Below are 112,674 nucleotides of genomic sequence, written 5' to 3'. Positions count from 1 at the left end.
TGGCGTTGGCCATCTGCATGAAGCCGTCCATGAGACCGGGCAGCGCCTCGGGCGGTGGCGGAACGTATTGCGTGCGCCAAGCTTGTTCTCAGGATGAATGAGTGCCTGGAACGTCATCAGTCGTGAATTTTTCGAGCTTCGGATGGGGCCGTGTGACGGGCAGGAGCACGCGCGTTCGCACATCAACACCACTGGGACAAGTTTTTCCCAGCCCGCACCGTGTCATGACGCCGTCACAACCTTCTCCCCACAAACCTTGAGCAACCCTGTGAACAACTCTAGGACTACTGTGTAAGGCCACCGCAAGTCATTGATTCATAAGGTATTTCAACAGTCTGCTTAATCTCTGGGCAGCATCGTTCACGAACCTTCCCGCCCCTTTAACGGCTGTTTCTCCCCCTGTCAAAGCACAACTCTGGGGACAGTTTTTGCACAAGCACCCTGTTGTCCACAGGGCCGAGCGCGAGCTCGATGTTGTTCGCTTTGGCGTGACACCACCGAAGCGGGGGCACCCACAGTGGTCAAGGTGCCGCAAGTGCTTGATCTCAAACAAGAAAACGCCGCTATCCACAGAAAAGCGCGGCCCTTACTACTACTACTAATTTAAATAAGAAGAATAAGAAGAGATAGCAAGAACACACGCGCCCGCCGCAGAGATTTGTGTTCCTGGAAAAGCCACAACACCTGGGTCGCAGCGCGACCCGCGGTGAGCACTACTGGATGCGTTCCAGTTTTCGGGATTACTTCGGCGCCAGGCGGCGCGCGATCATTTGCACGCGTGGCGATGCGTTGAGCACACGCATCAGTCGCGTCAAACCACCCGTTCCCGTTGCCGCGCGGCCGATCAGTGCGCCGCCGGCCGCGCCGGCCAAGGTGCGCTTGAGAAAAGAACGGCTGCGGCCAGAGGCCAGGAGCAGCGCCAACCCCGCGCCCAGCACCGCCAGGTGCTCCCCCGGAAAGTCAGGGCGGCGCGCATCGGCGTCCTTGAGTTTTTGAATCGTTGTTGCCAGTGCGTCCATGTCGAGTTGCTCCATTCAAAGTCGAAACCTCTTTCATAGACACAGCCCCTCGCCAGCGATGTAGGTGGAGTGCCACGCATGGCGGTCCGGTCGGGACGACATGAGCTGCGCAAGCAGGCGCTGACATTCAGAGAGTGCGCCTTCGCGTCACGGGTTTCTCCTCTCAAGCAAATCGCGACCGCCAGGCTACAAATCGTGTCCTGCCCGAATCAACTGTCATCAAAGACACAAGGGTTTGCGCGGACTGAGGCGAACCGAGCCCGAGTCTTGCTTGGCAGTTGAACCCCCAATTCCTGCCGCCAGAGGTTTCCAAGTGATGAATACGTACGCCCCGCTGTTGCGGCCCCTGTTGTTGGCCGTGGCGCTCAGTGGCGCAATGGCTTGCGCGCATGCCGTGGTCAACCCGCCGATCCGCATGGCGCCCCAAGGCATCGAATACATGTGCGGCGGCACCGGCAAGGACGAAGCGGCCTTCATGGAGATGGTGTCGCCACGCTGGGCCGCCACGCTGGAGTTCGCCGTCAACCAGGACAAGGGCAGCGCAGCCGCCGCCGGTGTGAAGGTACGGGTGCGCAACAGCTACAACGGCGATGCCGTGATGGAAGTGATGGCCGATGCGCCCTACATGCTGGCGCGGCTGGACCCCGGCAGCTATGTGGTCGAAGCCACGCTCGATGGGCTGACGCTGATCCAGCCGCTGCACGTGTTCGCCGGCCAGGCTTCCAGGGCAGTGTTTGTCTGGCCCTCGAACCTCAGCGCGCCTACCCAGACCCAGGCGGCGCTATAGAACGGCCTCAGGGGCGCTCAGGCGCCCTGTAGCGCCTCCATTAAGGCCCGCCTAAGTTGGGCCACTCAAAGTGGTTCCGTGGCCGTGTGGGCCACACCGACCACTTTGTGAAAGGAACCAGACCATGAACAGGCTTTTTCAGATGCGGCCCAAGACGGCCGTGGTGCTGTGCAGCGCCGTGCTTTGGGGATCGCTTTGCGGTGGCGCGTTGGCAGCGGTGTTCAACCCGCCGATTCGCATGGCGCACGGCGTCGAGTACATGAGCGGTGGCATCGGGGCCGACGAAGCGCAGTTGATGCAGACGGTGGCGCCTCGCTGGCCAGCCGCTTTCGAATTCGCCATCAAGGATGGGAAGGGTGCGGACTTTGCGGCGGACGTGAAGGTCACGGTGCGTGACGACAAGGGCAACGTGCTCCTGGACCACGTGAACTCGGGCGGTCCTTATTTCGTTGCCCGACTGGAGCCAGGGCGCTACGCCGTCGAAGCGACGCTGGCTGGCCAGGTGATGAAGCAGGAGATCACCGTGCAAGCAGGCACGTCGACCAGGACCGTTTTCGAGTGGCCTGCCGGCACCGACATGCAAAGCGCGCGTTCATGAACTTCACGGCCCTTGCATTCAACCAATAGCGACTCACCTTCCTGATTCGCAATACCCACGCGCCTGTATCCGCAGCGCACGTCCTGTTGCGCTGCAGCATACTGATCTTCAATGGCGCTTTTCCCTGTCTCGTTTTTCATCATCTTGCTGCATGTCCTGATCGGCGTGCGCGTGCTGCCTGCGCTCGCCGATGTCACGCCGCTGTGGCCGTTCCTTGCGCTGGCGCTGCTGGTGTCGGCGGTCACCATGCCCTTGCCTTTCCTGGGACGTTCCGGTTCGCGCTGGAAAGTGCCGGGGTGGATCAAGTGGACCGGGCTCATCAGCATGGGCTGGTTCTCGTCGCTCTTCATCCTCACGGTGGTGCGCGACCTGACGCTGCTTGGTGCGTGGACTCTTTCATCGCTGGGCTGGGTCGCACTCGATTGGGAGATGTGGCGCGACCAGAGCGCCGTGGCAGTGCCATTGGCGGCCGCCGTCGTGTCGCTGGTGGGTTTCTGGAATGCGCGTCGAACCGCGAGCGTGAAGCGGGTGGACGTTCCGATCCCGAAACTGCCGACCTCGCTGGCCGGCTTCACCATTGCCCAGCTCAGCGACATCCACGTGGGGCCGACGATTCGGGTGGGCTACATCGAACGCATCGTCAAGTCGGTCAACAAGCTCGGCGCCGACATGGTGGCAATCACCGGTGACCTGGTCGATGGCACGGTGCCCGAACTTCAGGCGCACATCGCGCCGTTGTCGCAACTGAAGGCACGGCACGGTACTTTCGTGGTCACGGGCAACCACGAGTACTACGCAGGTGCCACGGCGTGGATCGATGAGCTGCGGCGTCTCGGATTGCACGTGCTGCTCAACGAGCACGTCGTCTTGCAGACGCGCAATGTGCGTGGCGCGCAAACGGAAGAAGAAGTGCACGAAAGTGCTTTGGTGGTCGCAGGCGTGACGGACTTCACCGCCGGGCACTTCGACAAGACGCAAGCCAGCGATCCGGAAGGCGCCGTTCGCGACGCGCCGCCGCAAGTGCACACGCGCCTGCTGCTCGCACACCAACCGCGCAGCGCGATCGCGGCCGCGCAGGCTGGTTACCAGCTCCAGCTTTCAGGCCACACGCATGGCGGGCAATTCTTTCCCTGGAATCTCTTCGTGCCGCTGCAGCAGCCGTTCACGGCAGGCCTGCATCGCCTGCACGACATGTGGATCTACGTGAGCCGGGGCACCGGTTACTGGGGCCCGCCCAAGCACTTTGGCGCGCCCTCGGAAATCACCTTGCTGCGCCTTGTGCGGGCGCCTTGAAATCCGTTCAGGCAGCCGGGCCGGTCAGGCGCAAGGCGTTCGATGCCGCCCGGGTGTGAAATGGCTTGAGCCCGCGCTGCACGACCCGCGCTGCGGCGCTGGCAAGTTGCGTCAAGGCCGCTGTGGATTGCGTGTTGGCGCGCAAGAACCGGTGAGCATGCTTTGCCGCTTGCAGCGGCGTTGTGCTGATCATCATTGACGACATCGCTTCCCCCGCCTGAAGGCAGTGACGCACCGTGCGATGCGTCAACGCGAACTGCGTCGCATGCAGCTGGCTCACCATCGCCGTGCCCGATTCACTGACTGCAGCCAGCTTTTCATGCCCCATCAGGCTGAACTCTTCGACATCGGATGGGCTGGGCTGCTGCAGCGCCGTGCGCAGCAAGCGGTCGGTGCGGATTCGAATGACTGTGCCCGAGGCCACCAGCATGTCACCGGTCTTTGAAGCGACATCCGCCCAAAGGACGACCGGGTTGAAAAAGCGCGAAGCAACAGTGGACGACATGGGCAGGCTCGAAGGTGGGCAGAAGAGGGTTTTGCCACTATAGGCCGACAGGCTCCAAAAATGCTGCACTGCAACAAGAAAACGGCGCGTTTAGGGGGACCGACCTATTCGCACACGCGCGTTTCGCGTTGCAATTGCGGGTGCAGCACTTCTCCAACACGCCATCAAGGACCCCATTCCTGGCTGGCCGGACCTTCGTGCGGATGCGCTACGCGCACCGCTTCTGTGCGCTCTTGCCGGGCGCGCGAAGCTTGCGCGCCCTCATTTCCGTGATGCCATAGGCGACCGTGGCCAGCAGCAGCGGCGCCAGGTAGTAGATCCCGCGGTAGGCCAGCAGCGCCGCCAGCAACTGCCCCTGAGGCACCTGGTACGCGAGCAAGGCCACGAAGACCGCCTCCAGCACGCCCAAGCCTGCCGGCACCCGCACGATGAGGCCGGCCATTGCCGAGGTCAGCAGCACGGCCAGGACGTGCGGATAGTCCACCTTTCCCTGGAGCAAGGTCCACACGACGGCTCCGATCAAGGACCAGTTGAGGCACGACATGCCCAGTTGCAGCAATGCCATGCGCACCGAAGGCGGCTCGATGAGGTGTCCGCGGATGCGCCACGTGCGCTCGTGCGCCCAAGCGCAGAAGAGCACGTAGGCCAATGCCACCAGCAGCGCTGCGCCACCGGCGATGCGCAGTCCGTCCGTGCCGATCTTCCAGTCCGGCGGCAAGGCCGGCGGCCAGAAGGCGAAGGCGATGCCTGCGGCCACCAGGTAGCCCGCCCAGTTGGTGAGCATGCTGAAGCCAAGGATGCGCGTGATGGTTTCGTTCTTGAGCCCCAGCCGCGAGTAGAGGCGGAAGCGAAATCCGATGCCGCCCACGGTAGAGCCCAGGTTCAGGTTGAAGGCATAGCTGATGAAGGTCACACCCATCACCGTGCCGGTGCCGAGCTTGTGGCCCGTCAGGTGCCGGCCCAGCAGGTCGTAGCTGCTGTAGATCGCGAAGCTGCAGGCCGCCAGCGCTGCGGCGGCCAGAAGCGTTCCTGGGGGCAGTTGGCCCATCGCCTGCAGCACCTCGCTCCAGTCGATGGTGCGCGCCTGGCGCACCAGCAGGGCTGCCACACCCACCAGAAAGCCCAGCACGACTGCGCGCCGTGCCCATGGCCACCATGGCCGGTGCGTGAGCGGCAGGGCGTGCGCAGCGGCATTCATGGCTTTTCGTGCCGCCTCAGGCGGCGTCAGTTTGCGTCGTGGCGCCGGCGGAGCGCGTTTGCGCCTTGTCCAGCAACAGTTCGGCGGCCGTCAGCCGCGGCGCGTGCCTGGGCAGCCAACCGGCCCACGACGGGTACCAACGCAAGAGGTGAAAGATGAAGAAGCTGCGCACCAACCGCCACCCACTCCATTCGGTGAGTTCCTCCACCTTGATCTGCGAGCAGCTGTGGCACATCAGGCGATCCAGCCGTTCGGAAAGCAATGTGTTGAAGGCCTCGTCGCGCACGATGACGTTGGCCTCCAGGTTGAGCGACAGGCTCAGCGGGTCGAGGTTGCTCGAACCCACCGTGCTCCAGTTGTCGTCCACGAGCGCGACCTTGCCGTGCAGCGGGCGGTCGCAATACTCGTAGATCTTCACGCCGGCATGCACCAGGTGGTGGTACAGCATGCTGGCAGCGGTCTTGACGATGGGCATGTCCGGCTCGCCCTGCAGGATGAGCCGCACATCCACGCCGCGCCGTGCCGCGCGCCGCAGTTCCTTGATGAGCCGGTAGCCCGGAAAGAAATACGCGTTGGCGATGACGATGCGGTGGCGCGCCGTGCGAATGGCTGCGCGGTAGTGCCGCTCGATGTCGTTGGTGTGGCGCCGGTTGTCGCGCGAGACCAGCAGCACCTGCGCATTGCCGGCCGCATCGTTGGGCACGACATCTTCGATGGCGCGCACGCGCTTGCGAAACCACTGCGCGCCCTTGCCGCCCACCGCCACCGCATGCAGCACGAAGCGATGGATCTGCGCCACGATGGGGCCGGTGAGCTGCACCGCGTAGTCCTGCTTGGCCTTGGGACCGAAGTCGCGCAGGTGGTCTTCCGAATAGTTGATGCCGCCGACAAAGGCCGTCACGCCATCGACGACCACGATCTTCCGGTGCATGCGTCGAAACACATTGAGGCGCTGGCCAAAGAGGTTGGTGCCCGGATCGAACACACGCACCTTCACGCCCACCGAGGTCAGCGAAGAGATGTACGCTGGAGAAAGATCGGGCGAGCCGAAGCCGTCGACCATCAGGTCGATGCGAACACCCCGCTGCGCCGCGGCGACCAGCGCGTCGCGCAGGCCGGTGCCCACCTTGTCTTCAAACAGGATGAAGGTTTCGATGATGACTTCGCGCTCGGCGTTGGCGATGCACTCGAAAACGCGCGGATAGAACTCCTCGCCGTTCTCCAGCAACTCAACGCGGTTGCCTTGCGTCCAGCCGTGACTCGATGCGCGGTTCATAGCTCGATCTCCGCGACCAGCGGTGCATGGTCCGACAGGTGGGACCAAGGCTTGCGCGGCAACACCACCGGCGCATGCACGCCGGCATTGCGCACATAGATGCGGTCCAGCGGCAGCAACGGAAAGCGCGAAGGAAAGGTGCGCGCCGCGCTGCCGTTGGCCTGCACGAACACTTCGAGCAGTGCAGCGCCGTCTTTCAAAATGTCGTGCGCGCGGCCGCGCCAGTCGTTGAAGTCGCCGGCCACGATGAGTGGCGCATCGTGCGGAACTTCGTCGCGCACGATGTGGCAGAGCAACTCGAGTTGCTGTGACCGATGCGACTCGGCCAGTCCCAGATGGGCGCAGACCACATGCACGTCCACCGGCCGCGACGGCAAGCGCAACACGCAGTGCAACAGGCCTCGCTTCTCGGGGCCCTGCACCGAGATGTCGTGATTGCGGAAATGCACGATCGGAAACTTCGACAACACGGCATTGCCGTGATGCCCCTTGGGGTACACGGCGTTGCGTCCATAGGCGAACTGCGGCCACATCGTGTCGGCCAGGAATTCGTAGTGCGGCGCCTCGGGCCAGTTGTCGACCTTGCGTGAATGGCGCGAATGCGTTCCAAGCACTTCCTGCAGGAAGACGACATCGGCGCCAACGGTGCGAACCGCATCGCGCAGCTCGGGCAGGATGAACTTCCGGTTCAGCGCGGTGAAGCCCTTGTGGGTGTTCACCGTCATGACCTTGAGGGAGGTGGGTGAGGTTTTCACAAGCGTCGTTGTATGACGCGACGAACGCGTTTCCTGTAGGACGCTCCCACCTTCTTGCATGGCCTTCGGGCGACGGTGGTGTGCTCCTACAGAGGAGCCTGCCCGATCCCGACAATTAGCTGCAAATGAGGGTCCTACCGTGAATCCAGAGTCTTCGAAACACGAAGCTCATTGGATCTGAAATTCAACGAAGGAACCATCATGAGACAGCCTTTCATCAAGACACTTCTTCTTTCTGGCGCATTGGCCCTGGGTGGCGCTGCGATGGCGCAAAAGCCTGCGGCTCCGGTGGATACGGGCCAGACACCGAACGTGCGAGCCAACGTTCGAGCCGAAGGGGCTGCGGAACACAAGAAGAGCGCGAACACCCTGGCGCCTGCTGGCGAGCCCAGCACGATGACGAATCACCAGCCGAACCTGCAACCGATTCCGACGGGCGAGCGCTCACGCGCAGAGGTTCGTGAAGACGCCAAGCACGTGAAGCCGCAGTTCGGACAGAAGGGCGAGCGACCTGACGTGCCAACCAATCCGACCGACAAGACCGGCACGCCCAAGTAAGGTCCTTCGCTCTCTCATCTTCACTCCCTCTCCCTCCGGGAGAGGGTTGGGGTGAGGGCACCGGGCGGTCGATCGTGGCGTATCCCTTGGCATACGCCCGGAGCCCCTCACCCAGCCTCTCCCCGGAGGGGGGAGGAGCAACTCAACCCTTTGCCGGCGGCTGCGGATGTTGGCCGTCGCGATGCCAATGCTCATGCGGCCCGCCGCGACCAAAGCGCGCAGTCTCCGCGTCGAAGGTCTGCTGCTGCTCCGGCGCCAGCGCCGCGTAGAAGCTGCGCGTCGCATCCGCTCGCTTCGCAAACCTCGCCGCACGCTCGGCCTGACGCTGCTGCATGAAGTCCAGGCGCTGCGGCGTGGTCATCTTGGCGAAGTCGCCGCGCTGCATGCGTTGTGCCGGAGGCGCCGGTGGTTGCTGTGCAGCCGCGAAACTGCTCCACGCGTTTTCCTGCGAGGCATTGAGCTTGAGCTTTTCCTTCAGCGCGGCAAGTCGCTTGGCGCGCCGTTCCTGCATTTGCTCGAAGCGCTTGGCGGGGTCACCGCGTTCGGCGCGTGGACCCGGCTGATGTTGCGCGGTCGGTGCACCAGCGGCCGGTGCGGGAGGAGGGGTGGTCTGGGCCGTGGCGGCGAACGCCGCAGACGCCAGCAGGCCGGCCCACAGGAGACGTTGACGTGACGAAATCATGAGATGCTTCCTTTCGAAGAAGCCTGGTTGCCGAAGGGCAGCAGGTGAAGGCAAGTGTCGCGACGCGTCGTGAACTGTCTGTGAGCCGTGGGTCAGGCTTCGGTAAAGAAAAATGAAGGCCGTGGCGTTCACTTGGGTCGCGGTTTTTCCAATGCTTCGGAAGGCTGTTGGAGCTTGCCGGAGCGCAGGAGCTCTACCGAGCGGGCCACGGCACGTGCCACGTTGCGCACCTCTTCCTGCACCGCTTCGTCGCGGTCCAGGTCTTCGTGACTGGTGGCATAGGGCTGGTAGTAGCCGACATAGCGATCCAGCCGAGCCATGGCGCCCGCGTCGATGAGGCCCATCCAGTCGTGCCAGTCGCACAGGTTGCGGCGCAGGCTTTCGATGCCGGCCACGTCGCCATGCACCACGACGCCATAGGTGCGGCCTTGCAGATGCTTGGGATAGTCCCAGCCCTTGAGTTCCAGCGCCTTGGCTTCATCGGGCTTCTTGCCGTGCGTCGTGGTGGGGTCGGGATTGCCGCCGTCAGCGCACACCAGACGGTCGATCATGAGCTTGAGCACGCTCGGCGCCTGGTACCAGTGTGTTGGCGTGAAGAGGATGACGCCGTGGGCAGAGACCCAGCGTTCGTAGATCTCGTTCATCCAGTCGCCGGTCTGGCGCAGCGAATGGTTGGGATAGCAGCTGCAAGGCCAGTGGCACAGCGGCATGGCCGTGGAAACGCAGCCCTTGCAAGGATGGATCTGGCGTCCGTATTCGGACGTGAGCAGGCTCAGGTCGAGCACGTCGGCATGAATGCCTTGCGGCTCCAGAACCTGTCGTGCGAGTTGCACCAGGCGATGCGATTTGGAGATCTCGCCGGGACAGGTGCCGTCGTTGCGTGGCGAACCGTTGACGAGCAGCACGCGTGATGGTGTGTCCTTGCGCCCCCATGCCGCCTGCGCCTTGTCGATGAGCTCCCTGGCATCGAGCCAGTCGATGGACAGGTCGTAGTCGGGGTCGGCAAACCCGAGCCCGGCCTTGCGCGTGACGGGCGCCTTTCGGCCTTCCTGATACGCTTCCCACGCGATGACTTCGATGCGTCCGAGCGCGTCCTTTTCCAGGACGAAGGTCGGGTCGCGATAGGACTCCATGAAGCGTTCATGGAATCCGGCGCGATCGAGCTGGGGCGGCGCCTGGCCTTTGCGGACATCGGTCATGCGGGCCAATCTAGGGCTGCATACCTAGAAGCGCCACGCCGCGGCAAGCCGAAACGAAGTAGGTCAGTGCCGCATTTGCAGCGGCAAGGCGCTCAACCCATCTTGCCGTGCTGGAAGTCGTGCACCGCCTGAACCACCTGCTCGCGGGTGTTCATCACAAACGGCCCGTATTGCGCGATGGGTTCGTGCAATGGATGGCCCGCAATCAGCAGCGCACGCGCCGGACTGTGGTTGGACTTGGGTGCGCGAAACGCCACGCCATCGCTGCCCGCATCGTTGGCAAGGATGGCCATGCGCTTGGTCGGGATCTCGCTGTTGCCGATGTAGACGGACTCGCGAAAAACATAGACCAGCGCGTTGTGCTGAACCGGCAGGCTTTGCCGGAACTCGGCGCCGGGTGGCAGCGTAATGTCTACATACACCGGTTCCGTTCGCTCGCGGTGCATGGCGCCCTTGATGCCATTGCTCGATCCCGCAATCACGCGCACGTGCACGCCGCTGTCGGTCGTGTATTCCGGGATTTCCTCGCTCTGGATGTCGCGGTACCAAGGATCGCGCATCTTGTCCCTCGCGGGCAGGTTCAGCCAGAGCTGAAAGCCTTCCATGAGGCCTTCTTCCTGTTCGGGCAATTCGCTGTGGATGAGGCCGCGGCCGGCCGTCATCCACTGCACGCCGCCGTTTTGCAGCAGGCCTTCATGGCCTGCGCTGTCGCGGTGGCGCATGCGGCCGGCGATCATGTAGGTCACCGTTTCGAAGCCCCGGTGCGGATGATTGGGAAAGCCGCCGATGTAATCGCCCGGGTTGTCGCTGCCGAAGGCGTCGAGCATCAGGAAGGGGTCGAGCCGCTGCTGCAGGGTTTGCTGCAACACCCGCGTGAGCTTCACGCCGTCCCCATCGGAGGTGGACACACCCGCCACGATGCGGTCGAGGCCGCGCGGGCGTGTGACTTGAGAGAGCTGGACGTGTTGGGTGTGGTGTGCGCTCGTCATTCCACGATGTTGGCACGGACCGCGCGACCGCACCAGCCTTGGGGGCAAGCGTCGTTCAGGCGCCTTGCGCCGCGGCAGCGCCGGCCTTCTGCGAATACCACTGCGTGAAACGGATGGCGCCGGCGAGGGCTGCCACCGTCGCTGTCACGCCAATCCACAACGGTACGGAAGGCAAATAGAGCATCAGCACGTCTGCCGCGACCATCACGGCAAAGGCCAGCGCCCAAGCCGAGGTGATGATGTCGTTGGTGCGCACGAAGCGGGGGCTGCTCCAGTATTCCTGTGGAACCTGCTCGCGTGCGTAGCCGAGCGTGAAGGGTCGGCGCACCACCAGGCTGATGAGCACGATGAAGAGCAGCCCGGCATCGACCCACAGCCTCACCTGCAGGATCGGCCACTCGGCATGCGTGGCCCATGCGCCGACGGCCAGGCCGCCGAAGAGGATCGTCGATCCGATCTCCAGGATCTTGGCGTGGCGGCCGGGCGTGAAAGCGTCGCGGGCGGTGAAGACCAATGAGATCAGCGCGGCGACTGCGAGCGCTGGCAAGACGCCCAGCGTGCGTTGCAGCAGCGCGAAGGCGATGAAGGGAGCGAAGGCAAGCAGGATGCCCATGATGCGTTCCTTGTCGGCAGTTCAACGGCTGGCACTCAGCCTGCGGCGCCCGGGAAGGTGGAAGGAAACCAGCTGCCATGGAAGCCCACCGGAACGCGATGCGACAGTTCTGCCGTGCAGATGGGCCCTGCGTGCAAATGCTGCGCGTCGAAGATGACGAGGTCGCTGCGGTCTTCGGCACCGCGCCAAGCCACGGCCAGCACCCATCCGTCGCCTTCGGGTGCGTCGTCGGAGCGGGGAACGAACACCGGCTCTGACACGCGGTCGAGTGTCGGGAATTCGTAGACATCGCGTTCGGCGCTCTGGTGGTCGATGTGCATGAGCGCCGCGTACATGCGCAGGTCCGCGCCTTCGCCGACATGCGACGCGAACCATCCGTGGCGATAGGGAAGGCCGGTGTAGCGATCGTCGATGCGGGGGAACTCGCCGGGCGTTTTCTCCAGCAAGGTCTGCGTGAAGGTGGGCGAAGGATTGCCGGTCGCTTGCGCGAGGTCGAAGGTCCAGCGCACCAGGCGCGCCGGCTCTTTCTCGCTCGCCGCGGGCTTGCCGTCGGGCGTGGGAAAGAGCGGCGGCGCGTCGAATTGCATCACGTCGGCATGCACGACGCCGTCTTGTTCCCACGCGTTCATGACGTGGAACACATAGCAACTCGGCCCGTGCCACCACACGATGTCCGCGGTGCTGCCGCCGCGCGGCATGAGTCCGACGCGCGTGCCCAGTTGAGGCTCCCACGCGTAGGGTGGTCGGCCCTGCATGGCGCGGTCCATGCTGCCGGTGAGGGGCATGATGGGAAAGAGCACGTGCCGGTCGGTGATGGCGAAGTCGTGGACCATGCTGGCGTAGGGCGTCTCGAAGCGCTCGAAGCGTTTGACCTCCCCCTCGGCGGAGATCACGCCGAAGCTCATGCCGTTGGACAACGGAGCGGGATTGCCGTAGCCGAAGAAGAGCATCTCGCCCGTGCGCGGGTCGGTCTTGGGGTGCGCCGTGAAAGAACCTTGCAGTCGCCCGCCGAGATCCGTTGCGCCGCGCGTGCCCAGTGTTGCAAGGTCGATCTCCATGGGCAGGTGGGCTTCTTCCAGCGCGAACATGCGGCCCGCGTGCGGCATCACGTGGGTGTTGGCGGCGCCGTCGGACGCCTTGTTCTGGCCAAAGCCGGCCGCGGGCGGGGCGCCGGTGCTGCGCTGCTCCGCGTAGCGCATGGTGCGAACCCAGCGGTTGCGGTAGTGGACTTGGCCATTGGCCAGGTAGAAGGCGTGGAGCATGCCGTCGCCCAGGAACCAATGGGCCTTGGGATCAGGAAACACCGGATTGGGGCCATTGCGCACCAGCGCGCCTTCCAGGCCGGCCGGCAGGCTGCCGTGCAGGGGCAGGGGGCCGAGTTCGGTTTCGAAATCGATCGGGTCGCGCGGCGAGTTGCGTTGGGCGCTCGCGAGGCTGTCCAGGACGGCGGTCATGCGGTGTTTCCTTTGCGGAGGGTGAATCTTTCCAGTGGAAATATCCATTTTTCAAGACGTGGTGTCAAGCGATTTTTCCAGTGGTAAGATTTTTGGCATGTCCGATGTATTGAAGACGCCCAGACGTCCCGCTGCGAAGAAGAAGCCCATCAAGCCGGCTGGTGCCGCGCGCATCCGCAAGCTGGCCGGGCCGCCGCAGCCCGCGGTGGCTGACGCCGAAGTGGCGCCGCGCCCCTACCACCATGGCGCGCTGCCCGAGGCGCTGCTGCAGGCGGCCGAGCGGGTGCTGGTGCGTGACGGCCTCGCCGGGCTGGGCCTTCGGGCGATTGCGCGCGAGGCGGGCGTTTCACACACGGCGCCGAAGCACCATTTCGGCGACAAGGTCGGGCTCATGAGCCAGCTGGCCGCCGTCGGCATGCGGCGGCTGGGCGGTGCGATGGCTGCAGCCCTGGAAGGCGTGGGCGACCGGCGCCAGCGCAGCCAGGCGATCGCGCATGCCTACGTGCATTTCGCGTACGAGCATCCGGCCTTGTTCCGGCTGATGTTCAGCAACGACCGCATCGACATGCGCAATCCCGTGCTGGCCGAGGCCAACATGGGCGCGATGCGGGTGCTGTCGGACATGCAGGTCGGCCAGGCGACCGGCGAAGTGGGTCCGCCGCGGCTCACCGGCGCGACCGCGCTGGTCGCTGCCGCCGACTGGGCCTATGTGCACGGCTTGGCCACCTTGCTGATCGATCGCCGCGTCAACGGATTGCTGCGCGTGATGCCCGAGTACGACAGCGCCATCGACCTGGTGGATGCGGTGCTGCGCAAGGTGCGCATCGACGCGGAATAGGCACCGCCCACGCCGCGAAGTTCGACGTGCTCAGCGAAGTGCGCTGAGCTCCCAGGACACGTTCTGCCAATCGACGCCGAAGCGTCCCGGCGTGACGGCGGCGGCTGTGTGCCGAGTCGGCGCCGCAATGGCTTCGCGCGCCCAGCGCGCACCGGCTTCCACGCTGTCGATGAGCGCAAACGGCAGTTGCGGCGCAATGTCCACTGCCATGCCCGCGAGCCCCGCGCCCCCCAGGATGACGGCCTGCACCCCGAAGCGCTCCGCCGCCTTGGTGCAGGCATCGGCCAGCAGCACATGCGCGCGCGCCGGATCGGCTGCCAGTTCCGCGCCGGTCTGCCTCACGGTGTGGATGCCGGCCAGCTGGTCCGCGTAGCCCAGCGACGACGCAAGCCTTTCGAGCATCGGTTTCCAGCGCTCGCCGCCGGTGACGATGGCAAAGCGGCCGTGCGTGGCGGCTTCCAGGAAGGCGGCTTGCGCGAGCCCGCCAACGGGCACGCCGGCGCCCTCTTGCAGCGCGAACAGGCCCGGGTCGCCAAAGCAGCCCAGCAGCACGGCATCCGGCGCGAGTTCCTTGGCGCAAGCCACCGCCCAGGCGTCGAGCACCGCATGGCCGGCCACTGCATAACTTGATTCGTTGGAGATGTAGGGCGCGCCAAAGCGCGCGGTGATCGTCGTCACGTCGAGCCCGTGGCCGACGGCGGCCTTCACGTGGTGCTGCAGCATCGCGCTCACCAACGCCGAGGTGTTCGGGTTGATGACGAGAAGCCGTGGCATGGAATGGCCCGTCGTTGTTGGTCAGCGCGGTCGAGCCGCGCGGCGCCGCAACCATGCGGCCGATCCGAGCGCCAGGCCCATGACAAGCAGCGACACGATGGTCGTGACGGTGCCCAGCGCGTAGATGGCCGGCGTCGTCACCGTGGACGTGAGGCCCTGCAGTTCGAGCGGCAGCGTGTTCACGTCGCCGATGGCTTGCGAGGTGCGCGCGATTTCGTCCCAGCTCAGCGTGAAGCCGAACATGCCGATGCCGACGATGGACGGCCCGATCAGCGGCAGCACCACGTGGCGAAAGCCCTGCCAGGGCGTGGCGCCGAGGTCGCGCGCGGCTTCCTCGAAGGCCGGGTTGAAGCGGTTGAACACCGCGAACATGATGAGCAGGCCAAAGGGGAGTGTCCACGTGAGGTGCGCGCCCAGCGCAGACGTGAGCAGGCCCAGCGCGGTGCCGTAGCCTTCCAGCGCGCCGCTGGCGTCCATGGCGGTCAGCACGTCCTTGATGCCGGTGTCGATCAGGCGGAACTGCAGGCCGATGCCCAGCGACACGATGATCGACGGCATGATGAGGCTGGCCACCGTCACGAAGAACAGGAGGTTGCTGCCGCGCAGCTTTTTGCGAAACGCCAGCCCCGCGAGCACCGAGAGCACGACGGTGAACAGCATCACCACGGCGCCCAGCATCAGCGACCTTCGAAAGGCGGCGCCGATGTCGACCGTGCCGAGGCCTTCTGCGAGCTTGTGGAACCAGTGCAGTGAAACGCCGCGCAACGGAAAGGTGAGTCCGCCTTCAGGTCCCTGGAAGCTGAGCACGAAGATGGTGATCATCGGGCCGTAGAGGAAGACCACGAAGAGTGCAAAGACGATCGCCAGGGGCCAGAAGCCGGCTGGGCGTGGGTCGCGGAGCTGGTGGGCGAACAGCTTGCTCATGCGGCGGCCTTGCCTCGTGCTTGCCGAATGGAATCGCGAAGTTCCATTCAGAGCTCCTTGCGAATATCAACGAGCCGCGTCAGCCCCCAGATGATCATCAGCACGACCGCCAGCAAGATCACTGCGTTCGCCGCAGCCAGCGGAAACTGCAGATACGAGGTCTGCACCTGGATGATCTTGCCCACCGACGCGATCTGCTGGCCGCCCATCACGCCGATGGTCACGAAGTCGCCCATCACGATGGTGATCACGAAGATCGAGCCGATGAGAATGCCGGTGCGCGACAGCGGAACGATCACGTTCCACAGCGTCTGCCAGCCCGACGCGCCGGCATCGCTGGCTGCTTCGAGCAACGAGCGGTCGATGCGCATCATGCTGTTGAAGATCGGCACGATCATGAACATCGTGTAGAGATGCACGAAGGCGAGCACGACCGAGAAATCGGAGAAGAGCAGCCATTCGACGGGTTGGGCGACGAGGCCCGTTTGCATGAGCGCTTCGTTGACCAGTCCGTTGCGACCGAGCAGTGGCACCCACGAAATCATGCGGATGACGTTCGAGGTCCAGAAGGGCACGGTGCACAGCACGAAGAGCACCGTTTGCACCGTCGTCGAGCGCACGTAGAAGGCCAGGAAGTACGCGACCGAAAAGCCGACCAGCAGCGTGATCGCCCACACCAGCAGGCAGAACTTGAGCGTGCTGATGTAGGTCGACAGCGTGACGCAGAAATCCCCGTTGTCGGTGAGGTGCGAGCAGCCCTCGAAGATGCTGAAGTAGTTGCGCAGCGAGATGGCCGGAATCAGCTCGTACTCGTTGAAGTTCCACAGGCTGACCATGGCGATCAGCGCGAGGGGAATGAGGAAGAAGAGCAGGAACACCAACGCAAACGGCGCCGCCTGCCACCACGCCTTGACGGTGTGGGTGGGGAGGGAAGCAGTGTGGGCGGAGGTTGCGGGTGCGCTCATGGAGTTCTTTCTTCACTCCCTCCCCCTCCGGGGGAGGGCTGGGGTGGGGCATTGGGCGGTCGAACAAACACTGACTCTTCCACCGCCGCCTGCCCCCATCCCGACCTTCCCCCGGAGGGGGAAGGAGGAAGAGTGAAATCAGGCCGCTACGAATTCATTCCACTTGCGCACCATGTATTCGTTCTCGTCCATCACCGCGTTCCAGCAGGCGATGCCGCCCATGCGCTGCTCGTAGCTGCCGCCATCGCGCACCGAACCCGTCTTGGCCAGCAGGTCGCCATTCGGGCTCTTGATGTCCTGCGTGGCGGGCTTGCCTTCCATCCAGTAGGCCCACTCGTAGGCCTCCATCTTGGCCTTGGCCGTCTCGAGCACGGCGCTGTAGTAGCCTTGGCGGTTGAGGTACGCGCCGGCCCAGCCGTCAAGGAACCAGTTGATGAACTCATAGGCGCCGTCGAGCTTCTTGCCGCTCAGCGTGGCCGGCAGGCCGAAGCCCGCGGCCCAGGCGCGATAGCCTTCCTTGAGCGGCTGGAAGGTGCAGTCGATGCCCTTGGTGCGCACGGCCGTCACGGCGGGCGACCACATCGACTGGATCACCACTTCGCCCGACGCCATCAGGTTGACCGACTCGTTGAAGTCCTTCCACAGCGCGCGGAACTGGCCGGCCTTCTTGGCTTCGATCAGGGTCTTGATCGTCAGGTCGATCTCGGCCTTGGTCATGTTGCCCTTGTCGGCGTACTTGTGGATGCCCTTGGCTTCCACCACCATCGCTGCGTCCATGATGCCGATCGAGGGAATGTTCAACAGGGCGGCCTTGCCCTTGAATTCCGGGTTCAGCAGTTCGGCCCACGAGGAGATCGGACGCTTGATGAGGTCGGGGCGAATGCCCAGCGTGTCGGCGTTGTAGACCGTCGGAATCAGCGACATGAACTGCGTCGGCGTGGCCGAGAACTTCTTCGACTTCTCGCCTTCCAGGAAGATGACCTTCTTGGGCGCCGTGCCCTGGTCACCGACCTTCTTGCCGCCGACTTCACCCTTGGTGAACAGCGTGGTGATCTTGTCGGCGTTCTTGATCTTCTTCGTGTCGATGCCCTTCAGGTTGCCGGTGGGCACGATCTTCTTGAGCGAGAAATATTCGGTGTCGATCAGGTCGAAACTGTTGGGTGCCGTGACCGCTCGCTTGGTCACGTCGTCGGTCGTCACGGCAACGTACTGGATCTCGATGCCGGTGTCGGCCTTGAACTTCTCGGCAATGGCCTTGTCCTGGTTCACCGCCGTGCCGAGGTAGCGCAGCACCACCTTTTCCTGTGCGTGGACGAAAGGCGCGATGCCCGTCGCCAGGATGCCGGCCGTCCCCTGCAACAGCGAGCGGCGCTTGAGGCCAGTGTTTGAGTTGTTGTCGATGGGTTCGGACATGGAAGGCCTCCGGGTTTTGGTGGTGGTTTGCTTATGGAAGAGGAGTGGTGGACGTGGTGGTGGCGTACGGCAGCGCTGACGAGCGTGCCGGCGCCGTCAGCGTTCAGGCCGCCATGGCCGAGAGTTCGTCGCGTTTGGGCTTGGCGCGTTGCACGGGTTTGGCCGCGGGTCGCTGCACGCCGGGGCCGAGCACACGGGCATCGGCTTCATCCCAGGACAGCAGCACCTGCTGGCCCCGTTCGAAGGGCCGCGAGAGAAAGGCGCTTTCGTGCAGCAGCACCGACACCGACTTGACGTCGGGCGGCGCATCGGCCAGCGCGAGGCCGAGCAGCACATAGGTGCCCTGGTACTCGACGTCGGTGATCTGTGCGGCCAGGCCTTGCGCGCCGGGGTCCGACGCCGGAACGATCTTCATGTGGTCGTTGCGCACCGCCACCTGTCCAGCGGGCGTCTGCAGCACGTTGTGCCCGCCCATGAAGCGCGCCACGAACTCGCTGGCCGGATGGTTGTAGACCGCGTGCGGAGAGCCCACCTGCTCGATGAGGCCATGGTTCATGACGACCATCGTGTCGGCCAGCGCCATCGCCTCTTCCTGCGAGTGCGTCACGTGGATGAAGGTCAGGCCCAGCTCCTTCTGCCAGCGGCGCAGTTCGGCGCGCATCTGCACGCGCAGGAAAGGGTCGAGTGCGGAGAGCGGTTCGTCGAGCAGCAGCACGCGCGGCTCGGTGATCAATGCGCGGGCCAGCGCCACGCGTTGCTGCTGGCCACCAGACAGTTCGGCTGGCTTGCGTTGCGCCAGATGGCCCATGGCCACCCGCTCGAGCAGTTCGTTGGCGCGGCGGTGACGCTCGGCCTTCGAAACGCCCTTCATCTTCAGGCTGAAGGCCACGTTGTCGAGCGCACTGAGATGCGGAAACAAGGCAAAGCTCTGGAACATCATCGCCGTGCCGCGCGCCGCGGCCGGCAGGTTGGTGATGTTGCGGTTCTCCAGGAGGATGTCGCCGTGCGTCACCGACTCGTGTCCCGCGATCATGCGCAGCGTGGTGCTCTTGCCGCATCCGGACGGTCCGAGCAGGCAGCAGTAGCTTCCGCTGGCAATGCGCAGGTCGATCTGATCGACCGCCGGCGCAATGTCGACGGCGTAGCGCTTGGTCAGGGCGACGATTTCAACCGCTGTGGGCGGGGTGGCAGTAGAAGCGTCCATTGCCAACGGTGTCGCAAGACATGTGCCAGCGCCTCCCCACTCGGGGCCTTCGGCGCGCGCACCAAATACGAGCGCTCTTGTATCCGGATGTGCGCCCGCTGCGTGCCGCCACAGCCTCAGGGTGGTGCGAATTTCGCCGACGCCGCACTGCGCACGACGGCGGCGTGCTGTCCGGGCGTGATGCTGCGGATGGCTTCGGCCACCGCCTTGGCGCGGGCATGGTCGATGCGGCCGTCGCGGCGCCAGTTGTCCAGCGACTCTTGCGGGTCGCGCAGCATGGTGGCCAGCCACACCGCCTGAGCCGGCTCCAGCGAGCGTGCGCTGCGCCTGAAGTAGCGGCGCGCTGCCGCCTCGGCGCCGCAGGTCTGCTCGCCCCAGGGCACGTTGTCCATGAACGCCTGCACCACGCGCGCCTTGCCGGGCGTGCGATCCATTTCGACCGCGTAGAGCAGGTCGCGCATCTTCCGCGCGTAGACGCGCGAGTGCGCGGGCAGCAGCAGGCGGGCGAGTTGCTCGTTCAACGTGCCAGACTGGAAGCGGTCTGGTGGCGGGGCTTTGGCGGCCGCCTTGTCCGACTTCTTGCCGGAGGAAGGCAGCGAGGCGACGCTGAACTGATCGGGCTGGTAGCCCTCGTGCTGGTAGAAGTCAGCGTCCTGCGCCGCCACGACGGCACGTGCCAGCCAGCTCTCGGTGCTGAGTTGGGTGGTGACGCCGCAGCCGGGGCGGTTGTCGATCACCGCCTGTGCGCCCAGGCCTTCCACCGTGAAGCCCGACAGGCGCGGCTTGAGTGTGAAGGCCTTCTCCGGCATCGTGAGTTGCGCCTGCACCGACGCCGTGCCGCCGATCCGCGCACGCTGCAGTTCGGGCAGCGCCGGCACCAGGATCTGGTACCACTGGGCGATGGGTGCGTCCTCGATGTCGGCGTTGAGTTGCAGGCCTTTTTGCGAGAGCCGACCGTTCCATCGGCCCTTCACCGCCGCAGCGCCTGCCCTGGAGCCGGTGGGCGTGGCGGTGATCGTGCCGAACATGGCGTCGACGTCGCGGCGCACCGTCACCATCAGCGTATCCACGCTCAGGGGCTTTTCACCGAATTCGGGCGCGTCCATGCTGCACGGCGCGCATTGGAGCTCCATCACATTGGTGGCGTTGACCCAGCCGAAGCGCACCGTTCCGAAGCGCGTGTCGACGGAATGGCCGGCCAGTTGAGGGGCGAACCACGAGGCCGTGACCAGGCGAAGCACCGTGGGAACGCCCACGTCGAAACCGATGGGGCCGACCTTGACGCGCTCGGCCCACTCGCCCGCCGACGGGGCGAGCACCAGCTTCACGATGAGGAACACCGCGATGCCCGCCGTGACGAACAGCGCCGCCAGCATGTACAGCACAAGGCGCAGAGCTTTTTTCACGTCCCACCCGCGGCGCCACAGCGGCGCCCTCTAAGGCAGAGTGTCGATGATTGCCCGGTCTGGTGCGTTGTTCGCGCGCACCAGATTCGCGCTTTTTTGGTGGGCTATGGCTTTGGCTGTAAGCCGGCGGTTCAGAACGGGTAGTGGCGCTCAGTGGTTTGCACCGTGACCCAGCGCAGTTCGGTGAAAGCGTCGATGCCCGCCTGTCCGCCGAAGCGTCCGTAGCCCGAGCCCTTGGTGCCGCCAAAGGGCATCTGCGCTTCGTCATGCACCGTGGGGCCGTTGACGTGGCAGATGCCCGATTCGATGCGCCGCGCCACGTTGAGTGCGCGTGCCACGTCGCGTCCGAACACGGCGGCCGACAGGCCGAACTCGTTGTCGTTGGCCACGCGCACCGCCTCTTCCACGCCGCTCACGCGCACGATGGCCTTGACCGGGGCGAAGGATTCCTCGTGGTAGATGCGCATGTCGGCGGTGACGTGATCGAGCAGCGTGGCCGGCATCAGGGTGCTGTCGGCCTTGCCGCCGATGACCAGCTTAGCGCCCTTCGCGATCGCGTCATCGATGAGCGCGTTGCAGCGCGAGACGGTCGTCATGTCGACCACCGAGCCGAGCACCACTGGGCCCTGGCGCGGATCGCCCAGCGGCAGCTTCGATGCCTTGTCAGCCAGTTGCGCAACGAAGGCATCGGCGACCTTGGCATCCACCACGATGCGCTCGGTCGACATGCAGATCTGCCCCGAGTTCGCAAAGGCGCCAAAGGCCGCGCCGTTGACCGCCGCGTCGAGGTCGGCGTCATCGAGCACGATGAGCGGCGCCTTGCCGCCCAGCTCCAGGATGACGGGCTTGAGGTGCGTGGCACAGGTCTGCGCGATGAGCTTGCCGACGCGGGTGGAGCCGGTGAAGTTGACGCGCCGCACCGCCGGGTGCGCCACCATCGCTTCGACGATGGCAGGCGCGTCGTCCGGTGCGTTGGTCACGAAGTTGACGACGCCGGGTGGCAGGCCGGCCTCCTGCAGCGCTTCGATGATGAGGCCGTGCGTGGCGGGGCAGATCTCCGAGCCCTTGAGCACGACGGTGTTGCCGCAGGCCAGGGGCGTGGCGACGGCCCGCACGCCGAGGATGACGGGCGCGTTCCACGGCGCGATGCCGAGCACGACGCCGGCGGGCTGGCGCAGGCCCATCGCGAGGCTGCCCGGCACGTCGGAGGGAATCACTTCGCCGTTGATCCGGGTGGTGAGCGAGGCTGCTTCGATGAGCATGCCCGCTGCGAGATGGACGTTGAAGCCAGCCCACATGCCCGAGGCGCCCGTCTCCGCCGCCATTGCCGCGGCAAAGGCCTCGCCCTTGGCTTCCAGCGCATGCGCGGCCTTGAGCAGCAAGGCGCGGCGGGGACCGGGGCCCATCGCGGACCACGCGGGGAAAGCGCGGGCGGCGGCTTCGACGGCGGCTTTCGCGTCAGCCGCCGTGGCCGCCGGCGCGGTGGTGGCCACGCTGCCGTCGAGCGGGTTGCGGCGTTCAAAGGTCGCGCCGCTGGCGGCGTTCACGGCGCGGCCGTCGATGAGCATGGAGATGGCAGTCATGCGGATGAACTCCTTGATAGAAGAGGGAATGAATCAGGCCGTGCCGAGGTAGGCATGGCGGATGGCGTCCGAAGCGAGCAGGGCGCTGGCGGTGTCGGCGGCGACGATGCGGCCGCGCTCCAGCACATAGCCGCGATCGGCGATGGCGAGGGCCTTGCGCACGTTCTGCTCGACCATGAGGATGGTGACGCCCTGCGAGGCGATGCGTTGCACGATGGCGAGCAGTTCGTCGACCATGCGCGGTGCCAGGCCGAGGGACGGTTCGTCGAGCATCAGGAGGCGCGGCGCGCTCATCATGGCGCGCGCCACGGCGACCATCTGCTGCTCGCCGCCGCTCATGGTTCCTGCGAGTTGCGAGGTGCGTTCCTTGAGGCGCGGGAAATCTTCGAAGGCTTGTTGCAGGCGTTTCGTCCGCTCGCTGGCGGGCACGAGCCAACCGCCGAGTTCGAGGTTCTCGCGCACCGTCATCTGCGGGAAGAGCTGGCGGCCTTCTGCGACCAATGCAAGGCCGCGGCGCACGCAGCCTGTTGCGTCGTTGGGTGGCAACAGTTGCTCATCGAGCCGTGCCTCGCCTTCGCGCGGCATGAGGCCGGCGAGGGCGCGCAGCAGCGTCGTCTTGCCGGCGCCGTTGGGGCCGACGATGACGGTGATGCCGGGCAGTGCATCGATCTCGATGGAGCGCAGGACCGCGAAGCCGCTGTAGCCAGCGCCGAGGTTGCGCACCTGGAGTTTTGCGCCGGTCATGCGTGCGTCTCCGTGTTGCGCCTTGTGGCTCGCGTCCGGCTGAGCGTTGCGCGTGGGAGAGTGGGCGTTGACAGACTCATACGACCGTCCCCGCTGCGATTTCGTCACCCAGGTACGCCTCGATGACCTCGGCATTGCGCACCACGTCGCGTGGCGTGCCGTCGGCGATCTTGCGGCCTTGGTGCAGCACCATCACGCGCTCGACATAGCGCAGCAGCGTTCCCACCGCGTGCTCGATCCAGATGACGCTCAACTGCCATTCGTCGCGCAGCCGCCGGATGCGTTTGGCCATGGCGTCGACTTCCGTTTCCGTCAGGCCGGCGGCCACTTCGTCGAGCAGCAGCACGCGTGGTCGCGTGCCCAGCGCCATGCCGATTTCGAGCAAGCGTTGCTGCGACGGCGTGATGTCGCCAGCACGTTGCGCGGCGAGCGCATCAAGGCCCAACATGGCAAGGATGTGGTGTTCGCTGGAGAGCCCTTTGGGCGCGGCGCGATGCCGGCCGGCGAACTGCATGCCGAAGCGCACGTTGTCCATCACGCTCATGTCGGCGAACACGCGCGGCGTCTGGAAGGTGCGCGCGATGCCGTGCGCTGCAAAGTGATGCGGGCTGCGGCCGGTGAGGTCGTCGCCGGCCACGATCAGTTGACCGGAGGTCGGCGGGATCACTCCCGACACCGCATTGAAGAAGGTGGTCTTGCCGGCGCCGTTGGGGCCGATGATGCCCACGAGCTCGCCTGCATCGAGCGTGGCGTTGACCGCATCGACGGCGGTGAGACCGCCGAAGCGCACGGTGAGGTTTTTGGCTTCAAGCAAATGTTGCGTCATGGCTTGGCCGCCTTGCGTTGCCACAACGACGCGAGTCCGTTGGGCAGGTAGAGCACGCACAGCACCAGCAGCAGGCCGAGCACGAGCATGTAGCCGTAGGGCAGTTGCAGCCGCAGCGTTTCTGCGAGCAAGCTGAACACGATGGCCGCGAGGATCGGCCCGCCGATGCTGGCCGCGCCACCGATCAAGGCGATGAGCACGGTCTGGAAGCCGATGAAGGGGCTGAACACGGCGGGCGGATCGATATAGGTCCAGCGAACAGCCATCGCTGCGCCGACCGCGCCGGCGAAGAGGGCCGTCAATGCGAAACCGGCGATCTTTGCCATGCGCGTGTCCACACCCAGCGTCTGCGCACGCTGTTCGTCCGCGCCAATGCCTGACAGCGCGAGGCCGAAGCGGCTGCGACGCACCAGCACGGCGACGGCGATGGACAGCACCGCGATCACGAACATCGTGAGGTAGACCGTCGTCGCTTCCGGCACCGTCATCAAGACACGGCCCACCGTACCGGACACCTGCTTCTCCACATAGGTGACTGCATGGCGAATCAACTCCGTCATGCCGAAGGTCAGCACGGCAAAGTAGGTGCCGCGAAGGTGCAGCACCGCCGCGCCCATCAGCACTGCAATGACCGCGGCGACCGCTGCGCCGCACACGATCACGAGCGGCCACGGCAGCACATCGAGCAGCACGGCGGTGGTGTACGCGCCGATGCCGAAAAAGGCCGAGGTTGCGAGCGAGAGATAGCGCGTGGCACCACAGAACATCGACCAGCTCGTGGCCAGTGCGATGTACATGAGGCAGCTCAACGCCAGCGACACCGCGAACTCTGAACCGAGCCAGGGCAGAGCAGCGGTGGCGAGCAAGGCCACGCCGATGAGAACTCTCGCCATCATTTCGAGAACAGGCCGTTGGGCCGCCACACGAGCACGCCGATGAACACCGCGTACGACAGCAGCATCTTCAGCGACGGGCTGCTGAAGTGCATGCCCAGCGCCTCGACGACGCCCAGCAGCAGTCCGCCCGCCAGACTGCCAGCGATGCTGCCGAAGCCACCCAGTGTGATGACGATGAGCGCGGTCACCGTGTACGGCTCACCCATCGAAGGATTGATTTCATAGGTCATGGAGAGCAAGGAGCCTGCGACACCCGACAGGCCGAGGCCCACGCCGAACATCAGCGGATGCAGGCGCTTCGTGTTGATGCCAACGAGCTGCGCACCGGTCGGCGATTGCATCAACGCGCGCACGCCTTTTCCGAGCAGCGTGAACTTGAGCAGTGCAATCGCACCAAGGCTCAGCGCCAGCGCGATGCCGAACAGCACGAGCTTGTTGGCCGTGAAGCGCATGCCCGCCACTTCGACCGGCTGCGCCAGGTATTCATAGCCGCGCAGGTCGCCGCCCCAGATCAACAGCGCCGCGTTCTGCACCGCGAACATGAGTCCGAAGCCCACCATCAAGCTGCGCGCCTCGAACACATCGACCGAAGGCGCGCGTGCGGCGAGACGACGGAAGCACAGCGTGTGGATCAACATGCCCAGCGCACACAGGATGACGAAGGCCATCGGCATCACCAGCAGCGGCGACCACCCGAAGGCGGTGTGCGCCCACCAGGTGATGAAAGCCCCGAGCATCAGGAACTCGCCGTGCGAGATGTTCATGATGCGCATGAGCCCGTATTGCAGGTTCAGGCCGATGGCCACCAGCGCATAGACGCCGCCGGTGATGAGGCCGCCTGCAAGCAGTTCGGCCCAGGAGGTCAGGGACACGTTGTAGCTTTCAGGACTTCCACGCGGGTTTGGGCGCTTCGAGCTTGGCGGTCGCGCGGTTGAGCGGCCATACCACTTCGAAGTCATTGCCTTGCCACTGGCTCACGGTGCCGGGAATCGACGCGTTCTCGCCATGCTCGAAGCGGATCGGCCCGAGGATGGTGGGGAACTCGTTCTTCGCGATCACGTCGCGCAGCGCCTTGCGGTCAAGGCCCGCCTTCTGAACTGCCTGCTGCATGATCTGCAGGCCGGCCCAGCAATGGCCGCTGGCCCAGCGGTCCGGCTCCTTGTTGAACTTCTTCACGTGCGCTTCGAAATAGGCCTTGGCGGCGGGCGAGGTCTTCACGCTCCACGACCCCATGCCGATCACGCCCTCGGTGTTGGCTTGCATCACGTTCTTGTAGAGCTGGAAGGCGGTGCCGACCGACGCGTAGAAGAACTTCGGGTTGAAGCCGATCTCGCGCGATTGGCGGCTCACCAGCAACGTGTCCGGCGGGTAGGTGATGCCGATGAACGCGTCGGGGTTCAGGTCCTTGATGGTCCGCAGTACCGGCGCGAGATCTTTCACGCCGAGCGGGTAGCTCTTGCGCTCCAGCACCTGGATCTGCGTCTTCTTCAGCGCGTTGTTGAGCGCGGCAAAGTTCTCCAGGCCGAAGAGGTCGTCCATATAGACGATGGCAACGCTCTTCACATTGTTGGCCACCAGCATGTCGACCAGCGCGCCCATCATCTTGTCAGGCTGTTGCAGCAGCGAGAAGAAGTAGGGCAGGTTCATGTCGATCAACTTGCGCGACAGGGCGGTGGGCGCGAGCAGCGGATAGCCGAAGCGGTTCGCCAGCGGCGCGATGGCGAAGTTGGCACCCGAGCCCCAGGGCGGCAGGATGAGGTCGACCTTGTCGCTGCCCATGAGCTTCTCGAAGGTGCGCACGCAGGTCTCGGTTTCGCTGCGGTCGTCGTAGCTGATGAGTTCGATGGGCCGCTTGGTGCCTTTCACGTCGAGGCCGCCGGCCGCGTTGACCTGTTCGGCCCACAGCAAGTAGTTGGGCTCCTGGCTCACCTGTGCGCCCGCGGCCCAGGGGCCGGTGCGGGCGATGGCGTAGCCGATGCGCACCGGCCCGCTCTGGGCGAACAGCGTCGGTGCAACGGCGGCGGCGCCCAGCGTGGTGGCGGTGCCCTGGATCCAGCGGCGTCTTGTGGGGTTTTGCATGTCGTGTCTCCTTCGCGGGCGCTATGGGGCTCGCTACGGCCATCGTAGGAATCAAGCGCGCGTCCTGCTTTGCCGCCTGCGCACAAAGTGCTTGACCGAGCGCGCACGACGGTCGGGGTTAACCCTCGCCATTGGGGGCATTGCGGCGGCAACACAATTCAACAGTTGTTTTCGTTGTCCGAAAAGCTTGATTCGAGGAGGTGGGGCCCATGTCGGCATCCACGGTTTTGTCGACTGACGCGGTGCCGCCGCGCGAGCGTGCGCCGGTGTGGCGCGAGTGGGTCTGGCGCCATTTCGGCGGGCTGGAGTCCGACCTGTATGGGGACACGGAATTCGACGGGCACATCGCGGCCTCGCGCGCCGGCGACGTGATCCTGACGCGGCTGGAAGCCAACCGGCACCGCGTGCTGCGCTCGGCGCAGATGGCGCGGGCGAGCGAAGGGGGCTACTTGAAGATCGTGGCGCCCTGGCAGGGCAGCGCGGCGGTCGAGCAGCGCGGGCGGGAAGCCTGCGTGCGCAACGGTGGCTGGACCATCTACGACACGACCGGCGAATACATGGTCGCCAACCCCGAGCGCACGGATCACCTGATCGTGATGGTGCCCAAGGCGCAGGTCGCCGCCCCCGGCCTGCCGCTGCAGGACCTGATGGCGCGCCGCGTCGGCGGCGCCAGCGGCATCTCGCGCGTGGCGCTGGAGACGATGCGCAGCACTTACCAGGAGCTGCCGAACATGAGCGAAGCGGCAGCGCGTGGTGCGGGTGAACTGATCATGCAGCTGGTGCGCCTGTCCCTGATGGAACTGGCGGGGCAGCAAACCGCGGTGACGCAAAGGGAGGCGCTGAAGGACCGCATCCGCAGCCATGTCGCGACGCACCTGCGCGACCCGGCGCTGTCGATCGACGGCATCGCCCATGCGCTCAACTGCAGCAAGCGGCACCTGCACAACGCCTTCTCCGACGAGGACGACACGCTCACCGAATACATCCTGCGCCAGCGGCTGGCCGCCTGCATGCGCGCGATGCAGGACCCGGCGAACGCGCACCGGGCGATCACCGACATTGCGATGTCATCGGGCTTTGGAAACCTGTCGCACTTCAGCCGGGTGTTCCGGCAGCAGACGGGAGGGAGTCCGAGCGAGTTCCGGCGGCAGGTGGGGCTGCGGCGGACCTTGTGAGCGCGCCGGCGGGGCGCAGTATCACGGTGCGCCTTCCTTCAACTTGCGCAAGTGTTCTTCGGCGCGCTGCAGTTCTTGCCGCAGGTCGCGTACTTCCTTCTCCTGCCGCTCGATCTGCTCGGCACGCGTGGCGCCGGAACTGAGCGACGCGCAATGCGTTTGAAGTGCGGCCAGGGATTCCGCGAGCTGCCGCCGGCGCAACATCTGGCCCCTGGAGCGGGCATCGTCGATGTCGCGCGTCAACGTGGCCTCTTGCGCCTTGCAGTCGGCGGCATTCGACGGCGGCTCCGGTTGGGCGGAGACGTCGATTGCAAAGACAAATGCGATGACGGCGAGGCAGCGTTTCAAGGTCGGGCAGACGCATGAGTGGAAAAGTCCAGTGTGCCAGTCTCGCGGCGCGATGTGTGTTCCGACAGCAGACGTGTGGACTTCCGGGGTGGGTCGCTTCGGCCCGCCTGATTCGCGCCCAGCCAATGCTTGAGGTTCACGTCTGACTCAAAATGGAGCCAAATGGGTCGCGACGTCGCGGCCGGCGCTGGGCTTCTGAGGCATCTCGGAGGCCCTTCTGCTTTGCGGCCGCGGAAAACCTTGCACCCCTTCCGGTCCATGCCGGACAGCTTTCACGCAGACCAGGTCATCAACGCTTTCGCAAAGTACCGCAACGCCACCACCGCCGGCGCACCCAGCGCCACCCACGACAGCACATCCCAAGGCCCGACACCCACCAGCGCGGCGAAGCGGCCGACCGCCGTGCTCGCAGCTCAATCGATCGCATGGGCCACGGTCACGGCCTGCCACGGCCCCGCCGATGTGCCGACAGTGGCCGCCCAGAACCATGACGAGGTGTCGGTGAAGGCCACGCCACTGGCGTCGACGATGCGCTCGCACACGCGCAGCTTGCCGGTGCCTGTACGCTCGGCCACGAAGCAACGCCACAAGCGCTCTTGCGCATCGCGCTCCAGCCGTGCATCGCGAATCCGGAATCCCAGTGCGCGGTAGCAATCGGTGGCCGGATGCAGCATGCGCGTGGGCGCAGTCACCTGGCGGAACACCAGCGTTTGCCGCCCGTCCGTCTTGCGCGCCATGGCGCCCGGAAAGCGCTCGGCAAAGCGTTGCTCCACGGGGCTCAAGGCCAGCGGCCGAAGCATGGCGCCGTCCCACTGGTTCGGCCATTCGTCGCGGGTGGCAACAGTTGCCAGTGCTGCCGGCGCGCGCCACGCGCTGGCGAGCGACCAGGCCATGCACAGCAGCATGACGAGCGCGAACGCCGCCTTGTGTGCAATGCGGTGGGTGAAGGTGTTCGTGAAGACCGACATGACGGTTTCCCTCATGCGGCGCGGGCGCGGGCGAGGTCGAAGGGGCGCGGCCGCGTGCCTGCCATCGGCTTCTTGCGCGACGTCGTCATCACCCATGCGATGCCGCCGCATACGAAGGCGAGCGTGAGCAGGCCGAGCGCCTCGTGCAGCCATGGCGCCGGCGTGTGGCCAGCACCTTCGAGGGCCACCAGCACGCTGTTGCGCACGATGTTTCCCGCCATGACCAGCACGCCCACCGCCGGCAGGCGCAGGAGGAAGGCGCGGTCACTGCGACGCGCCCACAGCGCGACGGCACACGCCGTGAAGTATCCGAGCCATGCCATCTGCACGCCCGAGCAAGGCGCATCGACGATCACGAGTTGGCCGTCGACCAAGAGGCTCGATCCTTCGCGCGCAACGTCGAAGCCCGGCGCCAACAGCCAGCGACTGGCCTCCGCCGTGATCACGCGCAAGGGATAGCCGGCGTAAAACTGCAGCGAGGACAGCAAGGGCAAGGCCAGCACCGCCAGACCAACGACCGGCCATGCGGCGACACGCCGGGGCAACGTCGCGAGCAAGGCGGCTGCGATGGCCAGCACCGCGATCAGGCCCGCGGCCAGTGGCGGCAGTGCAGGCAAGGGGCCCGCGCCGGTGCGCAGCAGCGTGGCGGCCAACGTGCCGAGCGCGGCGATGGCAAACCATCCGAGCCGTGGCGCTGCGCGCAACTCGCGGCGATGCGACCACGCCAGCAGCGCGAGGGCCCCGATGGCGAGCAGGCCAAGCGGATCGTCCGAGCCATCGTGCATGCGGCAAGCCATCCACCACCAGGTCGGCGCCAGCGCTGCCGCCTGCAAGCCAAGCCATGCGGCGGCCGGCGCGCGGTCGAGATGAATGCCGGCATCGAAGAGGCGCGGGTGCGTTTGAGCAAATGTTGTGAGAGACATGGCGCACCTCCTTCAGTGCGTGAGGCGACGTGCATCGAGGCGTCGCGCGCGCCGGCGCAGCATCGCCAGCATCGAGAGCACCACGGCGATGGCGCCAAGGCTTTCAGGCTCCGGCGTGCTCGGCACTTCCGCACCGGGGCTTTGCGCCAGCGCAAGTTCGCTCACGCCCTTGGGCAGGGGTTGCGGCTGGTCGACGCTGGCGCTGGCTTGCGGCGCGGCATTTCGCACCACCTGGTCGACGGCAATGAAGCTGGTGTACTGCGTCAGCAGGCTGTAGCGCAGGCCGAGGTCGGTGATGTCCTGCTTCAGCGCCTTCGAGCCATCCAGCGCTTCCTGATCGCTCAGGCTCGCGATGCGGTGGCGGGCCCACAGGCTGCGCAGCGCAACGGCGTCCTGGCGCGTGCCTGCCTCGATGCGCAACTCCCGGCGATAGGGCCCTTCCGCGCCTTGGCCTTCGATGACGACACTGCCGTTGGGCTCGCCGCGCCACTTGCCGAAGACGATGACCGGGCGTTCACCCAGCACGTCGGGCAGGGCGGCTGGTTCGACGTCGTACACGTCGAGGCCGTTGAAGCGTGCCTTGACCTGCGTGAGCACCGGCGACTCGATCATGCGGCGAAAGCGCGCCGCTTGGGCCGGCGCCTGGATCGGGTCGGTGACGACGAAAGGCTCGCCCATGCCGGCACGCGCCAGACCTTCGATCAGCTCGCGGTTCACGGCGCTGCCGATGCCGAAGGCGAAGAGGTTGGCTTTGGAGAGGTTCTTGCGCACCAGTTCGAAGGCTTCGCGCTCCACCGTCACGTAGCCGTCGGTCACGACGACGATGGTGCGCGACACCTTGTCGCTCTTGGGCTCTGCGTACGCGCGATGGAGTGCGGGAATCAGCTCCGTGCTGCCGCTGCCCTGAAAGCGCTCGATGGTGGCCAGCGCCTGGTCGATGTTGGCGCGCGTGGCGGGCACCGAGTGCGGCGACAGCATCTTGTTGCTGCCCGAGAACAGCAGCACGTTGAAGGTGTCGCTGGGCCGCAGTCCGCCGATGAGGCGCTCGAGCACCTTCTTTGCGGTGTCCAGCGGAAAGCCGTGCATCGAGCCGGAGATGTCGACCACGAAGATGTAGTCGCGCGGCGAGATGACGCTGGCCGCGATGGATTTGGGCGGCTCGACCATCGCGAGGAAGAAGTTCTCGGCCTTGTCGCCTTGCCCCTTGTAGAGCATGAGGCCCGACTCGATGGTGGCGCCGGCAAGGCGGTAGTCGAGCACGAAGTCCCTGTTGGCGTTGTGCGCGTCCGCCGCGAGTTGCACATCGGCGTGCGTGGAGTCGTCGTTCTTCTTTTGAACGTCGATCGCGTGCGTGCCCGAACGGATTTCCTTGATGCCGATCGGCGTGTCGATCGCGACCTTCAGCGCGAATGCCGTGTTCGGCGCCTCGCCGGCACGCAAGGTCGGCTGTGCAACCCATTGGGCCTGCGCGTTGCCCGATTGCGGGCTGTTGTAGCGCGGCCCCACGACCGTGGGAAACACGAACTGGTAGTTGCCGGCGTGCGGAACCAGCAGTTCGTTGTAGCGAAGCTCCACCTTCACTTCATCGCCCGGCAGGATGTTGGCGACGTTCATCTGGAACACGTTGGGCATGTGCTGTTCCAGCAGCGCGGCCGTTTTGCCTTCGCGCTTCGCGTTGTCGTACTCGGTGCGCGCCTGTTGCTTCTCGCGGATTTGCGCGGTAATGAGCCGGTCCGCCAGACGCACGCTCAGGCCGTTGACCGCAGCGCGTGTCGAACCCGGAAAAACGTACTTCGCTTCAATGGCGCGCGTGCCTTCGTTGCGATAGGTCTGCGTGACGCGCACGTCGGCAATCACGCCGGAGATCTTGACGTCGACGTCGGTGTGCTTGAGCGGCAGGCGATCCAGCGAAGGGTCGTCGCTCTTGACGAAGAAGTAGGGGCTCTCGGTCTTCTCGCGCGATGAAGGTGCTTCCTGTGCGTGCAGCGGTCGTGCGAGCAGCAGCACGAAGGCCATGCCCGCCAGCCACACGGTCGCAAGCCAGAGCCATCGGCCGCGCCTGCCTGTTGATCTTGTTGTTGTTGCATTCGCTTTCATGTCCTCGTTCCCTCGATGTGGTCGTGCAACGGTGCACGGCGGTCACTGTCGGACGCGGACTCGAAGGCAGTGGGAAGACTGTTGGAGAAATGGGCAGCGTTGTGTGAAGTCTGTGTGAAGTGAATGCGGCCAAGTCCTTCACATGTGCTTCTGCAACTGCGTTGAAGATGTCAGCATCGATATGACCCGAGAAGAATGAACCCGTGCCTGCCCTGAACCGAAAACTCACGCCCTCGAAAGTCTTGTTGTGGGGCGCCGCCGCGGTGACCGGTGGCGTCGCTGCGCTCGTGCTGGGGCTCGGCGTGACGGCGGCGGTGATCTCGCCGAGCTTGCCCGACGTGTCCGAGCTGGCCAACTACCGGCCCAAGTTGCCCTTGCGCGTGTATTCGTCCGAGGGTGTGCTGATTGGTGAGTTTGGCGAAGAGCGCCGCAACCTCGTGCCGATGGCCGAGATCCCGAAGGCCATGAAGGATGCCGTGGTGGCGGTGGAGGACGCACGTTTCTATGAACACGGCGGCGTGGACACCATCGGGCTTGCGCGCGCAGTGCTCGCCAACCTCCGGCATGGCGTGCACCAGGGCGCATCCACCATCACGCAACAGGTGGCGCGCAACGTGTACCTGAGCTCCGAGCGAACCATGAGCCGCAAGTTTCGCGAGGCGCTGATCGCCTTGCGGTTGGAGCAAGGGCTGAGCAAGGACCAGATCCTGGAGATCTACCTGAACCAGATCTACCTGGGCAATCGCGCCTATGGTTTCGCCGCTGCATCGGAGACCTACTTCGGCAAGCCCTTGAAAGACATCACGCTGGCAGAGGCCGCGATGCTGGCCGGGTTGCCGAAGGCACCCGGTACGAACAACCCGGTGAACAACCCACGCCGGGCGCGTGCGCGTCAGTTGTATGTGCTCGATCGCATGCAGGCGGTGGGTGCCATCACGGCGGATCAGGCGGCGGTGGCAAAGCAGGAAGAACTGCATTTGCGCGACCCCGCCGATCCGGGCCGGCTGCATGCAGAGTACGTGGCCGAGTCGGTGCGTCAGATGATGCAGGAGCAGTACGGCAACAGCACCTACACGAGCGGCTTCAAGGTCTACACCTCGCTTGTCGCGGCCGATCAAGCCGCTGCCTACAAGGCGCTGCGCCGTGGCATTTTGGACTACGAGCGGCGTCAGCCCTGGCGCGGTCCGCAGGCGCGGGTTGAACTGCCCGCTGCCGACGCTTCTCCCGCTGATCTGGATGACGCGGTGGACCTTGCCTTGGCCGACCATGCGGACCACGACGATGTGTTCGCGGCCGTGGTGCTGGTGGCGAGCACGAAGGAAGTGAAGGCGGTGCGCCGCGATGGCGAGGTGCTGAAGATCGTGGGCGAGGGCCTGCGTCTTGTGCAGCCGGCGTTGTCGGAACGCGCGGCGGCGAACGTTCGCATTCGTCGCGGCGCGGTGGTGCGTGTCGTGAAGTCGGCTGCGGGTGCGTGGGAGATCACGCAGTTGCCCGAGGTCGAAGGCGCATTCGTGGCGCTCGATCCGCGCGATGGTGCGGTCAAGGCACTGGTGGGCGGCTTCGATTTCGGCAAGAGCCAGTTCAACCATGTGACGCAGGCGTGGCGGCAGCCGGGGTCGAGCTTCAAGCCATTCATCTATTCGGCGGCGTTGGAGAAGGGCTTCACGCCGGGCACGCTGGTCAACGATGCACCGCTCTTCTTCGACCGCGGAACGACGGGCGGAAAGCCGTGGGAGCCGAAGAATTTCGACGGGACATTCGCAGGGCCGATGACGCTTCGCCATGCGCTGGAGCAATCGAAGAACATGGTGACGATTCGCGTGCTGCAATCGATCGGCACCAACTACGCGCAAGACTGGATTGGCAAGTTCGGTTTCGAAGCCGACAAGCATCCTGCGTATCTGCCAATGGCTCTTGGCGCAGGCTCGGTGACGCCGATGCAGATGGCCGCGGGCTATGGCGTGTTTGCCAACGGTGGCTATCGCGTGAGTCCGACGCTGGTCACGCGCATCACCGACTACCGCGACAAGCTGTTGTTCGAGGCGCAGGCGCCGGCGCGCGACGACAGCACGCGCGCGATTCCGCAGCGCAATGCGTTCATCATGAGTTCGCTGTTGCAGAGCGTGGTGCGCAGTGGCACGGGCGCCAGGGCGTATCAAGCGCTCAAGCGTGAAGACCTGTACGGCAAGACAGGCACGACCAACGATTCGGTCGACACGTGGTTCACGGGCTTTCAGCCGACGATGGTGGGTGTCGCGTGGATTGGCTACGACACGCCGCGTCAACTCGGCGTTCGCGGCGAGACGGGCGGCAGCTTGAGCCTGCCAGTGTGGACGGGGTACATGCAGGCGGCGTTGAAGGGCGTTTCAGTGTCGAAGATGTCCGTGCCCGATGGCGTGGCGATGGTCGATGGCGAGTGGTACTACGACGACTACACGCCGGGGCGCGGGATTGCGAGCCTGGGTGTTGAGAGCGAAGACGTTGCGTCGGCGGAGTCACTGGCTGCGGGGCCGGTGGGGCCTGTGCCGTCGTTGCTGGAGCGCAGCCGGATTCTGGATTTGTTTCGGTAGGTTGTTTTGGCTGTTTGCTTGGGTTGTGGCGCTCGCTTCAGGGGACGCCCGGCATGCGATGGCCGCTGGGCGCCTTCACTGTGGCGGTCCCTGCGGGACTGCCTTGCGCTGCTCGCGTTTCGCGGGGTCTCGCAGAACTCGCCTGCGGCTCAAACAGCTGCGATCCTGATCCCGCGAAACGCTGCGCTGCTCAGCGCCACAGAGGCGGCGCCCAGCGGCCATCGCATGCCGGGCTCCGGGGAGGCGCGAACAGTGTGGATCGTTCTGTCGGAACTGCGCGTCACTCAAGCGCAGTGGGTAGCGCCAGCGGTGCGCGCACTCTTTCCCTTGGTGACGGCTGTTGATGCGGACAGTTCACCCCCACCGTGCCCAGCGTCGGTGGGCGGTATGCCTGTGGGCGGCTGTTGAGCCTCGGGCGAGCACCGCAAGGAAAGGCGGAAAGAGGGCCGCAGCTGTTTGAGCGGAACGAAGTGCAGCGAGTTCTGCGGACCCCGCCTTTCCTGAGGAGCAGCAGCGAAGTCCGAAGGACCCGAGGCGTCAGCCGCCCACAGGCATACCGTCCGCCGACGCGCCCCCACGCACCGCAACAAGACTAGTGCGACAACAACGGCAACGTCAAAGTAGCCAGCGCCCCACCACGCGGCGCATTCGCAAGCTCCACCCGCCCACGATGCAAGGCCGCAATCTCCTTCACGAACGCAAGACCCAAGCCCGTGCTCTTCTTCTGACTGTGCGGCCTGGCCAACGAATAGAACTTCTCGAACACCTGGTCCTTCGCATACTCCGGAATGCCAGCCCCATGGTCGCGCACCGTGATGCGCGCCTCGCGTGAGCCCACGTGCAAGGCCAACGCCACCTCCGCGTCCGGCGGTGAAAAATCGATGGCGTTGTCCAGCAGGTTGCTCACGGCACGACGCAGGAGAAAGGGATCGCCTTCCACGCGTGCGCCACTGTCAATGGCCACGTGCAAGCGGATCTGGCGCGCCGCTGCAGCGCCTTGTGCGCTCGCCGCCACCTCTTGCAGCAAGGGCGCGAGCGACACCGTTTCGCTTCGTTCCAGTGCGCGTTGGGTTTCCAGCGCGGTGAGCTCCATCATGCGATCGACGATCTCCTGGATGCGCTGCGTCTCGCGCGTGATGTTGCCCAGGAAGTGCTCGCGTTCCGCCGGGGGCATCTCGCTCTCCTGCAGAAGCTCTGCCGCACCCCGAATCGCCGAGAGCGGGCTCTTGATCTCGTGCGTGAAGGTCTGCACGTAGTCGGCGACATAGCTGCGGCCGGTCAGTGCATCGCGCATCTCGCCCATGCCACTGCGCAAGGTGTCGATGGCACGGCGCACCATGCGCGATGGGCTCAAGGTGCGCTGCATGCGCATCCAGCGCAGATAGTCCGAGATCAATCCAAAGGGCCGCACGAGCCACACCGACATGATGATCGCAAGCAGCAACAGGGCCAGCGCCGAGCCCACGCCAACCCACAGCGTGCGCGCGCGTGCGTCATCGACGAACTGGCCGAAACTCTGCACCGGCTTGCCCACGCTCACCACGCCGACGATTTCGTCACCCCAGCGAATCGGAGCGGCGGCGTACATCACCGATGTCAGCGGATCGCCTTGGATGTCGCGCGTGGTGCGTGCGCCATAAAGGCCCGCCAGCGCCTTGGTGACGTCGTTCCACTGCGAATAGTCGGCGCCTGTTTCGCGGCCCGTCGAATCGAAGATCACGCGGCCCTTTCGGTCGGTGACGTACACGCGCATCTCGACATGCGTCTTGTGCAGGTTGTAGATCTGCGCCGAAAACTGTCGCGCATATGCCGAACGAAACATCGGCTCCAGGCGCGAGACGTTGATGGCGCCGGCGATCACGTCCTGCTCGACCATGCTCGCCATCAGTTGGGACATTTCGACCAGCGACTCCTCCGCCGATTCGCGATAGCGCGGATCGATGTCCGCCACCACGCGATAAAGCAGCAGCGCAATGCCGGCGGTGTAGATCAGCAGGATGCCGATGAAGATGCGCGTTCGTCGCGACACCGCGCCTGCCGTCGGCCTGTCGCGCGTTTTCTTCATCGTCACGTGAGCCGTGTCGGAAGGTCTTCGTTCAGCGCGTAGCCGGTGCCGCGCAGGGTGCGGATCGGCTCCACTTGCGGCGCAATCTCGCGCAGCTTGGCGCGCAGCGTCTTGACGTGCGCATCCACGGTGCGGTCAAAGCTGTCGCTGGCATCGTCCCAGACCTGTTGGAGCAATTCGTCGCGCGTGAACACGCGGCCCGGTCGCTGGATCAACAGGCGCAGCAGGCCGTATTCATAGCGCGAGAGTTCGAGCAGGCGGCCGTAGTAGCGGATCTGCATGCGTTCCACGTCGAGCACGAAGGGCTTGGCGGGCGGTGCAGCGCTTTCGGGAGCGACGACACTTGCAGTCGTAGCCGTGCGTTCCGGCGCTCCGTGGGTCCGTCCGCTTCGCCGCAAGATCGTGCGCACGCGGGCGACGAGTTCGCGGGGCGAGAAGGGCTTGGCGATGTAGTCGTCCGCGCCCAGTTCGAGGCCGACGACGCGGTCGATCTCGTCGTTGCGCGCCGTCAGGAAAAGCATCGGCACTTCCGGCCCACCGCTCTCGCGGTTGATGGCCTGCAGTCGCTTGAACAGCTCGAAGCCGTTCATGTCGGGCAGCCCCACGTCCAGGATGGCGATGGCGGGCGGTTCGGCGGCAAACTGCGCCATCGCCTCTTGCGCGGTGGCGCACCACACCGGCGCGAAGCCGTCGCTCTTGAGCACGTATTGCAGGGTGTCCGCGATGCCGGATTCGTCTTCGGCGATCAGGACTCGGAGCTGGAAAGACATGGGGCCGATGGTAGCGGGCCACCGCCCACGCTCGCCGCCCGATTCAGGCCACGCTCTCGTGCGCGAAATAGAAGCCGTGGAAATGGTCGAGCGTGTGCTCGGGGTGGAACGGAATGCTCGTGGAGTTCTGCAGGCACTTCCAGCGGTCGACCACGCGGTAGCCAATCCCTTTCATCGCCTGCACGAACTGCGTGTCATTGAGGATGTGGTACGGCCACACGGCAATGCCGCTGTTTTGCAAGGTCACGAAGCTGGCGTTCGGCGTCAACGGCAGGCGGTTGATGAGGACGTGCTTCGGCGCGTTGGCCAAGCCGCCGAGCGTCTGGTGCAGCGGCGTGTCGATGTACTGGATGGTGCCGGCGGTGAAGAGGATGTCGGCGCCGTCGACTGCCTTTGAATCGGTCGTGAAGCTCAGTTGCGTCTCGCCGCGGTCACGGGCCACCTGGCGGCCGAACTCAGCGGTGTCTGGCAGTTCGCACACTTCCCAACGCAGGTTGGGCGGCAACTGAAGATAGGGCTTGAACGCCAGGAAGGTGACGCCGACGCTGCCGCCCAAATCCAGTACCCGGGTGAAATTCTGACCAACTGGCGACTGAAAAATGCGGGTTAACCAGAACAGCGGGGGGTAGTCATGCGGTAACAAAACCTGTTTATCTGTTAGCCACTTGTGTTGATCCATTTCGAAACGTGGCGCCTCGCCGTGCAACCGAACGAACTCGTTGGCGCTTTCAAAGGAGTCGAAAACGCCCCAATGGAGGTTGCGCCAGTCGCGCGCGCTGAAGAATCGCCGCTTTTGCAGGGCACTGCGGACCGGGCGGGGGATCAAGGGCCCCACCGTCCTCATGGCTGCGCTTTGCAATGACATTTGTTTCGTCCGTAAAGAGTACTCACATGACGTTACGAATCATCGGCTGGCGTGAATTAGTGCGCAAGTGGCCATTCGGATAGGCAAGGGATCAGTAGGGAGATGCGCGAGCGACGTTGATTCCGGCGAGGTCGTCCAGGATGGGGCATTCGGGACGCTCATCCCCCACGCAGCTGTCCAGCAGCACCTGGAGCGTTCTCTGCATGCCTTGCAATGCCGAGATCCGCTGCGTCAGTTCGGCCAGATGGCCTTCCGCGATGCGCTTGACGCCGGCGCTGGCGCGGCGCTTGTTGTGCCAAAGATCGACCAGCTCGCCAATCTGGTCCATCGAAAAACCCAGGTCACGGGCGCGTTTGATGAAGCGCAGCGTGTGGACGTCCGCCGCCGTGTACTGGCGGTAGCCGCCGTCGGTGCGTGCCACGGCGGGCAACAGGCCCAAGCCCTCGTAGTGGCGCACCATTCGGGCGGAAACCCCGGACTGTCGGGCTGCCTCGCTGATCGGAACGGGTAGCAGTTCGGGCGTATCAGCGCTCATCGTGCCTCATACCCCGCGTTCGCGACGGCGGCGATCAGGGCTTCGCGCGGTTGTTCACTCGAGGTTTCGAGGCGACCGGTTTCAAGATCGACGCGGACTTCGGCTTGCGGGTCAATGGCAAGGATGGCTTTCTGCACTGCGCTGACACAGTGTGCGCAACTCATCCCTTCAACCTGTAATTCCTGGCTCACCTTGCATGCTCCTTCTATTGGCTGGTTCGAGTCTTGACCCTGACATGGTGTAAAGGTCAAGAGAACACTTGACCTTAGCATCGTGTGTGCACTTAGGCTCTCAAGATGATTACTTCGGACGCTTCGCCGCAATTGCTGGATCTTTCTGTGGCGGGAATGACATGCGCGTCATGCGTGAAGCGCGTAGAGCGCGCGCTCAGGCAAGTGCCCGGCGTGCAGGACGCGACCGTCAATCTGGCGACGGAATCGGCGCGTGTCGTCGCGACCCCGGCGCCTGACATGGACGCGCGTTTGCGCAGGGCGGTGCGCTCGGCCGGCTATGAGCCGCGCGATGCTGCTTCGCAAGCGTCCATGCATGACGCATCGCCCTGGGCGGGCTTCGCCCCCGTGGCCGCGGGCCTGGTGTTGTGCGTGCCTTTGCTGGCGCCGATGCTGGGTGAACTCCTCGGCTTGCATTGGATGCTTGCACCATGGGTGCAACTGTTGCTGGCCGCACCGGTTCAGTTCTGGCTGGGGGCGCGCTTCTATCGCGCAGGCTGGCATGCCGCGAAGGCCGGCACCGGCAACATGGACCTGCTGGTGGCCTTGGGAACGAGCGCCGCGTTCGGGCTGTCGCTGTGGCTGTGGTGGCGGGCTCCCGCGGGTGTGACGCCACATTTGTACTTCGAGGCATCCGCCGTCGTCATCACGCTGGTGATGCTGGGCAAATGGCTGGAGGTGCGCGCCAAGCGGCAGGCGACGTCGGCGATTCGCGCGCTGCAGTCGTTGCGGCCTGAGCTTGCACACCTGATTGGCGCGACGGGCGAGTCGGACGTGCCGGTGGCGGAGCTGCTGCGCGGCGACCGGTTGTCCGTGCGGCCGGGTGAGCGCGTGCCGGCCGACGCCCGCGTCATCGAAGGCCAATCGAGCGTCGACGAGTCGATGCTCACCGGCGAGCCGCTGCCCGTTGCCAAGGCGCCGGGATCAGGCGTTACGGGTGGCTCGGTGAATGGCGAAGGCCGCTTGGTGGTCGAGGTGCGCGCTGTCGGTGCGGAGAGTGTGCTGGCCCGCATCATCCGGCTGGTGGAGGATGCGCAGGCGGCCAAGGCGCCCATCCAGCGCCTGGTCGATCAGGTGGCTGCAGTGTTCGTGCCGGTTGTGCTGTTGATTGCCGCGGTGACGCTGGCGGGCTGGCTGCTTTACGGCGCGGGCACCGAGGCGTCGTTGATCCACGCCGTCGCGGTGATGGTGATTGCTTGCCCCTGCGCCTTGGGCCTGGCGACGCCGGTGGCGGTGATGGCTGGCACCGGCGTGGCGGCGCGGCGCGGCATCCTTGTCAAGGACGCGCGTGCGCTCGAACTGGCGCATCGCGTCGATACCGTCGCATTCGACAAGACAGGTACGTTGACGCTGGGCAAGCCGACGCTCACCGCCCTGGTGCCTTTGGCGTCGGACGCAGGGGAGGCCGCCAGCGCCGACAGCTTGATGGCCATCGCGGCCAGCCTGCAAAGCGGCAGCGAGCATCCGCTGGCGCGCGCAGTGGTCGCGGCGGCGGCGCAGCGTGGCATCGCACCGATTGCGCCGCGTGATCTGCATGCATTGCCCGGACGCGGCGTGCGCGGCCGAGTGCAGGTGCCCGGCGATGCTCACCCGTCCTGGCAGGACTGGGCCATTGCCAGCCTGCGCTGGGCCGACGCGCTCGATGCCACCGTCGATGCAGTCCACTTGGCGTCTTTCCATGAGCGCGGCGAGACCGTGTCGGTCCTGCTGCAATTTGACGAGGCGGGCGCAGCGCACGCACGCGCATTGCTGGCCTTTGCGGACGAAGCCAAGCCGGGCGCCCGGCAAGCGGTGATGCGCCTGCGCGAGCGCGGGCTTCGCGTCGTGATGATCTCCGGCGACAACAGGCGCGCGGCGCAGGCGCTTGCGGCGCGGGTCGGAATTGCCGCGGAGGATGTCCGAGCCGAGGTCTTGCCCGGCGACAAGGCCTCTGCCGTGCAGTCGCTGCGCGATCGCGGCCATGTGGTGGCGATGGTGGGCGACGGCGCCAACGACGCACCGGCGCTGGCGGCGGCCGATGTCGGCATCGCGATGGCCAACGGCACCGACGTCGCCATGGAAGCCGCCGGCATCACGCTGATGCGAGGCGACTTGGCGCTGGTGGCCGATGCGCTGGACGTGTCCGGGCGCACCGTGGCGAAGATCCGCCAGAACCTCTTCTGGGCCTTCGCCTACAACGTGGCCGGCATTCCACTGGCCGCGTTGGGCTTGCTCAGCCCGGTGGTGGCCGGTGCGGCGATGGCCATGTCCAGCTTGAGCGTGATGACCAACGCCTTGCTGCTCAGGCGCTGGCGGCCGGCGGCACGCAGCAAGTCGTAGCCGCGCCGCCGTGCGATCGCGCGGAACTCAGCCCGGCTTCTTCGTCGTCGACTTCAGCAGGTTCAGCGCTGCGTCCGAGAAGATCTTGTGGCCGCGTGGCGTCGGATGGAACGCGTCAGACCACAGGTACGTCTGTGCGGCGTCCGGCGCGACGAGCGTGGCGCTGGTGCAGAAGGCGGCGCTGCTGGGCACGCAGGCCGGGGCCGTGACGTTGACCAGGCCGAACTTGCCGGGGTTCGCCACCGCGTCCGCCATCTCCGGTGCGATGTCCAGGTAGGTGACGCCTGACAGGCCGGCGATGCCCGCCTTGAGGATCCGGTTGAAGGTCGTCGTCCACGCGGTGATCTGCGAGGCGGGCACGGGCGTGTAGCAACCGGTCGCCTGGTACGCGCTGCTCAGGTAGTAGGCGCCAAAGGGATTGCCACTCCAGTCCGACGCCGCCGCCACCAGCACCACGGGTGCGCCGTTGTCGTGAATCTTCCTGATGTTGGCGACCTGCGCGTTGGCAGCTGCTTCGATCTGCGACGTCGCGATGGCAAGGGTCGTCGCATTCGTGCCGCCGTAGCCGGTGCCCGGGCCGTTGTCTTCCGTGCCCCAGCACACCGCGCTGAACTGCGCGTAGGTGTCGTTGCCGCCGCCGTCCACGATGACGAGTTCGTTCGACGGGAACTTGCTGTGCGCGGCCAGGTAGCGGTTGACCTGTTGCGAGACCGGTGCCACGAGCTGGTTGTTGCCGATGCCGCTTTCGCTGGGCAGCGCATCGACGCGCGCGCCGCCTTCGGCATAGCCGTTGCCGCCGATGACTGTGGCCGTGCCCACGCCTGCCGACGCGTTGCCGCTGGCTGTGGCGTCGAGCGTGAGCGAGCGGTTGGGGCTCACCGTGAGTCCGTAGAAATCAGCGATGTTCTCGACCCAGACTTTGCCGGGGTTGACGGTGAACTTGCCGGGGTTCGCCGGATCGCCGGTGGCGGCCTTGTAGGTGCCCACGTCGCTCAGGCTGTCGCCGAATACGGTGACGGATTGGATGGCCGTGCGTGTGTCGGGCGGGGTGGTGTCTTGCGTGTTGTTGCTGCCGCTACCGCCGCCGCAGGCCACGAGGCCGCTGGTCAACACAACGCTCATCGCCGCAGCGGCCAGGGTTTTGCTGCCGGTCGTTCTTTTCATCGCTCAAGTCTCCGTTTGTGGTTGTCAGAATCAGTGCCCGGAGGTTTGGGCACTGGCAGTGATTCTTGCCAGCGAAACGTGATGCGATGGGTCGCCAGAACGACAAGCGTGCGGTGGCGTTGCGCGATGACGCACACGCGCAACATTCGTTGCAAGTGCCAACAAAAAAGGGCGCACTCGCGATGAGTGCGCTCCTTCGGAGCTGACGGCGCGAGGGCCGTCAAGCCGCCTTGATTTCCGTGCTCAGGCGAGCGCCGGATAGTCGATGTAGCCCTCGGCGCCGCCGCCGTACATCGTCGCCTTGTCCAGTTCGTTCAGCGGCGCGTTTTCGCGCAGGCGGCGAACCAGGTCGGGGTTGGAGATGAAGGGCTTGCCGAAGGCCACGAGGTCGTCGCCTTCCTTTACGGCCGTTTCGGCCAGCGGCTTGTCGTAGCCGTTGTTCACCATCCAGGCGCCCTTGCCGCCGGCGGCGCGGTAGGCGGCCTTCAGCGCTTCGTAGTCGAACGGGCGGTCTTCGATTTCCCGCGGACCACCGGTCGCGCCTTCGATGATGTGGATGTAGGCCAGGCCGAGCGGGGCGAGTTGCTTCACCACGTAGTCGAACAGCGGTTGCGGGTTGTCGTCGCGCACGTCGTTGGCGGGCGTGACGGGCGACAGGCGAATGCCGACCTTGCCGCCGCCCACCGCGTCGACGATGGCGCGGGACACTTCGAGCAGCAGACGGGCGCGGTTCTCGATGCTGCCGCCGTAGTCGTCGGTGCGCTGGTTGCTGCCGGTCTTGAGAAACTGGTCGAGCAGGTAGCCGTTGGCGCCGTGGATCTCGACGCCGTCGAAGCCGGCCGTCTCGACCGCGTTGCGCGCGGCTGCCGCGTAGGTGTGGACGATGCCGGGCAGTTCCTCGGCCTTGAGCGCGCGCGGCTCGGAGGTGGCGACGAAGGTGGGCACGTTGTCCTTGATGAGCACGGTCTTGGTCTTGGCCGTGATTGCGGAGGGCGCGACGGGCTTGCCGCCATCGGGCTGCAGTTCGGTGTGCGAGACGCGGCCCACGTGCCACAGCTGCACGACGATCTTGCCGCCCTTGGCATGCACGGCGTCGGTGACACGTTTCCAGGCATCGAGTTGCTCGCTGCCATAGAGGCCGGGAACGTCGGCATAGCCCTGCGCCTGGTGGCTGATGGCGGTGGCTTCGGTGATGAGCAAGCCGGCGCTGGCGCGCTGCTCGTAATAGGTGGCCGTGATGTCGCGCGGCACCGCGTTGGGCGAGCGGTTGCGCGTGAGCGGTGCCATGACGATGCGGTTGGCGAGATGCAGGTCGCCGGCCTGGACGGGGTCGAAAAGCGTGGTCATTGTTTTGGGTTCCCGGGTTGCGAAGAAAACGCGCCCAGCGTACGGCGCCGGCGGCAACCGTGCTGCGGTGGGGTTGTGGCTTTGGTGCTAGGAAGAAACGGATGCGAATGTGCAAGCCCGCCATGCGATGCCGCAGAATGCTTTCGCACGCCCGATGACTCCATCCACTCCACCATTTCCATGCAGCCCGCGATGACGACTGAGCGCGCGTTGTGGGTGGCACTTGCGCTGTCGATGGGCGCGGCCGTGTCGCTCGGGCTGGCGCGCTTTTCCTACGGCTTGCTGTTGCCGCCAATGCGGGCGGACCTCGACTGGAGCTACGCGCTGGCGGGCGGCATGAACACCGCCAATGCGGTCGGCTATCTGCTCGGCGCACTGATGACGCCGGCGCTGATGCGGCGCCATGGCGCGACCCGGTTGCTGGTCGTCGGCGCCGTGCTCACGAGTGTGTTCATGGCCGGCAGCGGATTCGTGACGGCCGCCCCCGCGTTGTTGCTGCAGCGCTTGCTGGCGGGGCTTGCAAGCGCCTGGGTGTTCGTGGCCGGCGGCCTGCTCGCGGCGCGGCTGGGCGCGACGCAGCCTTCGCGCAGCAGCTTCCTGCTGGGGCTCTACTACGGCGGCACGGGCTTTGGCATCCTGCTGTCGGCGTTGATGGTGCCGGCCGTGTTGCAGGCCGCCGCTGGCGTGATCCATGGATGGGCTTGGGCCTGGTGGGCGTTGGCCTTGGCCAGTGCCGTGGGCACCGCCTTGCTGGCGTGGGCGGCGCGCGTGATGGCGGGGCAGGGCGCGGTCACCGCCGCGGCAACGGACAAAGACACGCCGCAGCCGCCGCCCGTGCCCTTGCATCGCTTCGGTTGGGCGCTGGCTGGCTACACGCTCTTCGGCGCGGGCTACATCGGGTACATGACGTTCATCATTGCGCTGCTGCGCGAGCAGGGCGCGAGCGCGGGCTTCATCACGCTGTTTTATTCGCTGCTCGGCGTGGCCTGCGTGGCGTCGTCGCGCCTGTGGGCCGGCTTGCTCGACAGCTTCCGGGGCGGCCAGCCGCAAGCGATATTGAACATGATGCTGGGCGTCGCGACCTTGCTGCCGGTGCTCAACCCGTCCTTGCCGGTGGCGCTGGCGTCCGGCGTGATGTTCGGTGCGGTGTTCCTGTCGGTGGTGGCGTCGACCACGGCGCTCGTGCGTCACAACCTGCCGCAAGCGCATTGGGCGCACGGCATCAGTGCCTTCACGATCGCCTTCGCGCTGGGGCAGATCGTGGGGCCGACGGTCACCGGATGGATCTCCGACGGCGCCGGCGGGCTGGCACGTGGCCTGATCGTCTCGGCCGGCACCCTGTGGCTCGCCGCCGCGCTGGCCTCACGCCAGCGCGCGCTTCACCATTGATAAGGCACCGCGCGGCCCGGACGCCTATTTCAGCAGGCCTTCCGCCTTCATCGCTTCCTGCACTGCTGGGCGTGCGCCCACGCGGGCGTGCCATGCCGAGAGGTTCGGGAAGCCGCTGATGTCGATGCCGGTCGGCTTGGTCCAGTTGGTGACGGTGAACAGGTAGCCGTCGGCCACGCTGAAGTGGTCACCCATGAGGTACTGCTTGCCGGCGAGCTGGCCGTCGAGCCACGTGTAGCGGCTCTTGAGCTTGTCCTTCGAGATGACCTTGTATTCCTCGGGCGTGGCCGGGTTGAACAGCGGGCTGAAGGTCTTGTGGATTTCGGTGCCGATGAACGTCAGCCATTCCTGCAGGCGGTAGCGGCCCATCGTGCCCGCGGCTGGCGCGAGGTTCTTGCTCGGCACCTGGTCGGCGATGTACTGCACGATGGCAGGGCCTTCGCGCAGTCGCGTGCCGTCGTCGAGTTCGAGCATCGGAACATAGCCCAGCGGATTGATGCCGTAGTAGTCGGTGCCGTCTTGCAGCTTGTGGCTCTTGGTGCTGGCCAGCACGGGTTCGAAGGCAAGGCCGGCTTCGTGCAAGGCGATGTGCGGCGAAAGCGAACAGGCACCGGGTGAGTAGTAGAGCTTCATGCAATTTCTCCAGGGTTGGCATGGATGGGCGAACGGGCACACATCCTAGCGCCTGCGCCGCGCGAGCTTGTCCTACGGGCCATTGCGCGGCGAGCCGATGGGATGGGGTGCCCATGCTCCATACGCTGGCTCCACTCGCGGTTTTGACGCCGCATTCAGGAGGTCTCTCATGTTGAAGTACGCAATCATCTTCGCGATCATTTCGCTGGTGGCAGGTGCGCTCGGTTTTGGTGGTTTGGCTGCGGGCGCGGCCGGCATTGCAAAGGTTTTGTTCGGTCTGTTCCTGGTCCTGGCCGTCGTGTTTCTCGTGCTCGCGGCCTTGGGGGTCGGCGCTGTCAAGAAAGCGCTGGACTGACATGCCTCCGCTATCGCTTGTTCAAGGGCCGCGCAGGCGTTCGGTTTCTGACCTGTCGCCTGCGCAGCGCGTCGTACGCGTGCTGCAGGTGACGCAGATGAACTGGAAGGTGATGCAAGACCGCAAGCGTCGCCGCGACACGCGCTCGTCTTCCTCATCTTCGTCCATGCAGAACGTGCTCGAGCACGCAACCTGAGTCCCCATGCACACATCTCACATCGAAGCGGTTCTGTCTTATGAAGTCAAGTCGCCGGCGCATTTCCTGTTGAACGTCGAGACCGCGCGCTGGGACGGGCAGACGCCCCTGCAGGAGCAACTGCGCATCGAGCCGCCTGTGGAGGTGCGCACTTTTTGCGACGAGAACAACGGCAACCGCTTCGTGCGCTTCGACGCGGCGCCGGGGCCGTTGATGGTTCACTACAAGGCGACGGTGCGGCGCGCTGCCGTGCATCGCCCGGCCTTGCTCGACGAGGTGCCGGTGAACCAGTTGCCCAACGACGTGCTGCACTACATGATGCCCACGCGCTATTGCGAGTCGGACGTCATGGCACGCGCGGCGCAACAGTTGTTCGGCGACCTGCCGCAAGGCATCGGCCGCGTGCAGGCGATCTGCGACTGGATCCACGAAACCATCGCCTATGAGCCGGGCAGCAGTGACTCGACGACCACAGCGCGCGAAGTGTTCGTGCAGCGTGCGGGCGTGTGTCGCGACTTCGCCCACCTGGGCGTCACCTTGTGCCGCGCGCTGAACATTCCGGCGCGGCTGGTCGTGGGCTATGTCTGGTTCAGCGAACCGCCGCAGGATTTCCATGCCGTGTTCGAGGCGTGGCTGGGCGGGCAGTGGGTGCTGTTCGACCCGACACAGCTCGCGCCGGTGGATCGGCTCGTTCGCGTCGGCACGGGGCGTGACGCCAAGGACGTGGCCTTCAGCACCATGTTCGGCGCAGTGCTCATGCGCGAAAAGACCATTGCCGTGCGGGAAGAGCAGAACGCGCTGGTTACGCCGCCACCGATGCCTGCGGCGACGGGAGAACTGGTGGGCATCGAGAAGCCGGTGCCGGTCGCGACGGCTTGAGTCGTTGATGCTATAAAAAAGATAGCGCGCGATTAAGCTTTGGCCGAGGCTGCCGCCTAGCCAGGCGATAGGCCCATTTGGGCGGACAGGTGCGTCAAAACCCGCGGACGATTAAAATCGTGGGTTCCCCCCGTCCCGCAGCGCAAGCGAATTTGCGCCCTCCCAAATGCTGTATCCCGAAGAATTCGATGTCATCGTCGTTGGCGGTGGCCATGCCGGCACTGAAGCCGCGTTGGCCGCTGCCCGCATGGGCGTTCGCACGCTCCTGCTTTCCCACAACATCGAGACCCTCGGTCAGATGAGTTGCAACCCGTCGATCGGCGGGATCGGCAAGGGGCACTTGGTGAAGGAGGTCGATGCACTCGGCGGTGCGATGGCCATTGCGACGGACGAGGCGGGCATTCAGTTTCGGGTGCTCAATTCCAGCAAGGGCCCGGCCGTGCGAGCGACGCGTGCGCAGGCCGACCGCATCTTGTACAAGGCCGCGATTCGCCGGCGTCTTGAGAACCAACCCAATCTCTGGCTGTTCCAGCAAGCGGTGGACGACCTGATGGTGGAGGGCGACCGGGTGGTCGGCGCGGTGACGCAGGTGGGCATCGCCTTCCGCGCGCGTACGGTGGTGCTGACGGCCGGCACTTTCCTGGATGGCCGCATTCACGTCGGGCTGGACAACTACCAGGCCGGCCGCGCCGGGGATCCGCCCGCGGTCAGCCTGTCGGCGCGCCTGAAGGAGCTGAAGCTGCCGCAGGGCCGCCTGAAGACCGGCACGCCGCCGCGCCTGGACGGCCGCACCATCGATTTCTCGAAGTGCACGGAGCAGCCGGGGGACGGCATGCCGGGTGGGGCGACGGCGTCGATGCCGGTGTTCAGCTTCATGGGCCGCGCGGACATGCACCCGCAGCAGATGCCCTGCTGGATTACGCACACCAACGCGCAGACGCACGACATCATCCGCTCCGGCTTCGACCGCAGCCCGATGTTCACCGGCAAGATCGACGGCGTGGGCCCTCGCTACTGCCCGAGCGTCGAAGACAAGATCAACCGCTTTGCGGACAAGGACAGTCACCAGATCTTCCTGGAGCCCGAGGGCCTGACGACCAACGAGTACTACCCGAACGGGATCTCGACCAGCTTGCCCTTTGACATCCAGTACAAGCTGGTGCGATCGATGGCCGGCTTGGAGAACGCGCACATCCTGCGGCCGGGGTATGCCATCGAATACGACTACTTTGATCCCCGGGCGCTGCACAGCAGCTTCGAAACGCGCGCTATCAACGGTTTGTTCTTTGCCGGGCAGATCAACGGAACGACGGGTTATGAAGAGGCGGCGGCACAAGGCCTGTTCGCCGGCATCAATGCTGCGCTGCAATGTCGTGGCGAATCGCCGTGGCTGCCGCGTCGGGACGAAGCCTATCTGGGTGTGTTGGTGGACGACCTGATCACCAAGGGTGTGACCGAGCCTTACCGCATGTTCACCAGCCGCGCGGAGTTTCGACTGCAGCTGCGAGAAGACAACGCCGACATGCGGCTGACGGAAGCCGGTCGCAAGATGGGCTTGGTCGACGATGCGCGCTGGGACGCCTTCTCGCGCAAGCGCGACGCTGTTTCACGTGAAACACAGCGCCTCAAATCCATCTGGGTAAATCCACGCAACCTGCCGGCAAGCGAGTCGGAGCGAGTATTGGGCAAAGCGATTGAACGCGAATACAACCTCGCTGATTTGCTGCGCCGTCCGGACGTGAGCTATGCCGCCCTGATGTCGCTGGACGGCGGAAAGTACGTTGCCGGGGAAGGCGCGGCGCTCGGCGAGGTCGAGATTGAGCAGCTCGAAATAGCCGCCAAGTACTCGGGCTACATCCATCGCCAGCAAGACGAAGTCGAACGTTCCGCGCATTTCGAGAATCTCAAGTTGCCTGCCGAACTGGACTATTCCCAAGTTGCGGCGCTCAGCTTCGAGGTTCGCCAAAAGCTGACGAAGCATCGCCCGGAAACCTTGGGTCAGGCTTCGCGCATTTCCGGTGTGACGCCCGCTGCCATTTCGCTCCTGCTGATTCATCTGCGCAAAGGCGGATATCGGGCATTTGCGCCGGCTGCCACGACAACCGAAGCCACGGCCGAATGAGCGCCGCGCGCGAAGCCGCACTCCTACAGGGGGCAGAGGCGCTCGGGCTGGCGCTGACCGATGACCAATGCGCCAAGCTGCTGGCCTATGGCGAGCTCATTCTGAAGTGGAACAAGGTCTACAACCTGACCGCGTTGCGCGATCCAGAACTCGTTCTTTCCCACCATCTGCTGGACAGCCTGTCGATCATCGCGCCGTTGCAGCGCGAGCGGCCCGCTGCCATCAGGCTGCTGGATGTGGGGTCCGGGGCAGGACTCCCGGGGGCTGTCATCGCGATCATGCGGCCGGACATCGCGGTGAGTTGCGTGGATGCCGTGGCAAAGAAGGCCGCCTTCATTCGTCAAGTGGCCGCCGAACTGGGCCTCACCAACCTCAATGGCATGCACTCGCGGGTCGAAGCGATCGGCGGAACCTATGACGTGATCAGTTCGCGCGCCTTCGCGTCGCTTCAGGATTTCTTCAATCTGTCGTCGCATCTCATGCTGGCCGACGGCGTCTGGATGGCCATGAAGGGCAAGCAACCCGCGGACGAGTTGGCGCAATTGCCCACTGGCGTGGAAGTGTTTCACGTGGAACAACTGACCGTTCCAGGCCTCGACGCCGAGCGATGCGTCGTTTGGGCGCGAAAAACCGGCGCTTGATTCGCCATTGAGGGCAAGCAGCACCTCCTGCGCAGAGGTGCCTCGCTTAGACTCGAATCTCTCCCCAATTCATCGGATTTCACATGTTCGGCATTGCTGACTACGGCGCATTCGTCGCCGCCATCGTCCTGTTTCTCGCGATTCCGGGTCCCGGCAACCTGGCGTTGATCACCTCGACCAGCAAAGGTGGAATCTGGGGCGGATTGGCCGCAACCCTTGGACTGATCCTTGGCGACCAGTTCCTGATGTGGGCTGCCGTGGCTGGCGTAGCCGCGGTCTTGGCGACCTATCCCGCGGCCTTTCACGCGGTGCAGTGGCTAGGCGCCGTTTACCTCGCGTGGCTGGGCTTCAAGATGCTGCGCGCCAAGCCGGGCGCCGCGCCCATCCTGAACATTCGACCGGGCCAATATGTGCGCCAGTCCTTCCTGATCACCTTGCTCAACCCCAAGGCGATTGTGTTTTACATGGCCTTTTTCCCGCTCTTCATCGACCCCGCCCAGCATCAAGGCCTGAAAACATTCGCGGTCATGGCCTTGACTGTCGCGGCTTTGACCTTCGCCTATGCCCTCACGATGGTCCTGCTCACGCACTTTCTGGCCGAGCGCATCCGCGCCAATCCGAGGATTTCCGCCACGCTGGAAAAGCTGGCCGGCGTCTTCCTGATCGGCTTCGGCGTCAAGCTGGCCATTTCGAACTGAGCAGCGCATGGCCCGAATCTTCTGTATTGCCAATCAAAAGGGCGGTGTCGGCAAGACGACGACCACCGTCAACCTGGCTGCCGGCTTGGCCAAGCTGGGCCAGCGCGTCCTGATGATCGACCTCGATCCGCAGGGCAACGCGACCATGGGTTCCGGTGTCGACAAGCGCCAACTCGAGCTGACGGTGTACGACGTGCTGCTCGAATCCGCTTCGGTGGCCGAAGCGCGCATCCGCGCTGACAAGCTCGAGGACGGCGGTTGCGGCTACGACGTGCTGGGTGCCAACCGCGAACTGGCCGGCGCCGAGGTGGAAATGGTCGCGCTCGACCGCCGCGAGAAGCGCCTGCGCACCGCGCTCGCCACTGTCGGCGCCGAGTACGACTTCGTCCTCATCGACTGCCCGCCGAGCCTGAGCCTGCTCACCCTCAATGGACTGTGCGCCGCGCACGGCGTCATCGTGCCGATGCAGTGCGAGTACTTCGCGCTCGAAGGCCTGACGGACCTGGTGAACACCATCAAGCAGGTGCACGCCAACCTCAACAAGAACCTGCAGATCATCGGCCTGCTGCGCGTCATGTTCGACCCGCGCATCACGCTGCAACAGCAGGTGAGCGACCAGCTCAAGGCGCATTTCGGCGACAAGGTGTTCGACACGGTCATCCCGCGCAACGTGCGCCTGGCGGAGGCGCCGAGCTACGGTTTGCCCGGCGTGGTGTTCGACCAGGCCGCCAAGGGCAGCCAGGCCTACGTGACCTTCGCGCAGGAAATGGTCCAGAAGATGCCGCCGGCCAGCGCCACCGGCGCGGTAGCGCCCGAGCCCCCGTCGGCGCCGCCGGTCGCCAACCCTGCAGACCCTGTGCCCACGCACAGCGACACCCAGGCCTTTGTCGAAGAACCCCAAAAATGAGCCGGCAGGCGCGCCGTCATTGCATGCCGCGCTATTGTTTTCATAGCACATGAGCGACACCCAAGTCCTGCTGCTTCCAGGCTGGCAAAACAGCGATCCCGCGCATTGGCAAAGCCGCTGGGAGGCGATCTACGGCGACCATCGCGTCGAGCAGAACGACTGGATGCGCCCACTTCGCGGCGACTGGTCCACCCAGCTGGAAGAAGCGGTGCTCGCCGCCACGCAGCCGGTCGTTCTCGCGGCGCACAGCCTGGGTTGCATCCTCGTGGCCAACTGGGCCGCCCATTCACGCAACACGCACAAAGTCCGCGCGGCACTGCTGGTCGCACCGGGCGATGTGGAGCGCGAAGACCTTCGCGAACTCATTCCCGGCTGGGCGCCCATCGTGCGCAAGCCACTGCCATTCCCGTCCTTGCTCATCGCCGCGGACAACGATCCCTATTGCGAGGCCGCCCGCTCGCGCCAGATGGCGGCCGACTGGGGCGCCGCCTTCATGGACGCCGGCGCACGCGGCCACCTCAACAGCGAATCCGGCTTGGGCGATTGGCCGCAAGGGCGCGCATTGCTGAACGAACTCCAGAAGAAAGACTGAAAACAAGATGGTCACGAAGAAACCCAAGGGCCTTGGCCGCGGACTCGAAGCGTTGTTGGGCCCGGCAGCCATCGCAGGTGCTGAAGCGCCGGAGGAGGGCGCACCCACCCCGGAGCCGACGACCCTTGAGCTGGACCGCATGGTCGCCGGCGTCTACCAGCCGCGCACGCGAATGGACGAAGGCGCCCTGTATGAACTGGCCGAGAGCATCAAGGCCCAGGGCATCATGCAGCCGATCCTCGTGCGCCGGCTCGATGCCGAATCGGCGCGGGCGAAGAACGCGGAGTTCGAAATCATCGCGGGCGAGCGTCGCTTTCGGGCAGCCAGACTGGCGGGCCTCGCCAGCGTTCCCGTGCTCGTGCGCGACGTGCCGAACGAGTCGGCCGCAGCGATGTCGCTCATCGAGAACATCCAGCGCGAAGACCTCAACCCGCTGGAAGAAGCGCAAGGCTTGCAGCGACTGGTGAGCGAGTTTGGACTGACGCACGAGTTGGCAGCGCAGGCCGTGGGCCGCTCGCGCAGCGCGGCCAGCAACCTGCTGCGCCTGCTCAACCTGGCGGAGCCGGCGCAAGCCATGCTCATGGCGGGCGACATCGACATGGGGCATGCGCGTGCGCTGCTGTCGCTGGACAAGGCCACGCAGATCACGGCCGCCAACCAGATCGCCGCCAGGAAGCTATCGGTGCGCGAAGCCGAAGCGCTGGTCAAGAAGCTTTCCGCCGAGTTCAGCCTCAAGGCGTCGCCGCGCGCTGCGCGCAATGCGGGTGAGAAGTCGCGCGACCTGCTGCGCGTGGAGGAGGAACTTGCCGACCTCCTCACGGCGGAAGTCGAAGTGCGCGTGAAGAAGAAAACCAAGCGAAACGGCCGCATCGAAGAAAGCGGAGAACTGGCCATTCACTTCGGCTCGATCGAGGCACTCAACGGAGTGATTGATCGCATCCGTCGAACGGCATAGCTCGGAGCGCGCGCTCACCCCTTGCTTTCCGCAGATTGCTTCTGCGGACAGTCAGCGTCTAATGTGAACCGTTGGTTGAATAACGCAAAAGTTCACATACGAGCGAGGGGTACCCATCATGTCTTTCCCTGTTGCGGCCAAGCTGCCGATCGTCGCTGCCATCGCGACGGCTGCATCCTTCCTTCTCGCCGGCTGCGAGACCACGGACATGCAGATGGGCAGCGCCGGCGCCAAGACCATGGCCACCGGCAGCGCCGCAGGCAGCGCGACGGACAACGCGAGCACCCAGCTCGAACATTGTGCGCAGACCCTGGGCACCGTGTCGCTCGTCGAGAACCAGAATGCCGGCTGGTACACCATCCTTCGCAACGAATACCGCTTGCCGCCCACTTCGACCCTGTTGCGCCTGTTGATCCAGCAGTCCAACTGCTTCGTCGTGGTCGAGCGTGGCGCCGCGGGCATGAACGCCATGGCGCGCGAGCGAGCGTTGAGCCAGTCGGGTGAAATGCGCGCCGGGAGCAATTTCCAGCCAGGCCAGATGGTGGCCTCCGACTACGGCATGTCGCCCGAGGTCATCTTCAACAACAGCAATGCCGGTGGCGTGGGTGGCGCGCTGGGCGGTTTGGTCGGCGGACGCTACAGCGGCGTTCTGGCGTCCGTTGGCGGCAGCATGCAGACAAAAGAGGCCAGCACGATGCTGACGCTCATCGACAACCGTTCTGGCGTCCAGGTCGCGGCATCGGAGGGCAGCGCCTCCAAGGTGGACTTTGGCGCCTTCGGGTCGGTGTTTGGCGGCAGTGCGGCTGGCGGGGCCGGCGGCTACACGAACACGGCCCAAGGCAAGGTGATCGCCGCCGCCTTCATGGACTCGTACAACCAGATGGTCCGCTCGCTGCGCAACTACAAGGCGCAGACGGTGCAAGGCCAAGGCTTGGGCGGCGGCGGCAAGCTCGGCGTGGACGGCGGCTCGGCGCCCACGCAAACCTCGGCACCCGGCGCAGCCAAGCGCAGCAACACCACCAAATAACTCGCACCGCGCTCAGGAAAGCAAGAAGCCCGGGGCTCTATTCAGAGCACCGGGCTTCTTGTCGTTGGGGATTGCCTGACGCTTACAAGCTGAAGATCTTGCCGGGATTCATGATGTTCTTCGGATCCAGCGCCCGCTTGATCGTCCGCATCATCTCCACTGCACCCACGCCCGCCTCGGTCAAGAGGAAGTCCATCTTGTGCAGCCCCACGCCATGCTCGCCGGTGCAGGTGCCTTCCAGCGCCAACGCCCTGGAGACCAGCGCATGGTTCAGCTTTTCGGCCGTCACGCGTTCTTCCGGCGCGTTCGGATCCAGCAGATAGCCGAAGTGGAAATTGCCGTCGCCCACGTGGCCCACGAGGAAGTAGGGGATGCCGCTCGCATCCGCTTCCGCGACCGATTCCAGGAGGCAATCGGCCAGCCGTGAAATCGGCACGCAAGTGTCCGTCGAGATCACGCGGCAGCCGGGGCGCGATTGCACTGCGGCGAAATAGGAGTTGTGCCGCGCCGTCCAGAGCCGCGTGCGTTCTTCCGGCGTGCTTGCCCATTCGAAGGCATTGCCGCCATGCCCGCTGGCCAGTTCTTGCACTGTCTCGGCCTGCTCCTTCACGCCGGCGGGCGAGCCGTGGAACTCCATCAGCAGCATGGGTTCTTCGCGCAGGCCCAGCTTGGCGTAGGCGTTCACCATGCGCACGGTGTTCTCGTCGATGAGTTCGACGCGCGCAATCGGCACGCCCAACTGGATGATCTCGATGGTCGTGCGCACGGCCGCCTCGATGCTCGGAAACGAGCAGATGGCCGCGGACACCGCTTCCGGCAGCGGATAGATGCGCAGCGTGACCTCGGTGACGACGCCCAGCGTGCCTTCGCTGCCCACGAACAGGCGCGTCAGGTCATAGCCGGCCGATGACTTCTTGGCGCGCGTGCCCGTGCGGATGACTTCGCCGGCGGCCGTGACCACTTCCAGCGCCAGTGTGTTTTCGCGCATCGTGCCGTAGCGCACCGCGTTCGTGCCGCTGGCGCGCGTCGCCACCATGCCGCCAAGCGACGCGTCCGCACCGGGGTCGATGGGAAAGAACAGGCCGGTGCTCTTGATCTCCTCGTTGAGCTGCTTGCGCGTCACGCCCGGCTGCACCGTCACGGTGAGGTCGTCCGCGTTGACCGACAGCACCTTGTTCATGCGCATCAGGTCGATGCTGATGCCGCCCTGCACCGCGAGCAGATGGCCTTCGAGCGAGGAGCCGACGGCAAAGGGGATGACCGGCACGCTGTGGTCACTGGCCAGCTTGACCGCATCGGCGACGTCTTGCGTGCTTTCCGCAAAGACCACCGCCGCGGGCGGCGGCACGTCGAAGGAAGACTCGTCACGCCCGTGCTGCGTGCGCACGGCCATGGCGGTGCTGCAGCGGTCGCCGAAGCGGGCCTTGAGCGCGTCGATCAGCGCCTGCGGCACCTCGCGTTGATGAAACTCCGGCACCAGGTGGGCGGCAGCAGTGGGGGCGTTCATGAGGCGGTCTCCTGAGGCGCCGGTCAGCCCGGCGCAATCGTTCATTCTACGAACGCATGACTGCGCGTGTTGCCCCGTGAAACCCTTTTGCCATCTTCGGGCTTGCCTCCAAAAATAGATCGGCGTTAGAATAGTTTAGAACTCAATCATTTATTGCTAACCTTCCGTGGCGACCAGCGAATGTCGCACCCCCGCGGATGCACCTCTGGAGACTTGATGAACATCGTTTGCATCGGCGGCGGCCCTGCCGGCCTCTACTTTGCACTGCTCATGAAGCAGCAGAATCCGTCGCACCAGATCACGGTGGTGGAGCGCAACAAGCCCTACGACACCTTCGGCTGGGGCGTGGTGTTTTCCGACCAGACGCTCGGCAACCTGCAGAAGGCCGACCCCGTCAGCGCGTCGCAGATCCTGGACGCCTTCAGCCACTGGGACGACATCGAGGTGAACATCCGCGGCAACAAGATGACTTCGGGCGGCCACGGCTTTTGCGGCATCGGCCGCAAGCGGCTGCTCAACATCCTGCAACAGCGTTGCGAGGACGTGGGCGTCAAGCTGGTGTTCGAAACCGACGTGCAGGACGACACCACCTACGCCGACGCGGACCTGATCATCGCGAGCGACGGCCTGAACAGCCGCATCCGCACCAAGTACGCCGCCACCTACCAGCCCGACATCGACCTGCGCGACTGCCGTTTCGTCTGGCTCGGCACCAACAAGCTTTTCGAAGCCTTCACTTTCGCCTTCGAAGAGACGGAGCACGGCTGGTTCCAGGCGCATGCCTACCGCTTCGACGACAACACCTCGACCTTCATCGTCGAGACGCCGCAAGCCGTGTGGGAAAAGGCGGGCCTGGACAAGATGGAAAAGGAAGAGGCCATCGCCTTCTGCGAGAAGCTCTTCGCGCGCTACCTGGACGGCCACAAGCTCATCTCCAATGCCTCGCACCTGCGTGGGTCTGCGCAGTGGATCCGCTTCCCGCGCGTCGTGTGCAAGCACTGGGTGCACCACAACGGCCGCGCGCCGGTCGTGCTCATGGGTGACGCGGCGCACACGGCGCACTTCTCGATCGGCTCGGGCACCAAGCTCGCGCTGGAAGACGCCATCGAACTCGCGCGCTGCATCGAGCGCACGCCCGACGACATCGCCGAAGCGCTGCGCCACTACGAAGAAGTGCGCAGTGTCGAAGTGCTGCGCATCCAGAACGCGGCGCGCAATTCGACCGAATGGTTCGAGCACGTCGACCGCTACGTGAACCTGCCGCCCGAGCAATTCGCCTACTCGCTGCTCACGCGCAGCCAGCGCATCAGCCACGAGAACCTGCGGCTCCGCGACAAGGGCTATGTCGAGAACTTCGAAGACTGGATGGCGGAGCGCGCCGGCATCGAACGCCGCGTCGCGCGGCAAGCCGTGCCGCCCATGTTCACGCCCTTCAAGGTGCGCGACGTCACACTCAAGAATCGCGTGGTGGTCTCGCCGATGGCGCAGTACTCCTGCGAGGACGGCATGCCCGCCGACTACCACCTGGTGCACCTCGGCGCACGCGCCATGGGCGGCGCCGGCCTCGTCATGGTCGAGATGACCTGCACCTCGCCCGACGCGCGCATTACCCCCGGCTGCCCCGGCTTGTGGAACGTGGAACAGCGCGACGGCTGGAAGCGCATCGTCGGCTTCGTGCACGAGCAGACCGACGCAAAGATCGGCATCCAGCTCGGCCACGCCGGCGCCAAGGGTTCCACGCGCGTGGCGTGGGAGGGCATCGACCAGCCGCTGGAACTGGACAACTGGCCGCTCATCTCCGCCTCGCCGCAGCAGTACCTGGACGGCGTAAGCGACTGGTCGCACGCCATGACGCGCGACGACATGGTCCGCGTGCGCGACGACTTCGTGCGCTCCACGAAGTACGCGGTCGAAGCTGGCTTCGACTGGCTGGAATTGCATTGCGCGCACGGCTACTTGCTGTCGTCCTTCATCTCGCCGCTGACCAACCACCGCACCGACGAATACGGCGGCTCGCTGGAGAACCGCCTGCGCTACCCGCTGGAGGTGTTCCACGCGGTGCGTGAAGCGTGGCCGCAGCACCTGCCCATGTCGGTGCGCATCTCGGCGCATGACTGGGTCGAAGGCGGCATCACGCCGGACGACGCCGTGGCCATCGCGCGCATCTTCAAGGAAGCCGGCGCCGACCTCATCGACTGCTCGTCGGGGCAGGTGAGCAAGAAGGAACAGCCGGTGTTCGGCCGCATGTTCCAGACGCCCTTTGCCGACCGCGTGCGCAACGAGGCGGGCATCGCGACCATCGCGGTGGGCGCCATCTCCGAAGCGGACCACGTCAACAGCATCATCGCGGCGGGTCGCGCGGACCTGTGCGCGGTGGCGCGCCCGCATCTGGCGAACCCGGCGTGGACCTTGATGGAATCGGCCAAGATCGGCTATCCGGATATCGGCTGGCCCAGGCAATACCGCGCGGCGAAGATGCAGCTGGAACGCAACCTCGAGCGCGAGAAGGCGGCGGCTGCCCAAGGCGCCGGCGTGTCGGCCATCGAGCAAGCCAATCGCGCGCTCGGCGTGTGAACGCCTCACAAGGGAAAGGCAAGAATGAAGCGAAACGATCCATCGCATGAACTGCTGAGCGAAGCGCAGGAACTCGGCCATGAAGGCCGCGCGAACAGCGGCGACCACGCTGCCCTCAAGCTGTGGCTGCGCATGCTCGCCACCACCACGCAGATCGAAGCCGAAATCCGGCGCCGCCTGCGCGAACAGTTCGACATCTCGCTCGCGCGCTTCGACTACATGGCGCAGCTCTATCGCCACCGCGACGGCATGAAGATGCGCGCGCTGTCGAAGTACCTGATGGTCACGGGCGGCAACGTCACGGGCCTGACGGACGAACTCTCGCGCGACGGACTCGTTTCGCGCGAAAGCAGTCCGACGGACCGCCGCGCGTGGATCGTGCGGCTCACGCCCAAGGGCCGCAAAGCCTTCGAAACCATGGCCGAGGAACACGAGCGCTGGATTCTCGAACTCTTCTCCAGCATGGACGAAAAAGCCATGCACCAGGTCCATGCCCACCTTGGCGAGTTGCGCGTGCAACTGGTTCGCCAGGATCAAAACCCCCAGGAAAACGGATGAGCAACACAGACAACATCGAACGCGTCGACCCGGCGCTGGCTGCGGGCAACTTCAAGAAGGCCGCCGACTACCGCGCGACGCACTTCGCCTTTGAGGTGGAGGCCGGCGTGGCGACCATCACGCTGAATCGCCCCGAGCGCAAGAACCCGCTGACCTTCGATTCGTACGCGGAGCTGCGCGACTTCTTCGGTCACCTGAAGTACGCGACCGACGTGAAGGCGATCGTCGTCACCGGCGCGGGCGGCAACTTCTGCTCGGGTGGCGACGTGCACGAAATCATCGGGCCGCTGGTGCGCCTGAAGGCGCCCGAGCTGCTCGCGTTCACGCGCATGACGGGTGATCTCGTCAAGGCGATGCGCGCGTGTCCGCAGCCGATCATCGCGGCGGTCGATGGCGTGTGTGCCGGTGCGGGTGCCATCGTGAGCATGGCTTCCGACCTGCGCGTCGGCACGGCGCGCAGCAAGACGGCCTTTCTGTTCAATCGCGTCGGGCTGGCCGGCTGCGACATGGGCGCGTGCGCGATGCTGCCGCGCATCATCGGCCAAGGCCGTGCGAGCGAGCTGCTCTACACGGGCCGCGCCTTTGGCGGCGAAGAGGGCGAACGCTGGGGCTTCTACAACCGCATCGTCGCGCCCGAAGCATTGCTCGCCGACGCGCAAGCGTGGGCGCAAGATCTCGCACAAGGCCCGACCTTCGCGAACGGCATCACCAAGACGATGCTGCATCAGGAATGGGCGATGACCATCGAGCAGGCCATCGAAGCCGAAGCGCAGGCGCAGGCGCTGTGCATGCTGACGGAAGACTTCTCGCGGGCGTACAACGCCTTCGTCGCCAAGCAAAAACCGAAGTTCGAGGGCAACTGACATGAGCGACACGCAATACCTCGACTGGCCCTTCTTCGAAGACCGCCATCGCACGCTGGCGCGTGATCTCGACGCGTGGGCCACGCAGAACATCCCGCATGCACACGGCCCCGATGTGGACGCCGAATGCAAGGCGCTCGTGCGTTCGCTGGGCAACGCCGGCTGGCTGCGCCACGCCGTCGGCGCCACGATCGACACGCGCGCCATCTGCCTGATCCGTGAAACCCTGGCGCGCCATTCGGGCCTCGCCGACTTCGCCTTTGCCATGCAGGGGCTGGGCTCGGGCGCCATCAGCCTCGCGGGCACGCCGGAGCAGCAGGAGCGCTACCTCACCCGCGTCGCACGCGGCGAGGCGATCAGCGCCTTTGCGCTGTCCGAGCCGGAAGCCGGTTCTGACGTGGCCGCCATGGCGTGCAGCGCGCAGGTCGACGGCGATCACGTCGTCCTCAACGGCGAGAAGACGTGGATTTCCAACGGCGGCATCGCCGACTTCTACGTCGTCTTTGCACGCACGGGTGAAGCACCCGGCGCGCGCGGTATTTCCGCGTTCATCGTGGAAGCGAACACGCCGGGCTTCGAGATCGCCGAGCGCATCAACGTGATCGCGCCGCATCCGCTGGCGCGCCTGCGCTTCACCAACTGCCGCATTCCACTCACGCAACGCGTGGGCGCGGCCGGCGAGGGCTTCAAGGTGGCGATGCGCACGCTGGACGTGTTCCGCACCTCGGTGGCCGCCGCCTCGCTGGGCTTTGCGCGCAAGGCGATGGACGAAGCCATGGACCGCGCCACCTCGCGCCGCATGTTCAACCAGACGCTGGGCGACTTCCAGTTGACGCAAGCCAAGCTGGCGCAGATGGCGCTCACCATCGATTCATCGGCCTTGCTGGTCTACCGCGCCGCGTGGCAGCGCGACCAGGGCCGCAACGTGACGCGCGAAGCCGCGATGGCCAAGCTGGCCGCCACCGAAGGCGCACAGCAAGTCATCGACGCCGCGGTGCAGATCTGGGGCGGCCTGGGCGTGGTGAGCGAACAGCCGGTGGAGCGGCTTTACCGCGAGATCCGCTCGCTGCGCATCTACGAAGGTGCCACCGAGGTGCAGCAGCTCATCATCGGCCGCGACCTCATCAAGGAACACGGGCGCGCCGCTGCCGGCGCCGCCCATTGAACGATCAACGAAAGAGAGACATCCATGCAAGTGCTACTTCCTGAAGGCTGGCCGAGACCCAAGGGCTATTCCAACGGCGTTTCCGCGCGCGGCCAGCAGGTGTTCATCGCCGGCATGATCGGCTGGGACGCGCAAGGCGTGTTCCACAGCGACGACTTCGCCGAGCAGACGCGGCTTGCGTTGCAGAACATCGTGGACGTGCTGCGCGTGGCGGGCGGCAAGCCCGAGCACATCGTGCGCATGACGTGGTACGTGACCGACAAGCGCGAATACTTGGCGGCAGGGCGCGAAATCGGCAAGGCCTTCCGCGAGATCATCGGCAGCTACAACGCCGCCATGACCGCCGTGGAAGTGCGCGCCCTCATCGAAGACCGCGCCAAGGTCGAGATCGAAGCCACCGCCGTCATTCCCGATTGAGGGCCAAGCTCGCCCCCAGGCTTGCTCACTTCGTGTAGCCTCCAACCCCCTGCCGGGGGCAACATCTGCGGCCCGGCAAAGCCGGTTCCGCGATGTTCCTGGAAAGGTCATCGTCATCTTCCTGCGGAGCGGGCCGCGCAAGGCGCAATAGTCTCCGACATTGGATTGCTGGCACACTGGCCGCCCGACAAACACAGGCAGAGAAAGCCATGGGCAACCGACTCACGCAAATCGCAACCCGCACCGGCGACGACGGCACCACGGGACTGGGCGACAACACGCGCGTGCCCAAGGACCATTTGCGCGTGCACGCAATGGGTGACGTGGACGAGCTCAACTCGAACATCGGCGTGCTGCTGTGCGAGCAGATGCCGGAACAGGTGCGGGAGTTGCTGGTGGACATCCAGCACCAGCTCTTCAACCTGGGCGGCGAGCTGTCGATGCCCGGCTACACGCTGCTGAAGGCCGAGGCGCTGCTTCAGCTCGACAACGCGCTGGCCGAGCACAACGCCACGCTGCCCCGGCTGGCGGAATTCATCCTGCCGGCCGGCACACGCGCCGCTTCGCTGGCACACGTCTGCCGCACCATCGCGCGGCGTGCGGAGCGCGCGGTCGTGTCGCTCGGAGGGAACGAAACCCTCAACGACACGCTGCGCCAATACCTCAACCGCCTGAGCGACCTGATGTTCGTGCTGGCCCGTGTGCTCAACCGCGTGGACGGAGGCGACGACGTCTACTGGAAGAGCGAGCGCATGGCACGGCAGCAGGCCGACGACTGACGCCTCAAGCGCGAATGCGCTGACGATCCGCAGCGACGCGTAGCCCCCTTCGCATGCGGCGTGATGGATGTCGCGAAGCCCTCCCAGGAGAGCCCGTAACGGCCTGTTGCAACACTGCATCGCTGCAGGCGTGCCGGCGCATGCCAAGGGCTCAGCGCGGGCCTGCTTCTTGCACTTCGACTGCCTGCCGTTCATCGCTCGCGCGAGGCTGTGGGGAGCGTAGACTTTTCCGTCGGAGGCCGCATGCGTCACGTCGTCGTTCCATGCCTTCTCGCCCTCATGTCGGTGTGCTGGAGTCCAGCGCGCGCCGTCGACGTGCTGACGACGCGCAACAACCTCGCGCGCACCGGCGTGAACGACCTGGAGTCGCGCCTGACGCCGACCAACGTCGACGCACGTTCTTTCGGCAAGCTGTGGACGCTCTACGCCGATGGCCAGGTGGTGGCACAGCCCCTGTATGTGTCGGCCCTGCGCGTCGACACCAGCACCAACGCGGCCGTGCCCCTCGTCCAAGGCACCTTCAACGCAGTCGTCGTCGCCACCATGCACAACACGGTGTACCTCTACGACGCCGACAACGAGCGGCCCGGCCCGCAGGGTCGCAACGCGCCGTTGTGGGCGGTCTGGCTGGGCCAGCCACGGCCGGGCGGCAAGGACATCGACATGTGGAGCACGAGCGATCCGGAGTGGGGCATTCTCGGCACGCCCGTCATCGACGATGCGAAATCGGTGCTCTATGTCGTCGCCTGGCACGACGAGGGCGCCGGGGGCTTCAAGTACCGGCTGCATGCGCTTCGCCTGAAAGACGGAAGCCACGTGATGCCGCCGGTGGAGTTGCAGGCCCCCGGGCTCGACACGCGCCACCAGAAGCAGCGCACCGGACTGGCACTGGTGCAGGGCGTCCTCTACATCGGTTTTGGTGGTGACGGCAGCCGCGGCCTGTTGCTGGCCCACGATGCCGCCACATTGCAGCGCAGGGCCGTGTGGAGCGTGACGCCCACGGGCCGCGACGGCGGCCTGTGGCAGGCCGGCGCGGCGCCCGCGGCGGATGCCGAGGGCAACCTCTACCTCATGACCGGGAACGGCACCTTCGATGCGGCCAGCGGCGGCGCCAACTACGGCGACAGCTTCGTCAAGCTGCGCCTGGAAGGCGGCAGCATCGTCGTGAAGGACTACTTCACGCCCTGCAACCAGGCCTTCCTGGCCGCGGGCGACTGGGACCTTGGTTCCTCAGGGCCGGTGTTGATCCCCGGGGCCGACCTCGTATTCGGCGCCGGCAAGCACCCGCACCTGTTCCTGCTGTCGACCAAGCGCATGGGCAAGTACACACCGCCGCCCCAACCGGGCAGCGCCGATTGCCCCAACCCGAATGTCTTGCAGGACTTGGGGCAGGCCGAGCACCACCACCTTCACGGCTCGCCGGTTTACTGGCAAGGGGCTGGCGATCCGAAGATCTACCTGTGGCGCGAAAACGAGCTGCTGCATGCTTATTCCTTCGTGAGGCGGCGTGTCGTCGCCACGCCGCGGCTGGGCGTCGATGCCTTGCCCAAGGGCATGCCGGGCGGCATGCTGTCCTTGTCCAGCCTCGGGCGTCGCAACGGCATCCTGTGGGCCGTGGCGCCCTTCGACGGCGACGCCAACCAGTGGCGCGGTGTGCGCGGCGTGGTGCGGGCCATCGACGCGCAGGACGTCACGCGCACCTTGTGGAGCAGCGAGCAGGTGTCCGCGCGCGACCGGCTCGGCCTGTTTGCCAAGTACGTGCCGCCGACCATCGCCGATGGCAAGGTGTTCGTTGCCACCTATGGCGAAACGGAACCCCTGCGACTCTATGGCGGCGCCGAGCGGCCGCAGCAGTTTCCTGCGCGCTACCAGGTGGTCGTCTATGGACTCCTGCCGCCGCGGCCCTCGGAAACCGTCGACCAGGTCCGCCAGGATGTGCAATTGCTGCGCGCCGAGACCGCGGCCTTGCCCCCGATGGACCTGGCCCGTTGCGCGCCGGCAGACGGCGGCAGCCTGGACTGCACGGATGAACTGGCACGCGTGGCCGGTGCCCCCGCGATGGAGCGCCTGCTGGTGCCGGCCGGCAACACCTTCGCAGGCTGCCAGCTGGCGCGCATGACGGTCGCCACCAATTCGGCCGCGATGCAGACGGCGCTCGCGATCGGGTTCTACGCCGCCGACGTGACCGCTGGCCAGTTCAGCGCCGACCATGGACGACGGAGCCCCGCTGCCGATCTCAAGGTCAGCGGGCAGGCGACGCTCAAGGGAGGGCAGGCCGCCACGCTGCACGAGTTCGCGGGCGTGGTGAACTGCACGCTCGACGCCAGCAACCGGTCGGAGCTGCGCTTCAAGCCCTACATCGAATTCCTGGGTGCCACGCCGCTGAAGATCTTCCACAACTGGGACCCGACGCCCGGCAACCACGTCCTGGGAGGCGCCGTGACGCGGATCGATCGCAGCGCCGAGGTTCTTCAGTGAAACGCATCGGCGCGCTCGTCCTGGCGTGCCTTGTCGCAGTGTGTGCGGGTGCGGTGCAGGGCGGCACGCTCGTCGTCTTGCAGCACCAGCCCGGCGACGCCACCCGCCCCTGGACCTGGGCGAAGATCATCGAGCAGTTGCCGGCCGTCAGCGCCGCCGGCTACACGGCCATCCTGCTGTCGCCGCATGAAAGCGCGTGCGGTGGTTCGTTCAGCCTGGGCTACGACCCCTACGACTTTCGCTCCTTCGACAGCGCGCATGGCAGCGAAGCACAACTGGCTTCCCTCATCCGCAAGGCGCATGCACGCCGCATCCAGGTGTACGCGGACATGGTCATGAACCACATGTGCACCAACAATTTTCGCTACCCGCGTTTCGGCCCTGCGGATTTCCACCACGCCGGCCGCATCAACGACTGGAACGACACGGGGCAGCTCGAAAACGGCTCGCTGATCGGCCTGGACGACCTGGCGCAGGAATCGCCCCATGTGCGTGGCGAACTCTGGAACTTCCTGGTCAAGACCAACAACATGGGCTTCGACGGCTACCGCTGGGACGCCGCCAAGCATGTGCCGCGGTGGTACTGGCGCGAGCACGTGCTGAACAACGTGAAGCGCTGGGGCAAGTACAGCTTCGGCGAGGTCTATATCAGCGACATCGGCACATTGCAGTCGTACACCGCCACCGGCATGGCCGTCACCGACTACGCGCTGTACTTCAGGATGCGCGACGCGTTCCGGCTCGACGGGGACCTGCGCCAACTTGATGGCGCGGGCCTGGCGGGCATCGACGGACCCAACGCGCTCACCTTTGTCCAGAATCACGATGTCGGTCCGCCGGTGAACAAGTTGCTGGCGTACGCCTTCATCGCGGCATACCCCGGCTATCCCGCATTCTTCGACGTCGACCTGCGCGACCCGGTACTGAACAACCTGGTGTGGGTGCAGAACAACCTGGCGGCCGGGCCCCATGTGAACCGGTACAAGGACCAAAACACGATCGTCTTCACCCGCGGCGCAAATCTGCTCGCGGGGATCAACCAGAACGGCGCGGCCGTGCGGCCCCGGGTGCAGACCGGCTGGCGCAACACCGAACTGCACGACTACACGGGCCATGTGGCGAATCGCCGCACGGACGATGGCGGCTGGGTCGATGTGGACATCCCCGGGCAGGGCTACGTGATGATGGCGCCGCTGCGCTGAGCCCGGTCGGTGCTTCGGATTTCGCGACAAGAGTGCCAAACTGCGATGCATGCGTCGATTTGCTGCCCTCCTTGGCGTCCTGGTCGTCACCGCGTGTGCCGTCATCGGCACGAGTCGCCATGACCAGCTCTTCGGTCCGGCCGACCCCACGCGCTTCGACCAGCCGCACATGGCGGCGGGCGACGTGTCTTATGCGCAAACCATCCAGCCCATCCTCGACCGGCGCTGCGTGGTGTGCCATGCCTGCTACGACGCGCCCTGCCAGTTGAAGGCCACCAGCTGGGAAGGCATCGCCCGGGGCGCGAGCAAGACGCTGGTGTATGACGCCACGCGCTTGCGCGCAGCCGAGCCCTCACGCCTTTTCGTGGATGCCGACAAGGCTTCGCAGTGGCGCGACAAAGGCTTCTTTGCGGTGCTCAACGAGCATGCCGTGCAGACGCCCGAGGCCAACCGCACCGCCGGCCTGATGCACCGCATGCTCGCGCTCAAGCAGCAGCACCCGCTGCCCACGAGCGGCGTGGTGCCGGGCGACCTCGACTTTTCCATCGATCGCAAGCAGACCTGTGCCGCGGAGTCCGAATTCGACGCCTACGAAAAGCGAAACCCCCAGGGCGGCATGCCCTTCGGCCTGCCCGGCCTTTCCGCCGATGAAAACCGGAAGCTGACGCGATGGCTGGAGCAGGGCGCGCCCGCCGAAGAAGCGACGGCGCCTTCGGCGCTGGCGCGCCAACGCGTGGCGCAGTGGGAGCGTTTCTTCAACGGCGAGTCGCTCAAGGAGCAACTGTTCAGCCGCTACGCGTTCGAGCATCTTTTCCTCGCGCACCTCTACTTCGACGACGATCCGGCGCGCCAGTACTTCAAGCTGGTGCGCGCGAGCACGCCACCCGGGCGGCCCGCCCAGCTGATCAAGACGAGTCGGCCCGTCGACGACCCCGGCGTGGCGCGCGTGTACTACCGCCTCGTGCCCGAGCGCGAAACCATCGTCGCCAAGACGCACATGCCCTATGAACTGAGCGCGAACCGCATGGCGCGCTGGCAGTCGCTTTTCCTCGAGCCGGACTATGCCGTCCGAGAACTCCCCGGCTACAGCGACGAGAACGCGGCCAATCCCTTCAAGACCTTCGAGGCGCTTCCCCTGTCGGCGCGCTACGACTTCATGCTCGACGAGGCGGAGTTCACCATCATGGGCTTCATCAAGGGCCCGGTGTGCCGCGGGCAGACGGCGTTGAATGTGATCGACGACCGTTTCTGGGTCGTCTTTCTCGAGCTGTCGAAGGAGCGCGACGAAGCGCTGGCGCGCAGCCTGGCCCGCGAAGTCGACCTGTTGCGCCTTCCGACCGGCAGCAGCAACACTGCGCTCATCGAACCCTGGCTGCATTACTCAGACCTTGAAAGCGACTACCTCAAGGCCAAGTCCGCAGGACTGCTGAAAGCCATGAAATCAGGCGCGCGGCTGGACCTGAATCTCATCTGGGATGGCGGCCGGCGCAACCCCAATGCCGCACTGACCGTGTTCCGGCATTTCGACAGCGCCACCGTCGTGAAGGGCTTCGTGGGCGACATCCCCAAGACGGCCTGGGTCATCGGCTACCCCTTGCTGGAGCGCATCCATTACCTGCTGGTGGCCGACTACGACGTGTACGGCAACATCGGCCATCAGCTCAACTCGCGCCTGTACATGGACTTCCTGCGCATGGAGGGCGAGTTCAACTTTCTCATCCTGCTGCCACAGGCGCAGCGCGAGGCGGTGCGCGACTATTGGTATCGCGGCGACAGCCTTTCCACCCGCCAGCAGGTCTATGGCGGTGCGGCCAACCTGCCCGCTGAAACCGACGTGCGCTACCGCACGGCCGATCCGAAGCGCGAACTGCTCGACATGCTGCGCACCCGCTTGGCGCCCGTGCGCGAGACGCCTTTTGACCTGGCGAAGGAGCCCGACACCGCGTTGCGCTCGCAACTGTTGCGCCTCGCGTCCGTGCGGGGTTCGGCGCTTCAATGGATCACGGAAAGCAGTGTGCTGGCCGTGGAGGCACCGGGCCGCCCGACGCGCTGGTTCAGCCTCTTGCGCGACACCGGGCACAGTTCGGTGTCCTACCTGCTGCGCGAGAAAGCCGAACTGCTGCCGCAGGAGGACGCATTGACGGTCGTTCCGGGCGTGCTCGGCAGCTACCCCAACGCGCTCTACAGGGTCGATGTGGCCGGGCTGCCCGCCATGATCGATGCCCTTGGCCGCTTGGGGTCGGAGGCCGACTACGCGGCCTTCTCGGCGCACTACGCCGTGCGGCGGACCGATCCGTCGTTCTGGGCGTTCAGCGATGCGCTGCTCGCGGCGTATGCGCGCGAGCAGCCCCTCACGGCTGGAATACTGGACTACAACCGGCTGGAAAACCGGTAGCCCTCAGCCCGCTCGTCGCGTTCTTATTGGCCGGGCAGCTTCAGCAGCTTCTTGACTTCGTCGACGTTGCTCGTGATGCGGGCGCGCACGATCTCGAAGGCCTCGGTCTGCGACTTGGCGGCCATGTCGGCGAGTTCACGGATGTCGTCCAGGGCGCGCTTGAAAGCCGCACGGCCCATCTCGTCGAGCTTGGCGATGCTTTCCTTGGGGTCGCTGCCGGGCATCGACTTGACCGCGCCTTGCCAGTCGGTGATCGACTCGCGCAGCATTTCGGTCTGCCGCTTCACCACCGACTGCAAGCCCTGGAAGGATTTCTGGTTGGCCTTGATGAGCGCCTCGAGGTCCTTGCGGCCGCTCTCTGCGATCGTGCTGGCGGCGCCGGAGATCTTCAGGTTTTGCAGGCGCTCGGTGAGGCCCTTCATCGGCTTGTTGAAGGCTTCCTTCATGCCCTCCATGGCCTTCATCGGATCGACGAGCGGCGCCGCGAGCTTCTTGGGTGCTGCCCCGTTTGCTGCAGCCTTCTTGGCCGGTGCCTTCTTTGCAGTTGCCTTTTTTGCAGTTGCCATTTCGTGTGTGCCCCTTATAAGTTGTGGTCTCAAAAATTGAGACCCCACACGATACGCTTCTGCAGCGCTGAAGTGAACAACCGCGCGCGGTTGTTCACAAATTTCCGCGCGTGGCCCTGCGCCTCAGGTCCTTGCAGGCATGCCGTCAGGCAGTTCGATCTTCACTTCGAGCACTTCGAGGTCGTCATGCTTCTCGAGGTGGACCTTGATATCGTCCGCCTTGATCGAGACGTACTTGGTGATGACCGCCACCAACTCGCGCTGCAGGTCGACCAGGTAGTCGGGCCGGCGATGGCCCAGGCCCGAGCGCTCATGCGCCAGGATGATCTGCAGGCGCTCCTTGGCCACGCTGGCCGTCTTCTTCTTTTCGCCGAGCAGGAACGAGAGGAAGGACATGGCTTACCTCCCGCCGAAGAAGCGCTTGAAGAAGCTCGGCTTCTCCGCGTCGACAAAACGCATCGGCTTTTCCTCGCCGAGGAAGCGGGCCACCACGTCGAGGTACGCCTGCGCCACGTCGGTCTCCTTGTCGTGGATCGCCGGGATGCCCTGGTTGGACGCTTGCAGCACCGTCTCCGATTCGGGAATCACGCCAATCAGCTTGATGCGCAGGATGTCCTGGATGTCTTCCAGCGAGAGCATCTGCCCGCCCGCGACCCGGTTGGGGTTGTAGCGGGTGATGAGCAGGTGCTCCTTGATGGGGTCGCCGCCTTCCTTGGCGCGCTTGGTCTTGCTGCTGAGCATGCCCAGGATGCGGTCCGAGTCGCGCACCGAAGACACTTCGGGGTTGGTGACGATGAGCGCTTCGTCGGCGAAGTGCATCGCCATCATCGCGCCGGTCTCGATGCCGGCGGGCGAGTCGCACACGATGTAGTCGAAGCCCTGCTCGCTGAGCTCCTTCAGGATTTTCTCGACGCCTTCCTGTGTGAGCGCTTCCTTGTCGCGTGTCTGCGAGGCGGCCAGCACGTACAGGTTGTCGCACTGCTTGTCCTTGATGAGCGCCTGGTGCAGGTTGGCTTCACCCTGGATCACGTTGATGAGGTCGTACACCACGCGGCGTTCGCACCCCATGATGAGGTCCAGGTTGCGCAGGCCGACGTCGAAGTCGATCACTGCCGTTTTCTTGCCCGCCAGGGCCAGGCCCGACGCAAAGCTCGCGCTGGTGGTCGTCTTGCCGACGCCGCCCTTGCCCGAGGTCACCACCACAATCTTGGCCATTCGTCTGATTCCTCTGTCGTTTCTGTCAATCTTTGTCTTGCTCCGGGCAACCTGGCGTCTAGCTGATTGCATGGAACACTAATTTCTTGTCGTCGAGCTGCACCTGCGCGGCCTTGCCCTTGACGGCCGCGGGCAAGTCGACTTCCGATGTGCGGTAGATGCCGGCGATGGCCACCAGTTGCGCTTCCATGCAGGTGCTGAAAATCCGGGCCTCGGTGTTGCCGCGCGCACCGGCGATGGCTTTGCCGCGCAATGGTGCGTAAACGTGGATGTGGCCGTCGGCGATGACTTCGGCACCGAAGTTCACGATGTCGAGCACGATGACGTCCCCGCCGCGCGCGTAGATCTGCTGGCCCGAGCGCAAGGGCCGGTCGATGACCAGCGTGCCGGTGGCTGGCACGGGCACTTCGCGAATGATCTGGGGTGCCGGGCTCGGCGCCTCGGCCGGGGCTGCCGAGCGCGGGGCAGGGTTGACCGGCATGGCCGCAATCGACAGGCCCGCCTCGCGCGCCGCGGCGTTGTGGGCGTCGCTGCCACCGCGCACCGCGATCGGCTGCGTCTGGTGGCGCGCCAGCATGTCGCGCAGGGCAAGGAAGTTGATGTCCGCCGACGCGTGCTCATCGCCCAATTGCGAGAGGTCGATCACCACCGGCTCCTGCTCGAAGAAATCGGGCGAGTCGGCGAGTTGGGCATCCAGCGCCTCGGCCAGCAGGCCGAGGTCGGTCGTTTTGAGGATCACCGCGATCAGCGGCAATGTCGCGCTCTTGAATTCGAATACCGCCTTGGTGCGTGCGGCGGAAGCATCAGCCATTTAAAACGTTCGTTCGAAAGCGTTCAAGTCTAACGGCCACGAGCGCCCATCCGGATTTTTTGCAAGCTGTTGCAACGAATGGAGTCTCGAGGCGCGTGCCAGCTACGGATTCTTGCGTCCCAGCAGGGCGTAAAGAATGATGGCGCCGAAGGTGGCGGTGCCGATGCCGCCCAGCGACATGCCGCCAAACTTCAGCGTGAAGTCGCCCGTGCCCAGGATGAGCGTGACCGCCGCGACGATCAGGTTGCCGTTGTCGGTGAAGTCCACGCGGTTGTCGACCCAGATCTTGGCGCCCGACATGGCGATGAGGCCGAACACCACGATGCTCACCCCGCCCATCACCGCCAGCGGAATCGCCTGGATCAGCGCACCAAACTTGGGACTGAAGCCCAGCACGATGGCAATCAGCGCCGCCACGACGAACATGGCCGTCGAGTAGATCTTGGTGGCAGCCATCACGCCGATGTTCTCGGCGTAAGTGGTCACCCCCGTGCCGCCGGCCGCGCCGCTGACCATCGTGGCCAGCCCGTCGCCGATGAACGCGCGCCCGATGTACGGGTTCATGTCGGTGCCCGTCATGGCGCCCACGGCCTTCAGGTGGCCCAGGTTCTCGGCCACGAGGATGATCGCGACGGGCGCGATCAACAGCATCGCCTCGCTCCTGAACACCGGCGCCACGAAGGCCGGCATGCCGAACCAAGGCGCCGCTGCGATGGCGGAGAGGTCGATGGGCTTGCCCAGCCCCATGCCGTTGGTGAGGACGGCGTACACGATGCTGGCGACGATGAGCCCCACCAGGATCAGCAGGCGCTGCACCATGCCGCGCGTGTACACAGCCACCAGCCCGACCGACAGGAAGGTCACCATCTGCATCCACGTGTCGAAGGCCGTCGGCGCCATGTTCTTGATGGGCACCTGGGCGAGATTGAGGCCGATCACGGCGACGACGGCGCCGGTGACCACCGGCGGCATCAGCCGTTCGATCCAGTGCGTGGCGGCGCTGTCTTCGATCTCCTCGATCTCCAGGCCCTTGATGGGCGATGCCATGCGGCGATGCCGGCGGTTGGTGGCCGCCACGATGAAGCCGATGACCACGTACAACGCGCCGCAGGCAATGATGCCGCCGAGCGCCGCGCCCAGATTGGGGTTCGGCCCCTGGCCCGCATAGCCCGTGGCCGCGATCACCACGCCGATGAACGCAAAGCTGGACCCGAGGTAGCTGGGCACGCGGCCGGCCGTGACCACGAAGAAGATCAGCGTGCCGATGCCGCTCATCAGGATCGCGACATTGGGATTGAAGCCCATGAGCAGCGGGGCCAGCACGGTCGCGCCGAACATCGCGATCACGTGCTGCACGCCCATTGCAAAGGTCTGCGGCCAGGGTAGCCGCTCGGTGGGCGTCACCACCACGCCGGTCGTCGGCTTGACCAGGTCCCAGCGAGGGAGGAACGAGTCGCTCATGCCATTCTCCTTTTTCGTTGTTCGTTGAGGTGCCAGTGCGCGCTGAACCCAACCCGCCTCGGCGGGTGCGCGCTATTGTCGGGGCAAGAGCATGGCCATCGTGATGCGCGAGACGCAGGTGAGCTCGCCGGCCTCGTTGCTGAGATCGATTTGCCACACTTGCGTCGTGCGGCCGCGGTGAACGGGCCGCGCCGTGCCCGTGACCCACCCGCTGGTGGCCGAGCGCAGGTGGTTGGCGTTGATGTCCAGCCCCACGCAACGGTGGCCTTCGGGCGATGAGAAGTACGCACCGCTGGAGCCCAGCGTCTCGGCCAGCACCACCGACACGCCACCGTGCAGCAGCCCGTAAGGCTGGATGGTGCGTGCATCGACGGGAACGCGTGCGCGCAGGAAATCGTCGCCGAACTCCGTGAACTCGATGCCGAGATGCGAGACGGCGGTGTTGACGCCGCTTGCGTTGAGCGCTTCGAGCGAGATGGGCTTTTGCCAGATGGACATGTCTACTAACTCCTGGGGACGGAAACGGCCGAAACTATAGCGATCCGTCGAAGTGACGGGGCCGTGGCCGACAGCCTGCGACGCTAACCCGGCCCTATGCTGGTGCATGTCGCGCGCAAGACGCTGGATCCTCGCCGCTGCTGGCCTCGTGGTGGCCGGCGCGGTGGCGATCGTCATTGCAGCCTGGGTGTGGCTGCCTTCGGACGCGGAGGTGGGTGCCCGCATCCGCGCCGAATTCATGCAGCGCACCGGCGTCGAACTCGACATCAAGAACGTGCATTGGAGCTTGTGGCCCCAGCCGATGCTGGTCATCGAAGACGCGAGCACGCGTCAGGCCAAGCCCATCGTGGTTCGCCGCCTCAGCCTGCAGGCGCCCTGGCGGTCGGTGTTGCACAGGGAGTTTCATGTCGAGGAAGTGGAGATCGACGGCGCCGTCGTTCCGCGCCAGTCGCTGAGTGACCTGCATGAGCATGCGCAGGATTCGGCGCCTGAAACCGGCGCTTGGGCCGCTGCGGCCATTCCCGTGGAGCACCTGCGTTTTCGCGATGTGACCTGGGTCGACCGGCGCGACATCGAACTGGCCTACGACGGCGAGGTCGACTTCGACGCCGATTGGCGGCCGCGGCACGCGCGCATTGCCCGCGCCGAAACCACGCCGCCGGTGCAGATGCGTGCCGAACGCGAGGGCGAGACGGACCGGTGGCGCGTATTGATCGACGTGCCGGGCGGCACGTGGAACGGCGACGCCACATGGGAGACGAAGCCCGATGGGCGCATGGCCGTTCACGCGCAACTGGAGCCCAAGGGCGTGGATGTCGAAGCACTGGCCACGGCGTTCAAGCGGCGCAGCGTGGTGGCGGGCCGCCTCAGCGGTAAAAGCGATGTGAACGCCGAAGCCGACAAGCTCACCGATCTGGTGGCCAGCCTGCGTACGCGCACGCGCTTCGCCGTCAAGCCCGCGCGCCTCACGCGATTCGACCTCGCGAAGGCTGTGAGCTCCGCGGGCACCAGCCGCGGTGGCCAGACCCCGCTGGACGAACTCACGGGTACCGTCGATACGCAGATGACGGACAACGGCGTCATCTACCGCTACACGGATCTGCGCGCACGCTCGGGCGTGCTCACCGCCACGGGCAACGTCAGGCTCTTCAACCGCAAGCTCGATGGCGAAGCGGCGGTGGACATCGTGGACGGCGTGGTCGGCGTGCCGCTGAAGATCGGCGGCACCGTCGAGCAGCCGGAGTTGTCGCTGACGGGCGGCGCACTCACCGGCGCGGCCATCGGAACGGCCGTCTTGCCCGGCGTGGGCACCGCGCTCGGCGCGCGCATCGGCCAGCAGGTCGAGCGGCTGTTCGGCAGTGACGACAAGAAGAAACCCGGAAAAGCCCCCTCGCCGGCGGCAACCCCGCGGCGTTAGTGTGCGGGCTATGACGCCTCCCAACATTCCCAAGATCCGCCTTTATCAGGACTGGCTGCGCGACAGGCGTGGCCTTTCGTTTGATACCTACGACGCGTTGTGGCGCTGGTCGGTGACGGACCTCGAGGCTTTCTGGCAAAGCGTGTGGGACTTCAACGCCATGCGATCGCCCACGCCACACACCGCGGTGCTGGCGGATGCACGCATGCCCGGCGCCCAATGGTTTCCTGGCGCCCAGGTCAACTACGCGCATGAAGTCCTGCGTCACGTGGATGCCGCCCATGCCGCAGGCCTTCCGGCCATCGTGAGCGACAACGAGCTGGGTGACGTGCGCGAGATGTCCTGGCCCGAACTGCGCCGGCAGGTGGGCGCCTTTGCGTTGACCCTGCGCGACCTGGGCGTGCAGCGCGGCGATCGCGTGGCGGCCTATCTTCCGAACGTGCCTGAAACGATGGTCGCCTTCCTGGCCTGCTCCAGCATCGGCGCCGTGTGGAGTGTGTGCGCGCCCGACATGGGCACCGCTGCGGTCATTGACCGCTTTCGCCAGATCGAGCCGACGGTGTTGATTTCAGTCGACGGCGTTCACTACGGCGGCCGGCCGCTCGATCGCTGCGTCGTCGTGCAGGAGCTGCGCTCCGGGCTGCCCAGCGCGCGCAAGCTGGTGCTGCTTCGAACGCCCTTCGCAGCAAGCGCGCTGGCCCATGACGTCGATTTTGCCGAGGCGGTGAAGCGCGACGACGCGGCCGTGAAGTCCTTCGAGCCCGAGTGGCTGCCTTTCGATCACCCGATCTGGATCGTGTATTCCAGCGGCACCACGGGCTTGCCCAAGCCCATCGTGCATGGGCAAGGCGGCATCCTCGTCACGATGCATGCCTGCGGCTTGCACTACGACATCGGCACGAGCTATCTGCCCAACAATTTCGGCGAGCGCTTTCATTGGTACAGCTCCACGGGCTGGGTCATGTGGAACGCGCAGCTGTCGGGTCTGGCCGTCGGCGCGACCATCGTGCTGTACGACGGCAACCCGGCCGGCAGCAAGGAGCGGCCGGATTGGTCGGTGTTGTGGCGCTTCGTGTCGCGGCATCGCGTGAGCTTTTTTGGCGCCGGCGCGGCGTACTTTTCGAATTGCATGAAGGCGGGCGTCGATGCGGCGGCCTGCGGCGATTTGTCGCGTGTGCGCGTGCTCGGCAGCACCGGCTCGCCGCTGGCCGAGGATGTGCAGCGCTGGGGAACCGCGCTCGTGAAAGCGGCCGGCTCGCCCGAGGTGTGGTGGTGCAATATTTCAGGCGGCACGGACTTCTGCGGCGCGTTCATCGGCGGCAACCGCGAACTGCCGGAAGTGCCGGGGCAAATGCAGTGCAGGCAACTCGGCGCATCGGTCGAGGCCTGGAATGAACAAGGCCAGCCGGTGATCGGCGAGGTGGGCGAACTGGTGTGCACCAAGCCCATTCCGGCGATGCCGCTCTACTTCTGGGGCGATGAAGGCAACGCGCGCTATCTGTCGAGCTATTTCGACACCTACCCGGGCGTGTGGCGTCACGGCGACTGGCTGCGCATCGGTGAAGACGGCGGCTGCATCATCTATGGCCGCAGCGATGCGACCATCAACCGCCAGGGCCTGCGCATGGGAACGAGCGAGATCTACAGCGCCGTCGAAGCCCTGCCCGAGGTGCTCGATTCGATGGTGGTCGATCTGGAATACCTCGGACGCGAAAGCTACATGCCGCTGTTCGTCGTGCTGCGCGACGGTGCAACGCTCGACGATGCGGTGCGCGCCAGGATCAACAACGCGATCAAGACCAGCCTGTCACCGCGCTTCTTGCCGAACGACATCTTTCAGGTGGCGGAGATTCCGCGGACGCTGTCGGGCAAGAAGCAGGAGTTGCCGATCAAGAAACTGTTGCTTGGCCAGCCGATCGAGCGCGTGGTCAACCGGGAGGCGATGGCGAATCCGGCGTGCCTGGAGTGGTACGTGCAATTTGCAAGTCAGCATGCGGCCACCCGCGCACGCTGACTTGGGGTGGTCCATGGGCGGGGCCTTTCTGACCCGCCCACTTTGCTGCTTCAGAAATCGTCGCGCAGGATGGCCTCCACGTTGCGTTCCACGAGTGCCGAGATCGTCAACGAAGGATTGACGGTACCCGTGCTGCCCGGGATCAATGCGCCGTCCACGACGTACAGGCGGCGCGAGCCCTTGACGCGCCCATATCCGTCCGTGGCCTTGCCAATCACAGCGCCGCCAAGCGGATGCGCTGTGAACGACGCGTTGACATCCTCCACCACAGGAAATGCACCCGGAATGGTGAAGCTCGACAGGGCAATGCGGTTGTTGACCCGGCGCAGTGCAGCGACCGCATCGTCGTTGCCGCCTTTCGGCCAGAGAAGATTGACGCGGTCCCTCGAGGCGTCGTAGACGAAGCTCGCGCGATTGCGCTCGTCATACACCATGCCCAGCGACGCGCTCAAGCCCAGGTTCACCGGCAAGCCGGGCGTGCCCCAGTTTTCCAGCGTCAATGCCATGCCGGAGCTGTCGGAGATCCTGGAGGGGCAGGGGGATGCTTGCGTGATGCCCTTGAGCGCCCCGAAGCTCCGCAAGACCGACGCATCGCCATTGGTGCCCCATCCCTGGCCGACGTGCTCATTGAGGTTGGGGATGTGGTTGAAGGCGCGCGCACGCACCAGCAGTTCGGACGTGCCGATCGAGCCCGCTGCAAGGAACAGGTAGTCGCAGGTCAACACGTAGCGGTCAATCTGGCTGCCTTCGGGGCTGAGCTTGACGACGTCGACGTTGTAGCGGATGCCGTCATACCAGACGTTGCGAACTTCGTGGCCGGGATACGTCTGGGCCCGTCCGGTGGCTTCCGCAAATTTCAGGTAGTTTTGCGTCAGGTCGAACTTCGCGCCGTTGGCGTTGCCGAGATCGGTTTCGCCGACGATGGCGGATTTGCGGGCGGCACCCCTGAGTTCGGCGCGTACGACGTCCCAATTGAACAGCGAGTCCACCGCTGTGGGCGCATAGCCGGCCTTCCTCACGTGATCGTCCCAGACCCGGCAGTGACCGAAGGGCCCGGCGTTGTAGACGTCAGCCGGCATGGGGCTCAGCCGCAGCATTTGTCGAACGCGCGGGTAATACACGCGGTTCATTTCCTCGAAGCTCACGGAATTCTTGAAAACGGCATCGAAGTATTTCTTTTCGGGCTGGATCATCACGCCCGTAAAGACTTTCGATCCACCACCCACGCACGCAGCGCGCCAGACGTCGATGTGATCGTATGTGGTCACGTCCAGGACGCCACCAAAATAGTCGAAAAGCGAAATGACGCCGGTCAATTGTTTGGTGTGGGTTCGATGCCAGTAGCCGCGGCCGTCCGGAAATGCTTCGTTGGTGAAAATCTCGCGCCAGGGGTCGGTGGGCCAGCGCGAACCGCGCTCCAGAATCGTCGTCTTGATGCCTGCCTGGGCCAGCCGCATCGCAGTGATGGAGCCGCCAAAGCCCGATCCGATGATCAATGCCGGGGTATAGGTCGGCGGCCGCGGAATGGGCCGAAAGATCTCGGGAACCAGCGCGCGGTACTTGAGCAGGTTGATGGTCGCATCGGCGGACGACGCGAAAAGCGCTGACGGTACAGCCGCTCCGGCGAGCTTGATTAACTTGCGGCGTTGCATTTTTTATTTCCTCCCTTGATTTGCTGACCATTTGAATGAATGGTTCTGAACGTTTATTGCTCGTGCCCACGAAATGCAACTGGCGCGTGACAGGACGCCGATTGCTGCGGCGACCATCGTATCCAGTGCTTGCGCCTCTACCTCTCCCGATCGCCGCAATGACAGGAATACTTCTTTCAGATCAAGAAGACTCAGTTCGGCACGTGATGAACCGTAAATTCCTGGTTTGCGAACTGAACGCAAGCAGGGCGTCGCAATGCAATCGCGAACCCGGCAACTGCGCGCTGGCGAACAGCTCAGTCTTCGCTTTGGGGTGCCAACTGCCCCACCATCCAGTCGCGGAAAATCGACACCACGCCGCGCTCATCGGCGCGCTCCGGCGTGACGAAGAAATACGCCCGCTCGCCGCGCAACGGCCGGTTGCAGGCCACCACGAGTTCACCGCGGGCCAGTTCGTCGGCCACCAGCATCGTCGGGATCAACGCGACGCCCAACCCGTGCGCGGCGGCGCTCGCGAGCATCGAGAACAGTTCGTGCCGTGGGCCCGAGCGTGCCAGCGGCGCGTCGACACCCTGCGCGTCGAACCATTGGCGCCATCCCTCGGGCCGCGTGCTTTGCTGGAGCAAGGGGAGTTGCGAAACCTGCTGCGGTGTGATGCCCGCGGCCCGTCGCTTGCCCGGCAGCAAGCTGGGGCTGCAAACGGGAACCACGTCTTCGCGCATCAGCTCGACCGCTCGCGTGCCAGCCCAGTTGTCGACCTGCACGCGCGTGCCGGCGTACAGCGCCGCGTCGAAATCGGTGTCGGCAAACAGGAAGGGGCGCGTGCGCGTCTCGATGTGCACGACCACATCCGGATGCTGGCGCGCAAAGTCCGGCAAGCGGGGAATCAGCCATCGCGTGGCGAAGGTGGGCACCGCCGCCAGTGCAATTGATCCGCCGGTGCCTTGATGCGCCATCGCGTCGAGCGTGTCGCGCTCCACGGCCTGCAGGCGCAGCGCGATCTGCCTTGCGTAGGCGCTTCCGCTCGCGGTGAGCGCCACGCCATGACGCGTCCGTCGAAAGAGCGCGACGCCCAAGAAGGATTCGAGCGCGCCGATCTGGCGCGACACCGCGCTCTGCGTGAGCGCGAGTTCCTGCGCCGCGCGCGTGTAGCTTTCGTGGCGCGCGGCGGCATCGAAGCAGATCAGGGTTTGAAGCGGTGGAATCTTGCGGCGCATGTATGAAAAAGCTGTATGACTCGCCCATGGGTTTGAGCCTGTTCGGACGGCCTGCGAACCTGACCATTCGCCCATGTCGTCCATACGACAGACCCCGCCACGACGAGCTCCCGGCAGGCATCACCTAGGCCCGCATGATATGCGCTCAACGCACATCTGGGTGCAGATTACTCGTTTGCACCCCACTCCCCGCGCCGGTACGATCCACCCCATTCCTTCCCCTTCCTTCGGAGACAAACACATGGCCACCAAAGCGCACTTCCACTGGGACGACCCGTTCATGCTCGACCAGCAACTCACCGACGAAGAGCGCATGGTGCGTGACGCCGCCAACGCCTACTGCCAAGAGCGCCTGCTGCCGCGCGTGACCGAGGCTTTCCGTTCCGGCGAAACCGATCCGGCGATCTTTCGCGAGATGGGCGCTCTCGGCCTGCTCGGCCCGACGATCCCCGAGGAGTACGGCGGCCCCGGCCTCAACTACGTGAGCTACGGCCTCATCGCCCGCGAAGTCGAGCGTGTCGACTCCGGCTACCGCTCGATGGCCAGCGTGCAGAGCTCGCTCGTCATGGTGCCGATCAACGAATTCGGCACCAAGGCGCAAAAGCAGAAGTTCCTGCCGAAGCTCGCCACCGGCGAATGGATCGGCTGCTTCGGCCTGACCGAGCCCGACCACGGTTCCGACCCCGGCAGCATGGCCACGCGTGCCAAGAAGGTGCCGGGCGGCTACTCGCTCAGCGGCAACAAGATGTGGATCAGCAACTCGCCGATCGCCGACGTGTTCGTCGTGTGGGCCAAGGAAGTCAGCGAAAGCGGCACCGTCGGCCCGATCCGCGGCTTCGTGCTCGAAAAGGGCATGAAGGGCCTGTCGGCCCCCGCGATCCACGGCAAGGTCGGCCTGCGCGCCAGCATCACCGGCGAGATCGTCATGGATGGCGTGTTCTGCCCCGAAGAAAACGCGTTCCCTGAAGTGCAAGGCCTGAAGGGCCCGTTCACTTGCCTGAACAGCGCACGCTACGGCATCTCGTGGGGCGCACTCGGCGCGGCCGAAGACTGCTTCCATCGTGCCCGCCAATATGTGCTCGACCGCAAGCAGTTCGGCCGCCCGCTCGCTGCGAACCAGCTCATCCAGAAGAAGCTGGCCGACATGCTGACCGACATTGCGCTGGGCCTGCAAGGCAGCCTGCGCCTGGGCCGCATGAAGGACGAAGGCATTGCCTCGGTCGACATCACCTCGATCGTGAAGCGCAACAACTGCGGCAAGGCGCTGGACATCGCGCGCCTGGCGCGCGACATGATGGGTGGCAACGGCATCAGCGATGAGTTCGGCGTGGCGCGCCACCTGGTCAACCTGGAAGTCGTCAACACCTACGAAGGCACGCACGACATCCACGCGCTGATCCTCGGCCGCGCCATCACCGGCATCGCAGCGTTCGCCAACTGATGGCCGCCGCCGCCCCGGCCGCGCTCGACGGCATCAAGGTGCTCGATCTGTCCCGCGTCCTTGCGGGGCCGTGGTGCACGCAGATCCTGGCGGACTTGGGCGCCGACGTCATCAAGATCGAACGCCCGGGTGTTGGCGACGACACGCGCACCTGGGGGCCGCCCTTCCTGAAGGACGCGGGCGGGCACGACACCAACCAGTCGACCTACTTCACCTCCTGCAACCGCAACAAGCGCTCCGTCACCATCGACATGGCGACGCCCAAGGGGCAGGCCTTGCTCAAGCAGATGGCCGCGGCGAGCGACATCGTGGTGGAGAACTTCAAGACGGGCGGGCTCACGCAATATGGCCTCGACTACGAGAGCCTGCGTGCGCTCAACCCGCGCCTCATCTACTGCAGCGTGACGGGCTTCGGCCATGACGGGCCGCACGCCTCGCGCGCCGGCTACGACCTGATGATCCAGGCCACCAGCGGCATGATGAGCATCACCGGCCGGCCTGACGAAGAGCCGGGCGGCGGACCCTTGCGCGTGGGTGTCGCGCTCACCGATCTCTTCACCGGCGTCTACGCCAGCACCGCGATCCTGGCAGCGCTCAATGTGCGGCACGCCACGGGCGAAGGGCAGCACATCGACATGGCGCTGCTCGACGTCGGCATGGCCATCCTCGCCAATCAGGCGAGCGCTTTCCTGAACACCGGCAAGGCGCCGCAACGCCAGGGCAACAGCCACCCCAGCCTTGCGCCGTACCAGGACTTCCACACGAGCGACGGCGCCATGCTGCTGGCCATCGGCAACAACGGCCAGTTCGCGCGCTTCTGCGAAGCGGCGGGCCGGCCGGAGTGGGCCAGCGATCCGCGATTTGCGACCAACACCTTGCGCGTCAAGCATCGCGAAGTGCTCGTTCCCGACATGGAAGCGGTCACGCGCACGCGCACGACGGCGGAGTGGATCGCATTGCTCGAAGACAAGGCCGTGCCATGCGGGCCCATCAACGACATTGCGCAGGCCTTCGATGACGAACAGGTCAAGGCGCGTGGCCTTGCCGTCACGCTCCCGCGCGATGCAGGCGACGGCATTGCCGCCATCACCGGTGTCGCTAGTCCACTGCGCCTGGGCGCGACGCCGCCGGTGTTGCGCCGCGCGCCACCGGCCTTGGGTCAACACACCGATGAAGTGCTGGCAGATCTTGGCTTGAGCCCGACGGAGATCGCGACGCTGCGGACGGGCGGCATCGTCTGACGCTGCCTGTGCTCCGGCGCATCAGGCGCGACGATTCACCAGCAGGATCCCGAAGCCCACGCCCGCCAGCGCCAGCACCAGTTGCGCGGTCAGCGGCTCGTTGAGCAGCGCCACGCCAAACACCAGCGCGAACAGCGGCGTCAGGAAGGTGAAGGATGAAATCCGCGTCGCAGGATAGTGCCGCAGCATCCACATCCACGCCAGGTAGCTTGCAAACGCACCGATCACCGTCTGCAGCGCAATCGACATCCACGCATAGGCCGAATAGGAAAACTGCCACTGTTCGCCCCGCAGCACGGACACGAATGGCATCAGCGCTGCCGTGACGGCGATTTGATAGAACAGCGTCTTCTCGGCGCTCGCGGTGCCCAGCCGGGTCGTTCGAATGGCCAGCGTCGTCAGGCCCCACAACACGCCTGCGGCGAGGGCCAGCGCGTCGCCGTAGAGCCGCTCCTTCGAGCTGTGGCCGAAGCTCTCGCTGAACGCCACCACCACGCCGATGAACGCGATGGCCAGGCCGACCCATTGCACGCCCCGCAGGCGCTCCGAGTGCACGAAGCGTGGAAGCAGCAGCGCCACCACGAACGGCGATGTGTACAGGAACACCGTCAGCCGCGATGCCGTGGTGTGCTGCAAGCCGACGTAGATGCAAACGAACTCGCCAGCAAAGAGCGCGCCCGCCAGCAGGCCACCCGGCAGCGTCCCGTCGCGTTCGAACAGCTTGACGCCTCGCCACATGCACCATAGCCACAGCAGCACGACCGCACCGATCATGCGGATCGTCGCCTGCCACATCGGTGGCACTTCGGCGACGGTGGTCTTGATGAGGATCTGCTGCAGCCCCCAGAACGCGCAGCAGGCAATGAGAAGCGAGACGGCGAGGGTGTCGAGGTGGTTCTTGCGTTCGATCATGTAGGGGGAAATTGGCGAGAGCGCACGTTCACAACGGGTGCTCTGTGTAGAAACGGCCGCCGTGAAACAGCAGCGGCGCGGCGCCTGCGCGGTGTGTGCAGCGCTCCACCTCGCCCACGAAGATCACGTGGTCGCCTTCGTCATAGCGGCTGCGGTTGAAGCATTCGAAGCTCGCCGCCGCACCAACCAGCACGGGCGCGCCGCCAATGCCGGTGCTGAACTGAACGTCGGCCCAGCGGTCCACATCCTTTTTCGCAAAGCGCTCGGCCAGATCCTTCTGGTTGGCTGCGAGGATGTTGATGGCGTAGTGCGAGCCGGTGCGCATCGCCGGCATCGAGCCTGCACCGCGCGACAGGCTCCACAGCACCAGCGGCGGATCGATCGACACCGAGTTGAATGAATTCGCGGTGAGCCCCACCAGCACGCCATTCGCCGAGCGCGCCGTCACGATCGTGACGCCCGTGGCAAACATGCCGAGGGCATCGCGGAATTCTTCGGCGGTGAAGGAGGGCGCTTGCGCCCGCTTGGGGGGAGTCACTGGAAAAGGCCGGCTGGCATCGAATGCAACGAAGCGGGGCGCCTATTCTGGCCGAACGGCCGCGCTTGTGCCGCTATCGCCGACGATGGCCTTTTTCAGTTGCACGAAGAAACGGGGGTGGGCCCGGTCATCCGAAGAACCAGTAGCAGACCAGGATGGCCGCAATCACGCCCGCCAGTTCGGCCAGCAGCGCACACGTCACCGCATGGCGCGTGCGCTGGATGCCCACGGCCCCGAAGTACACCGCCAGCACATAGAAGGTCGTCTCGGTGCTGCCCTGGATGGTCGCGGCCACCAGCGCGGGAAAGCTGTCCACGCCCTGGCTCTTCATGGTCTCGATCAGCATGGCCCGCGCCGCACTGCCCGAGAAGGGCTTGACCAGCGCGGTAGGCAGGCCGTCGACAAAGCGCGTGTCCCATCCGGTGAGCGCCACCATCCAACGGATGCCGTCGAGCGCTAGGTCCAGCGCACCCGACGCACGCAGCACGCCGATCGCGCAGAGCATCGCCACCAGGTAGGGCAGCAGGTTCTTGGCGACGTCAAAGCCTTCCTTCGCGCCTTCGATGAAGCGCTCGTACACGCCCACGCGCTTCCACGCGCCCAGCAGCAGAAAGAGCACGATCAATCCGAACAGCGTGAGGTTGCCCATGAGCGAGGACAAGGCGGCGATCGCACCCGCGCTGAGCGTGGTGAGAAAGGCCATGAAGCCGCCAAGCACCAGCGCCCCCGGCAGCAGGTAGGCCAGCACGACCGGATCCCACAGACGCAGCCGCTGTGCAATGGCCACCGTGACCAGGCCGACCAGCGTCGACGCCGTCGTCGCGATGAGGATGGGCAGGAACACCAGCGTCGGATCAGGTGCGCCTTGCTGCGCCCGGTACATGAAGATCGTGACCGGCAGCAAGGTCAGCGATGACGCATTGAGCACCAGGAAAAGGATCTGCGCATTGCTCGCACTGACGGTGCTGGGGTTGAGCGTCTGCAACTCGCGCATCGCCTTCAGGCCGATCGGCGTGGCCGCGTTGTCCAGCCCCAGCGCGTTGGCCGCAAAGTTGAGCGTGATGAGCCCCAGCGCCGGATGGCCCGGCGGAACCTCCGGCATCAGCCGCCTGAAAAGCGGCCCCAGCCAGCGCGCCAGCGCACCCACCAGGCCGGCGGACTCGGCAATGCGCAAGAAGCCCAGCCACAGCGTCAGCGTGCCGAAGAGCAGCACCATGACTTCCACGGCGAGCTTGGCCATGGCAAAGAGGCTTTCGACCATCGCCGCAAAAACGCCCGCATCGCCGCCGACCAGCCATCGGGCCAGCGCTGCGACGGCCGCCGTCACAAAGAATCCCAGCCACAGACCGTTGAGCATGCGGCGTTCTCAGTCCATGCCGTGGAAGCGAAAGCCCGCGATGGGCGCGCGCTCGCCGCTCACCAGTTCGGCCATCGCCTTTCCCGAGCCAGCGCCATGCGTCCAGCCCAGCGTGCCGTGTCCCGCATTCACCCACAGCTTGCCGATCTTCGTGCGGCCGATGAAGGGGATGTTGGTGGGCGTCGCGGGCCGAAGTCCGGTCCAGAACTGCGGATTGCCGCCTTGGTCTTCGGTGCGTGTGTCACAGACGCCGGGCAGCACCTTTTCCACGCGATCGACCAGCATGCGGCATCGGGCGCGCGCCAGTGGCGTGGTGAGGGAATGGTCGTAGCCGTTGAGTTCGATGGTGCCCGCCACGCGCAGGAAGTTGCCCAGCCGCGTCACGGCGCAGGCCGCCTCGTCGTCGATGGTGCTGATCATCGGCGCCGCCTCCGGGCGCAGCAGCGGAAGCGTTGCGCTGTAGCCCTTGCCGGGATAGATGGGCAAGTCCACGCCCACCGTGCGCAGCAGCGGCGCGCTGTAGGAGCCGCAGGCCACGATCACCGCGTCCGCTTTCAGGAGCACGTCGTTGCTGGCGGAATTGGCGCTGGAGCCGGGGCCGACCGACACCGATTCGACCTGCCCGCCCGCGACGTGGATGCGCTGGACGCTGCGCCCGAACATCAGGCGCGCGCCACGTTGCGCGCACCGGCGTGCCAGCGCTTGCGTGAACACGCGCGCGTCGCCGGATTCGTCGGTCGCGGTGTAGGTGCCGCCGACGATGCGATCGCCAAAGGGGCGAAATGCCGGCTCGATGGCCAGCAACTCTTCGCGGCTGACCACGCGCCGCTCGATGCCGTGGCGGTGCATCAGCGCAGCGGCATGCGCGGCTTCGTCAAAGGACTTCTGGTGGGTGAAGAAGTGCGCGATGCCGCGCTCGAGCCGGTGGTATTCGATGCCCGTGGCGGTCACCACGTCGCGCAAGGCCGCATGGCTGTAGGCGCCCAGCGCGATGATCTGGGCCACGTTGCGCGCAAAGGCCGCGTCATTGCATTGCCCCAGGAACTGCAGCCCCCAGCCCCACTGCTGCCAGTCGAGCTTCGGCTTGAACAGCAGCGGCGAATCGCTGCTGAACATCCACTTGAGGATCTGCAGCGGCGCGCCCTTGTAGGCCCACGGTTCGCAAAAGCTCACCGAAATTTGCCCCGCATTGGCGAAGCTGGTTTCCATGGCGGCATCGGGTTGCCGGTCGACGACGGTGACTTCGTGCCCGCGTTCCAGCAAGTGCCACGCGGTGCTGACGCCGATGATGCCGGCGCCCAAAACAATGACTTTCATGGAGCATGAGTGTGGCCGAAGAAATGGCGTCAACGGACCGACAATCGCCACCATGAATCCGGGTCGTCGTGAATTGAACCGTGCCGCGCTCTGGCTCGCCCTGGGCGCCTGGGCGCTTCCGCGTGCCGCTGGCGCGCAAGCTGATCTGAAATGGGCGTCTGATCCTTTCACGCTGGGCGTGGCCAGCGGGCAACCGCGGCCCGACAGCGTCGTACTGTGGACGCGGCTCGCGCCATTGCAGGAAGATGAAGCCGAGCGCTCCGCACGCGCTGCATGCACCGTGCGCTACGAGATCTTCGCGGACGAAGCCTTGCGTCGGCGCGTCGCGCAAGGCGAGGCCGTCACGGACGCGAGTCGTGCCTTCAGCGTTCATGTGCACGCGACTGGATTGGCGCCGCAGCGCGAGTACTGGTACCGCTTCACCTGCGGCAACGCGACCAGTCCCGTGGGCCGCACGCGCACCGCGCCGGCGCCCGATGCGGACGTGCCGCGCCTTCGCCTCGCGCTGGCCTCGTGCCAGCACTACGAGCAAGGCTTTTATGCAGCGCACCGCGAGATCGCGCAACGCGACCTCGATCTCGTGCTCTTCGTCGGCGACTACGTCTACGAAGGCAGCAACCCGGCCTTTGCCGACCGTCGCCACACCGGCGGCGTGCCGCAAACGCTGGACGAATACCGTGCGCGGCACGCCCTCTACAAGCGCGATGCAGACCTGCAGGCGGCGCATGCGGCGCATCCCTGGGTGCTGACCTGGGACGACCATGAAGTCGTCAACGACTACACCGCCGATCGCGAGCCGGCGCCGCTGGGAACCGAGAAGTTCCTTCGCCGCCGCGCTGCCGCGTACCAGGCCTACTTCGAGCACATGCCGCTGCGGGTGCCGCCGCAGGACGCCGCGATGCGCATCCACGACCAGCTCTCGTGGGGCCGGCTGGCCGACCTCTGGACGCTCGACTGCCGGCAGTACCGAAGCCACCACGCCTGCCCCGATCCGCAGATGGACCATGGCCGCATCGTGATCGGCTGCGCCGATCTGCGCGATGCTTCGCGCACCATGCTCGGCAGCGCGCAGGAGCGCTGGCTGACGCAAGGGCTCGCCGCGTCCAATGGGCGGTGGAAGCTGCTGGGCCAATCGACGCAGGTCAGCTCCACCACCCTTGATACGCCGCAGGGACGGCAGACGTGGACCGACGGATGGGACGGCTATCCCGTCGCTCGCGAGCGCCTGCTCCAGGGCATTGCCGATGCGGGCGTTCGCAACGTCGTGACGCTGGGCGGCGACGTGCATCGCTTCGTCGCGAGCGACTTGCGCGTGGTGCCCAATGATGCCGCCTCACCGGTGGTGGCGAGTGAAATCGTGGGCGGCTCGGTCTCTTCGAACGGTGCCAGCCTGAAGACGATGGAGCGCATGCTTCGCGACAACCCGGACATCGTGCATGCGCGCGGTGATGAGCGGGGCTATGCCCTGCTGGATGTTGGCCGCCAGCACCTGAGCTGCGAGTTCCGGGCGACAGCCACACCCGCCACACGCGACGCGGCGATGTCGCGGCAGGCATCCTTCGTCATCGAGAACGGCCGCGCCGGGGTGGCGTCAGCCTGAGGCCGCTGCCTTCGCTGCCCGCGGCGGCACTTCGATGAGCAACGCCGGCCGAAAGCCTTCCTGCTCGCCCTTGCTTCGATAACCCAGCGGGTTGGCGATGACGCGGCAGCCGTCCTTCACATAGTCGAAGGCGCAGTGCAGGTGGCCGTGCAGCCAGAGGTCGGCTCGGGGCAGGAGTTCGTCCACTGAATTGCAGAACCCGGCAGTGCCCGGCGTGAGTCCATAGCGCGGATCCGCGCTGGCCAGCGAGGGTGCGAAATGCGTGATGGCCACCGTCGGGCCGTCGAAGGGCTGCGCCAAGGCGGCGCGCAGCCAGTCCTGACACAGCAAGGCCTGCGCACGCAGTTCCTCCGCCATGAAGGGCAGGCCGTTGCGCGTGGTCGCTGCCTTCTCAAGATAGAAGTTGGCCGCGCGCATCGCCTTGCCGCGCTTCTTGAGCGCCTCTGTCATGCTGTCGCTCGCTTCGACCAGTGCGTCGAAGTCGCTCCACAGCGTGGTGCCGACGAAGCGCACGCCGCCCATCACCAGCGTTTCACGTTCGAGCCAGAGGATGTCGAGCGCCGCGCAGGCCTCACGCAGCCGCGCATCGACGGCGTCGAAATCGTCGTTGTCGTACTCGTGGTTGCCGGGCACGTAGATCACGGGTGTCGGCCAGCCGTGCCGCGGTGAAAAGCGCTCCATGCCGAAGAGCGTGTCCTGCAGCCGCGAGCCGGCCTGGTAGGAGCCGATGTCGCCCGCGAGCACCAGCAGGTCGGCGCCCGGCACGGGGGCGATCTCGAACCTGGGGTGCACTTCGAGGTGCAAGTCGGACAGCAGTTGCAGCTTCATCCGGACCAGTCTAATCGGCGGCAGCCGGGGTGCTGGCCTGGCGCGCAAACGCCATGTCGGCCGCGCGCACCAGGGCGTCGCGCAGCCACTCGTGCGCATGGCCGAACTGCGCGCGCCGATGCCAGATGGCATCCACGTGCATGAGCGGCTGCTCGAAGGGCAATTCGCGCAGCACCAACCGATCGCTGATGCCCGTGACGCCGATGAAGTGGCGCGGCAGCACGGTGAGCAGGTCCGAGGTGGCGACCACGCGTCCGGCGGTGAAGAACTGGTTGACGGTGGTCACGATGCGCCGTTCGCGGCCCAGCGCGCTGAGCGTCTGGTCCACGAAACCGAAGGGACGGCCCGAAAAGCTCACCAGCAGGTGGCGGGCGGCGCAGTAGTTGTCGAGCGTCAAGGGCTGGGCCGCCATCGGGTGGCCGTGCCGCATGACGCACATGTACTGGCTCACATAGAGCCGTTGCGATTCAAAAGGCAGCGCCTCGCCCGTCTGGGCGTGCGCCGCGAGGTTGGCCACCAACGCCGGAAAATAGCCGACCGCCATGTCAGCCCCTTCTTCCTCGAGCAAGGGGCGCGGATCGCGCGTGGTGAGCGGAATGACGCGGATCGAAACGCCGGGCGCCTCCTTCTCGATGATTTCCACCAACCCCGGCACCAGCTCGGCCGCCGTCGCGTCGGCCATGGCCAGCACGAAGGTCGTCCGCGCGAAGACCGCGTCGAATTCGCTGGGCGCCAGCGAATGCTGCAACTGGCGCAGCGCCTCGCGCACGGTGGGCCACAAGGCGAGCGCCCGTGGCGTCGGCTCCACGCCCGCGCCCGCCCGGCGCACCAGTTCGTCGTTCAAGACCTCGCGCAAGCGGCGCAAGGCATTGCTTACGGCCGGCTGGGTGATCGAGAGGTTGCGGGCGGCGCGCGTGAGGTTGCGCTCGGCCATGATCTCGTCAAAAACCCGCAGCAGGTTCAGATCGAGTGTGCGAAAGTTGACGTTCATCATCGTGGTGAATGATAAGCATCACAAAGATAAACTTCCATAACGCTAGGGATTACCCTACATTTACCCCATCGGCTTCGGCCATCTGTCCAACTGAGGGGAAAAAATCATGACCAACTTCGTTCACGTCGACCAACCGACCAGTCACCCGGGCGTTGATCGCTTCCAGGCCGTGGCCCGGCAACTGCGCGAGGCGCGCGGCAATATCGATGGCTCGCGCGGCCTCGCGGCGGTTCTGCTGGCGGCGATGTTCGCCTCAGTGCTGGTGGTGGCGGATCGCATGATGTCCAACCTGGACGAAGGCGACATGCTGCTGGCTTGGGCTGCACTGTGGGCCATCGGCCTGGTCGCCATCGCCCTGTTCGCCAACACCGCCCGCGGCTTGGCTGCCCGTGCTGCCACCGCCTGGAAGGCTGGCGCCGCCCGCCGCGCCGCAAAGCGTGCCGACGCCCAGTTCATGTCCTACGCCGCCTTCGACCCGCGCGTCATGCACGAACTGCAAGCCGCTGTGACGCGCTACGAAGAGGAATTTGCCGCGACGCATCCGGAGGGCACGCCCCTGCCGAAGCGCCCGAAGATCAACGAAGTGCCCAGCCTGTACGAAGCGAGCCGCCGCACCCGTATGGCCTACTACTTCTGAGGTCGCGCCCCGGGCTGACGCTGTCACCAGCCCCAACAAAAAACCGCCCGAGGGCGGTTTTTTTTGTGTCCAGGTGAAAGGCGCTTCAAGCTGCCAGGCGGCGCTCGATCGCTTCCTTGGTCTTGGGCAGTTCCTGCGGCAGGTGGTGCGCCAGCTGCGTGAACAGGTCTTCGTGCAGCTTCAGCTCAGCTTGCCACGCTGCCTTGTCGATGCTGGTCACGGTGCTGAATTGCTCGGCGCTGAAGTCCAGGCCGGTCCAGTTGAGTTCTTCATAGCGCGGGCTCACGCCGAAGATGTGGTCCACGCCTTCGGCCTTGCCTTCGAGGCGGTCGATCATCCACTTGAGCACGCGCATGTTCTCGCCGTAGCCGGGCCAGACGAACTTGCCGTCTTCGCCCTTGCGGAACCAGTTGGTGGTGAAGATGCGCGGCGGCTTGGCGCCGGACGCTTCGAGCTTCTTGCCCAAGTCGAGCCAGTGCTGGAAGTAGTCGCTCATGTTGTAGCCCATGAAGGCCAGCATGGCGAAGGGATCGCGGCGCACCACGCCCACCTGGCCGACGATGGCCGCGGTGGTTTCCGAGCCCATGGTCGCGGCCATGTAGACGCCTTCGACCCAGTTGCGGCCTTCGGTGACGAGCGGCACGGTGGTCGAGCGGCGGCCGCCGAAGATGAAGGCGTCGATCGGCACGCCAGCCGGGTCGTCCCAGGCCGGGTCGAGCGCTGGGTTGTTCGTGGCAGCTACCGTGAAACGCGAGTTCGGGTGCGCGGCCTTGGCGCCGGTTTCCTTGGCGATGGCGGGCGTCCAGTCCTTGCCTTGCCAGTCGATCAGGTGCGCGGGCAGTTGCTTGCCGGGTGCGTCCTGCTCCATGCCTTCCCACCACACGTCGCCGTCGTCGGTCAGGCCGACGTTGGTGAAGATCACGTCACGGTCCAAGCTGTTGAGGCAGTTGGGATTGGTCAGCAGGTTGGTGCCCGGTGCCACGCCGAAGTAGCCGGCTTCCGGATTGATGGCGTACATGCGCCCGTCCTTGCCCGGCTTGATCCACGCGATGTCGTCGCCGATGGTCGTGACCTTCCAGCCTTCGAAGCCAGCCGGCGGCACCAGCATGGAGAAGTTGGTCTTGCCGCAAGCCGAGGGGAAGGCCGCCGCCACGTGGTATTTCTTGCCCTCGGGCGAGGTCACGCCGAGGATGAGCATGTGTTCTGCCAGCCAGCCTTCGTCGCGGCCCATGGTCGAGGCGATGCGCAGCGCAAAGCACTTCTTGCCCAGCAGCGCGTTGCCGCCGTAGCCCGAGCCGTAGCTCCAGATTTCACGCGTTTCGGGGTAGTGGACGATGTACTTGGTCTTGTTGCACGGCCAAGCGACGTCCTTCTGGCCGGCGGCGAGTGGCGCGCCCACGGTGTGGATGCAGGGCACGAATTCGCCCTCGGCACCCAGCACGTCGTAAACGGCCTTGCCCATGCGCGTCATGATCTTCATGTTGACGGCGACATAGGGGCTGTCGGAGAGCTCGATGCCGATGTGCGCGATGGGCGAACCCAGCGGGCCCATGCTGAAGGGCACCACGTACATCGTACGGCCGACCATGCAGCCGTCGAACAACGGGTGCAGGGTGGCGCGCATTTCGTCGGGCGCCATCCAGTTGTTGGTGGGGCCGGCGTCTTCTTTCTTTTCGGAGCAGATGAAGGTGCGGTCTTCGACGCGCGCCACGTCGCTCGGGTCGGAATTGGCGAGGAAGGAGTTGGGGCGCTTGACCGGGTTGAGCTTCTTGAAGGTGCCCGCGTCCACCAGCAGCTGGCACAGGCGCTCGTATTCTTCCTGGCTGCCGTCGCACCACTCGATGCGCTCCGGCTTGCACAGTGCGGCCATGTCGGCCACCCAGGCGATCAGCTTTGCGTTCTTGACATACGAGGGCGCCTGGATGGCGAGACCCATGTTCACGGGTGCGTTCATCGAAAAAACTCCTAAGTTGAAAATCGTCTTTTCGAACGAACCTCAAGCGCCGTGGATCGGCGAAGTCCGTTTGAGAAAGCGTCTTTCTCGACTGTGGAGAGGCGCAAAAGCCGGCGCCCCCACGCGGGACGCCGGCTTTTGCGCGAAAACTCAAGCCATGTAAATGGCGATGGACGCGAGCAGCAACATCAGCACGCCACCCGCCAGTGGCAGCACCAGCGGCATCAAGGGAACGATGGACTCGACGACGTCTTGTTCGACGGCGGCAGCGTGGGCAGGCTGGACGGGAGTGGGTTGGGACATGTTCTTGATTTCCTCGGTTCGCGAAATTGAGACCATTTTAGGGGGTGGGCTTGCCCCTCCTTGTCAGGGGCAACCATGTCTTGCGAACGGAATACGCCTACGAGCAGATAGTTGGCAATCTTACGGTTGCGCGTCGGTTTCAAAGCCTGCGTCGCGCAGCGCCTTGATCACCGCGGCGAGGTGTTGGCGCCCGCGTGTTTGCAAAACAAGCTCGATTTCCACGTTTTGCGCCGCCAGAACGGTGAACGCACGCTGGTGGTGAACTTCATCGATGTTAGCGCCAGCTTCGGCTACAACCGCCGTGATATGAGCCAGGATGCCCGGCACGTCCCGCGCGCTGACGCGCAGGCGGGCCAGCCGGCCGGCCCGCACCATGCCGCGTTCGATGATCGCGCCGAGCAGCAGCGGATCGATGTTGCCGCCTGAAAGCACCAACCCGACGCGCTTGCCCCGAAAGCGCTCGGGATGGCGCAACAGGGCCGCCAGCCCCGCGGCACCTGCCCCTTCGACCAGGGTCTTTTCAATCTCCAGCAGCATTAGCACCGCCTGCTCGATGTCGCCTTCGTCCACCAGCACGATGTCATCGACCAGCTTTGCGATGATTTCGCGCGTCAACTCGCCGGGCGAGGCGACCGCGATGCCTTCGGCGATTGTGCTGCTGCCCATCACGTGGTGGGCGTTCTTGATGGCGTTGAACATCGCCGGAAAGCGCGAGGTCTGCACGCCGACGATCTCGATGTCCGGCCGCATCGCACGCGCAGCGACCGCCATGCCGGCCAGCAGGCCGCCGCCGCCAATGGCGACCACCATCGTGTCGAGGTCCGGCACCGCGTCGAGCATTTCGATCGCCAGCGTGCCTTGTCCCGCGATGATCGCGTCGTCGTCGTAGGGATGCACAAAGCTCAGGTCGCGGCTTTGCGCCAGTTCGAAGGCGTGCGCGCGTGCGGCGTCCAGGGTGTCGCCATGCAGCACCACCTCCGCACCGAAGCCGCGCGTGCGCTCGATCTTCACGCCGGGGGTGAAGCGCGGCATCACGATGGTGGCTTTCAGTCCCAAACGGCTTGCGTGATAGGCCACACCCTGCGCATGATTGCCCGCCGACATGGCGATCACGCCGTGAACGCCTTGGGCGGCCAGGTCGGTCAGCTTGTTGCATGCACCGCGTTCCTTGAAGGACGCAGTGAACTGCAGGTTCTCGAATTTGAGGAAGACCTGCGCGCCGACGATTTCCGACAGCGTGCGTGATTCAAGAAAGGGTGTCTCAAGCAGTTGGCCCGACAGTCGGTCGGCCGCGTGGCGAATGTCTTCGATGGAAACCATGGGTGGATTGTGGATGCAATGCAAACTAAGGGTTAATACCCTACCCAACTCTTCCCGAAGTCAAAAGTCTGCGCTATGGTCGCGCCACAAGGCAAAGCAAGGAGGTTGTCCAAATGGTCAAACGTGCCGGGGTCGATACGCTGACATCCGCTTCACGCGGCCAGTCGCTACCGTCCCCCGGACTCCGGGAAGCGCCGGTACTCGAACTGATGTGCTCCCACTTCGTTCTCACGTTGGCCGCCAAGCAGGGCCCGCGTTTCAACGTCCGTCGCGACCTTAACGGATTGCTTTCGCTCACGGGTCGCCATCTGGTGTGGCCCGCGCCTGTGCTGCACCGCCTGCGCGACTTCCTGGCGCGACGCTGCCTTGGAAACGAGGCGTGGAATGGTGTCGATGGCTACGACGCGCGCACGCTGCTGGAGCGCCACGGCATGTGGCGCGGCCCCTATGAAGAGGGCACGCTCTTTTTCTATCTGGACGAGTACGCCAAGGACCAGCCCAAGGACCTGCTGTCGGTGCTCTCGGTCACGCGCGACTGGCTCACCAATGCGCTGCGCAAGCAATCGACGCTGGTCGAAAAGAACATCGACGCACTGGCGGGCCTGCTGCAACTCAACAAGGCCGAGCGCGCGCTGTTGCTCTATGGCACCTTGGCGCGCTACCAGCGCGACCTGCGTTCGCTGCTGGTGGAGTTCAAGGTCAACAACGCGCCCGAAGCCTATGCGGCCATCGCCGAAGTGGCGGGCGTCAACGCGAGCGACGTGGGCGAGGCCTTGCGGGCGGGCTCGCGGCTGGAGCGCATCGGGCTGGTGGAGAACCTGATTTCCGAACACAACATCACCGACCTGGCGGACCTCATGAAGGTCAGCGAGAAGCTGCCGCCGGTGCTCATGCGCGAATACCGCGACCACAACGAGTTGATGGCGGTCTTTACCCGGCCGTCGTCCAAGACGGCGCTCGGCGTGGAGGACTTTTCCTTTGTGGGCGACGACGCGGGCATGCTCATCACGCTGCTGCGTGCGGCGGTGCAACGCAAGGAGCCCGGCGTCAACGTGCTGCTGTACGGCCCGCCGGGCACGGGCAAGACCGAGTTGGCCAAGGTGGTCGCGCAGGCCGCAGGCCTTGAGCTCTTCGAGGTCGAATATGCCGACCGCGACGGCAACTCGCTGAGCGGGCGCGACCGTTATCGCTCGCTGCAGATCGCGCAGGTGTTCCTCAAGGGCAGCGCGCAGGCGGCGCTGCTCTTCGACGAAGTGGAAGACGTGTTTCCGCCCATCAGCACCGAAGCGGCGCAGTTCATGGCGCGCGCGGAGCAGATTCCATCGGCCACCAGCGGCAGCGTGAGCGGCAAGGCGTGGGTCAACCAGATCCTGGAATCGAACGCGGTGCCCACGCTGTGGGTCACCAACCGCATCGAGCAGATCGACCCGGCCTTCCGGCGTCGCTTTGCCTATCACCTCGAACTGAAGTCGCCGCCACCGGGCGCGCGAGAGCAACTGGTGCGCAAGACGCTGGAGGGCGCGGCCGTGTCCGATGCCTTTGCCAGCAAGCTCGCCGAACGCAAGGGCCTGACGCCCGCGCAGATTCGCACGGCGGTGCGCTTTGCAGGCTTGGCCAGCACCGAAGGGGCCTCCGTCGAAAGCCTGATCGAGCGGCAGCTGCGCAATGCCGATCGCGCGCTGGGAACGCTCGACGCCACCAGCGGCATGCGCCGTGCGGTGACGACCTATGACCTGGACATGCTCAACGTCGAGTCGCGCTTCGAGATCTCGCGCATCGTGGCTGCGCTGAAAGCGCGCGGGCACGGCACGCTGTGTTTCTATGGCCCGCCCGGAACGGGCAAGACCGCGCTGGCGGAACACATTGCCAAGGCCATCGGCCAGCCCTTGCTGGTCAAGCAGGCGAGCGACCTGATGAGCAAGTACGTCGGCGAGACGGAGCAGAACATGGCGGGCATGTTCCGCGAAGCCGAATCCGAAAAGGCGGTGTTGCTGCTCGACGAAGCCGACAGCTTCCTGCAAGACCGCCGCGGCGCGCAGCGCACCTACGAGGTCACCGAGGTCAACGAGATGCTGCAGGGCATGGAGCATTTCAACGGCATCTTCGTGTGCACCACGAACCTGCTCGACAGCCTCGACCAGGCGGCGCTGCGGCGCTTCACCTTCAAGATCCGCTTCATGCCGCTCACCACGGTGCAGCGCGAGCGCATGTTCGTCACGGAGGCGTTGGCGGGCGATGCGTCCCTGCTCACGGGCGAATGCAAGGCGCGGCTGGCCAAGCTCGACCAGCTCTCGCCGGGCGACTTCGCTGCCGTCAAGCGGCAAACCGACATCCTCGCTGCAGAGTTCTCCGCTGCGGAGTTCATGGATCAGCTCGAAGCCGAACACCGCATCAAGCCCGAAGTGCGCGAATCCCGCGGTATCGGTTTCTTTCAATAATTGATGCTTGGACCCCGGAAAGCCTGAAACCCGCTGCTACGCTCCCCCGATGATCGGAAAGCATCGTCGATGAAGCGTGGAATGAAACTGTGCGCCACCACCCTGGGCGTGGCGCTGCTGCTGGTGGCGTGCGGAGGCGGTGGTGGGGAGAATTCATCTTCTTCGAACGGGCGAGGCACCACGTCGTCCAGCCTCCTGTCGTCGGCGCTCGCGGGCATCTGCGCCGTGCCGCGACAGGGCATCGACCCCGACACGCAAAAGCCCTATGTCGACCGCGCCGGCACGCTCGACGACGAAAAGCGCTGGGTGCGCAGCTGGATCGACGAGACCTACCTGTGGTTCAACGAAGTGCCCACCGACCTGGTGGCAAGCGCCTACCCCAAGCCCGTCGCCTACTTCGATGACCTGAAAACGCCGGCACGCACCGCATCGGGCCGGCCCAAGGACCGCTTTCACTTCACCTTCGACACGGCCGCGTATCGGGCGCTTTCAGACAACGGCGAGTCCGTTGGCTACGGCATGGAGTTGGCCTTTGTGAGCCCCTCGCCGCCGCGCGACGTGCGCGTGGCCTACATGGAGCCCGGATCCCCGGCGGCGGCCGCGGGCATCAGCCGCGGCATGAAGCTGATCGGTGTCGATGGCGTGGACCTCGTCAACGGTGCCGGCAGCGCGACCATCAATACGATCAACGCGGGCTTGTCGCCGGCAAGTGCGGGCGAGTTTCACAGCTTCAGTTTCCAGCTGCTGGACGGGAGCACGCGCAGCGTGACGCTCACCTCCGCCAACATCACCGAAACGCCGGTGCAAAACGCCAAGGTCATCCCCACCGACAGGGGCCGCGTGGGCTACTTGCAGTTCAACGACCACACCGGGTCGTCCGAGTCGCAACTCATCGCGGCCTTCACCGATTTCGCGCGCACAGGCATCGTCGACCTGGTGCTCGACATGCGCTACAACGGCGGTGGGCTGCTGCTCGTTGCGAGCGAACTGGCGTACATGGTGGCGACACCTGAGGCCACGCAAGGCACCACCTTCGAGCGCCTTCAGTTCAACAGCAAGAACCCCTTCGGCTACACCACAAGGCAAAGCACGGTTCCCTTTCATTCCACTGCGGTGGGGTACTCGGCGCCGGCCGGTCAACCGCTGCCGCAACTGGGCCTGTCGCGCGTGACGGTGCTGACCGGGCCCGACACCTGCTCGGCCAGCGAATCGGTCATCAACGCGTTGCGCGGCGTCGGCATCGACGTCAACCTCATCGGCGATCGCACCTGCGGCAAGCCCTATGCCTTCTTTCCGCAGGACAACTGCGGCACCACCTACTTTGCGATCCAGATGCAGGGCGTGAACAACGTGGGCTTTGGCGACTATGGCGACGGCTTCGCGCCGTCGTGTGCCGTGTCGGACGATTTCAGCCATGCGCTGGGCGACCCACAGGAGGCTTTGCTCAAAACGGCGCTGACGGGGCAGTGCATCAACCAGGGCGCATCCGGCAGCCAGAAGCCCGACGTGGGCAGCCGGGTGCCCTACCTTCGCCGGCCGGCTGTGCGCGAGAACCGCGTGATCGATTTCAAACGCTGATGCGCGAAGGGGCCTGACAAAAGGCTGCCGCTAGACGCTGCTGCTAACGCGCAGCACGTCTGCACCGTAGGCCTCGAGTTTCTTCGCGCCAATGCCGCTGATGCCCTGCAGGTCTTCCAGCGTGGCGGGCGCGCGCTGCGCAATGGCCACCAGCGTGGCGTCATGGAAGATGACATAGGCCGGCAGGTTGTGCTCGCGGGCCACTTCGCCGCGCCAGGCCTTGAGCGCGTCGTAGCGCGACTGGCCGGTGGCGTCGAGTGTTGCGGTGGCGGGCGATGACTTGCTTGTCGACGAGCGCTTTTCGCGGCGGGTCTTGCCGGCGGCAGGTTGCGAAATCGATTCGCGCAGCATCACCGTGGCCTCGCCCTTGAGCACGGCGCGCGAGCCGTCCGTGAGTTGCAGCGTGTTGAACGCTTCGGAGTTCACCGCGAGCGCACCCGTGGCGATCAACTGGCGCAGCACGCCGCGCAGTTGCGGTTCGCTGAACTCCGCGCCGATGCCGAAGGTGCTGATGCGTTCGTGGCCGAACTGCTTGGTCTTTTCGGTCGTCTTGCCGCGCAGGATGTCCATGATGTGGCCCGCGCCGAAACTGATGCCGCTTTGCTGCTGCACGCGGTAAATGGTCGACAGGAGCTTTCGCGCGGCGTCCGTGCCATCCCACACCTGGGGCGGGGTCAAGCAGTTGTCACAGTTCCCGCATGTGGCCCCAACGCTCGGCACTGCGTGTCCGCGCTGCCCCCCGAGGGGGCCGCTCGCGCCTTGGGGCGGCCCGGCGTCGCTCGGCGTGCTTCCGTAGGTTTCGCCGAAGTAAGCCAGCAGCCGCACGCGCCGGCAATCGGTCGCTTCGGCCAGCGCGAGCAGGGCGTCGAGCTTGCCGCGCATCACCTGCTTGAACTCTTCACCCGCAGGGCTTTCGTCGATCATGCGGCGCTGGTTCACCACGTCCTGCAGGCCGTAGGCCATCCACGCCTCGGCAGGCAGGCCGTCGCGCCCGCCGCGACCGGTTTCCTGGTAGTAGCCTTCGATGTTCTTGGGCATGTCCAGGTGCGCGACGAAGCGCACGTCGGGCTTGTCGATGCCCATGCCGAAGGCGATGGTCGCGACGACCACGATGCCGTCTTCACGCAGGAAGCGGTCCTGGTTCCGCTGGCGCACCGCCGCATCCAGCCCTGCGTGGTAGGGCAGGGCGTTGATGCCCGCATCCACCAGCGCCTGCGCCACGTCTTCCACGCGCTTGCGCGACTGGCAATAGACGACGCCGGCGTCGCCCTCATGCTCGCGCTCGATGAAGCGCAACAGTTGCGTCGTCGCGTCCTTCTTCTCGACGATGGAGTAGCGGATGTTCGGGCGGTCGAAGCTGGAGACGAACTGGCGCGCTTCCTCCAGCTGCAATCGCTCCACGATGTCCGCCCGCGTGAGCGCATCGGCCGTGGCGGTGAGCGCGATGCGGGGCACGCCGGCATAGCGTTCGTGCAAGACTGTGAGCGCCCGGTACTCGGGGCGGAAGTCGTGCCCCCACTGGCTCACGCAATGCGCTTCGTCAATGGCAAAGAGGCTCAGCTTGCCGCGCGACGCGAGGCCGTCCATCAACTCCAGGAAGCGCGGCGTGGTGACGCGCTCGGGGGCCGCGTAGAGCAGGGTGATTTCGGCGCGCGCCACGCGCCGCTCGACGTCCTGCGTCTGCGCCCAGTCCAGCGTCGAGTTCAGGAAGGCCGCGTTGACGCCCGCCTCGTGCAGCGCGCCGACCTGGTCGTGCATCAGCGCGATGAGCGGCGAGACGACGATGGTCACGCCATGGCCGGCGCGCTGGCGCGCAATGGCCGGAACCTGGTAGCACAGCGACTTGCCACCGCCCGTGGGCATGAGCACCAGCGCATCGCCGCCGCCGACCACATGGTCGACGATGGCTTCCTGCGGGCCGCGAAAGGCGGTGTAGCCGAAGACCTCGAGAAGGATCTCCAGCGGGTCGGTGGTGGGGGTGGCGGTGAGGAGGGCGGACACGGCAAGGAAGGTGAAAGGCGGCGCATGCCGGACAGGCCGTGCCGGCACCGCCTGATTGTCGCAGCCTCTTCGGGCAGGGCCGGCGGGCACCTTTCCCGGCACGGGAAAAATGGGACGTGGCGCCTTCGCGGCCGCCGACTCACATCAGGCGCGTATCGGCGGGCGCCCTGTCGAACCTGTCGTGCGCGTTGTCGATGAAGTTCACAGGCGCGTTCGCGAGTTCTTCCCGGTCGACATCGTCCAGCGTGGGCACGTGCAGCGCGTAGAAGCGGCCGCCGAGCTGCTGCAACTCACCCGTGGCGTACAAGCGAACCCCGCATCGCGAACAGAAGCGATAGGTGAGCCCCGCTTCTGTCCGTCCGGGAGGAACCCACTCGTAGCTGCTCAGCGCGTCCTCTCCGGCAAGCAATTTGAAGGCGTCACCTCGCACGAAGAGGAACCATGCCCGCGCCTTGCTGCAAATCGAACAGTTGCAGCGGTTCGTGCCTGCGGACAGGTCGAACCCGGCTTCGTAGCGCACAGCCTGGCAGTGGCAGCTGCCCTGATAACGGCGGTAAGTCATCGGAGGCCTTTCTGGTTGCAATTCAGGATCACTATTCTCGCGCTACTGCTTCTGATATGCAACCGGTCTAGAATCGAAATCATGCGACAGGACCAGCGCTCCACCTGCCCGATCAGCACGGCACTCGAAATCATTGGCGATCGATGGACGCTGCTCGTGATCCGCGACCTGATGTTTGCGGGCAAGCGCCACTTCCGCGAATTCCTGCAGTCCGAGGAATCGATTGCCAGCAATGTCCTGGCAGCCCGACTCAACGCGCTCGTCGACAACGGACTCATCACGCGGCAAGACGATCCGACACACGCGCAAAAGGCAATCTACAGCCTGACCGCAAAAGGGCTCGATCTCCTGCCCGTGATCGTCGCCATGAGCGCGTGGGCCCAGAAGCATGACCCCACGACTCGCAGGCCCGAGGCCGTTGACCTGGTCGGGCGCGGACCAAAATCCATGGGCCAGTTGGTGGCGCACTTGCGGCGAGACCACGGATTGGACTGAGCCGTTGAAGAACTCGCGGCGCTTCGGCATGCCGGGGCAGCATGCGCTTCGGGACCCGACACACAGGAGAAATCACGATGCCCGAGCACCGAATTTTCGCGACATCATTTGCAAAGGTTTATCCGCTCTACGTTCTGAAGGCGGAACGCAAGGGTCGTACCCAAGGAGAAGTCGACCACATCATTTGCTGGCTGACCGGGTATGACAAGGCTGGACTGAATCGGCAAATCGAACAGGGAACCGATTTTCAAGCCTTCTTTGCCCAAGCTCCCGCCATTCACCCGAACAGTTCGCTCATCAAGGGCGTGGTCTGCGGTGTTCGCGTGGAAGACATCGACGATCCGCTCATGCAAAAGATACGCCACCTCGACAAGCTGATCGATGAACTCGCAAAGGGAAAGGCGATGGAAAAAATCTTGCGGCAATAGCGCGTGAACGTCGATCTCACCGGCGCGCGCTGCCGCCCGGATTCCCGGACCTCCAACGCGCGCCGCAACGCCCTCAGCGAATCGCCACCGGATTGATCATCGACTGCACCGCGCCCTGGTACTTGTTCTGGCCGAGCACGAACATGAATTCGTAGGCCTTGTCCTTGGCCAGTTCTGCGGTGTTGATGTTCTCTAGGATGTAGGTGCCGCCCATGGGCAGCAGGATCTGGTGCACGCCGAAGATGCCGCCGTCCTTGTCGCCATCCTTCTCGAAGGGAATGGCCTCGACCGCCCAGGTGTCCGCGCCCACCGCCACGACGCCCTTGGACACCAGGTATCGTGCACCTTCACGGCCCAGCCCGGGCTCGACAGAGCCGAATCGCTTCGGATCCTTGTCGATCAGGCTGAGCCAGCCGGTGTGGAAGATGACCACGTCGCCCTGCTTGATGTCCACGCCCTGCTTCTTCGCGACGGCGTCGATCTCGGCGGTGTTGAAGGCCGTGCCTTCCTTGACCACGTCGACGCCATAGTGTGCGGCCATGTCCAGCAACACGCCGCGCGCAACCATTGGCGGGATCTTCTCGGTGCCCATCTTCTTCAGGCCGCCCATCGTCGCAAACTCGGCCCACTTGTTGCCGTTGTAGTAGCGGTCACCGACGCCGATGTGGCCCAGGCCGTCGAGCTGCGTGCCGATGCCGTTCCAGCAATTGAGGATGTCGTCGTTGTAGGTGGTGTGCGTCGGACCGAGACCTTCGGCAGATCCTGTCTGGCCCGGCTGCACGATGTAGATGGCGCAGGTGCGTGGCGGAAAGGCCGGTGTCGTCGTGCTCACCGTGATGCCGAGCGAATAGACCTTGCCGGTTTTGACGAGCTTGGCCGCGTTCAGGGCCACCGCCGGCGTGAGGTAGTTGGCCGCGCCGATCTCGTCATTCGCGCCGAACTTGCTCGGATACCAGTTGGCCTGGGCCGCCACGCCAAGACTGAGTGACAGCGCTGCCGCGCCGATCAGACTGCTTCGAATCCCCTTCATGCTTCTTCTCCTGTTGGTTGAAAGACACCTTCACTGAACCGTTCAGCAAAGACTGGAAAACAGGAAACTCAAATCCGGGTGCGCATCAGCCGTTTCATCAGCTTGCCGTTGGCGTTGCGCGGCAGGGGCTCGGTGCTCCACGTGAAGCTCTCGGGCACCTTGTAGTCGGCCAGGCGTTCTTCGCAATGGCGGCGCAGCGCGGCCTCGGCGGCGTTCACATCGACGGGCAGTGCGGTGGGATAGACGAAGGCATGCACGCGCTCGCCGAGCACGGGGCAGGGCTTGCCCACCACGGCCGCTTCGACCATGCCGGCAAAGCCCATCAACACGTTCTCGACCTCGACCGAGTAGACCTTGTAGCCGCCGCGGTTGAGCATGTCTTTCTTGCGGTCGAACACGCGAACAAAACCTTGCGCGTCGATGGAACCCAGGTCGCCCGAATGCCAGAAGCCGGCCGTGAACGATGCAGCATTGGCCTCGGGGTTGTTCCAGTAGCCGGGCACGACCATCGGGCCGCCGATCCAGATCTCGCCGGTTTCGCCGGGTGCGACTTCGCGGCCTTCGTCGTCCATCACGCGGACCTCGGCAGCGGGCAGCGGCACGCCGACCGAATCGGCGTGCTCGCGCGTGAGTCCGGCCGGGATCATGGTGGTGGGCGAGGTGGTCTCGGTGGCGCCGTAGGAGTTGATGAGCGTCAGGCCGGGCAAGCGCGCGGTGAGTGCATCGATGGTCGCCACCGGCATCGGCGCGCCGCCATAGCCGCCGATGCGCCAACGCGACAGGTCTTCGCGGCCGAAGCCGTCCGAGAGCAGGCACAGCTGGTACATGGCCGGCACCATCAGCGTGTGGGTCACGCGCTCCTGCGCCATCAGTTGCACGAAGGGCTCGGCCTTGAACTCGGGCACGACGATCACGGCGCCGCCCACGCGCCACATCGCCGCGATGATGGCGACGAGGCCGGTGACATGGCTGGCCGGCACGGCGAGTGCGGACCGGTCCTCCGGTTGCAGGCGCATGCAGGACTGGAAGTGCAGCGCCGAATGCACGATGGACAGGTGCGTGAGCAGCGCGCCCTTGGGAAAGCCGGTGGTGCCGGAGGTGTAGAGGATCACCGCCACGTCGGTCTCTGCCGTGCTGGCCGGGGCAGGGATCGCGTTTGGTTCGGCGGCCAGCGCGGCGAGCAGCGACACAGCGATGCGCTGGCGCAGTTCCGGCGCATCGCCATTTGCGGGAACGCGATCCGCGAGCGGGTCGTCGTACACGATGGCCTTCGCGCCGCACTGGTTGGCGATGTAGGTGAGGCCGGGTCGCTGCTCGCGAATGCCGACCGGCACGGCGATGGCGCCAATGCGTTGCAGGGCGAGCAGCACGAAGAGGAACTCGGGGCGATTGCCGACGAGCATCAGCACGCGGTCGCCTTTCGCGATGCCCTTGGCGGCAAAGGCGCCTGCCAAACGATCGCTCGCCTCACCCGTTTGCGCATAGCTCCATCGCCGGCCTTCGCAAACGATGGCATCGTGCTCCGCGCGGGTGGCACGCGCGTGCTCGAACATCGCATACAGGCTCTGTGGACGCTCCGCAAAGCAGCGCACGATGCGATCGCCATACAGCGCCTCGCGCCGCATTTGCGGAACGGGAAAGTCCCGCCAATGGCTCATGGCGTCACCTCCGCACTGCGCGCGACGGCATTCGCCTCGAGAACGGCCCGGCGTCTCATGCCGCCGCCCTCATCGCGTTGGCGCCGCGCTCGATGACGACTTCCACATCCACGATGCGGCGCGAGTGGTTGAGGTCGCTCTGCGCGATGAGCACCGACACCTCGCTGCCCTTGAGTCCGGCGATGACTTCACCCAGCCGCTTGGACAACACCGGCGCCACGCCTTCGAAGGGCTCGTCGAGCAGCAAGAGCCGCGTGCCCACCGCCAATGCCCGTGCCAGCGCCACCAGCTTCTGCTGCCCGCCCGACAGCAGCAGCGCGCGGCGCGAGCGCATCTCGTGCAATTCCGGCAGCACGCCATAGACCAGCGCCAACCGCTCGGACTCCACCAGCGATTTGTTGACCCACACCGGAACGAGGATGTTCTCTTCCACGGTGAGTTCGGGCACCAGCCCGCGGTCTTCCGGCATGTAGCCGATGCCCAGCGCCGCGCGCGCATGGGCCGGCATCGCGGCCAGGTCGTGGCCGTCGAACACGATGCGGCCTTTCGATGGTTTCAAGGCACCCATCACCGCGCGCATCAGCGTCGTCTTGCCCGCGCCGTTGCGGCCGACCAGTCCGACCATCTGGCCGCTGCCAACATCGAGCGACAGCCCGCGCAAGGCTTGCACCGACTGGATTGCCACATGCAGGTTCTCGATGTGCAGCATCGTCTTTACTCCTGCAGCAATTCGCCGGTGACGTAGCGGCGCACGTCGTCGGTGGCCAGCGCTTCTTGCGGTGGCCCGTCGGCAATGATGCGGCCGCTGTAGAACGCGACCACGCGGCTCGCGTAGCGCTCCACGATGTCCATGTCGTGCTCGACGAAGAGCACCGTCATGGCTTCGTGGCCGAGCGCGGCCATGATGGTTTCCATCATCGGGAACTTCTCTTCGGCCGACACGCCGCTGGTGGGCTCGTCGAGCAGCAGCAGCTTGGGCGCGGCCGTCAGCGCCATCGCGATGTCGAGCAGCTTGCGCACGCCGCCGGGCAACTCGGCCACGCGGCGCTCGCGGTGGTCGGCAAGACGAAAGCGTTCCAGCAGCACATCGGCGCGGTCGATGGCCTCGCCGCGGTGCGCCGGTTGCCAGAAGCTCAGGCGCTGGTCATGGCACGCGTTGGCCACCAGCATGTTGTCGAGCACCGTGAGGTCGCCGTACAGCTGCGGGATCTGAAAGGAACGCGCCACGCCCAGCCGCGTGATGGCGCGCGGCGCCAACGGCGTGATGTCGCGGCCGTCGAAGTGGATGCGGCCTTCGTCGGGCTTCAGGTAGCCGGTGATCATGTTGACGAAGGTGGTCTTGCCGGCGCCGTTGCTGCCGATCAGGCTCACGCGTTCGCCGGCGGCAATGGCGATGTCGATGTCGGCGGCAGCGACCACGGCGCCGAAGCGTTTGTTGACCCCGCGGGCTTCAAGCAACGCGTTCATTTCTTCATCCACAACGAGCCGAGTCCGCGCGGCAAAAAGCGGATCACGAACAACAGGAACAGCCCCAGCGCCAGCTGCCAGGTGTTGGGAAAGTACGCGCTGGAAAACGAACGCACCACCTCCAGCACCGTGCTCGCGAGGAACACCGCCGCGACGCTTTGCCATCCCGCAAGAATGGCGACGAAGACGAATTCGCCGGACGTGGTCCAGAAGCTGAAGTTCGGCTCGATGTGCCCGAGCGCCATCACCGCCAGCGCGCCGCCGAGCCCGCCGCAAAACGCCGCGAGGATGAAGTTGATCGTCATCGCCTGTCGCACCGAGCCGCCGAGGTATTCCACGCGCAACTCGTTCTCACGCGCCGCCAGTGTCACCAACCCGCGCGTGCTGTCGAAGTAGATGCGCGCCAGCAGCGCCATCGCCGTCGCGATGCCCGTGGTGACGATGTACATGATGTAGCCCGTGTGCGCGTCGGGCAGCTTCCTGCCGAAGAGCGTGGGCCGCCCGACGTTGAAACCGTCCGATCCGCCCAGTGTTTCCAGCTTCATGAGCAGGCCGTAGGTGACCATCGACAGCGCCAGCGTCAGCATCGCGAAGAAGATGCCGCGGTAACGCGACAGCAGCGGCGCAAAGGGCGCGGCGATCAGCACTGCGACGATGCCGCCGCACAGCGCCAGGCCCAACGCGTCGGTGAAGCCCAGCTTGTTGTAGATGAGCGCCGCCGTGTAGCCGCCTGCGGCAAACAGCATGCCCTGCCCGAATGGCACCACGCCGCCGCGCATCAGGCACACGATGCCCAGCGACACGAGCCCGTTGGCGGCGGCCATGGTGACGAGAAAGGTCAGCCAGCGCGGGCTGAACCAGCCGGCGATGGCCAGCGCCGCAAAGGCCAGCAGGCCCAGCGCAGCAACGCGCCCGCGGCTCACCGGCGCACGTCGGCGTGCGGAAGAAGTGGAAGTGGGTTCGAGTACGGCGGCCATTGCGTCAGATCTTTCGCGTCTGCGTGCGCTGGAACAACCCTTCGGGCCGGAACATCAGCACCACCGCCATCACGATGTAGATGGAGAACAGCTCCGCCACCGGCGCCACGTGCACCGCAAAGGACCGCGCCAGCCCCACGATGAGTGCGCCGATGGCCGCACCCTCGATGCTGCCCAGCCCGCCGATGATCACCACCGCGAACGACACGATGATCACGCCCACCGACACGCCCGGTTGCACCGAGATCATCGGCGCCGTGAATGCCCCGCCCAGCGCCGCCAGGAAAATGCCGACCGTGAAAGCCAGCATGTACACGCGCGACACGTTCACACCCATGCTCGACGCGATCTCCGCGTTGTGGATCACGGCCAGCATGACCTTGCCCTGCCGCGTGCGGTTGAGTCCCCACCAGACGGCCACGCCCACGATCACCGCCAGCGCGACCAGCGCGAAGTCGTAGCCCACCCAGCTCTGCACGCCGATGTCGAGGTTGCCGAACAGGGCATAGGGCTTCGACACGTAGTACGGATTGGCGCCCCACACCAGCTTGGTCACGTCTTCGAGGATGAGGAACATCGCATAGGTCACCAGCACCAGCAGCACCTCGTCGCGCCCGTAGAAAAAGCGCAGCAGCCCGCGCTCGGTGAGCGGTGCCAGCACGACGGCCACCGCGATGGCCGCGAGCAGCATGCACACCAGCGAGAGCGCCGGCGCCCATTTCAGGCTCGCGCCCCAGCCGACGAAGCTCGCCGCCGCATACGCGCCCAGCGCATAGAAGCTGCCGTGCGCGATGTTGAGGATCTTGAGCACGCCGAACACCAGCGTGAGCCCGAGCGCGACGATGAACAGCCATGACGCGTACGTCAGGCCGTCGATCAGGATGGTGACTGCCGTGTGCACTTGTCAGCGCCTCAAGGGCAGCCCTTGGCGCCGGGGAAGCCGGCCTTGATCCACTCCTCGGACTTCATGTTCGGCGGCGGGTTCACGCAGTCGGCCGGAAAGCGCTGGATGTCGTCCAGCATCACCATCTTCTTGCCCGCGTCGTAACGCGTCTTGCCGATGGCCGTTTCCTGCACCGCCTGGTGGCCGTCCCCGTTCGCCATGCGGATGCGGCCGGCGGGCGAATCCCACTCCAGGCCTTTCAGCGCCTCGGCCAGTTGCTCGTGTGTCGGCTTCTTGCCGCCGTTGGCCGCCATCGCCTTTTCAGCAGCGAGCTTCAGCCCCAGCAGCGACTGCGCCATGCGGTACGGCGCCTGCACCGGGTAGACGTTGTAGGCCTTCGAATACAGGTCCCACCACCAGTCGTTGAGCGCCGACTTGGGCGACATCAAGCCGTAGGCACCGCGTGCGCCGAGGATCACGCCATCGGGCATCTTGTCGCCCAGCCCCGGCAGCACGTGATCGGCTGCGGAGAACACCACCTGCGTGCGCTTGAACAAGCCGCGTGGGCCGGCCTGCAGGATGAAGGCTTGCAAGTCGCCGCCCCACAAGCTCGAATGCGTGACGTCAGCCTGCTTGGCCATCAACGCCGAGATCTCGGTGCCGTACTGGCCGGCGCCGAACTTGGGCAACTGGTCTTCGCCGAGCTTGGCGTTGGGGTAGAGCTTTTCCATCGACCAGGTGAAGTCCTTCTTCGAGTCCTGGCCCCACGCGTAGTCCTGGTTGATCATGTTGAAGGTGTCGGCCTTCACGTTGCGCGCTTTCATGTAGCGGGCGAGCGCCACGTTGTCCATGGTCGCGTGCGAGGCGGTGCGGAACACGTAGCTGTATTTGTTGTCCTCGAAGATGCGCGGCGTGCCGCAGTCATACAACACGAGGAACTTCTTCATCTCTTCGGCCGCCGGCGCCACCGCGAGGCAGTCGCCCGAGCCGACGTAGCCCACCACCGCGTCGACCTTCTCGCGGTCATAGAGGTTGCGCAGTTCCTGCACCTGCTTGGTGGCGCCGCCGTTCTCGTCGACGTACACCGCCTCGATCTTCATGCCGCCGAAGCCGACCTTGTTGTAGGGCGCGGGCGCAGCGCCCTTGTTGAAGGCGTCGACCAGCACCTTGGCGCCGTTCACGGCCGGAATGCCGAAGCTCTCCGCCGCCTGGCCCGACAGGAAACTGACGATGCCGATCTTGAAGGTCTCCTGCGCCTGCGCACCGGATGTGCACAGCGCCGCGGCCAGTCCGAGTGCGGACAGCGTGGCGCTGCGAAGGGGAGTGCGTTGGCCTGCTGGCGAAAGTCTCGTCGTCATCTCTTGTCTCCTGTCGTTGAAGTTGCTCTTGCTGTTGCCGGAACTGCTGGCGCGGCTTGTGGCGCTGCGATGGGAGAGGCCATGTCCAGCCCTGCCATTGCGAAGCCGCGCTGGAAATCGACAATGTGCTTGTGCATCCATTCGGCAGAACGGTCTGCATCGCGCTTTGCCAGCGCGTCGAGGATGTGCCGGTGCGCGGCGCGGTTGCGCGTCTTGGCCTGCGGCAGCCGCGCGAAGAGTTGCAGCAAGGTGGGGCTGTAGAGCAGGCCCACCGGTTCGCGTGCCAGCATGAGCGCGCGGTTGTGGCTGGCGTGGCCGAGGAGGGCGTGGAATTCGACGTCCAGGCGCACCAGCGTTTCGTCGTCCACCGCTGCGTCCATGGCCGCGAAGTTGTCTTCGAGCGTTTGCAGGTCGAGAGCGTCGGCACGCCGGGCCGCCAGGCGAGCGGCCAGCGGTTCCAGCGAAACAGCCAGCTCCCACAGTTCCAGGAAGGTGGTCTGTTGCAGCAGCAGCAGGCGCGTGGCGCGCGGCGCAAGGTCCTGCACGCCCGGCAGGTAGACAAAGAGCCGCCGCCCTTCGCGCCGCTGAAGCAGCCCCTCCTGCTCGACGCGGCGAATGGCCTCGCGAACCGTCGAGCGGTGCACGCCGAAGCGCTCGGCCAACTCCTGCTCCGTCGGCAAGGCGGTGCCCGGCGGCAGGCTGCCGTCGAGAATCGCGCGCTCGATCGTGCCGGACACCGCCTTGTAAGCCGGCTCGGCGTTCAGACGACGAAACACATCGGTGCTTGCTGGAGCCTCAATCGCCAACGCTACCTCCGCGGGGTTGCCGGGTTTTGCTGGTCGCGATCTTTGTCCGACAAGCGGACTGGGGATATCAGGATTACCCGGACTTTTGGCGAGACCTGAATCGGTCGCAGAGATGTGCAAGAGAACGATTAGCTGCGCAGCAAATATTGCGAATTCAGCTAAACTTTAGTAAATAGAATCCACTTGGCTGTGCAGCAAAAACCTCAAAACGGCGATTCGGACAAGGAACTGGTCGAGGCTTTCGTCCGGGCGTTGCAAGAAGCGACCTCCTTCAAGGTAGCGCCCGAGCGCCACTTCGCGGTCTCGTTCCAGGCGCTCGAGGGCACTCAGCGGCTGGACGCGCTGCTGGCCCTGGAAGATGTCGCACCTCCCGTCTGGCTCGCCATCGAAATCTTGCGCCAGGGCTATCCACGCGACATCAAGAACGCGCTGTGGCGTCTGGATGAATACGCCCGCACCCTTTCCCCCGAGAAGAATGTGCTGCCGGTGGTGCTCGCCCAGCATTTGAGTCCGGGCGCACGGCACCTGCTGCGCGGGCGGAACGTCGCTTTCTACGACGCCGGCGACAGCCTCTTCCTGCGCCACGGAACTGTCGTGGTCGATATCGAGCGCCGGGCCGCGCCGCCGCCGCGTTCACGCCCCTTGTCGCTCTTCTCCGGCGCGCGAGAACAAGTTGTCCATGCGTTGCTGCATTCCGAAGGCGCCTGGATCACGGGCAAGGACCTCGCACTACAGGCGCAGACTTCCGCCTTCACGGTGTCCCGGACTCTGAGCGAACTGGAGCGCATGGAGTGGGTACAGGCCGAAGGCGGAGGGCGCACCGCCCGGCGCCGCCTCCTGCAGCCGGCGCAATTGCTCGATGCATGGGCCGAGGCCTGGAAGGCACGCAAGGAGGCGCGCTCACGCTGGTTCTTCTTCGCCTCCAATCCGCGCCTGCTGCCCGACACGGTGGCCCAAGCGCTTCAAAGCGCCGGCTTTGAAGATTGGGCGATCACTGGCGCCGCGGCCGGCAATGCCTTGGCGCCCCTGCTGACCGCTGTCGACACCGTGGACTTGATCGTGCCAGCGGGCAGCGCCGCACGCTTGGCCGAGGCAGCCGGCGCCAAGCGTGCCGACCAAGGCGCCAACCTGACGTTCATCGAGCGCAGCGGCGCGAGCGGCCTGTTCCGCCGGCCCGATCCAGACCACCCCGACACCCCGCTGGCCAGTCCCTACGTCATCTATCTCGACCTCCTGAAAGATGACCGCGGCCGCAACAAGGAACTCGCAGCGCAGCTGCGCTCCACCCTCCTGAAGATTTGATCGTGCCCCCTGCCAAGCCCCTCACTGCCGACGGCTACAACGAAGGCCACACGCTCGCCTGCGAGCGCACCCTTGTCACGCTCCTGCGGGGCTTCGGAACGTTGAAGCACACGCTGCGCCTGGTCGGCGGCCTCGTGCCGCGCTACCTCACGCCGGCGCGTGCGCCGGACGTGCCGCCGCACGCGGGAACTTCAGACGTCGACATCGTGCTGAACATCCAGTTGCTGGCCGAAGGCGAGGCCTACAAGACGCTTGCACAGCAACTCAAGGATCGTGGCTTCAAGCGCGCCGTGAACGAGAAGGGACAAGCCAGCAGCTGGCGATGGCAGCGACAGGTGACCGCGCATGAGTTCGTCGTGGTGGAGTTTCTCCGCGATGCCAACGAGGCGTTGCCCGCCGGCGATGTCTCCACCGTGGACAACGAGAAGATCTCGGCGCTGGCGATCCGGCATGCCGGGATCGTGCACGAATGGTTCGCCGAAAAGGAGATCACCGCTGAGCTTCTGGATGGCGGCGGCGTTGCGACAGAGACCGTGCGTTTCGCCGATGAGGTGAGCTTCATCGTGCTCAAGGCACTGGCCTTCAACGATCGCCATGAGAACAAGGACGCGGCCGATCTCCTTCACGTCATGCGATATGCCGGCAGTCTGCAAGCGGTCGCTGCCACCTTCGGAGCGCGCCTGGCAGTTGGCAGGCACGCCGATGCGATCGAGGAGGCCTTGGCGGTGCTGGAGCGACGCTTTTGCGACGGGGAAGCCGTGGAGGGATACCTGCGCGATGGGCCCGTTTCGTGCGCCCGGTTTCTGCACGGCACAGACCCCTCTGTGGAAGAAGAACGCGTACGCGAGCAGCGAAACGCCTCGGCGCTGATGATGGAGTTCCTGCGCCTCGTTCGCGCGGCGCCGAAGCACCCATGACCCCACCTACCGACTCGCAAGACACTGCCGAGTACATCGCCTTCGAAGAGTTCCGCCATGGCCTGCCGCATGGACGCTTTCGGGTCATCGTCAATCCTGCCCTGGCGGGGCCCTTCGTGGCCCACCGCACCTTCGCGACCCCGCTGGCCATTGCCATGATCGGCCCGGGCATCGTCATGGCGTTGCTCGGCCACCTGTGGACGGGAGCCTTGCTGGTCGCGGGAGGGATCTTGTTGCGGCGGGTCATCAAGGCCCAAGCGCCTCGCATCCTGCTGCACTTGGCCACGCAGGTGCCTTCGGTCTATGAGCAGGCCACCGGGCAGGGCGTGATGGAGGTGCGGCGCGCGGGGTGATCACTCGTGGCGCCATGCCTTACGCGCACCAAATTGAGCCGAAAACCCCGCAGATGCCGCCAAGCACAGGCCCATGGTCTTCACGCTTGTCCGATCAGCGCGCGACGTAGGACACCGGCCACAGCTTGTCGCGCGCAATGCTGCGCTGCCGCATCCACTACACCGTTCACAGTGCGCTCGTCGGCCATTGGTCAAGAAGATGAAAGCAGCGCCATGAGAAATCCCTGGACGAAGAGAAACCCGCTGATGAGCATGTGGCTCAGCGCGGCGAACAAGTCGATGTCATCGGCGCGCGGCCAGGCGACGGGTGCTGCCAAGCGTCAGGTCGGCGCGGCGCAAGCCGAAGCGGCAAGGCAGATCGTCGATTTCTGGAGTGGCAAGACGGCCCTTGCGGCTGCGAAGGCAAAGCGCAAGACCCGACGCTGATGGCGCGGCGCAAGAAGGCCGGCGCATGGACCGGCATCTTCGCTCGCAGCATGGAGGCGTTCACGCGCATGAGCATGCGCGCGAGCACGCGAGCGGTGGATCTGGCCGTCAAGCCGGTGATCGAGAAGCGACGCCCGCCGGCAGGCGCGGGGCAATGGATCTCCGGCGTGGCGATGGGCGCTGCAGGCATGCGGCGATTCAAGCTCTATCGCCCGCCGGGGGTGAAATTCGGCGAGCGCTTGCCGCTCATGGTAATGCTGCACGGTTGCGGTCAGGACGCAAAGACTTTCGCGACCAGCACCCGCATGAACCGGATCGCGGCACGCGAACGATTCATGGTGCTCTATCCGGAGCAGGACCGCGTGTCCAATCCGCAAGGCTGCTGGAACTGGTTCGACACCTCATCGGGCCGCGCC

105 protein-coding genes (2 of these 105 running past the window's edge) are annotated in these 112,674 nt (G+C 65.4%); 42 read left to right on the top strand and 63 right to left on the bottom strand.

Translation table 11 applies throughout. The features are described from left to right. Positions 1–80 carry the 5' end (the start) of a Fic family protein gene (locus QTI66_RS39550; RefSeq protein ID WP_353506183.1) on the bottom strand. It extends 481 nt beyond the left edge of the window, so only the first 80 of its 561 coding nucleotides appear in the window; its start codon is at positions 78–80; the stop codon falls past the left edge of the window. A gap of 660 nt (positions 81–740) precedes the next feature. Further along, positions 741–1,019, bottom strand: coding sequence for a hypothetical protein (locus tag QTI66_RS06215; RefSeq protein WP_286558205.1), 279 nt, complete (start codon positions 1,017–1,019; stop codon positions 741–743). A 316-nt stretch (positions 1,020–1,335) separates the two neighbouring features. Here QTI66_RS06215 and QTI66_RS06210 point away from each other — a divergent pair, with 316 nt between their 5' ends. The 3 genes from QTI66_RS06210 to QTI66_RS06200 all read left to right on the top strand — a co-directional run bounded on the left by QTI66_RS06210 (position 1,336) and on the right by QTI66_RS06200 (position 3,697). Continuing rightward, a complete protein-coding gene (locus QTI66_RS06210; RefSeq protein ID WP_286558203.1) occupies positions 1,336–1,806 on the top strand; it encodes a hypothetical protein in 471 nt (156 codons plus the stop codon). Between the two features lie 124 nt (positions 1,807–1,930). Beyond that, a complete protein-coding gene (locus QTI66_RS06205) occupies positions 1,931–2,404 on the top strand; it encodes a hypothetical protein (RefSeq protein WP_286558202.1) in 474 nt (157 codons plus the stop codon). A gap of 111 nt (positions 2,405–2,515) precedes the next feature. After that, complete coding sequence (locus QTI66_RS06200; RefSeq protein ID WP_286558201.1) at positions 2,516–3,697, top strand: metallophosphoesterase; 1,182 nt, start codon at positions 2,516–2,518, stop codon at positions 3,695–3,697. A 7-nt stretch (positions 3,698–3,704) separates the two neighbouring features. Here QTI66_RS06200 and QTI66_RS06195 read toward each other — a convergent pair whose 3' ends face one another. From QTI66_RS06195 to QTI66_RS06180, 4 genes are all read right to left on the bottom strand, one after another. Continuing rightward, a complete protein-coding gene (locus tag QTI66_RS06195; RefSeq protein ID WP_286558199.1) occupies positions 3,705–4,271 on the bottom strand; it encodes a polyhydroxyalkanoate granule-associated phasin in 567 nt (188 codons plus the stop codon). 139 nt (positions 4,272–4,410) lie between these two features. Beyond that, on the bottom strand, positions 4,411–5,400 hold the full coding sequence (locus tag QTI66_RS06190; protein ID WP_286558197.1) for a lysylphosphatidylglycerol synthase domain-containing protein: 990 nt from the start codon (positions 5,398–5,400) through the stop codon (positions 4,411–4,413). A gap of 16 nt (positions 5,401–5,416) precedes the next feature. Then, complete coding sequence (gene clsB / locus QTI66_RS06185; RefSeq protein ID WP_286558196.1) at positions 5,417–6,676, bottom strand: cardiolipin synthase ClsB; 1,260 nt, start codon at positions 6,674–6,676, stop codon at positions 5,417–5,419. Further along, on the bottom strand, positions 6,673–7,401 hold the full coding sequence (locus tag QTI66_RS06180; protein WP_286559024.1) for an endonuclease/exonuclease/phosphatase family protein: 729 nt from the start codon (positions 7,399–7,401) through the stop codon (positions 6,673–6,675). Before QTI66_RS06180 ends, clsB begins: the two co-directional genes overlap by 4 nt. 231 nt (positions 7,402–7,632) lie before the next feature. On the opposite strand from QTI66_RS06180, the gene QTI66_RS06175 reads away from it, so the two are divergent. Further along, positions 7,633–7,989, top strand: coding sequence for a serine/threonine protein kinase (locus QTI66_RS06175; protein ID WP_286558194.1), 357 nt, complete (start codon positions 7,633–7,635; stop codon positions 7,987–7,989). Positions 7,990–8,131: 142 nt separating this feature from the next. Here QTI66_RS06175 and QTI66_RS06170 read toward each other — a convergent pair whose 3' ends face one another. The 5 genes from QTI66_RS06170 to QTI66_RS06150 all read right to left on the bottom strand — a co-directional run bounded on the left by QTI66_RS06170 (position 8,132) and on the right by QTI66_RS06150 (position 12,926). Continuing rightward, positions 8,132–8,671, bottom strand: coding sequence for a Spy/CpxP family protein refolding chaperone (locus QTI66_RS06170; protein WP_286558192.1), 540 nt, complete (start codon positions 8,669–8,671; stop codon positions 8,132–8,134). 128 nt (positions 8,672–8,799) lie between these two features. Continuing rightward, entirely contained in the window at positions 8,800–9,870 is a 1,071-nt protein-coding gene (locus tag QTI66_RS06165) for a flavodoxin family protein (protein WP_286558190.1), read from the bottom strand. A 92-nt stretch (positions 9,871–9,962) separates the two neighbouring features. Further along, positions 9,963–10,859 carry a pirin family protein gene (locus tag QTI66_RS06160; protein WP_286558189.1) on the bottom strand — a complete coding sequence of 299 codons (897 nt, stop codon included), beginning with the start codon at positions 10,857–10,859 and terminating at the stop codon, positions 9,963–9,965. A gap of 55 nt (positions 10,860–10,914) precedes the next feature. Continuing rightward, positions 10,915–11,472 carry a DUF3159 domain-containing protein gene (locus QTI66_RS06155; RefSeq protein ID WP_286558188.1) on the bottom strand — a complete coding sequence of 186 codons (558 nt, stop codon included), beginning with the start codon at positions 11,470–11,472 and terminating at the stop codon, positions 10,915–10,917. A gap of 35 nt (positions 11,473–11,507) precedes the next feature. After that, positions 11,508–12,926: a carotenoid oxygenase family protein gene (locus QTI66_RS06150; protein ID WP_286558187.1), complete on the bottom strand. Its 1,419-nt coding sequence runs from the start codon at positions 12,924–12,926 to the stop codon at positions 11,508–11,510. A 97-nt stretch (positions 12,927–13,023) separates the two neighbouring features. Between QTI66_RS06150 and QTI66_RS06145 the strand changes: the two genes are divergently transcribed. Continuing rightward, a complete protein-coding gene (locus QTI66_RS06145) occupies positions 13,024–13,764 on the top strand; it encodes a TetR/AcrR family transcriptional regulator (RefSeq protein WP_286558186.1) in 741 nt (246 codons plus the stop codon). Between the two features lie 30 nt (positions 13,765–13,794). Here QTI66_RS06145 and QTI66_RS06140 read toward each other — a convergent pair whose 3' ends face one another. The 12 genes from QTI66_RS06140 to QTI66_RS06085 form a co-directional block, all read right to left on the bottom strand. After that, positions 13,795–14,538 (bottom strand): aspartate/glutamate racemase family protein, encoded by a 744-nt coding sequence (locus tag QTI66_RS06140; RefSeq protein ID WP_286558185.1) that lies wholly within the window; start codon positions 14,536–14,538, stop codon positions 13,795–13,797. A gap of 21 nt (positions 14,539–14,559) precedes the next feature. Continuing rightward, entirely contained in the window at positions 14,560–15,462 is a 903-nt protein-coding gene (locus QTI66_RS06135) for an ABC transporter permease (protein WP_286558184.1), read from the bottom strand. A 47-nt stretch (positions 15,463–15,509) separates the two neighbouring features. Then, positions 15,510–16,427, bottom strand: coding sequence for an ABC transporter permease (locus tag QTI66_RS06130; RefSeq protein ID WP_286558182.1), 918 nt, complete (start codon positions 16,425–16,427; stop codon positions 15,510–15,512). A gap of 138 nt (positions 16,428–16,565) precedes the next feature. Then, complete coding sequence (locus QTI66_RS06125; protein ID WP_286558181.1) at positions 16,566–17,840, bottom strand: ABC transporter substrate-binding protein; 1,275 nt, start codon at positions 17,838–17,840, stop codon at positions 16,566–16,568. A 103-nt stretch (positions 17,841–17,943) separates the two neighbouring features. Then, positions 17,944–19,044, bottom strand: coding sequence for an ABC transporter ATP-binding protein (locus QTI66_RS06120; protein ID WP_286558180.1), 1,101 nt, complete (start codon positions 19,042–19,044; stop codon positions 17,944–17,946). Positions 19,045–19,160: 116 nt separating this feature from the next. Next, on the bottom strand, positions 19,161–20,450 hold the full coding sequence (locus QTI66_RS06115) for a biosynthetic peptidoglycan transglycosylase (protein WP_286558178.1): 1,290 nt from the start codon (positions 20,448–20,450) through the stop codon (positions 19,161–19,163). 131 nt (positions 20,451–20,581) lie between these two features. Beyond that, on the bottom strand, positions 20,582–22,033 hold the full coding sequence (locus QTI66_RS06110; protein ID WP_286558177.1) for an aldehyde dehydrogenase: 1,452 nt from the start codon (positions 22,031–22,033) through the stop codon (positions 20,582–20,584). 33 nt (positions 22,034–22,066) lie between these two features. Further along, positions 22,067–22,777, bottom strand: a complete 711-nt coding sequence (locus QTI66_RS06105) for an ABC transporter ATP-binding protein (RefSeq protein ID WP_286558175.1) — start codon at positions 22,775–22,777, stop codon at positions 22,067–22,069. A gap of 76 nt (positions 22,778–22,853) precedes the next feature. Further along, positions 22,854–23,603 (bottom strand): ABC transporter ATP-binding protein, encoded by a 750-nt coding sequence (locus QTI66_RS06100; RefSeq protein ID WP_286558172.1) that lies wholly within the window; start codon positions 23,601–23,603, stop codon positions 22,854–22,856. Then, on the bottom strand, positions 23,600–24,499 hold the full coding sequence (locus QTI66_RS06095) for a branched-chain amino acid ABC transporter permease (RefSeq protein WP_444814953.1): 900 nt from the start codon (positions 24,497–24,499) through the stop codon (positions 23,600–23,602). The genes QTI66_RS06100 and QTI66_RS06095 overlap by 4 nt, the downstream gene beginning before the upstream one ends. Beyond that, on the bottom strand, positions 24,496–25,371 hold the full coding sequence (locus tag QTI66_RS06090) for a branched-chain amino acid ABC transporter permease (protein ID WP_286558169.1): 876 nt from the start codon (positions 25,369–25,371) through the stop codon (positions 24,496–24,498). The genes QTI66_RS06095 and QTI66_RS06090 overlap by 4 nt, the downstream gene beginning before the upstream one ends. Before the next feature lie 10 nt (positions 25,372–25,381). After that, the gene (locus QTI66_RS06085) at positions 25,382–26,578 is read right to left on the bottom strand and encodes an amino acid ABC transporter substrate-binding protein (RefSeq protein WP_286558168.1); all 1,197 of its coding nucleotides are present in this window, start codon (positions 26,576–26,578) and stop codon (positions 25,382–25,384) included. A gap of 209 nt (positions 26,579–26,787) precedes the next feature. Between QTI66_RS06085 and QTI66_RS06080 the strand changes: the two genes are divergently transcribed. Continuing rightward, complete coding sequence (locus QTI66_RS06080; protein ID WP_286558166.1) at positions 26,788–27,753, top strand: AraC-like ligand-binding domain-containing protein; 966 nt, start codon at positions 26,788–26,790, stop codon at positions 27,751–27,753. A 21-nt stretch (positions 27,754–27,774) separates the two neighbouring features. On the opposite strand, the gene QTI66_RS06075 is transcribed toward QTI66_RS06080, so the two are convergent. From QTI66_RS06075 to QTI66_RS06060, 4 genes are all read right to left on the bottom strand, one after another. Further along, positions 27,775–28,101: a DUF1090 family protein gene (locus QTI66_RS06075; RefSeq protein WP_286558164.1), complete on the bottom strand. Its 327-nt coding sequence runs from the start codon at positions 28,099–28,101 to the stop codon at positions 27,775–27,777. A 413-nt stretch (positions 28,102–28,514) separates the two neighbouring features. Beyond that, positions 28,515–29,069: an exosortase Q subunit 2 gene (gene xrtQb, locus QTI66_RS06070; protein ID WP_286558162.1), complete on the bottom strand. Its 555-nt coding sequence runs from the start codon at positions 29,067–29,069 to the stop codon at positions 28,515–28,517. A gap of 11 nt (positions 29,070–29,080) precedes the next feature. Next, positions 29,081–29,992 carry an exosortase Q gene (gene xrtQa / locus QTI66_RS06065; protein WP_286558160.1) on the bottom strand — a complete coding sequence of 304 codons (912 nt, stop codon included), beginning with the start codon at positions 29,990–29,992 and terminating at the stop codon, positions 29,081–29,083. A 12-nt stretch (positions 29,993–30,004) separates the two neighbouring features. Then, positions 30,005–32,089, bottom strand: coding sequence for a VIT and vWA domain-containing protein (locus tag QTI66_RS06060; protein WP_286558158.1), 2,085 nt, complete (start codon positions 32,087–32,089; stop codon positions 30,005–30,007). A gap of 203 nt (positions 32,090–32,292) precedes the next feature. Between QTI66_RS06060 and QTI66_RS06055 the strand changes: the two genes are divergently transcribed. Further along, a complete protein-coding gene (locus QTI66_RS06055) occupies positions 32,293–34,659 on the top strand; it encodes a penicillin-binding protein 1A (RefSeq protein WP_444814952.1) in 2,367 nt (788 codons plus the stop codon). Positions 34,660–35,251: 592 nt separating this feature from the next. Here QTI66_RS06055 and creC read toward each other — a convergent pair. The 5 genes from creC to QTI66_RS06030 form a co-directional block, all read right to left on the bottom strand. Continuing rightward, positions 35,252–36,688 (bottom strand): two-component system sensor histidine kinase CreC, encoded by a 1,437-nt coding sequence (creC, locus tag QTI66_RS06050; RefSeq protein WP_286559020.1) that lies wholly within the window; start codon positions 36,686–36,688, stop codon positions 35,252–35,254. Positions 36,689–36,726: 38 nt separating this feature from the next. Then, a complete protein-coding gene (gene creB, locus QTI66_RS06045) occupies positions 36,727–37,494 on the bottom strand; it encodes a two-component system response regulator CreB (protein ID WP_286558156.1) in 768 nt (255 codons plus the stop codon). Between the two features lie 43 nt (positions 37,495–37,537). Further along, entirely contained in the window at positions 37,538–38,359 is an 822-nt protein-coding gene (locus tag QTI66_RS06040; protein ID WP_286558155.1) for a methyltransferase, TIGR04325 family, read from the bottom strand. 91 nt (positions 38,360–38,450) lie between these two features. Then, entirely contained in the window at positions 38,451–38,894 is a 444-nt protein-coding gene (gene cueR / locus QTI66_RS06035) for a Cu(I)-responsive transcriptional regulator (RefSeq protein ID WP_286558154.1), read from the bottom strand. Beyond that, positions 38,891–39,085, bottom strand: a complete 195-nt coding sequence (locus QTI66_RS06030) for a heavy-metal-associated domain-containing protein (RefSeq protein ID WP_286558153.1) — start codon at positions 39,083–39,085, stop codon at positions 38,891–38,893. Before QTI66_RS06030 ends, cueR begins: the two co-directional genes overlap by 4 nt. Before the next feature lie 105 nt (positions 39,086–39,190). Between QTI66_RS06030 and QTI66_RS06025 the strand changes: the two genes are divergently transcribed. Continuing rightward, positions 39,191–41,443 carry a heavy metal translocating P-type ATPase gene (locus QTI66_RS06025; protein ID WP_286558151.1) on the top strand — a complete coding sequence of 751 codons (2,253 nt, stop codon included), beginning with the start codon at positions 39,191–39,193 and terminating at the stop codon, positions 41,441–41,443. Positions 41,444–41,470: 27 nt separating this feature from the next. Here QTI66_RS06025 and QTI66_RS06020 read toward each other — a convergent pair whose 3' ends face one another. Both QTI66_RS06020 and QTI66_RS06015 read right to left on the bottom strand, forming a co-directional pair. Next, entirely contained in the window at positions 41,471–42,607 is a 1,137-nt protein-coding gene (locus QTI66_RS06020) for an SGNH/GDSL hydrolase family protein (RefSeq protein WP_286558150.1), read from the bottom strand. Between the two features lie 243 nt (positions 42,608–42,850). After that, complete coding sequence (locus QTI66_RS06015) at positions 42,851–43,954, bottom strand: alkene reductase (RefSeq protein WP_286558148.1); 1,104 nt, start codon at positions 43,952–43,954, stop codon at positions 42,851–42,853. 192 nt (positions 43,955–44,146) lie between these two features. Between QTI66_RS06015 and QTI66_RS06010 the strand changes: the two genes are divergently transcribed. Next, on the top strand, positions 44,147–45,343 hold the full coding sequence (locus QTI66_RS06010) for a YbfB/YjiJ family MFS transporter (RefSeq protein ID WP_286558147.1): 1,197 nt from the start codon (positions 44,147–44,149) through the stop codon (positions 45,341–45,343). A gap of 24 nt (positions 45,344–45,367) precedes the next feature. Here QTI66_RS06010 and gstA read toward each other — a convergent pair whose 3' ends face one another. Further along, positions 45,368–45,976 (bottom strand): glutathione transferase GstA, encoded by a 609-nt coding sequence (gene gstA, locus QTI66_RS06005; protein WP_286558146.1) that lies wholly within the window; start codon positions 45,974–45,976, stop codon positions 45,368–45,370. A gap of 169 nt (positions 45,977–46,145) precedes the next feature. Between gstA and QTI66_RS06000 the strand changes: the two genes are divergently transcribed. The 9 genes from QTI66_RS06000 (at position 46,146) to QTI66_RS05960 (ending at position 54,348) form a co-directional block, all read left to right on the top strand. Continuing rightward, positions 46,146–46,331: a DUF1328 family protein gene (locus tag QTI66_RS06000; protein ID WP_286558144.1), complete on the top strand. Its 186-nt coding sequence runs from the start codon at positions 46,146–46,148 to the stop codon at positions 46,329–46,331. Between the two features lie 202 nt (positions 46,332–46,533). Then, positions 46,534–47,406, top strand: coding sequence for a transglutaminase-like domain-containing protein (locus tag QTI66_RS05995; RefSeq protein WP_286558143.1), 873 nt, complete (start codon positions 46,534–46,536; stop codon positions 47,404–47,406). Positions 47,407–47,572: 166 nt separating this feature from the next. Next, on the top strand, positions 47,573–49,528 hold the full coding sequence (gene mnmG / locus QTI66_RS05990; protein ID WP_286558141.1) for a tRNA uridine-5-carboxymethylaminomethyl(34) synthesis enzyme MnmG: 1,956 nt from the start codon (positions 47,573–47,575) through the stop codon (positions 49,526–49,528). Further along, positions 49,525–50,169 (top strand): 16S rRNA (guanine(527)-N(7))-methyltransferase RsmG, encoded by a 645-nt coding sequence (gene rsmG, locus QTI66_RS05985; protein ID WP_286558140.1) that lies wholly within the window; start codon positions 49,525–49,527, stop codon positions 50,167–50,169. Before mnmG ends, rsmG begins: the two co-directional genes overlap by 4 nt. 83 nt (positions 50,170–50,252) lie before the next feature. Further along, positions 50,253–50,867 carry a LysE family transporter gene (locus tag QTI66_RS05980; RefSeq protein WP_286558139.1) on the top strand — a complete coding sequence of 205 codons (615 nt, stop codon included), beginning with the start codon at positions 50,253–50,255 and terminating at the stop codon, positions 50,865–50,867. Between the two features lie 7 nt (positions 50,868–50,874). Then, complete coding sequence (locus QTI66_RS05975; RefSeq protein ID WP_286558138.1) at positions 50,875–51,774, top strand: ParA family protein; 900 nt, start codon at positions 50,875–50,877, stop codon at positions 51,772–51,774. Between the two features lie 49 nt (positions 51,775–51,823). Then, positions 51,824–52,366, top strand: coding sequence for an RBBP9/YdeN family alpha/beta hydrolase (locus QTI66_RS05970; protein WP_286558137.1), 543 nt, complete (start codon positions 51,824–51,826; stop codon positions 52,364–52,366). A gap of 7 nt (positions 52,367–52,373) precedes the next feature. Next, a complete protein-coding gene (locus tag QTI66_RS05965; RefSeq protein WP_286558135.1) occupies positions 52,374–53,321 on the top strand; it encodes a ParB/RepB/Spo0J family partition protein in 948 nt (315 codons plus the stop codon). A gap of 118 nt (positions 53,322–53,439) precedes the next feature. Next, complete coding sequence (locus QTI66_RS05960) at positions 53,440–54,348, top strand: CsgG/HfaB family protein (protein WP_286558133.1); 909 nt, start codon at positions 53,440–53,442, stop codon at positions 54,346–54,348. Between the two features lie 82 nt (positions 54,349–54,430). Here QTI66_RS05960 and QTI66_RS05955 read toward each other — a convergent pair whose 3' ends face one another. Then, on the bottom strand, positions 54,431–55,855 hold the full coding sequence (locus QTI66_RS05955; RefSeq protein ID WP_286558130.1) for an FAD-binding oxidoreductase: 1,425 nt from the start codon (positions 55,853–55,855) through the stop codon (positions 54,431–54,433). 216 nt (positions 55,856–56,071) lie between these two features. Here QTI66_RS05955 and QTI66_RS05950 point away from each other — a divergent pair, with 216 nt between their 5' ends. The 9 genes from QTI66_RS05950 (at position 56,072) to QTI66_RS05910 (ending at position 68,286) form a co-directional block, all read left to right on the top strand. Next, complete coding sequence (locus tag QTI66_RS05950) at positions 56,072–58,429, top strand: bifunctional salicylyl-CoA 5-hydroxylase/oxidoreductase (RefSeq protein ID WP_286558128.1); 2,358 nt, start codon at positions 56,072–56,074, stop codon at positions 58,427–58,429. A 24-nt stretch (positions 58,430–58,453) separates the two neighbouring features. Then, positions 58,454–58,987: a MarR family winged helix-turn-helix transcriptional regulator gene (locus QTI66_RS05945; protein WP_286558126.1), complete on the top strand. Its 534-nt coding sequence runs from the start codon at positions 58,454–58,456 to the stop codon at positions 58,985–58,987. Further along, the gene (locus QTI66_RS05940) at positions 58,984–59,850 is read left to right on the top strand and encodes an enoyl-CoA hydratase family protein (RefSeq protein WP_286558125.1); all 867 of its coding nucleotides are present in this window, start codon (positions 58,984–58,986) and stop codon (positions 59,848–59,850) included. Before QTI66_RS05945 ends, QTI66_RS05940 begins: the two co-directional genes overlap by 4 nt. A gap of 1 nt (position 59,851) precedes the next feature. Further along, a complete protein-coding gene (locus QTI66_RS05935; RefSeq protein ID WP_286558124.1) occupies positions 59,852–61,015 on the top strand; it encodes an acyl-CoA dehydrogenase family protein in 1,164 nt (387 codons plus the stop codon). A gap of 24 nt (positions 61,016–61,039) precedes the next feature. Next, a complete protein-coding gene (locus QTI66_RS05930) occupies positions 61,040–61,432 on the top strand; it encodes a RidA family protein (RefSeq protein ID WP_286558123.1) in 393 nt (130 codons plus the stop codon). A gap of 209 nt (positions 61,433–61,641) precedes the next feature. Then, complete coding sequence (locus tag QTI66_RS05925; RefSeq protein WP_286558121.1) at positions 61,642–62,211, top strand: cob(I)yrinic acid a,c-diamide adenosyltransferase; 570 nt, start codon at positions 61,642–61,644, stop codon at positions 62,209–62,211. Positions 62,212–62,454: 243 nt separating this feature from the next. After that, on the top strand, positions 62,455–64,689 hold the full coding sequence (locus QTI66_RS05920) for a hypothetical protein (protein WP_286558119.1): 2,235 nt from the start codon (positions 62,455–62,457) through the stop codon (positions 64,687–64,689). Next, a complete protein-coding gene (locus QTI66_RS05915; RefSeq protein ID WP_286558116.1) occupies positions 64,686–65,891 on the top strand; it encodes an alpha-amylase domain-containing protein in 1,206 nt (401 codons plus the stop codon). Before QTI66_RS05920 ends, QTI66_RS05915 begins: the two co-directional genes overlap by 4 nt. A gap of 49 nt (positions 65,892–65,940) precedes the next feature. Continuing rightward, the gene (locus QTI66_RS05910; RefSeq protein WP_286558115.1) at positions 65,941–68,286 is read left to right on the top strand and encodes a fatty acid cis/trans isomerase; all 2,346 of its coding nucleotides are present in this window, start codon (positions 65,941–65,943) and stop codon (positions 68,284–68,286) included. Between the two features lie 23 nt (positions 68,287–68,309). On the opposite strand, the gene phaP is transcribed toward QTI66_RS05910, so the two are convergent. From phaP to QTI66_RS05880, 6 genes are all read right to left on the bottom strand, one after another. Continuing rightward, positions 68,310–68,852 (bottom strand): TIGR01841 family phasin, encoded by a 543-nt coding sequence (phaP, locus tag QTI66_RS05905; RefSeq protein WP_286558113.1) that lies wholly within the window; start codon positions 68,850–68,852, stop codon positions 68,310–68,312. 123 nt (positions 68,853–68,975) lie between these two features. Next, on the bottom strand, positions 68,976–69,248 hold the full coding sequence (gene minE / locus QTI66_RS05900) for a cell division topological specificity factor MinE (protein WP_286558111.1): 273 nt from the start codon (positions 69,246–69,248) through the stop codon (positions 68,976–68,978). A gap of 3 nt (positions 69,249–69,251) precedes the next feature. Beyond that, on the bottom strand, positions 69,252–70,067 hold the full coding sequence (minD, locus tag QTI66_RS05895) for a septum site-determining protein MinD (protein WP_286558110.1): 816 nt from the start codon (positions 70,065–70,067) through the stop codon (positions 69,252–69,254). Between the two features lie 58 nt (positions 70,068–70,125). Beyond that, complete coding sequence (gene minC, locus QTI66_RS05890; RefSeq protein ID WP_286558109.1) at positions 70,126–70,878, bottom strand: septum site-determining protein MinC; 753 nt, start codon at positions 70,876–70,878, stop codon at positions 70,126–70,128. Positions 70,879–70,980: 102 nt separating this feature from the next. Continuing rightward, positions 70,981–72,339, bottom strand: coding sequence for a solute carrier family 23 protein (locus QTI66_RS05885; RefSeq protein ID WP_286558108.1), 1,359 nt, complete (start codon positions 72,337–72,339; stop codon positions 70,981–70,983). 72 nt (positions 72,340–72,411) lie between these two features. Then, on the bottom strand, positions 72,412–72,837 hold the full coding sequence (locus QTI66_RS05880) for a hotdog fold thioesterase (RefSeq protein WP_286558107.1): 426 nt from the start codon (positions 72,835–72,837) through the stop codon (positions 72,412–72,414). Between the two features lie 106 nt (positions 72,838–72,943). Here QTI66_RS05880 and QTI66_RS05875 point away from each other — a divergent pair, with 106 nt between their 5' ends. Beyond that, positions 72,944–74,254 carry an AsmA-like C-terminal region-containing protein gene (locus QTI66_RS05875; RefSeq protein ID WP_286558106.1) on the top strand — a complete coding sequence of 437 codons (1,311 nt, stop codon included), beginning with the start codon at positions 72,944–72,946 and terminating at the stop codon, positions 74,252–74,254. A 10-nt stretch (positions 74,255–74,264) separates the two neighbouring features. Continuing rightward, complete coding sequence (locus tag QTI66_RS05870; protein WP_286558104.1) at positions 74,265–76,268, top strand: acetoacetate--CoA ligase; 2,004 nt, start codon at positions 74,265–74,267, stop codon at positions 76,266–76,268. A gap of 50 nt (positions 76,269–76,318) precedes the next feature. Here the strand turns inward: QTI66_RS05870 and QTI66_RS05865 are convergent, their stop codons facing one another. Next, a complete protein-coding gene (locus QTI66_RS05865) occupies positions 76,319–77,920 on the bottom strand; it encodes a GMC oxidoreductase (RefSeq protein ID WP_286558101.1) in 1,602 nt (533 codons plus the stop codon). Positions 77,921–78,216: 296 nt separating this feature from the next. Then, positions 78,217–79,137, bottom strand: a complete 921-nt coding sequence (locus tag QTI66_RS05860) for a LysR substrate-binding domain-containing protein (protein ID WP_286558099.1) — start codon at positions 79,135–79,137, stop codon at positions 78,217–78,219. 241 nt (positions 79,138–79,378) lie between these two features. Between QTI66_RS05860 and QTI66_RS05855 the strand changes: the two genes are divergently transcribed. Next, the gene (locus QTI66_RS05855) at positions 79,379–80,578 is read left to right on the top strand and encodes an acyl-CoA dehydrogenase (RefSeq protein ID WP_286558097.1); all 1,200 of its coding nucleotides are present in this window, start codon (positions 79,379–79,381) and stop codon (positions 80,576–80,578) included. Next, positions 80,578–81,819: a CaiB/BaiF CoA transferase family protein gene (locus QTI66_RS05850; RefSeq protein ID WP_286558095.1), complete on the top strand. Its 1,242-nt coding sequence runs from the start codon at positions 80,578–80,580 to the stop codon at positions 81,817–81,819. The genes QTI66_RS05855 and QTI66_RS05850 overlap by 1 nt, the downstream gene beginning before the upstream one ends. A gap of 21 nt (positions 81,820–81,840) precedes the next feature. Here QTI66_RS05850 and QTI66_RS05845 read toward each other — a convergent pair whose 3' ends face one another. From QTI66_RS05845 to QTI66_RS05830, 4 genes are all read right to left on the bottom strand, one after another. Further along, positions 81,841–82,731, bottom strand: a complete 891-nt coding sequence (locus tag QTI66_RS05845; protein WP_286558093.1) for a DMT family transporter — start codon at positions 82,729–82,731, stop codon at positions 81,841–81,843. 28 nt (positions 82,732–82,759) lie between these two features. After that, the gene (locus tag QTI66_RS05840; protein WP_444814967.1) at positions 82,760–83,203 is read right to left on the bottom strand and encodes a flavin reductase family protein; all 444 of its coding nucleotides are present in this window, start codon (positions 83,201–83,203) and stop codon (positions 82,760–82,762) included. A 193-nt stretch (positions 83,204–83,396) separates the two neighbouring features. After that, positions 83,397–84,626, bottom strand: coding sequence for a spore maturation protein (locus QTI66_RS05835; RefSeq protein ID WP_286558090.1), 1,230 nt, complete (start codon positions 84,624–84,626; stop codon positions 83,397–83,399). A 9-nt stretch (positions 84,627–84,635) separates the two neighbouring features. Then, positions 84,636–85,943 (bottom strand): D-amino acid dehydrogenase, encoded by a 1,308-nt coding sequence (locus QTI66_RS05830; protein ID WP_286558088.1) that lies wholly within the window; start codon positions 85,941–85,943, stop codon positions 84,636–84,638. A 52-nt stretch (positions 85,944–85,995) separates the two neighbouring features. Between QTI66_RS05830 and QTI66_RS05825 the strand changes: the two genes are divergently transcribed. Next, positions 85,996–87,543 (top strand): alkaline phosphatase D family protein, encoded by a 1,548-nt coding sequence (locus QTI66_RS05825; protein WP_286558087.1) that lies wholly within the window; start codon positions 85,996–85,998, stop codon positions 87,541–87,543. Here the strand turns inward: QTI66_RS05825 and QTI66_RS05820 are convergent. Next, on the bottom strand, positions 87,535–88,371 hold the full coding sequence (locus QTI66_RS05820) for a metallophosphoesterase (protein WP_286558085.1): 837 nt from the start codon (positions 88,369–88,371) through the stop codon (positions 87,535–87,537). The two genes, QTI66_RS05825 and QTI66_RS05820, sit on opposite strands and share 9 nt — an antisense overlap. Before the next feature lie 10 nt (positions 88,372–88,381). Further along, entirely contained in the window at positions 88,382–89,362 is a 981-nt protein-coding gene (locus tag QTI66_RS05815; RefSeq protein ID WP_286559019.1) for a LysR family transcriptional regulator, read from the bottom strand. Positions 89,363–89,471: 109 nt separating this feature from the next. Between QTI66_RS05815 and QTI66_RS05810 the strand changes: the two genes are divergently transcribed. Continuing rightward, entirely contained in the window at positions 89,472–90,002 is a 531-nt protein-coding gene (locus QTI66_RS05810) for a hypothetical protein (protein WP_286558084.1), read from the top strand. An 85-nt stretch (positions 90,003–90,087) separates the two neighbouring features. On the opposite strand, the gene QTI66_RS05805 is transcribed toward QTI66_RS05810, so the two are convergent. The 3 genes from QTI66_RS05805 to QTI66_RS05795 form a co-directional block, all read right to left on the bottom strand. After that, on the bottom strand, positions 90,088–91,956 hold the full coding sequence (locus tag QTI66_RS05805) for a phosphoenolpyruvate carboxykinase (GTP) (protein ID WP_286558083.1): 1,869 nt from the start codon (positions 91,954–91,956) through the stop codon (positions 90,088–90,090). Between the two features lie 150 nt (positions 91,957–92,106). Continuing rightward, complete coding sequence (locus QTI66_RS05800) at positions 92,107–92,259, bottom strand: hypothetical protein (protein ID WP_286558081.1); 153 nt, start codon at positions 92,257–92,259, stop codon at positions 92,107–92,109. Between the two features lie 120 nt (positions 92,260–92,379). Continuing rightward, on the bottom strand, positions 92,380–93,579 hold the full coding sequence (locus QTI66_RS05795; RefSeq protein WP_286558080.1) for a threonine ammonia-lyase: 1,200 nt from the start codon (positions 93,577–93,579) through the stop codon (positions 92,380–92,382). 113 nt (positions 93,580–93,692) lie between these two features. Here QTI66_RS05795 and QTI66_RS05790 point away from each other — a divergent pair, with 113 nt between their 5' ends. Together QTI66_RS05790 and QTI66_RS05785 are read left to right on the top strand one after the other, a co-directional pair. After that, a complete protein-coding gene (locus QTI66_RS05790) occupies positions 93,693–96,017 on the top strand; it encodes an ATP-binding protein (protein WP_286558079.1) in 2,325 nt (774 codons plus the stop codon). A gap of 81 nt (positions 96,018–96,098) precedes the next feature. Beyond that, complete coding sequence (locus tag QTI66_RS05785; RefSeq protein ID WP_286558078.1) at positions 96,099–97,595, top strand: S41 family peptidase; 1,497 nt, start codon at positions 96,099–96,101, stop codon at positions 97,593–97,595. 30 nt (positions 97,596–97,625) lie between these two features. Here the strand turns inward: QTI66_RS05785 and QTI66_RS05780 are convergent, their stop codons facing one another. Beyond that, on the bottom strand, positions 97,626–99,596 hold the full coding sequence (locus QTI66_RS05780) for a RecQ family ATP-dependent DNA helicase (RefSeq protein ID WP_286558077.1): 1,971 nt from the start codon (positions 99,594–99,596) through the stop codon (positions 97,626–97,628). 139 nt (positions 99,597–99,735) lie between these two features. Then, a complete protein-coding gene (locus QTI66_RS05775) occupies positions 99,736–100,158 on the bottom strand; it encodes a GFA family protein (RefSeq protein ID WP_286558075.1) in 423 nt (140 codons plus the stop codon). Positions 100,159–100,239: 81 nt separating this feature from the next. On the opposite strand from QTI66_RS05775, the gene QTI66_RS05770 reads away from it, so the two are divergent. Both QTI66_RS05770 and QTI66_RS05765 read left to right on the top strand, forming a co-directional pair. After that, positions 100,240–100,653: a winged helix-turn-helix transcriptional regulator gene (locus tag QTI66_RS05770; protein ID WP_286558073.1), complete on the top strand. Its 414-nt coding sequence runs from the start codon at positions 100,240–100,242 to the stop codon at positions 100,651–100,653. 77 nt (positions 100,654–100,730) lie between these two features. Beyond that, positions 100,731–101,081 (top strand): DUF2200 domain-containing protein, encoded by a 351-nt coding sequence (locus QTI66_RS05765; protein WP_286558072.1) that lies wholly within the window; start codon positions 100,731–100,733, stop codon positions 101,079–101,081. 73 nt (positions 101,082–101,154) lie between these two features. On the opposite strand, the gene QTI66_RS05760 is transcribed toward QTI66_RS05765, so the two are convergent. The 8 genes from QTI66_RS05760 to QTI66_RS05725 form a co-directional block, all read right to left on the bottom strand. Continuing rightward, positions 101,155–102,111 carry a cyclase family protein gene (locus QTI66_RS05760; RefSeq protein ID WP_286558070.1) on the bottom strand — a complete coding sequence of 319 codons (957 nt, stop codon included), beginning with the start codon at positions 102,109–102,111 and terminating at the stop codon, positions 101,155–101,157. Between the two features lie 68 nt (positions 102,112–102,179). Continuing rightward, a complete protein-coding gene (locus QTI66_RS05755) occupies positions 102,180–103,769 on the bottom strand; it encodes a class I adenylate-forming enzyme family protein (RefSeq protein WP_286558069.1) in 1,590 nt (529 codons plus the stop codon). A gap of 55 nt (positions 103,770–103,824) precedes the next feature. After that, complete coding sequence (locus QTI66_RS05750) at positions 103,825–104,478, bottom strand: ABC transporter ATP-binding protein (RefSeq protein ID WP_286558067.1); 654 nt, start codon at positions 104,476–104,478, stop codon at positions 103,825–103,827. A 5-nt stretch (positions 104,479–104,483) separates the two neighbouring features. Continuing rightward, a complete protein-coding gene (locus tag QTI66_RS05745; RefSeq protein ID WP_286558065.1) occupies positions 104,484–105,236 on the bottom strand; it encodes an ABC transporter ATP-binding protein in 753 nt (250 codons plus the stop codon). Continuing rightward, positions 105,233–106,213 (bottom strand): branched-chain amino acid ABC transporter permease, encoded by a 981-nt coding sequence (locus QTI66_RS05740; protein WP_286558064.1) that lies wholly within the window; start codon positions 106,211–106,213, stop codon positions 105,233–105,235. The genes QTI66_RS05745 and QTI66_RS05740 overlap by 4 nt, the downstream gene beginning before the upstream one ends. 4 nt (positions 106,214–106,217) lie before the next feature. Beyond that, a complete protein-coding gene (locus QTI66_RS05735; RefSeq protein ID WP_286558063.1) occupies positions 106,218–107,114 on the bottom strand; it encodes a branched-chain amino acid ABC transporter permease in 897 nt (298 codons plus the stop codon). Positions 107,115–107,125: 11 nt separating this feature from the next. Continuing rightward, the gene (locus QTI66_RS05730; RefSeq protein ID WP_286558062.1) at positions 107,126–108,454 is read right to left on the bottom strand and encodes an ABC transporter substrate-binding protein; all 1,329 of its coding nucleotides are present in this window, start codon (positions 108,452–108,454) and stop codon (positions 107,126–107,128) included. Next, positions 108,451–109,230, bottom strand: coding sequence for a FadR/GntR family transcriptional regulator (locus tag QTI66_RS05725; protein WP_286558061.1), 780 nt, complete (start codon positions 109,228–109,230; stop codon positions 108,451–108,453). The genes QTI66_RS05730 and QTI66_RS05725 overlap by 4 nt, the downstream gene beginning before the upstream one ends. 219 nt (positions 109,231–109,449) lie before the next feature. Here QTI66_RS05725 and QTI66_RS05720 point away from each other — a divergent pair, with 219 nt between their 5' ends. The 5 genes from QTI66_RS05720 to QTI66_RS05700 all read left to right on the top strand — a co-directional run. Further along, positions 109,450–110,562, top strand: coding sequence for a type IV toxin-antitoxin system AbiEi family antitoxin (locus tag QTI66_RS05720; RefSeq protein ID WP_286558059.1), 1,113 nt, complete (start codon positions 109,450–109,452; stop codon positions 110,560–110,562). Positions 110,563–110,564: 2 nt separating this feature from the next. Continuing rightward, positions 110,565–111,479: a hypothetical protein gene (locus QTI66_RS05715; protein ID WP_286558055.1), complete on the top strand. Its 915-nt coding sequence runs from the start codon at positions 110,565–110,567 to the stop codon at positions 111,477–111,479. Continuing rightward, positions 111,476–111,832, top strand: coding sequence for a hypothetical protein (locus QTI66_RS05710; RefSeq protein ID WP_286558053.1), 357 nt, complete (start codon positions 111,476–111,478; stop codon positions 111,830–111,832). Before QTI66_RS05715 ends, QTI66_RS05710 begins: the two co-directional genes overlap by 4 nt. 246 nt (positions 111,833–112,078) lie before the next feature. Beyond that, positions 112,079–112,258: a hypothetical protein gene (locus QTI66_RS05705; protein ID WP_286558051.1), complete on the top strand. Its 180-nt coding sequence runs from the start codon at positions 112,079–112,081 to the stop codon at positions 112,256–112,258. Continuing rightward, a protein-coding gene (locus QTI66_RS05700) for an extracellular catalytic domain type 1 short-chain-length polyhydroxyalkanoate depolymerase (protein ID WP_286558050.1) crosses the window boundary here: on the top strand, positions 112,258–112,674 show its start. It continues 588 nt past the right edge of the window; the window shows 417 of its 1,005 coding nt (coding positions 1–417); its start codon is at positions 112,258–112,260; the stop codon falls past the right edge of the window. The genes QTI66_RS05705 and QTI66_RS05700 overlap by 1 nt, the downstream gene beginning before the upstream one ends.

It is taken from the genome of Variovorax brevis (assembly GCF_030317105.1).
Classification (GTDB): domain Bacteria; phylum Pseudomonadota; class Gammaproteobacteria; order Burkholderiales; family Burkholderiaceae_C; genus Variovorax; species Variovorax brevis.
The sequence above is the reverse complement of the archived record's forward strand: the minus strand, read 5'-3'. Positions and strand labels throughout refer to the sequence as shown.

What these genes read in the sequence shown, in the direction of transcription:
- QTI66_RS06215 (WP_286558205.1), bottom strand. Translation starts at nt 1,019, where the DNA reads ATGGACGCACTGGCAACAACGATTCAAAAACTCAAGGACGCCGATGCG.
- QTI66_RS06210 (WP_286558203.1), top strand. Translation starts at nt 1,336, where the DNA reads ATGAATACGTACGCCCCGCTGTTGCGGCCCCTGTTGTTGGCCGTGGCG.
- QTI66_RS06205 (WP_286558202.1), top strand. Translation starts at nt 1,931, where the DNA reads ATGAACAGGCTTTTTCAGATGCGGCCCAAGACGGCCGTGGTGCTGTGC.
- QTI66_RS06200 (WP_286558201.1), top strand. Translation starts at nt 2,516, where the DNA reads ATGGCGCTTTTCCCTGTCTCGTTTTTCATCATCTTGCTGCATGTCCTG.
- QTI66_RS06190 (WP_286558197.1), bottom strand. Translation starts at nt 5,400, where the DNA reads ATGAATGCCGCTGCGCACGCCCTGCCGCTCACGCACCGGCCATGGTGG.
- clsB (WP_286558196.1), bottom strand. Translation starts at nt 6,676, where the DNA reads ATGAACCGCGCATCGAGTCACGGCTGGACGCAAGGCAACCGCGTTGAG.
- QTI66_RS06180 (WP_286559024.1), bottom strand. Translation starts at nt 7,401, where the DNA reads ATGACGGTGAACACCCACAAGGGCTTCACCGCGCTGAACCGGAAGTTC.
- QTI66_RS06175 (WP_286558194.1), top strand. Translation starts at nt 7,633, where the DNA reads ATGAGACAGCCTTTCATCAAGACACTTCTTCTTTCTGGCGCATTGGCC.
- QTI66_RS06170 (WP_286558192.1), bottom strand. Translation starts at nt 8,671, where the DNA reads ATGATTTCGTCACGTCAACGTCTCCTGTGGGCCGGCCTGCTGGCGTCT.
- QTI66_RS06165 (WP_286558190.1), bottom strand. Translation starts at nt 9,870, where the DNA reads ATGACCGATGTCCGCAAAGGCCAGGCGCCGCCCCAGCTCGATCGCGCC.
- QTI66_RS06160 (WP_286558189.1), bottom strand. Translation starts at nt 10,859, where the DNA reads ATGACGAGCGCACACCACACCCAACACGTCCAGCTCTCTCAAGTCACA.
- QTI66_RS06155 (WP_286558188.1), bottom strand. Translation starts at nt 11,472, where the DNA reads ATGGGCATCCTGCTTGCCTTCGCTCCCTTCATCGCCTTCGCGCTGCTG.
- QTI66_RS06150 (WP_286558187.1), bottom strand. Translation starts at nt 12,926, where the DNA reads ATGACCGCCGTCCTGGACAGCCTCGCGAGCGCCCAACGCAACTCGCCG.
- QTI66_RS06145 (WP_286558186.1), top strand. Translation starts at nt 13,024, where the DNA reads ATGTCCGATGTATTGAAGACGCCCAGACGTCCCGCTGCGAAGAAGAAG.
- QTI66_RS06140 (WP_286558185.1), bottom strand. Translation starts at nt 14,538, where the DNA reads ATGCCACGGCTTCTCGTCATCAACCCGAACACCTCGGCGTTGGTGAGC.
- QTI66_RS06135 (WP_286558184.1), bottom strand. Translation starts at nt 15,462, where the DNA reads ATGAGCAAGCTGTTCGCCCACCAGCTCCGCGACCCACGCCCAGCCGGC.
- QTI66_RS06130 (WP_286558182.1), bottom strand. Translation starts at nt 16,427, where the DNA reads ATGAGCGCACCCGCAACCTCCGCCCACACTGCTTCCCTCCCCACCCAC.
- QTI66_RS06125 (WP_286558181.1), bottom strand. Translation starts at nt 17,840, where the DNA reads ATGTCCGAACCCATCGACAACAACTCAAACACTGGCCTCAAGCGCCGC.
- QTI66_RS06120 (WP_286558180.1), bottom strand. Translation starts at nt 19,044, where the DNA reads ATGGACGCTTCTACTGCCACCCCGCCCACAGCGGTTGAAATCGTCGCC.
- QTI66_RS06110 (WP_286558177.1), bottom strand. Translation starts at nt 22,033, where the DNA reads ATGACTGCCATCTCCATGCTCATCGACGGCCGCGCCGTGAACGCCGCC.
- QTI66_RS06105 (WP_286558175.1), bottom strand. Translation starts at nt 22,777, where the DNA reads ATGACCGGCGCAAAACTCCAGGTGCGCAACCTCGGCGCTGGCTACAGC.
- QTI66_RS06100 (WP_286558172.1), bottom strand. Translation starts at nt 23,603, where the DNA reads ATGACGCAACATTTGCTTGAAGCCAAAAACCTCACCGTGCGCTTCGGC.
- QTI66_RS06095 (WP_444814953.1), bottom strand. Translation starts at nt 24,499, where the DNA reads ATGATGGCGAGAGTTCTCATCGGCGTGGCCTTGCTCGCCACCGCTGCT.
- QTI66_RS06085 (WP_286558168.1), bottom strand. Translation starts at nt 26,578, where the DNA reads ATGCAAAACCCCACAAGACGCCGCTGGATCCAGGGCACCGCCACCACG.
- QTI66_RS06080 (WP_286558166.1), top strand. Translation starts at nt 26,788, where the DNA reads ATGTCGGCATCCACGGTTTTGTCGACTGACGCGGTGCCGCCGCGCGAG.
- xrtQb (WP_286558162.1), bottom strand. Translation starts at nt 29,069, where the DNA reads ATGTCGGTCTTCACGAACACCTTCACCCACCGCATTGCACACAAGGCG.
- xrtQa (WP_286558160.1), bottom strand. Translation starts at nt 29,992, where the DNA reads ATGTCTCTCACAACATTTGCTCAAACGCACCCGCGCCTCTTCGATGCC.
- QTI66_RS06060 (WP_286558158.1), bottom strand. Translation starts at nt 32,089, where the DNA reads ATGAAAGCGAATGCAACAACAACAAGATCAACAGGCAGGCGCGGCCGA.
- creB (WP_286558156.1), bottom strand. Translation starts at nt 37,494, where the DNA reads ATGTCTTTCCAGCTCCGAGTCCTGATCGCCGAAGACGAATCCGGCATC.
- QTI66_RS06040 (WP_286558155.1), bottom strand. Translation starts at nt 38,359, where the DNA reads ATGTCATTGCAAAGCGCAGCCATGAGGACGGTGGGGCCCTTGATCCCC.
- cueR (WP_286558154.1), bottom strand. Translation starts at nt 38,894, where the DNA reads ATGAGCGCTGATACGCCCGAACTGCTACCCGTTCCGATCAGCGAGGCA.
- QTI66_RS06025 (WP_286558151.1), top strand. Translation starts at nt 39,191, where the DNA reads ATGATTACTTCGGACGCTTCGCCGCAATTGCTGGATCTTTCTGTGGCG.
- QTI66_RS06020 (WP_286558150.1), bottom strand. Translation starts at nt 42,607, where the DNA reads ATGAAAAGAACGACCGGCAGCAAAACCCTGGCCGCTGCGGCGATGAGC.
- QTI66_RS06015 (WP_286558148.1), bottom strand. Translation starts at nt 43,954, where the DNA reads ATGACCACGCTTTTCGACCCCGTCCAGGCCGGCGACCTGCATCTCGCC.
- QTI66_RS06010 (WP_286558147.1), top strand. Translation starts at nt 44,147, where the DNA reads ATGACGACTGAGCGCGCGTTGTGGGTGGCACTTGCGCTGTCGATGGGC.
- gstA (WP_286558146.1), bottom strand. Translation starts at nt 45,976, where the DNA reads ATGAAGCTCTACTACTCACCCGGTGCCTGTTCGCTTTCGCCGCACATC.
- QTI66_RS06000 (WP_286558144.1), top strand. Translation starts at nt 46,146, where the DNA reads ATGTTGAAGTACGCAATCATCTTCGCGATCATTTCGCTGGTGGCAGGT.
- QTI66_RS05995 (WP_286558143.1), top strand. Translation starts at nt 46,534, where the DNA reads ATGCACACATCTCACATCGAAGCGGTTCTGTCTTATGAAGTCAAGTCG.
- mnmG (WP_286558141.1), top strand. Translation starts at nt 47,573, where the DNA reads ATGCTGTATCCCGAAGAATTCGATGTCATCGTCGTTGGCGGTGGCCAT.
- rsmG (WP_286558140.1), top strand. Translation starts at nt 49,525, where the DNA reads ATGAGCGCCGCGCGCGAAGCCGCACTCCTACAGGGGGCAGAGGCGCTC.
- QTI66_RS05980 (WP_286558139.1), top strand. Translation starts at nt 50,253, where the DNA reads ATGTTCGGCATTGCTGACTACGGCGCATTCGTCGCCGCCATCGTCCTG.
- QTI66_RS05975 (WP_286558138.1), top strand. Translation starts at nt 50,875, where the DNA reads ATGGCCCGAATCTTCTGTATTGCCAATCAAAAGGGCGGTGTCGGCAAG.
- QTI66_RS05970 (WP_286558137.1), top strand. Translation starts at nt 51,824, where the DNA reads ATGAGCGACACCCAAGTCCTGCTGCTTCCAGGCTGGCAAAACAGCGAT.
- QTI66_RS05965 (WP_286558135.1), top strand. Translation starts at nt 52,374, where the DNA reads ATGGTCACGAAGAAACCCAAGGGCCTTGGCCGCGGACTCGAAGCGTTG.
- QTI66_RS05960 (WP_286558133.1), top strand. Translation starts at nt 53,440, where the DNA reads ATGTCTTTCCCTGTTGCGGCCAAGCTGCCGATCGTCGCTGCCATCGCG.
- QTI66_RS05955 (WP_286558130.1), bottom strand. Translation starts at nt 55,855, where the DNA reads ATGAACGCCCCCACTGCTGCCGCCCACCTGGTGCCGGAGTTTCATCAA.
- QTI66_RS05950 (WP_286558128.1), top strand. Translation starts at nt 56,072, where the DNA reads ATGAACATCGTTTGCATCGGCGGCGGCCCTGCCGGCCTCTACTTTGCA.
- QTI66_RS05945 (WP_286558126.1), top strand. Translation starts at nt 58,454, where the DNA reads ATGAAGCGAAACGATCCATCGCATGAACTGCTGAGCGAAGCGCAGGAA.
- QTI66_RS05940 (WP_286558125.1), top strand. Translation starts at nt 58,984, where the DNA reads ATGAGCAACACAGACAACATCGAACGCGTCGACCCGGCGCTGGCTGCG.
- QTI66_RS05935 (WP_286558124.1), top strand. Translation starts at nt 59,852, where the DNA reads ATGAGCGACACGCAATACCTCGACTGGCCCTTCTTCGAAGACCGCCAT.
- QTI66_RS05930 (WP_286558123.1), top strand. Translation starts at nt 61,040, where the DNA reads ATGCAAGTGCTACTTCCTGAAGGCTGGCCGAGACCCAAGGGCTATTCC.
- QTI66_RS05925 (WP_286558121.1), top strand. Translation starts at nt 61,642, where the DNA reads ATGGGCAACCGACTCACGCAAATCGCAACCCGCACCGGCGACGACGGC.
- QTI66_RS05920 (WP_286558119.1), top strand. Translation starts at nt 62,455, where the DNA reads ATGCGTCACGTCGTCGTTCCATGCCTTCTCGCCCTCATGTCGGTGTGC.
- QTI66_RS05910 (WP_286558115.1), top strand. Translation starts at nt 65,941, where the DNA reads ATGCGTCGATTTGCTGCCCTCCTTGGCGTCCTGGTCGTCACCGCGTGT.
- phaP (WP_286558113.1), bottom strand. Translation starts at nt 68,852, where the DNA reads ATGGCAACTGCAAAAAAGGCAACTGCAAAGAAGGCACCGGCCAAGAAG.
- minE (WP_286558111.1), bottom strand. Translation starts at nt 69,248, where the DNA reads ATGTCCTTCCTCTCGTTCCTGCTCGGCGAAAAGAAGAAGACGGCCAGC.
- minD (WP_286558110.1), bottom strand. Translation starts at nt 70,067, where the DNA reads ATGGCCAAGATTGTGGTGGTGACCTCGGGCAAGGGCGGCGTCGGCAAG.
- minC (WP_286558109.1), bottom strand. Translation starts at nt 70,878, where the DNA reads ATGGCTGATGCTTCCGCCGCACGCACCAAGGCGGTATTCGAATTCAAG.
- QTI66_RS05885 (WP_286558108.1), bottom strand. Translation starts at nt 72,339, where the DNA reads ATGAGCGACTCGTTCCTCCCTCGCTGGGACCTGGTCAAGCCGACGACC.
- QTI66_RS05880 (WP_286558107.1), bottom strand. Translation starts at nt 72,837, where the DNA reads ATGTCCATCTGGCAAAAGCCCATCTCGCTCGAAGCGCTCAACGCAAGC.
- QTI66_RS05875 (WP_286558106.1), top strand. Translation starts at nt 72,944, where the DNA reads ATGTCGCGCGCAAGACGCTGGATCCTCGCCGCTGCTGGCCTCGTGGTG.
- QTI66_RS05870 (WP_286558104.1), top strand. Translation starts at nt 74,265, where the DNA reads ATGACGCCTCCCAACATTCCCAAGATCCGCCTTTATCAGGACTGGCTG.
- QTI66_RS05865 (WP_286558101.1), bottom strand. Translation starts at nt 77,920, where the DNA reads ATGCAACGCCGCAAGTTAATCAAGCTCGCCGGAGCGGCTGTACCGTCA.
- QTI66_RS05860 (WP_286558099.1), bottom strand. Translation starts at nt 79,137, where the DNA reads ATGCGCCGCAAGATTCCACCGCTTCAAACCCTGATCTGCTTCGATGCC.
- QTI66_RS05855 (WP_286558097.1), top strand. Translation starts at nt 79,379, where the DNA reads ATGGCCACCAAAGCGCACTTCCACTGGGACGACCCGTTCATGCTCGAC.
- QTI66_RS05850 (WP_286558095.1), top strand. Translation starts at nt 80,578, where the DNA reads ATGGCCGCCGCCGCCCCGGCCGCGCTCGACGGCATCAAGGTGCTCGAT.
- QTI66_RS05845 (WP_286558093.1), bottom strand. Translation starts at nt 82,731, where the DNA reads ATGATCGAACGCAAGAACCACCTCGACACCCTCGCCGTCTCGCTTCTC.
- QTI66_RS05840 (WP_444814967.1), bottom strand. Translation starts at nt 83,203, where the DNA reads ATGTTTGCCACGGGCGTCACGATCGTGACGGCGCGCTCGGCGAATGGC.
- QTI66_RS05835 (WP_286558090.1), bottom strand. Translation starts at nt 84,626, where the DNA reads ATGCTCAACGGTCTGTGGCTGGGATTCTTTGTGACGGCGGCCGTCGCA.
- QTI66_RS05830 (WP_286558088.1), bottom strand. Translation starts at nt 85,943, where the DNA reads ATGAAAGTCATTGTTTTGGGCGCCGGCATCATCGGCGTCAGCACCGCG.
- QTI66_RS05825 (WP_286558087.1), top strand. Translation starts at nt 85,996, where the DNA reads ATGAATCCGGGTCGTCGTGAATTGAACCGTGCCGCGCTCTGGCTCGCC.
- QTI66_RS05820 (WP_286558085.1), bottom strand. Translation starts at nt 88,371, where the DNA reads ATGAAGCTGCAACTGCTGTCCGACTTGCACCTCGAAGTGCACCCCAGG.
- QTI66_RS05815 (WP_286559019.1), bottom strand. Translation starts at nt 89,362, where the DNA reads ATGAACGTCAACTTTCGCACACTCGATCTGAACCTGCTGCGGGTTTTT.
- QTI66_RS05810 (WP_286558084.1), top strand. Translation starts at nt 89,472, where the DNA reads ATGACCAACTTCGTTCACGTCGACCAACCGACCAGTCACCCGGGCGTT.
- QTI66_RS05805 (WP_286558083.1), bottom strand. Translation starts at nt 91,956, where the DNA reads ATGAACGCACCCGTGAACATGGGTCTCGCCATCCAGGCGCCCTCGTAT.
- QTI66_RS05800 (WP_286558081.1), bottom strand. Translation starts at nt 92,259, where the DNA reads ATGTCCCAACCCACTCCCGTCCAGCCTGCCCACGCTGCCGCCGTCGAA.
- QTI66_RS05795 (WP_286558080.1), bottom strand. Translation starts at nt 93,579, where the DNA reads ATGGTTTCCATCGAAGACATTCGCCACGCGGCCGACCGACTGTCGGGC.
- QTI66_RS05790 (WP_286558079.1), top strand. Translation starts at nt 93,693, where the DNA reads ATGGTCAAACGTGCCGGGGTCGATACGCTGACATCCGCTTCACGCGGC.
- QTI66_RS05785 (WP_286558078.1), top strand. Translation starts at nt 96,099, where the DNA reads ATGAAACTGTGCGCCACCACCCTGGGCGTGGCGCTGCTGCTGGTGGCG.
- QTI66_RS05775 (WP_286558075.1), bottom strand. Translation starts at nt 100,158, where the DNA reads ATGACTTACCGCCGTTATCAGGGCAGCTGCCACTGCCAGGCTGTGCGC.
- QTI66_RS05770 (WP_286558073.1), top strand. Translation starts at nt 100,240, where the DNA reads ATGCGACAGGACCAGCGCTCCACCTGCCCGATCAGCACGGCACTCGAA.
- QTI66_RS05765 (WP_286558072.1), top strand. Translation starts at nt 100,731, where the DNA reads ATGCCCGAGCACCGAATTTTCGCGACATCATTTGCAAAGGTTTATCCG.
- QTI66_RS05760 (WP_286558070.1), bottom strand. Translation starts at nt 102,111, where the DNA reads ATGAAGGGGATTCGAAGCAGTCTGATCGGCGCGGCAGCGCTGTCACTC.
- QTI66_RS05755 (WP_286558069.1), bottom strand. Translation starts at nt 103,769, where the DNA reads ATGAGCCATTGGCGGGACTTTCCCGTTCCGCAAATGCGGCGCGAGGCG.
- QTI66_RS05750 (WP_286558067.1), bottom strand. Translation starts at nt 104,478, where the DNA reads ATGCTGCACATCGAGAACCTGCATGTGGCAATCCAGTCGGTGCAAGCC.
- QTI66_RS05745 (WP_286558065.1), bottom strand. Translation starts at nt 105,236, where the DNA reads ATGAACGCGTTGCTTGAAGCCCGCGGGGTCAACAAACGCTTCGGCGCC.
- QTI66_RS05740 (WP_286558064.1), bottom strand. Translation starts at nt 106,213, where the DNA reads ATGGCCGCCGTACTCGAACCCACTTCCACTTCTTCCGCACGCCGACGT.
- QTI66_RS05730 (WP_286558062.1), bottom strand. Translation starts at nt 108,454, where the DNA reads ATGACGACGAGACTTTCGCCAGCAGGCCAACGCACTCCCCTTCGCAGC.
- QTI66_RS05710 (WP_286558053.1), top strand. Translation starts at nt 111,476, where the DNA reads ATGACCCCACCTACCGACTCGCAAGACACTGCCGAGTACATCGCCTTC.
- QTI66_RS05705 (WP_286558051.1), top strand. Translation starts at nt 112,079, where the DNA reads ATGAGCATGTGGCTCAGCGCGGCGAACAAGTCGATGTCATCGGCGCGC.